Below are 113,112 nucleotides of genomic sequence, written 5' to 3' on the forward strand. Positions count from 1 at the left end.
CGGCACCAAGGCGGTGGCGCGGCTGGCGGGCCAGCGCGAGGAATATCTCGTCAAGGCGCTGCATGATTACAAGAGCAGCCAGCGCGTGGGTGGCGGCGGTGCCGCGATGGCCGATGTCGCCTATCACATGAGCGACGAAGAAATCACCGCCGTCTCGCACTATCTCGCGTATTTCAAATAGCGTGTGGCTGTAGCCGCCAACACAGCTCGTTGTCCCGGGGCGCGCAAAGCGCGAACCCGGGACGACAGCGGAGTGGGTGGCTACTACCTACCCCGCCCGTTGCTTCTCATACGCCTTCAGATGCGTATACGCGATGCGCAGCTTCGGCACCGGCACCTTGGCGGCATCGGCGCGCGCAATGAGGTCGCCGATCACGTGATCGGCTTCGACCGGCAGGCCCGCCTTGACGTCGCGGAACATCGAGGCGGTCATCGGCGAGCCCTCGGTCGTGATGTTACCCTTCACGCGCTCGAAGAACGGCCCGCCCGGCGTGTAGCCCGACGCGGTGGCGATTGCGCTGGTCTCATCGAGCATGCCGAGCAAAAAGTCGCGACCACCGGGGGCCGCCAAAATGTTGCCGACGGAGGTGCGCATCAGACTGGTGCTTGCGGCGAGCGAGGACAGGAACACCCACTTTTCCCACATGTCCTGCATGATGTTCTGGCTGGCGGTGGCACCATTGATGCCGCTCTTGAAGGCCTCGTCGATCGCCTTGACCCGGTCTGACAGTTTTCCGTCGCGCTCGCCGAAATTGATCGACTGCATCGGCTGGAGCTGCACCACCTCGCGCTTCTCGTTCAAGGTCGCGGCGATGGCGCAGAGGCCGCCGAGCACGCGCTCCTTGCCGAATTTGGCATCGAGCGTGTCGAGATGCTTCATGCCGTTCAGCATCGGAATGATCGCGGTATCAGGTCCGACCGCCGGTGCAAACGACTTGATGGCGTCGTCGAGGTCGAACGCCTTGCAGCTGAGCAGCACGACATCGAATTTCTCCTTGAGCGCATCGGCCTGAACCGTCGGCGGATTTTTCAAGGTGACGTCGCCATTCGGGCTCTTGATGACGAGACCGGCGCTCGCGAGTTCGCCTGCGCGGCGTGGCCGAACCAGGAAGGTGACGTCGCAGCCAGCCTGCAACAGCCTCCCACCAAAATAGCCACCGATGGCGCCGGCGCCGACCACGAGAATGCGCATGGAATTGTCCTTGTTGTTGCTATTGGCGGCCTATCTATAGGCGTCATTGCGCGCGAAGCGAAGCAATCCAGAATGGTACCGCGATCACATTCCGTCGCCGGAGAAGGAAGGGATTACGTCCCCAACACCATCTCCTCGACCTCGCGCAGCTGCTCCTTGCCGAAGAACATCTCGTTGCCGACGAAGAAGGTCGGCGAGCCGAACGCGCCGCGGGCAACTGCCTCCTCGGTATTCTTGATCAGCTTGCCCTTCACCTCGGGCTCCTGCGCGCGGGCGAACAGCTTTTGGGCATCGAGACCGGAGGATGCCAGCGCCTTGGCTGCAACCTCAGGGTCGTCCATCTTCTTCGGCTCGCGCCACATGTGGTGGAAGGCGGCGTCGACGTATTTCTCGAACACGCCTTCGAGCTGCGCCGCGATCGCCGTGCGCATCAGGTTCAACGTGTTGACGGGGAAGTTGGGATTGAAGACGTAAGGCTCGACCTTGAAGCGCTTGACGAAGCGCTCGGTCTCGATCCCCTGGAATTCGCGCTTGTTCTTGACGCCGGCGAGCGTCTCGACCGGCGACTTGTTGTTGGTGGACTTGAAGATGCCGCCGAGCAGGATCGGCACATATTCGAACTTGACGCCGATGCGCTGCTCGATCGCCGGTATCGCGAGATGGCTGAGATAGGCGTTCGGGCTGCCGAAATCGAACAGGAATTGCGGGGCTGTGCGGGTCAAAATCATTCTCCCTGACCGAACTTTCTGATCTGGCTTTTCAGCCATTGTGGCGCAGGGCGCGCCACAGGTCTACCGTTTAATGACGGTCATAATATCTTGATCGTCAGACCAGACGCCGGATCGCCCGCTTGCGCCACACCAGCAGGTAATAGCCCGTCTGCAAAATAAACATGGCGCAGAACACGATCGGATACGCCGCCCACACGCCCTTGAGGCCGACGGTGCGACTCAGGATCACGGCGGCCGGCAGCTCGATCGCGACGATGGCGAAGATCGAGAGCAGCATCGGCGTCAGCGCCACGCCGGCAGCGCGCATCGCGCCTGAGAATACAGTGGCCATGCCGAACGGCACCGAGCTCCACAAGGCGATGAAGAGCAATTCCTTCGCCAGATCGAGCACGGCGCCGTCCGTGATAAAGATGCCAAGCACGGCGCGCGGCGCGAGGTAGATCAGCGCGACCAAGCCGCCGGTCAGAACGAGGTTGAACGCGAGGCCGGTCCGCACGATGCCGTCGAGCCTGGTCCTGTCTCCGCCGCCGATCGCCTGCGCGCCGAGGATCGAGACCGCAATCGAAATCGACAACGCCGTGAACTGCGTGTAGCCCATCACCTGGTTCACCGCGCCGTAAGCCGCGGTGGCCTCTGACCCATAACCGTTGACGAGGCCGAGCAGCACCAGCTCCGCAATCGCCATCACTACCATGCCGATCGCGCTCGGCAATCCGATGCCGAGGATTTTTCCCAGCACGGCGCGATCGAGTCGGAGATGACGCAGTAGCGCAGCATCCGGCGCCAGCGCATGTTTCTTCCGCAGCAGATAGACGGCCAGCGCGAGCAGCGTCAACGCGTTGGCGATTGCAGCCGCCCAGGCCGGGCTGGTGATGCCGGTCGCGGGCACTCCGAACGAACCGCGGATCAGCATCGGCGTCAGAATCAGGCCGATTGTCGTCGACAACGCCAGCGCCAGCAGCGGCGTGAGCGCGTCGCCGACGCCGCGGATCATCGCCGTCATCAGCAGGAAGACGAAGCCGAGCGGCATCGTCAGCAACATGATGCGTGCATAGGCGCTGGCCTGGTCGAGAATGTCTGTGGGCGTGGCGAGCATCATCATCAATTGGCGGCTGAAGATCCCGCCGGCGAGTGCAATCGATATCGATAGCAGCAGTCCAATCGCGAGTGTCGTACCCGCGATGCTCCTGATCCTGCCGTGCTCGCCGGCTCCAAACGCCTGGCCGATCAGCACGGTGGCGCCGGTGCTCAGGCCCATCACGAAGGCGAACAGGAAGAACATCACCGGGAAGAACACCGAGACCGCAGCGAGCGCGTCGACGCCGATCATCTGGCCGAGATAGACATTGCTGACCGTGCCGAACAGCGATTGCAGCGCGTTGCTCAGCATCAGCGGCGCGAGAAAGCGCAGGAACGTTTTCCAGAGCGGCGTGGCGACGGACATGGATGCGCCTTTCATCAGGACGTGCGAAGCCGTTGCCGCGCAATGCGCGGCTCGGCCGGCGATGGGGTTGTGAAGAGGCGCGCTTTAAGCGCGGTCACTGTAGGCGAGCTTGACGATGTGATCGCGGATGGCAGTAGGCCAGTCGGCGATCAGTCCGGTGAAGCGTCGCCGATCATCCGCGAACAAAGCCCGCGAGGCTTCCTCGAATTGCGGGAGGTTGCCGGCCATCGTCGACATGAAGTGATAGGCCGCATCGCGCGCCTGCCGCTCGCGGTCCTTGTCGCCGCTGACACGCCTTGCCTCATCGACGAGCTTTCGCAAAGCGACCGACGCACCGCCCGGCTGGGCTCCGAGCCATTCCCAGTGTCGCGGCAGCAGTGTCACCTCGCGCGCGACCACGCCGAGTTTTGGACGGCCGCGCCCACGCGGCTCGGCCGGTGCTGCAATCTCATCAACCGGCGGCGGGATAAGCTTCGCCAAACGCGCCAGCACCTCGCGATCCCCACCGCGCAGATCGAAGTCGATCGATCGGCCGGTGTCGTCCTCGAAGATGATGATGGGTTCGTCCGGCCGCGGCGCCATCCGCTTGACGACCAGCGCGACCTCTCCTGCCGGCCCGGATACCAGGCGACGCTGCCCCTGGAAGGCAGTGAAAGTCTTTTGCATTGAAATCATTGCCATATTGATCGACGTTGGCCTTTTTAATACCCGGGTAAATCAGTGGGGTCAATATACCCGGGTGAAAATATTCGTCCGGATGGCTCGACATTGCGTTCCCGGACTGGCACGAACGCGCGTCCGATCGACCACGCCTAGCCTCGGGGACCACGCGATGCTGACTGTTCATCACCTCAACAATTCCCGCTCGCAGCGCGTGCTGTGGCTGCTCGAAGAGTTGGGTGTGCCCTACGAGATCGTGCGCTATCAGCGCCAGCCCGACATGCGCGCGCCGAAGGAGCTGCGCGCGATCCATCCGCTCGGCAAGTCGCCCGTCATCACCGACAACGGCAACACCGTCGCTGAATCAGGCGCGATCATCGAATATCTCATCGCCACCTACGGCAATGGCCGGCTGATCCCGCCGCCGAACACGCCGGATCGGCTGCGCTTCACTTACTGGCTGCACTATGCGGAGGGATCCGCGATGTCGCCGCTGCTGCTCAAGCTACTGTTCACGCTGATGCCGAAGCGCGCGCCGGCGCTGCTGCGACCGCTGGTGCGAAAAGTCTCGAATCAGGCGCTCACCACGCTGGTCAATCCGCAGCTCAAGCAGCACATGGATTATTGGGAAGGCGAGCTTGCGAAGAGCGAGTGGTTCGCCGGCAACGAGTTCACCGCCGCCGACATCCAGATGAGCTTTCCGCTGGAGGCAGCCCAAGCACGTGGTGGGCTCGAGCTCGGCCATCCCAAGGCGATGGCATTCCTGGAGCGCATCCACGCACGGCCGGCGTACAGCCGCGCCCTCGAGAAGGGCGGACCGTACCAGATCGGACGGTAGTTCGCTTTCACTAATCCGCGTGCAACACGCGGCCCTTCGTCTCCGGCAGCGCAAAGGCTGCGATGAAGAACAGCGCGTAGGCCACGACCGCGAACATCGCGATCGCATTCGCAAGCGACGTCGACGCTGAGAGCGAGCCGACGAGGAACGGAAACAGCGCGCCGATGCCGCGGCCGAAATTGTAGCAGAAGCCCTGGCCGGAGCCGCGCAGCCGCGTCGGATAGAGCTCGGTCAGGAACGCGCCGATGCCGGAGAAATAGCCGGAGGCGAAGAAGCCGAGCGGGAAGCCGAGTACCCACAGGATCTCGTTGGTGAGCGGCAGCTGCGTGTAGAGCAGCACCACCGCCATGGCGCCGATCGAGAAGATCAGGAACAGATTGCGCCGTCCGATCCGGTCGGCAAGCCAGGCGCCGGTGAGATAGCCGATGAAGGAGCCGATGATCAGCGTCGACAGGTAGCCGGTCGAGCCGACGATCGACAGATGCCGCTCCTTTGTCAGGAATTGCGGCACCCAGAAGGTGACGGCGTAATAGCCACCCTGACAGCCCGTCGCCATCAGCGACGCCAGGATCGTGGTCTTCAGGATCGGGCCGGAGAAAATCTCCCAGAGCGCCGGACGATCACCGCTCGCGGCCTGCTTCGCGCGGGCCTCAGCCGCGATCTCCGGCTCGGTGACGGAGCGGCGAATATAGAACACCAGCAGCGCCGGCAGCGCGCCGATCACGAACATCCAGCGCCATGCCGTCTCCGGAGGCATCAGCGAAAACAGGATCGCCTGCGACAGCACCGCGAGGCCCCAGCCGACCGCCCAGCCCGACTGCACCGAGCCGACCGCGCGTCCGCGATATTGCGGTCGGATCGCTTCGCCCATCAGCACGGCGCCCGCCGCCCACTCACCGCCGAAGCCCAGGCCGAGCACGGCGCGCGCGATCAGGAGCTGATCGAAATTCTGCACGACCGCGCAGACCAGCGAGAATACGGAGAACCAGATGATGGTGATCTGGAGCGTCCTGACCCGGCCGATATGGTCGGAGAGATAACCGCCGAGCCAGCCGCCGATGGCGGAGGCCAGCAACGTCACGGTGCCGGCGAGGCCCGCCGAGGCCGCATCGACCTTCCACAGCGCGATGATGGTGCCGATCACCAGCGGATAGATCATGAAGTCCATGCCGTCGAGCGCCCAGCCCGCGGCGCAGGCCCAGAACGTCCGACGCTCCGGCGCATTCATGTCGCGATAGAAGGCGAGAAGGCTGGTGTCTTCGATCTCCGCGCGCTCGATGCGCAGGTTCGGATCGGCTGCGGTCATGTGCGTTTCCCCGGCGTTTTTTCTTTGGTCGAGGGGTGGTAGCACGCGCGGCAGCGAGCGCAAGATGTCGGACCATGCAGGGATCGGGTTACTGTCCCGCTGCCTCCGCGCCGCGCGAGCGCGGATCGGGCGCGCCGAGGGGGCCGTTCGGGGTCACGAGAATCGAATTGGCCGATGTCTGCCCCATCGGCTCGACGATGAGGTGGTCCATCGCCTTCAGCTCGAACAGGACATCGTCGGGAAAGCCGCGCTCGATGCGGACCTCGTCCGGCAGCCATTGATGATGCAGCCGCGGGGCGGCCACGGCAGCGGCCACGTCCATCTTGTAATCGAGGACGTTGACGATCACCTGGAGCACGGTCGAGATGATGCGGCTGCCGCCCGGCGAACCCGTGACCAGCACCGGCTTGCCGTCCTTCAACACGATGGTCGGCGACATCGAGGACAGCGGCCGCTTGCCGGGGCCGGGCAAATTCGCCTCGTAGCCGACGAGGCCGTAGGCGTTGGAAGCACCGACCGCCGCGGTGAAATCGTCGAGCTCGTTGTTGAGCAGCACGCCGGTGCCGTCGGCGACCAAGCCGACGCCATAGCTGAAGTTCAGCGTGTAGGTGTTGCTGACGGCGTTGCCGCGGCTGTCGACGACCGAGTAATGCGTGGTGTTGGTGCCTTCGCGCGGCGCAGGAGGAGCGGACACGATATCCTTGGACGGCGTGGCGCGATCTGTCGAGATGCCGATGCGCAGCTTGGTGGCATAGTCCTTCGCGGTGAGTGTCTCGATCGGCGCCTTGACGAAGGCGGGATCGCCGAGATAGCGCGCGCGGTCGGCATAGGCACGCTTCATGGCTTCGATCAGCAGATGCAGCGATGCCGGCGAACCCTGCTTCAGGTCAGCAAGCTGATAGCCTTCGAGGATGTTGAGGGTCTCCATCAGCACGATCCCGCCGGAGGATGGCAGCGGCATCGAGACGATGTCGTAGCCGCGATAGCTGCCGCGCACCGGCGCGCGGATCACGGCAGAATAGGATTTCAGATCGGCCGGCGTCATGATGCCACCGGCCTCGGCGATGGCCTTGGCGAGCTTTTCGGCGACCGGCCCTTCATAGAAGCCGCGTGGTCCCAGCGCCGCGATAGCCGACAGCGTTTCGGCGAGATCGGTTTGCACCAGCCTGTCGCCTTCGCCGAGCGACGTGCCATCGGGACGCGAGAAGATTTTGGCCGAGGAAGGCCAGCGCGCGAGCCGCCGGTGCCACCCCGGCAGCGTGTCGGCCATGTCGTCGGTGAGGACAAAACCGTCGCGGGCGAGCACGATCGCGGGCTCGAGCAATTGCGCCAGCGTGAACTGGCCCGAACCATATTTTTCCAGCGCCAGCGCAAAACCCGCAACGGTGCCGGGCACGCCGACGCCAAGTGCGGAATCGCGCGACTTCGCAGCATCAGGCTTGCCATCGGCGTCGAGGAAGATTTGCGGCGTGGTCGCCGCCGGCGCGGTCTCACGATAGTCGATCGTGATGTCTTCGTGACGCTCGGCCGAATGGATCACCATAAAACCGCCGCCGCCGATATTGCCGGCGCGCGGATAGGTCACCGCCATCGCAAAGCCGGTCGCAACCGCGGCATCGACCGCATTGCCGCCGCGCCGCAGGATGTCGGCGCCGACCTGCGCGGAGATCTTCTCCTGCGCCACCACCATGCCGTGCTCGGCGGGAACGGCGTGCACCGTGTCGAGTGCAGGCGGGACATAGGCCCGTCGCGCATCCTGCGCGGCGGCCGACGCAAGACCAAACGCCAGAGTGGCAACGAAGGCGAAAAATGCCCGCCGTGTCGAAAATGACGCCATCATCAAACTTCCGCCGTTGGCCTTCAGTCTCTCTGGGCCAGTTCACACGCGTCATTGCAATGCTATACGGTTTGCCCCGAGAGAGGCAAAACTGTTCGTGATGAGGACTATGGAATGACGACGATCGCCCCGGATGCGCGCTTGGCCGGCGCGCAGCGGACCTATCCGCCGCGCGCAGCCGTCGTCAGCTGGATCTTCTTCGACTGGGCCGCGCAGCCTTATTTCACGCTGATCACGACCTTCGTGTTCGCGCCCTATTTTGCCACGAGCATCGCGCCAAATCCTGCCACCGGACAGTCGCTGTGGGGCTTTGCGATGGCGGCGGCGGGTCTCGCGATCGCGCTGATGTCGCCGCTGTTGGGGGCCATCGCGGATGCTTCAGGCCGCAGGAAGCCGTGGATTGCGGGATTCGGCGCGCTGCTGGTGCTGGCGTCCTGCACGCTGTGGATCGGCAAGCCCGGCGATCCCAGCATCATTCCGCCCCTGCTCACCGCGGTCGCGCTCGCCAGCGTCGGCGCGGAATTCGCCACCGTCTTCAACAATGCGATGATGCCGACCCTCGTTCCGCCGGAGCGCATCGGCCGGCTCTCCGGCACCGGCTGGGCTACGGGTTACATCGGCGGCATCGTCAGCCTCATCATTGTGCTCGGCTTCCTCGCGGCGAATCCGGAGACCGGACGCACGCTGCTCGGCCTCACGCCGCTGTTCGGGCTCGATCCCGCAACCCATCAAGGCGACCGCGCCGCGGGACCGCTGACCGGGCTGTGGTTCATCATCTTCGTGACGCCGATGTTCCTGTTCACGCCGGATTACCCGGCCAAACGTCCGGTGCGCGAGGCGTTGCACGCAGGCCTTGCCGAGCTGAAGCAATCGATCAGGAGCTTGCCGCAGCAGAAGTCGCTCGCCGCGTTCCTGCTCGCCAACATGATCTACACCGACGGCCTGGTGTCGCTGTTCGCGTTCGGCGGCATCTATGCGGCAGGCACCTTCGGCTGGCACACGATCCAGATCGGCACCTTCGGCATCATGCTGGCGATTGCCGGCACCTTCGGCGCATGGCTCGGCGGCAAGCTCGACGATCATCTCGGGCCGAAGCGGGTGATCGCCGGCAGCTTGCTGCTCCTCCTGCTCGCGGTAGCGGCGATCCTGCTGGTCGACAAGGACAGCGTGCTGTTCGTCAAGGTCGGGCCGCCGCTGCCGGGCGCGCCGATGTTCTCGAGCGCCGCGGAGCGGGCCTATCTGGTGCTGGGCTGTCTCATCGGCGCTGCCGGCGGCCCGCTTCAGGCAGCTTCACGCACGCTGCTGATCCGTCTCGCGCCGAAGGACCGCATCGCGCAGTATTTCGGCCTCTTTGCGTTGACCGGAAAAGTCACGTCCTTCATCGGCCCGCTGCTGATCGGCGTGATCACCGCGGTAACAGCGAACCAGAAAGCCGGCATGGCCGTGCTGGTGGTGTTCTTCGTTGCGGGGTTCGCGCTGCTGATGCGTGTGCGGGAGTAGCCGCGCTTCACCGTCACTCCGGGCTCGCGCCAAGTGGCGCGGCCCGGAGTGACGGCGAGATCAGTGCCGGAAATGCCGCGTCCCCGTGAACACCATGGCGATGCCGTGCTCGTCGGCGGCCTTGATCACCTCGTCGTCGCGCATCGAGCCGCCGGGCTGCACCACGGCGGTAGCGCCGGCCTCGATGCAGGCGAGCATACCGTCGGCGAAGGGGAAGAACGCGTCCGACGCCACGACAGAACCCTTGGTGAGCGGCTCGGCGAGCTTCAGCTCATTCGCGGCATCCTGCGCCTTGCGCGCCGCGATCCGCGCTGAATCCACGCGGCTCATCTGGCCGGCGCCGATGCCGACGGTGGCGAGGTCCTTGGCGTAGATGATGGTGTTTGACTTGACGTGTTTTGCGACACGGAACGCGAATTTGAGGTCGCGCATTTCGGCATCGCTAGGCGCACGCTTGGTCACGACCTTGAAAATCATGTCATCGACCACGGCGTTGTCGCGGCTCTGCACGAGCAGACCGCCCGCGACCGTCTTGGCGGTGAGGCCCGGCGCGCGCGGATCGGGCAGGCTGCCGGCGAGCAGCAGGCGCAGATTCTTGCGCGCACCGATGATGGCGATCGCCTCCTCGCTGGCGTCGGGCGCGATGATCACCTCGGTGAAGATTTTCGTGATCTCGCGCGCGGTATCGGCATCGAGCGCGCGGTTCATCGCGATGATGCCGCCGAAGGCCGAAGTGGAATCGCAGGCCAGCGCCTTGCGATAGGCGCTGACGGGGTCGGATCCTTCCGCGACGCCGCAGGGATTGGCGTGCTTGACGATGACGCAGGCCGCGGTGCGCTTGGCGTCGAACTCGCCGATGCATTCATAGGCCGCATCGGTGTCGTTGATGTTGTTGTAGGAGAGCTCCTTGCCCTGGAGCTGCCGTGCGGTGGAGACGCCGGGGCGCTTGTCGGGCGTGGCATAGAACGCCGCGGTCTGGTGCGGGTTCTCGCCGTAGCGCAGCGACTGGATCAGCTTGCCACCGAAGGCGCGAAAATCGGGCGCGTCGATTTCGAGCTGCCGGTTGAACCAGTTCGAGATCGCGGCGTCATAGGCTCCGGTACGCGCGTAAGCCTTTGCGGCAAGCCGCCGGCGCAGTTTCAGCGTGGTCGCGCCATTGTTGGCGGCGAGCTCGTCGAGTACGGCCTTGTAGTCCTCGGCCTCGACCACGACGGCAACGTCGTCATGGTTCTTGGCGGCGGCGCGGATCATCGCGGGGCCGCCGATGTCGATATTCTCGATGCAATCCTCGAAGCCCGCGCCTTTGTCGACGGTTGCCTCGAACGGATAGAGGTTGACGACGAGCAGATCGATCGGCGCGATGCCGTGCGCCTTCATCGCGTCCGCATGCTCCTTGTTGTCGCGGATCGCGAGCAGGCCGCCATGCACCTTCGGATGCAACGTCTTGACGCGGCCGTCCATCATCTCGGGGAAGCCGGTGAGGTCGGACACGTCCTTCACCTTGAGGCCGGCCGCAGCGATTGCTTTCGCGGTGCCGCCGGTCGAGACCAGTTCGACATCATGCGCGGCAAGCGCTTTTGCGAACTCGATCAGGCCGGTTTTGTCGGAAACGGAGAGAAGAGCGCGGGTGACGCGACGGGGATGGTCAGTCATGAGCAAGATCCTCTGTCTTAAGGAGTGTCTATGCCCAGGCGCGCGGCGTCTCAGTCCCGCGCTTCCCGATGGTGCTCCATCCAAGGTCGCCAGTCGCGCGAGCGTGGGCTCGATAGCAGTTTTCAGCCGGTTTCACAACGCCCGACAGGACTGGCAGACGCGCGTTTACAACGGAAGTTCCGGTTCACGCCGGGCGTTGCGGCGGGCATTGGTGACCGCCGGCGAAGCGCTCGAGCGAACAAAGCTCCAGCGGATCGAGGGCGCCTGCCGCGCATCCTGCCGGATCACGATCTGCGCGGTGCGGCGCGGGCCGTCATTGCCGGCCAGGAACACACTGTCCTCAAGGTCCACCTTGTCGTCCAGGGCTTCGAAGGTCCAGACGTCGCGGTTCGGCAGCACCAGCATGACGCCGCGGGCATCCGACAGCCGGCTCGCCTTCACCGCGGGATGCAGATGAAAGCGCAGCGCGAAGTCGGCATCGGCGCCCTTGAAGCGTCCGCCCTGCGGCGGTGACAGCGTGTCCTCGCCGTCGATACGCGCGCCATCATTGGAGATCATCAGCACGCGGCGATGGATCGCGCCGAATTTCGCGAGATAGCCGTCATGCGAGGTCGTCAGCAGCGTGCCGTTCTGCACCACCTCGCGATAACTCTCGACCTCGACAGGCCCGCTGGTGACGGGCGAACCGTGCAAGAGCCGCTTCATCGCCGACATCTCGACGAATTGGCATGAGGAGGTGTCATGATAGGTCAGCGTCGAATGCGCCGCCGTGCCGCGCGCGAATGGCCGCCAATTGTCGCGGCCCGTGGTCGGCATGCCGCAATTGGTGACGATGCGACTGATGCCGGACGACAGCTCGAACGACAGGCAGCCGGCATGGGCGTCATGGCTGACGCCGGCCGACGGCGGCGGACCGGTGTCGACGATCACAGTGGTCTGGCCGGCATCGAGTCGCTGGAAACCGGTATGCGGCATGTTCGCCATCGGCGTGCCGTGGGTATCGTCGTAAGCGAGCAGTGTCGCGAGCAGGTCCGAGGACGTCGCGCTCATGCCGTTGAACAGCGCGAAATTGCCATCGCCGTGCCGGAAGAAGCGCAGCATCGGCATCATGCGGTCGATCGCGTTGAGCAGCGCCGGCGGCGGTGCGATGTTGCGCGCGGCAAAGGTCTGCCGCAGCGGCAACAGGTCGATCAGGAGCTCGATCAGCGCGCCTGGATTGCGGGAGATGTGGCCGCCGTCAGGCAGGATCTGCCGCTGCAATTCGTCCGAGAGCTTTTTCGATGCGCTGCGGATCTGACCCGCCTGGTTGGCGAGGCAGAGTGCCGCGTAGCACAGCGCGATCAGCACCTGCAGCTTCGGCACCCCGTCGGGGATGTTCACCATGGTGTAGCGCAGCAAGCGGATTTCGCGTGCCAGCGCGCGCAAGTAACGGCGATAGAATTTGTTGTCAGTGTCGTTGAGCACCAGCGGCGCTTGCGACAACAGAGAGATCACGCGACGCGCCAGCACGTCGGCGCGCCGCGCGACGGCACGGCGCTTATTGGCGGGGTTGGCGATCCAGTCCTCGACCAGCGCGCGCGCATTGGCCCGCGTCAGCGCGGTGTCGGCGGCGCGTAAATGGCGCAGCCAGCCGAAGCCGAGCAGTGCGACCTCCCAATCCTCCGACGGCGGTTCGAGATCGAAGATCGAGCGGCCGTGGCAATTGACGATCTTGCCGGCGAAGACGAAGCGGCCGGCATAGATCTCGGCGGCGCGGGTCGCATCCGCGGTGCGCAGATCATGCGGCGCGATGATGAGCCGGTCGGTGCGGCCCGGCCAGACCCGCGACAGCGCAACGGAACCGCCGCTCGCGCGCGCGAGCATGTTCCGCGCGAAGCGGTTCATCACCAGCGTCGAGATACGTCTGCGTTGAGCGACCGACACGCCTTGCCTTGTAGGGGGAGAGGATTCCGACGAATCCTTATTAATCCCAAAATCGGGCTTCTGACACCACCTTGAAAGCCCTCGAATCAGTACAGCGGCAGCAAAAACCGGTGCAAAATCAGGATTTAACAAGCCGGGCCGCGAAAAATCCGTCGAGCCCGCCGAGCTTGGGGTCATCGTGCGGCAGGTGGCTCGGCAGGGTCCGGAGGTCGCCGTCGGCGGTGATGATCTCGCCGAGTCCGGAAACCTCAGTGGCATCGACCGGCACGCGGCGAAGCGCTGGCTCGGCAGTCAGCAGCGCGGCGACAGCCTGCTCGCCTTCCTCGGGTTCCAGCGAACAGGTGCAGTAGACCAGCGTGCCGCCGGGCTTGAGCAGCGAGACGGATTTGCGCAGCAGTCGTTGCTGGAGAACGGTCATCGCAGCGATGTCGGATTCCTGCCGGAGCCAGGAGACATCGGGATGGCGGCGGATCGTTCCGGTCGAGGTGCAGGGCGCATCGATCAGGATTCCATCGAAGCCATCCGCCGGACCCGCCCATTCGACGGCGTCGGCGACGACAGTCTCGGCCTGGAGCGACAAGCGCGCCAGGTTTTCGCGCAGGCGCGCCACCCGGGCCGGCGATCGATCGATCGCCGTGACGTGCGCGCCTGATAGCGCCAGTTGCGCGGTCTTGCCGCCGGGCGCAGCGCAGAGATCGGCAATGGTTTTGCCCTTGATATCGCCAAACAAGCGGGCCGGCAGCGCGGCCGCGGCGTCCTGCACCCACCATTGTCCTTCGGTGAAGCCGGGCAGCATGGTCACCGCGCCGTGCAGCACTGTGCGCACCGATCCTGTCGACAGCACCTCACCGTGCAGCCGGGTCGCCCATTGCGCAGCGTCGGACTTCACGGTCAGGTCGAGCGACGGCTCATGGCCGAGCGCCAGCGCCATGTCCCGCGCGGTCGCCTCGCCGTAATGCGCGCTCCAGCGCGCGAGCAGCCAGGGCGGCAGGTCCAGCGATTGCGCGGTAACCTCTTCGACCAGCGCTTTGCCCTCGCGCGCGCAGCGGCGCAGCACGGCATTGACGAGGCCGGCATAGCGCGCAGCGCGCCGGTCGGATTGCACCAGGCGAACGGAGAGATCGACGGCGGCGTGATCGGGCACGTCCATCCAGAGGATCTGGGCGGCGCCGATCAGCAGCGCGCTCTGCGCGCGCGGTGCGTCGGAGGGAATGCCCTTGTCGAGCAAGCGCGACAGCACGTGGCCGAGCGTGCCGAGCCGACGCAGGATGGTCGCAACCAGACGCCGCATCAGCGCACGGTCGCGGTCGGCCAGCGTCTTCAATCCGGGATGGGCCCCGGTACCGTCGAGCTGCTCATCGAGCGTGCGGTGCTTGTGCAGCACGCCGTCGACGATGTCGGCAGCAATTCGCCGCGCCGCGAGACCGGGCACTTCGGACGGAGGGGCAAAACGTTGAGATGGCATGCGGAAGCAAGGTTCTGAGCGAGCGGCAGTTCCGCCGATATGGGCGCATGCCTTGAGAAAGGCCAGCTCTGACATGCGAATATGCCAAATGTAAGAATGGCCTCTGGCGTTTGCAGCCCTCCACGGCCATTTCAGCATTGCGTTATTGGACGTCGCGCATGTCGTGACCCTGCGATAGGAACTCGGACGATGAACGACCAGACTTCCGCTCCCGATCGCAAGCCGTTGCCGCCGGCCGCCCAGCGCGCGCTGGCCGAAGCCGAGGCGCGCCGGCAGGCCGCCGCGGCTCATGTCGAGGCCGCGCCGAAGGAATTGCAGGGGCCAAAGGGACCCGAACCCACGCGCTATGGCGATTGGGAACGCAAAGGCATCGCCTCGGATTTCTGACGCTCCGGTTTTTGCCGCTCCGGTCACATAGGGCTCTCTTGCCGGCCCGGCCGACTCAGCCCTAGCGTGCGAGGATGTCGCGCTTCGACCCCGGCCATCCCTATCGGCCTTCCTACAACGGCTCGCCTTTTGGCCGCCGCTTCTCCGGATTGCTGCCATGGATGTTCGTGGTCGGGATCGCGGTGGCGATCGTGCTCACCTTCAGGCACGGGACGAATTGGCCGATCCCGCACCCGACCGATGGTCGATCGCGCGATGCCGAGATCATCCTCCAGCAGGCCGGCAATCCCGATATTCGCCAGCCGGTCGATGTCATCCGCACCATCGACGGTGACACCTTTCTCGCCCGTGTGCATCAGCGCGACGGACGAGATCTCGTTGCCCGCGTTCGCCTGCGCGGCATCGATGCGCCTGAGATGAAGGCGTCTTGCCAGCAGGAATTGGACAAGGCCGAAGCCGCCACGGATGCGTTGCGGGCGCTGCTCGGCCAGGGCGGCGTCACGATCTATAATCTCGGCACGGAAAAATACGGTCGCGTCCTCGCTGATGTCGCGACCAAGCGCACCGCTAACGTCTCTGCCATGCTGCTCGCCGGCGGCTATGCGCGCAGCTACAGTGGCGGTCATCGCGACGGCTGGTGCGCGCGCAGCTGGCGCTTTTGGTAACAAAAAAGCCGCGCAAATGACGCGGCTTTTCTAATTCTGTTCCGATCCCGGAGATCAGCGCGCCACGACCACCGTCGTTCCGACGGAGACGCGGCTGTAGAGATCGGTGATGTCGTCGTTGAGCATGCGGATGCAGCCATAGGAGACGAAGCCGCCGACCGAGCCCGGCACGTTGGTGCCGTGGATGGCATATTCGCCGCCGGCCAGCGTCATCGCGGCAACACCCATCGGGTTGCGCGGCGAGCCGCCCGGGATCACGTCGGGAAGCTGCGGCTTGTCGCGCTTCACCTCGGCGGGCGGCGACCAGGCCGGATTGCGATACTTGCCGTCGATGCGGGTGGTGCCGGCCCATTGCTTGCCGGACTTGCCGACACCGACCGGATAGCGCACGGCGTGGCCGTCATCGAGAATGAGATAGAGCCGCCGCTCGCTGGTTTTGACCAGGATGGTGCCGGGCGAGTAGTTGGCCACGTGCGATCCCACCATTTCCGGCCGCGCCTGCGCCGCCGTCGACATCATGACCCCTGCCCCGATGGTGGCGGCCAGCGCCACAGCAACTTTCATCGACATCGATACTTCCCCCTGCCCCAAACGGATCGTCCAAATCTACGCAGTACGCGGCAATTGCCCGCTCACCCCGACATTCTTAACCGCGCTTGTTAACCGGATGGTTTCCACGCGCGGCTGCGGAGGGCCAGCCAGCAGAGGGAACAAAGGAAATGTTCGAAACAAAGTAAATGACTTGAAAACAACACTCGGCCGGAAAGATGCGGCCGTGCCCGCCCGCGCCCTGACAAGAGCGTGAGGATGTGAACGTGGGTTGTTTCGGGGAAAGCGAGCTGGCGCGAAAGGCAGTCTCGTCCGGACGCGGCGCAGCGCGAAGCGGTGCGACGCAGAGCCGGGACCCAGAAAGCAACACATCCCGCTATGGCATGGGCCCCGGCTCTGCAGCGCACCGCGAAGTGCGCGCCGCGCTGCGTCCGGGGCACGAGCTCGGCTTACGCCGACTTCTTGTTCTGCCGGTTCTTGACGAGATCGTCGACCACGGCGGGGTCGGCCAGCGTCGAGGTGTCCCCTAAGCTGCCCGGTTCGTCCTCGGCGATCTTGCGCAGGATGCGGCGCATGATTTTGCCCGAGCGGGTCTTGGGCAGGCCAGGCGAGAACTGGATCTGGTCGGGCGCGGCGATCGGGCCAATTTCCTTGCGCACCCAGGTGACGAGCTCCTTGCGCAGCTCGTCGGTCGGCTGCACTCCGGCCATCAGGGTGACATAGGCGTAGATGCCCTGGCCTTTGATGTCGTGCGGGTAACCGACCACCGCGGCTTCCGACACCTTCTCATGCGCGACCAACGCGCTCTCGACTTCCGCGGTGCCCATGCGGTGGCCGGAGACGTTGATGACGTCGTCGACGCGCCCGGTGATCCAGTAATAGCCGTCGGCGTCGCGGCGGCAGCCGTCGCCCGTGAAATACTTGCCCTTGTAGGTCGAGAAGTAGGTCTGCTCGAAGCGGGCGTGATCGCCATAGACCGTGCGCATCTGGCCTGGCCATGACCGCGTCAGGCACAGATTGCCTGACGTCTCGCCGTCCAGCACCTTGCCGTCGGCGTCGACGATCTCAGGGACGACTCCGAAGAACGGCTGCGTCGCCGAGCCCGGCTTGAGTTTTGTCGCGCCCGGCAGCGGCGTGATCAGAATGCCGCCGGTCTCGGTCTGCCACCAGGTGTCGACGATCGGGCAGCGGCCGTCGCCGATGACGCGGTGATACCACTCCCAAGCCTCGGGATTGATGGGCTCGCCGACCGAGCCGAGCAGGCGGAGCGAGACACGCGAAGTCTTCTTCACGGGCTCGTCGCCGCTTTGCATCAGCGCGCGGATCGCGGTCGGCGCGGTGTAGAAAATGTTGACCTTGTGCTTGTCGATGACGTTCCAGAATCGCGAATTATCCGGGTAATTCGGCACGCCTTCGAACATCAGCGTGGTCGCGCCGTTGGCGAGCGGCCCGTAGAGAATATAGCTGTGACCGGTGACCCAGCCGAGGTCGGCGGTACACCAGTAGATGTCACCGTCGTGATAGTCGAAGACGTATTGATGCGTCATCGCGGCGAACACGAGATAGCCGCCCGAAGTGTGCAGCACGCCCTTGGGCTGGCCGGTCGAGCCCGACGTATAGAGGATGAACAGCGGATCTTCCGCGTGCATGTGCTCGGCCGGGCACTCCGTCGTCACCATCGCCGCAGCCTCGTGATACCAGAGGTCGCGCGTCGGGTTCATGTCGACCGTGCCGCCGGTGCGCTTGACCACGACCACCCAGTCGACGCCGTCGGCTTTTGCCAGCGCCGCATCGACATTGGCCTTCAGCGGCACCTTCCTGCCGCCGCGCAGGCCTTCATCCGCGGTGATGATGACCTTGGACTGGCAGTCGTTGATGCGCTGGGCGAGGCTGTCGGGCGAGAAGCCGGCAAACACCACGGAGTGGACCGCACCGATCCGCGCGCAGGCGAGCATCGCGTAGGCCGCTTCCGGAATCATCGGCAGATAGATGGTGACGCGATCGCCCTTCTTGACGTTGCGGGTGCGCAGGATGTTGGCCATCCGGCAGACCTCGTCGTGCAGCTCCTTGTAGGTGATGTGCTTCGACTGCGAGGGATCGTCGCCTTCCCAGATGATCGCGGTCTGTTGGGCGCGCTTGTGCAGGTGACGGTCGATGCAATTATGGGCGACGTTGAGGATGCCGTCCTCGAACCATTTGATCGAGATGTTGCCGGGCGCGAAGGAGACGTTCTCGATCTTCGTCGGCGCATGCATCCAGTCGATGCGCTTGGCCTGCTCCGCCCAAAACGCGTTCGGGTCCGAGATCGAGCGGGCGTACATGTCCTTGTACTTGGCCTGGTCGATCCAGGCGCGCTTCGACCACTCCGCGGGGACGTCGTAAATCTTCTCGGACATGTTTCCCTCCACATACGGCAAGCCAAACGCTGGCGACGCGCAAGCCGACTTGATCGTTGAACCGATTATGCGTCCGCGTAACCGGACCCGACAAGGTGCACAAGCTGGACCTTCGGCGAGCCGCTCGCCATGCGGAGAATCAAGCCGCACGGGCAGGCTGTCGCAAATCTGAAACAGGCTGAAAGGCAGCTTTCGGCTCTTTACCCAATCTTGGGAATAGCACGGCGCAGAGCCCCATGCGCCCCTCGGAGGTATTTAGGAACCGCTTCTCACCGATTCGGGACTCGCAATACGGTTCGGAACACCCTAAGTGGCTAACCCGGGTCCCCAGAGACTGTCCAAGAGACCCTCAAAGAGACCCTTGGAACAAAAATCAGAACAGCGGCATTGATCGATAACAGGCAGGGCTAAGGCTTAAGACTATGATGGATCAGCAGAATCTCGGGACGATACGGCCCGCTTCAGCCGATCCTGCCGCTATTGCGCTGGCCAAAGCCCTCGGACAATGGCCGAAACCGGCCGGTTCCAGCCGTCCCAGCCCGAAAAAGGTCTTCGACACGGCGCCCGCGGCGACGGTCGAGGCGCTCGCCAAAGAGCTGGGCCTGCGGCTCGGCGATCAGAACGAGCTGAAGATCCGCCGTATCAAACGCGGCAAGGGCTATTCCTTCGTCCGTCCCAACGGTGCCCATATCCGCGACGCCCGTACCATTCGCCGCCTCCACGCCATGGCGGTGCCGCCGGCCTATCGCGAGGTGCGCTACTCCGCCGATCCGAGCACGCATCTCCAGGCGGTGGGACGCGATGCCGCGGGCCGGCTGCAATATCGCTATCACGCCGACTGGGAGAAGGTCCGCGAGCACCGCAAGGCGCATCGCCTGGAAAAGCTCGTCGGCGCGCTGCCAAAGATCCGGCGCAAGGTTTCGGCGTTCCTGTCGGCGGACGAACCGACGCGCGAATTCGCGCTCTCGGCGGTGATCGAGCTGATCGCGCGTACCGCGATCCGCCCCGGCAATGAATCCTACGCCCGCCTCAACGGCACCCGCGGCGCGACCACGCTGCTGAAGTCGAACGTGACGCTCGAAGACGATTCCTTCGTGCTGACCTTCAAGGCGAAGGGCGGCAAGGCGGTGCGCAAGGAATGCGACGCGGCCAAGCTGGTGCGCGCCATCGGCATTTTAAACGGCGTTCCCGGCAAACGGATGTTCCAGTACCGCGATGCCTACGGCATCGTGCGCGCGGTCAGCACCACGCAGGTGAATGCGTTCCTGCGTGAGATCGCCGGCATCAAGATTTCGCTGAAGGATTTCCGTACGCTGATGGCGTCCGCTGTCGTCGTGGAATCGTTGTCGCGGATCACGCCGGCGGTCAGCCAGCGCGGCCGCAAGAAGCAGGTGCTGGAGGCGATCCGCGCCGCGGCGGACAAGCTCTCCAATACGCCGGCGATCTGCCGCAAGAGCTACGTCCACGACACCATCGTCACCGCCTTCGAGGACGGCATCCTGGAGCGCTTCGCCGCGACGATGAAGGGCCAGCGCTCGCAGGCGCGGCGCGAGCAGCTGTTGCAGCAGGTGGTGGCGACCGCGGCGGTGTAACCGTAGCAATTCGCTACATCTTGTCCGAAACACCCCTGTCCGGACCGGGATCGCTGCCCGCCGCTGCACTCGTGAGCCGACCCAGATAGTGCGCCCATCCTGTCGCGTGCGCGGCCGCCTGTTCTTCGGTCGGCAGCCCGCTGTGGGTCATGCGCAGCAGCGTGCCGCCGTCGCGCTCGATCAGGTCGATCTCGACCAGGCTCGAGCCGGGCGGCACCTCCTGACCGCCCTCCCATCCGAATGTGTAAGCGAGGCGATGCACCGGCACGACCTCGCGGAAGGCGCCGCGGGCAACGCCGCCACGCGGGCCGACTCCTTTGAGCAGATAAAGCCCGCCGGGATGCGGCTCCGTGGTCGCATCCGAGCCCATCCAGCTCAGGATTTTCTCGGGGTCGGTCAAATAGGCGAAAACGGTGGCACGCGGGGCTGCGATCTGGGTCTCGCGTTGCACTTTGAACGGCTCGATCATCGGCGATCATCCCTTCGCTGACACAGGCACATGGCGGCGCCAAAGCAGGGCGTCAAGGATTGCCCGTGACAAAGACGGTCCACCTTCGCCATCATCGGGTCATGCAACTCTCCCCGACCCTCGCCTGGCTGGTCGATGCCGCCTCCGATAGTTCCGGGGCCGACCGCCTGCTCGCGGAACTCGGCGCACATCTGGTCGCCGACGGCGTGCCGCTTGCGGCAGGCAGCCTGACATTGGAAGTGCCGCATCCGCTGATCGCGAAGCGGACCTGGCTGTGGCGTGCGGACAACGGCCGGGTGATCGAAGCGCTCGGCTTCGCGCCGGGCGGCCTTTCGCCCGACCCGCCCAACGATGCCGGCCGTCGCTGGCTGCGCGACATCGCAGGCGGCGAGGTGCACGAAGATGCCGTCGGACGGCCCGATGGGCCGCTGCTCGGCTGGATCGGGCCGCGTCCGTTCACCGCAGACGAAACCGAACAATTACGTCAGGCCGCACGCTTTGCCGCGACACCGCTTGCTGTGCTCGCTGCACGCGCCACGTTGCGGGCGACACTCGATGCCTATCTCGGCAAGCGCAGCGCGGAGCGTGTGCTGGCGGCACCGCTCCGACGTGATCTCGGCGAGACCATTCAGGCCGCGTTGCTCTATGCAGATTTGCGCGGCTTCACGACCTTGTCCGAAACCACCCCACCCGCCCAGGTCATCGCGGCGCTCGATGCCTGGTTCGATCGCATCGCGGGTGCCGTTCACGCCTTCGGCGGCGAAGTGCTGAAATTCATCGGTGACGGTGTGCTCGCGATCTTTCCGGTGGTCGAGGCGTCACCGCGCCGTGCATGCGAGGCGGCTCTGCGTGCGGCAGGCGCGGCCGAAGCCGGGATGGCGTATCTCAACGCGGAGCGTGGCGCGCAAGGATTGCCGCCGCTGTCTTTCGGTGCGGCGCTTCATCTCGGCGAAATGCTCTGGGGCAATATCGGCGCCGCCAACCGGCTCGACTTCACGGCGATCGGTCCCGCCGTCAATCTCGTCAGCCGGCTCGAGGGATTGTGCAAGCCGCTCGGCAGGACGGTGCTGGTGTCGGGCGCGCTCGCGGCAGAGACGGAGATGCCGCTCGTCGCGCTCGGACCGCATTCGCTGCGCGGCATTGCCGCGCCGTGCGAGGTGTTTGCATTGTCCGAGCTGAAAGCCCGGATATCGTAGCCCGCACGAGCGTAGCGACATGCGGGGTCGCCGCAGCAGTCCCCGATATCGCTTCGCCCATCCGGGCTACGGCAGCTTCCTAAACCCCGCCCATCTTGCAGACGAGCTTCCACTCTTCCGCCGTTACCGGCTGCACCGACAGGCGCGAATATTTCACCAGCGCCATGTCGGCGAGCTTCTTGTCGGCCTTGATCGCGGCCATCGTCACCGGCGTCTTCAGCGGCTTGTCGGCCTTGATGTCGACGCAGACGAATTTCTCGGTCTTGTCGGTCGGATCGGGGTAGGCCTCCTTGATGATCTCGGCGATGCCGACGATCTCTTTACCTTCGTTGGAGTGATAGAAGAACGCCTTGTCGCCCTTCTTCATATTCACGAGGTTGATGCGCGCGGTGTAATTGCGCACGCCCGTCCAGGCTTCGCCCTTGGCGCCCTTCGCCACCTGCTGGTCCCAGGACCACACCGATGGTTCGGATTTCACCAGCCAGTAGTTCATCGCAACCTGCCCCAATCTCGGAACCGCCATCCGCGTGCCGCGATGTTATAGCGGCACGGCTGCCCGCGACAAGCGCGGGCAGCCGATATCCATTGCGGGACTCACTCCTTCAGATACCGATCGAAGAACTTTGCGATGTCGGTGAAAGCTTCTTTCGTCTCCGGCGCATTGATATTGAACTGGTACTGCGCGTGAGACTGCCCCTCATAGACATTGAGATCGGCAATCACACCGGCGCGGCGCAATTTGCGATGCGTGCGAACCGTGTTGCTGAGGAACAGGTCGCGCGTACCCGATGTCAGGATGGTCGGCGGAAAGCCTTTGAAGTCGCCATAGATCGGCGAGATATAGGGCGTCTTCAGGTCTGTCCCGTTGGCGTAGAGCTTTGCGGCGCGGCCGAGCCAGCCGTCCCAGGTCACCAGCACGTTGTCGACCCACTCATTGCTGGCATAGGTGTCGCCGAGCTTGTCGATATCGGACCATGGCGTGCCCGGCGCGATCGCCGCCGGCTTTGGCAGCTTCTCGTCCCTGGCCCGCAGCACCATGGCCAGTGTCATCGCGCCGCCGGTCGACGTGCCGAAGATCGCCATCCGGCGCGAATCGTTGGTCTTGGTGACTTCCTTCCAGACCGCCATCGCATCATCCATCGCGGCGGGATAGGGGAAATCGGGCGGCATGCGGTAGTCGACCGAGATCACCTTGAAGCCGCCAAAGCCCGCCATCATGATCGCTTCCGGCAACGCGGCTTCGCCGGGCCCGAACACATAGCCGCCGCCATGCACATGGACCAGAAGGCGTCGTCGATTCTCCGGCGGGATCTTGTTCGGCGTGACGATGAAGCAATGCACGCCCGCGATCTTGGTTTCCTCGACCTTGACGCCGAGCTTCTCCTTCATCGCGGGAAGGCCGGCGATTGACAGTTTTGCGCGGCGATCGATCAGCTCCTTCCATTCCGCAGGAGTCTTCGGGTCCGCATTGAAATGCGGCGGAAACGGCGCGCCGATGATGGCCTGCATGTCGGAGCTGACATCATTCGAAGGATTGGTGATCGACTTGAGGGGTGCGACCCGCTTGCCGTTGTCGGCATTGGCCGCCGCCTCGCTCTTGGCGAGCTCGTCATAAGATAGTGCGGCCTCGGCGCGAACGGCGGTGGGTCCTGTGATGGCGGCAAGCGTGGCGATGGCGATCAAAACGATCGCGCGATGCGGTTTGCGCATGCGTTTTCCCCTGGATCCGTTTCATTATTGTTGGACCGGGATCCTGCGGTGTGCCGCTAGGCTAGAGCAACGTGCAAGGCTCGTGAAGTACTGCCGCGGGGAGCGCGGCTATTCCTCGGCCTTGAACGGCCGGGTCAGCAGCCCTTCGATCGCGGCGTTAATCGTCAATCTGCCGTCCAGGATGGCGGCCACCGCTTGCGAGACCGGCATGTCGACGTTCTGTGCGGTCGCGAGCTCGACCAGAACCGGTGCGGTGAAAGCACCTTCCGCAAGCTTGCCCGCCGGCGCAGCCTCGCCGCGACCGAGCGCGATCCCGAGCGCGAAGTTCCGCGATTGCGCGGTCGAGCAACTCAGCAGCAGGTCGCCAAGGCCGGACAGGCCCGACAGCGTTTCCGTGCGCGCGCCGCAGGCACGGCCGAGCCGCGCCAGCTCACTGAAGCCGCGCGTGGTCAGCGCGGCAAGCGCGGAAGCGCCGAGGTTACGGCCGACCACAATGCCGGCGGCAATCGCCAGCACATTCTTGGCCGCGCCGCCGATCTCGACGCCGCGGACATCCGTCGTGTGATAGGGCCGGAAGGTTGCCGAGCCCAGCGCCCGCACCAGGTCGCTCGCGAGCGCTTCATCCTTCGCCGCCAGCGTCACCGCGGTTGGCAGACCGCGCGCGACATCGTTGGCGAAGCTCGGGCCCGACAGGATCGCCGGCAGCGCGTGAGAAGCGGCCTCCGCGATCACGTCGGTCATGAATTTGTGGGTGCCGTGCTCGATGCCCTTGGCGCAGGCAACGACAGGCGTCGGGCTTGCCATGTGCGAGGCCAGCATGTTGACGGCGGCGCGCAGATGCTGCGCTGGCGTTGCGATCAGCAGCATGTCCGCGCGCGCGGCGAGCGCGAGATCGCTGGTCACGACAATCTCCGGCGCCAGTCGCACGCCGGGCAGCCGCGGATTGTCGCGGGTCGAAGCGACGCGCGTGGCATGTTCGGCATTGCGCGCCCACAGCGTCACGTTCCGTCCCGCCCGCGCCGCCACCGTCGCCAGCGCCGTGCCCCAGGCCCCCGCACCGATCACCGCGACGGATTGGAACGCGGTCATGGCTAGTATCCCGCCCGCGTCTTGCCGTAGCCAGCAGGCGCAGTCGCGTTGGCATCGAGCAGCCAGCGCGCACGGGGCTGGGCTTCCATCGTATCGGTGAGGCCGAGCGCAAGACGTTCGGCGCCGGCCCAAGCGATCATCGCGCCGTTGTCGGTACAGAGTGCCGGCGGCGGCATGATCAGTTGCGTCTGCGCCTGCTTGGCAACGTCGTCCAGCGCGCCGCGGATTGCCTGGTTGGCGGCGACGCCGCCGGCAGCCACCAGCGCATGCGGTGCGCCGAACCGCTCGCGGAAAAGCCGCAGGCCGACTCTCAGCCGGTCAGCCGTCGAATCCAGCACGGCAGCCTGGAAGCTCGCGCAGAGATCACTGATGTCCTGCGGCGTGATCTCAACCAGCCGGCTCGCCTCGGTGCGGACCGCGGTCTTCAATCCCGACAGGGAGAAATTGGCATCGGGGCGGCCCTGCATCGGCCGCGGAAGCGCAAAGCGCGTGGCATCGCCGTTTGCCGCCGCGCGCTCGACCTGCGGACCGCCGGGATAGGGCAATCCCAGCATCTTCGCGACCTTGTCGAAGGCCTCGCCGATGGCATCATCGACGGTGGTGCCGAGCCGCACATACTGGCCGACGCCGGTGACCGCGACGATCTGGGTATGGCCGCCAGAAGCGAGAAAGAGGCAGTAGGGAAACTCGATGCCGTCGGTGAGGCGCGGGGTCAGCGCATGCGCCTCTAGATGGTTCACCGCGATCAGCGGCGTGTCGTGCACCATCGCGATCGCCTTTGCGGTGGTGAGACCGACGATGACGCCCCCGATCAGCCCCGGCCCCGCAGCCGCTGCGACACCGCTGAGCTGGGCATAGTCGATGCCGGCCTCGTGCATGGCACGGTCGATGATGCCGTCGAGCACGTCGACATGCGCGCGAGCGGCGATCTCCGGCACTACGCCACCGAAGCGGGCATGCTCCTCGATCTGGGACCGCACGATGTTGGACAGGATCTTGCCGCTGCCGTCAGGCGCGCGCTCGATCACGGCCGCGGCGGTCTCGTCGCAGGTGGTTTCGATGCCCAATACCAGCATTGGCGAATTGTTATCCAATTTGCGCCCTTCTCACCCCCTTGCGCTCATCCGCAAAGCAGAGTTCTGGTACGTCCGGTAGCATTCCGGGGTCGGCTTGCGCAATCGTCACGCATAACCGTCCTCGTCAATGCTCACGTGCCCGGGAACACCAGCGATGTCCATTCTTGTCACACGGCCGCATCCCGACAATGAGGCGACAGCGGAAAATTTACGCACACGGGGGCATGTGGTGCTGCTCGCGCCGGTGCTCAAGTTCGAGCCGGTCGCTTTCCACGACGAGAGCGAGGTGGGCTACAGCGCCATCATCGTCACGTCGGCCAATGCGATCCGTGCCGTCGCGCCGCTGTTGCCCGACCTCGATCTGTTGAAGCTGCCGCTGTTTGCGGTCGGCGAACACACTGCAGCGGCTGCCCGCGATGCCGGCTTTGCCGAAGTGATCGTCGCCGGAGGCGATGCCGCGGCCTTGCGCGACAAGGTCATTCAAAGTGTGCGCGAGAAGGTGCTGAAAAAGAAGGGCACGCTGCTCTACCTCGCCGGCGCTGATCTGTCGCGCGATCTCGGCGGTGAGCTCGGCGCCGAAGGGTTCAGCGTGGTGACGCAGACGACCTATCGCATGGCCCCGGTCAAAATTCTGCCGCGCGACGTCTGCGACGGCTTTGCCGCCCACGGGATCGACGCGGTGCTGCATTACTCCCGGCGCAGCGCGCGGGCCTTCCTGGAGGCGGCGCGGGACGAAGGTGTCGAAATCTCGGCGCTGGCGATTCCGCAATGCTGCCTGTCCGAGACGGTCGCGGCTGTGCTGCGCGATGCCGGCGCGTCGCAGGTTCTGGTGGCCGCGTCGCCGGACGAAAATGCCTTGTTTGGCACCTTGGAGCGTGCTTTGCGCACCCGTTTGGCGTAAGAGGTCGGGCCGAATCCGACGCAATCGGATCCATTTTGGGCATGTAAGTGTGAGGAACCGTCACGATGGCCGACGACAAGCCTGAAGACGTGGGCAAGCCTGAAAACGTGGGAATGGCCCCCGAGTCCGGTCGCGCCAAGCGCACCCCGCCCACCATCGACCTCGAGGCGACCGAAGTCTCCACCCAGCCGCAGGATTTGGCGGGCGAGCCCGAGGCTCAGCACGCGGCCGAGCAGGCTGCGCCTGATCAGGCCGCGGTTGAAGAGACCAAGCCCGAAGACGTCAAGGCCGCGGAAGTCGCGCCCGAGCCGCCGCCCGCCGAGGAACAGCCGCCCGTCGCGGCCGCAGCTGTATCACCCTGGGTTATCGCTCCGTTGTCTGGCGCCGTTGCAGCGGCGCTCGTGATCGGAGTCGGCTGGGCGCTGGGCTGGCCCGCGGTGCAAGCACCGCCGGCCGCGCCGCAGGTGACGAGCGCGGCGGTCGACGCACTGAGCGGTCGCGTTGCCGCCGTCGAAGCCAAGGCCGGCAAACCCGCTGCCGATCCGGCCATGGTGGCGCGGATCGACGCGCTGGAAAAATCAGCGAACGCCCTGCGCGGCGACATCGCCAATCTGCGCGCGCAGTCCGACAAGACCGCGAGCGCTCTCAACGATACGAACTCCGCGCCGCGAGCGGCGGCACCTGATCTTGTCGCCCTCAACGATCGCATTTCGCAACTCGAGCGCGCCAGCAAGACGGAGCGCGCCGAGCTCGTACAGCAGGGCGAGAAGATCGCCGATGCCAGGACGATGGACGACAAGCCGCTGCGCCACGTGGTGGCGGCGGCCCTGCTCGATGTCGCCGTGCGCCATGGCGACGCTTACGAATCGCAATTGGCAGCGGCACGGTCGCTGGCGACCAAGCCCGAGGTGCTGAAGCCGCTCGACACATTCGCTTCATCCGGTATCCCGACGCCGGTTGCCTTGAGCCGCGAGCTCCTCAACATCGTGCCGAAATTGTCGCCGCCGACGGAGGCTCCGGCCGCCGGTGCCGGCATCGTCGAGCGCCTTCAGGCGGGGGCGTCAAAACTCGTCCGCATCGAGCGCACCGACGGCGTCGGCAATGATCGCGGTGCGATCGTCGCGCGGGTGACGGCTTTCGCGCTCCGCAACGATTTCGTCGAGGCGCGGCGCGAGTTGAAGACGCTGCCAGATGCCGATCGCGCGCCGGCACAGGCGTGGCTCGATAAAACCGATGCCCGCGACGCCGCGCTCGCGGCCTCCCGCAAATTCGCCGACGATGCCATGGCGGATCTCGCCAAATCTGGTTCAGTCAAGCCTGGTCAGTAAAGGTTCGCGCAACAATCAGCGCGTATAGGAATCGCCATGCTTCGCATCGTCCTTTTCCTCGTCTTGATTGCGCTGGCGGCGGCCGGTGCGGCCTGGGTTGCCGACCAGCCCGGCAATGTCGTGTTGACCTGGGGTGGTTATCGGGCCTCCCCGAGCATTCCGGTATTCGTACTTTTGGTCGGCCTCTTTGCCGTGGCCGTCGTGCTGGCCTGGAGCATTTTGACGACGATCTGGCGCGCGCCGGGGCGTCTGCGGCGCCGCCGTCATGAGAAGCGCCACGCCCGCGGTCGCCATGCCATCACCCACGGCCTGCTCGCGATCGGTCATGGCGACACCGCGCTCGCCCGTCGCCACGCCGATACCGCGCGGCGGCTTGCCGCAAACGATCCGCTTGCATTGCTGCTGCACGCACAATCGGCCCAGCTCGAAGGTAATCGCGACGAAGCCCAGCGCGTCTTCCGCGCCATGGCGGAGCGTGAGGATACGCGGCTGCTCGGCCTGCGCGGCCTGTTCATCGAGGCGCAGCGCGCCGACGATGCGGTCGGCGCCGTGATGATCGCGGAGGAAGCGATCAAGCTGTCGCCGTCCTCGACCTGGGCCTCGCATGCGGTGCTCGGCTTCCGTTGCGCGCGCGGCGACTGGAGCGGCGCGCTCGCGATCCTCGATTCGAATTTGGCCGCCGGCCTGATCGACAAGCAGGCCTATCGCCGGCAGCGCGGCGTACTGCTCACGGCGCGCGCGCTGGAGCTGGAAACCATGGACCGCGACGTCGCGCGCGAGAGCGTGATGGAGGCGATCAAGCTCGCGCCGACGCTGGTGCCGGCCGCGGTGCTCGCCGCAAAATTCGAGAGCGAGGCGCATCAGGTGCGCCGCGCCATGAAGCTGGTGGAAGCCGCCTGGCTCGCCAATCCGCATCCCGATCTCGCCGACGCCTATGCCCATGTGAAGCTCGGCGACTCCACGCGGCAGCGCTTGCAGCGGGTCGAGACGCTTGCCGCCAAGATTTCCGCCGACAAGCCCGGCCATGTCGAAGGCCAGCTGGCGATCGCGCGCGCCGCGATTGACGCTTCCGAGTTCGCCCGCGCGCGCGCCGTGCTGGCACCCTACATCAACGATCCGACCCAGCGCGTCGCGCTGCTGATGGCCGAGCTCGAGCGCACCGAGCACGGTGACGGCGGCCGTGCCCGCGCCTGGACCTTGCGCGCGGTGCGCGCCCGCCACGATCCGGCCTGGACCGCGGACGGCTATGTCAGCGACCGCTGGCGGCCGGTCTCCCCGGTCACCGGCCGCCTCGATGCCTTCCAGTGGCAGACCCCGGTCGCGAGCCTTCCGTCCGACAAGAGCACCATGATCGAAGCCTCGGCCTTCGAGGAAGCGATGCTGGCGGCACCGCCGCCGAAACGGGTGACAGCGGCCCCGAGCGAAAGCACGGCGGAACCGGTCGTGACGGCACCGGCTCCCGTGCCGGCCGCACAGGACAATTCACCCCGTGAGGCCCAGGAAGCCGTCACGGAAACCGTCAACGAAGAGCTGGCGGTCGCGCCCGTCGAGCCGGTCAAGCCCGTTTCTGAAGCGGCCGAATCATTGCCCGTGGCGGCAACCCCGGTGTTCCGGACCCGCGCTGACCTCGGCAAGCCCGCGCAAGCACCGGTCCAGGCCGTCATCCCGATCGTCCGCGCCCCTGACGATCCCGGGATCGATGACGAGGGCCCAAGCGATGAATTTACGGAACAAATCGGTACCTCAAAGGCCCAGGCCGGCGGCTGGCGCGGATTCTGGTCCCGCTGGGGCGGCTGAGGCGCATTTCAAAGCCGGCTCCACCTTGCCAATTCGGGCCATGCCCGATATCAGGAGCGCGCGTATCGGGACCGGTATCGCCGGGCCCCGGCAGGGTTCGCCGCAATAGCTCAGTTGGTAGAGCACGTCATTCGTAATGACGGGGTCGGGGGTTCGAGTCCCTCTTGCGGCACCATTTCCTCAGCAAATTTGCGAACCGGGGTTCTCGCCCGGCCAAGCGTGGCTCTGCTATCGTCGTTCGAGCCGATGACGCGCGAGATCGACAAGCACGTGCCTGTGCGCAGTTCACGGCGGAGGATCCGGCTCGGAGACACGTCCGATATCGGAAGAGGTCAGAACGACAACCTCTCCCGTCTCCAGACCGCCCAGCACCTCGACGACATGCTCGCCTTTGGTTCGATGTCGTGCGCAAGTATACGCGTCTCGAAGACAGATCGAGCGTGCGTCCCGCGTCAGGCTTGAATGATCTCGAGGCTGACGGCCCTGGCGATCAACTGCGTGAGCGTCGCACATTCGAGCTTTGAGCGCGCGCCCTGCAGATAGAGGCGGACGGCGGTCGGTGACAGATGCAGGTCGGCGGCGATCTGCTTTGGGCTGAAGCCGCGCGCGGCGAGCTGAAGGGTCTCCTGCTCACGCGCGGAGAGCAATCGTTCGAGCCCTTGTGGTCGCAAGCCTGCGAGCCGCACGGCCTGATCGTGAATGAAATGGGCGATGATCAGAAAATCCCGCATATAGGTCATCCGCCGGCTGGCCCATGTGTCGGTGGTGACGTTCGAGGCGATCGAAAGGCGTGCATGCTCGCCGCCCGGTCCTCGGATCGGGATCGTCATGCCGCGAGAGCCGGCCATGCGAAAGGACGCTCGTGCATCCTGCATCTCCGGGGCGGCATCGTCCCAGTCGAGCGGCAAGAAACCGCGCCGGCCGTTTTGAAAGAGGGGGGCTGCCTGAAGGCCATCCTGTTTGAGGTATTGTTTTGCCAGGTCATCCTCGGATGAGTACAACAGGATCGGGTTGTGCGCATCCGTCGTCTCGGGTCGGCGCGCAGCTTGGTATGCTACAAGCGTGAGGCCATAGTCTTTCGAAATCCGAGTCAGCACGAGATTCAGTTCATCGAGAGTCGTCGTGCTCGTGATGTTTGTGAGGGTTCCTTCGATCGGCGGAAACATTTGCGTTCCCCAGTCTTGGCTAGTCATGAGTTGGCCGGGCGGCGAGTGTTCCCGGTTGGGTTGTGGTAGTGTCGGGAGCTGGTGCGAGGCCGTTGCTGCAGCGTCGGATCTGCGGATCGCTGCGCTGAGGACGAGCTCCGATTGATTCAATCCATTTCATTCACAAATTTTCCCCGCGCGATGGTTCGCAGCTTGTGTGGGATCTTCGGGGCGCGTCATTTGGACGCGCTAGACTGGGCTATCTCGGGGTTCAGCCCCGCCATTTAGCAGTCGATTCACCATTGGGGGCTGACTTGCAATTTCGCAGATTGCGCGGGCTTGACCGGAACCGTTAGCCTGCGAGCATTGATTCGGCTTCGCGCCTAGAGGTTGATCAGCCGTGAGTGCGATGAACGCGACCGGGAGCCATGTCTATGGCGCCATGGCATCCTTGTCGATGCATCCGCTTCGGCCGGTCGAAACTGATTAACGTGCGGCCGCTATCGCGACGACTGGCATGACGCTAGCCCCCTGCTTGTGACCCGGCAATGATTGACGGACGTCCAGGTAACACAGACCAGGAGGCCACATGGTTGCCATCAATTCCGTCGGAGCCACCGCGCTCACCATTCTGAAAGCCGCCAACGCTCAGGCGGCTGCCGAGCCCGAAGCAAGTCCCGTCAACGTCATCCCGCATGTTAACGCCGTGTCGTCGCGCCTCGCGCCAGGCGTGGCTGACGCGCTGCTGAAGATCGACGCGCTCATCAACGGAAAGACAGCCGCGGCGAAAGGAGGCCACTCTGCTGGCGGAGCTATCACTCTCGCTCGCGCGCGCGAAGGCCTTGTCGAATCGCCCATGATGAAGCTCTCCGAGCTTCCGGCGGATCAGGCCCAATACCTGAAGAGGTTCGGCGCGGATGCGGCGGTGCGCATTGAAGGCGTCCAATTGAGCGATGCGGCGTTCAAGCAAACGGTCCTTCAGCACGGCATGGAGAACTGGACCGATCTGCCGGGCTTCAACGAGGCGCTTGCCAACGGAACGTTGAAGATACAGCGGGCAAGCGACGTGCCCGAACTCGGCTACAAGTCGAATCTGTACGATCTCTATAGCGGCGGAAACCTCCTAGGCAGCGTAAGCTTCGGTAGCAGTACCTTCAACAAGAAGCTCTACCTCGAGATCCAGGCGCAAGGCATTCGACAGGCGACCGGGTCAATAAATGGCCAAGACTTCTATGTGACGTGGCCGGACGCGAGCCTGGCGAAATCCTCGCAGAGCTGATCAACCTTTGGCGTCGGCCCGAGATCAGCGTTGAAGGAGTCGGCAACTTGTCGGACATGCCGATCTATTTCGGAGCCAGCGATGCATCGGCGGAGACCGCCGATGCTCTCCGGCAACGCGCGAGGGAGCTGCTGGGCGGTTCTCGCTGCTATCGCGACGACTGGCATGAGGCCAGCCCCCTGCTTGTGACCCGGCAATGATTGGCGGACGTCCAGGTAACACAGAACAGGAGGCCTAGATGGTTGCCATCAATTCCGTCGGCGCGACAGCGCTCACCATCCTGAAAGCTGCCAACGCTCAGACGGTTGCCGAGCCCGAAGCGAGTCCCATCAACGTTATCCCGCATGTTAATGCCGTGTCGTCGCGCCTCGCGCCAGGCGTGGCTGACGCGCTGCTGAAGATCGACGCGCTCATCAACGGAAAGGACGCGCTCGTTAAGGCAAAGACGGCCGCGGCGAATGCAGGGAAGTCTGCTGGCGGAGTTATCGCTCGCGAAGGTTTTGTCGCTTCGCCCATGATGAAGCTCTCCGAGCTTCCGAAGGATCAGGCCGAATATCTGAAGAGGTTCGGCGCGGATGCAGCGGTGCGCATTGAGGGCGTCGAATTGAGCGATGCAGATTTTGAGCGAACGGTCCTCCAGTTCAGCATGGAGAGCTGGAAGGATCTGCCGGGCTTCAACGACGCGCTTGCCAACGGAACGTTGAAGATCCAGCGGGCAAGCGACGTGCCCGAAATCGGCTACGAGTCGTTTCAGTACGATCTCTATAGCGGCGGAAACTATTTCGGCGGCGTAGGCTGGAGCGGCATCAACAACAAGAAGCTCTACTTCGAGATCCAGGCGCAAGGCATTCGACAGGCCTTCGGGTCGATCCGGGGGCAGGAGTTCTACGTGACCTGGCCGGACGCGAGCCTGGCGAAACCTTCATAAAAACTGATCAGCCCCGCGGCGTCGGCCCGTACCGGAAGGAGCGGGGGGCAGCGCTGAAGCAGATCGGCAGGTCGTCGGACATGCCGGTCTGTTACGGAGATAGCGACGCATCGGCGGTGACCGCCGGTGCTCTCCGGCAACGCGAGAGAGGGCGGCCTTCTCCCGGGTTATACCTCATCGCGCACGATGAAGCTCTCCGAGCTTCCAGCGTATCAGGCCCAATATCTCAAGAAGTTGGGGGCGATGCGGCCGTCCGCATTGGCATCGCCAGCGCGGTGGAAGCAGCCTGTCCGTCCCACCAGCGACCACTCCTTATTCCCCATAATTTATATCATAATTTCAATAGTATACGAGTTCGCAATTTTGTTCTGAATGGCGCACCAGCGCGCCGTTTCATGCGATCGTCACGAGCCAGTGTCTTGCCTTGCGCGTCCAGCCGGCATGAGCGCGCGCGTTGCGCGCTGCGCCGGTGCCACTAGGATGCGCCACCGATGAAATGCGCGTGACGGGGTCAGTGGTGGGTTTGGGGAACAGGGCCGAAACGACGGATCAACGCACGTGGCTGCGGCTCTCCGGTCTCGTCATTCTCGCCGCATGTCTCACTGCCATCGTCGCCTCACGATCGCTCGAAGCTTCGCGGCTGCACAGCCGGCTGTCCGTTCCTCCGCTCTATGATGACGTCTCCTACTTCCTCGACGCCGTACGGTGGATGAACGCGGCAGGAGACCAAAGCATCTTCGCCAGCATCTGGGACCTGCTGCGTCAGCACGCGCCGTTCTCGACGCTGGTGGCCATCATCGGCCTTGGGCTCTTTCCCGGCAGCTACACCGGACCCTATCTCGTTCATGCCGTGGTCGTCTTTGCGTTCCTGCTCGGGATCGTCTGGCTGGTCTGGCGCCGCCCCGTGCTCGAGATCGCGGCGTGCCTGATTGCGGTGCCTTGCGTGCCGGTGCTGTGGCACACCGTGACCGAAGCAAGACCGGACCTGCCCTCGGGTCTCGCCATCGGTCTTGCCGCGGGCGCCATCGTCCACCGTGGCGTGCTCGATCGCAGCGCCCGCGCTCTGGCCGGTCTCGGCGTTGCCTGCGGGCTGGCTGTCAGCATCAAGCCGACCTCATTCTTTGCCGTGCTCGCCCTGTTTGGCAGTGCCTTTGCGATCCGGCTGTTCGTCGATTGTATTCAGGCCGGCGGAGTGCGGCTGTCGATTCGCAAAGCATTCAGCGCACTTCTGTGGTTCGTGCTGCCGTTGATCGCGACCATGGCCGTATTGATCGGGCCTGCCCTGGTCGAGACCATCACCTACATCCTCACTGTGTTCGTCGGCCAGCGCGATCTCTGGACCACCGGCGAAAGCTTCTGGGCCGGATTGCTGCGCTTCTCGATCGGTGGCGAGGGACAGTTCGGCCTGCATTACTGGTTCGCCGTCGGGCTTGCCTTGATGCTGCTGCGTCTCGTGCTTGCGGCTGTTCACGGCAGAGCTGCGCTGCTGGATGCCATCGTTCTGCTCGCCGCCGTGATGATCGCCTACGCCATTCCGTCCGTCGCGGAACTCAAGACCTATTTTTTCGGCGCGATGTTCTACGGCGTCTTCATCGTTGCGATGGTCCTCAATGGCTGCGCCAGCCTGGAGCTTTTTGAAGCGCTCCTCGACCGCTTCAGTCTCGGAAACGAGATTCGCCGTTACACACTCATTGCGAGCCGGGTCCTGGCGCTCGTATTCATCGTCCAGCTGTTCGTCAGGCACGTCGGCATCGGCCCAATCAGCACGGCGACGCCGCTGAGCGCGCAGCAGCAGGAGAGCATCCGTCTTGCGACCGAACGGCTCTGGACGCTCTTGCGCGACATGACGCCGGAACAGCCCGGCCCGCTCACCATCGCCTTCTCAAGCCCCTATCCGGTCACTTCGGCGACCATCCAGCTCTATGCCGCGCAGGCGCGGATCAATCTCGTCATGCGCAACGAGCTCTATCACCGGACTGCGCAGGCGACGGGCGATGCGCTGTTGAAGTCGGAGATCCTCGTGCTCTCGAGCTCGATACCGCACACGCTGCTCGGGCCGCGGGTCGGCGACGAGCTCATCGCCCGCATGGATGCGGAAAAGGGCCTATGCCTGCTCGATTCCCAGACATTGCCGGACGTGACGCTGCGGGTCTATCGGCGCGGGTGCTGACCGCTACCGGGTCGGTTCAAGACGGTACGGCTGGCCGTGTGATCTCAATCACATCATCCCTTGCGGGCCTCTCGTATTGTCCCGGTCACGCAAACACGGGGAGATTTCACATGAGCAAGATCATTCTGGTTGCCGCCATGGTCCTGGTTTCCGCATCTGCCCAGGCAGGCGATCGCAGCCTGTCGATGTCCGCGGCCACTGACCACACCTCCGCTTCGCAAATCACGACGACCTCGGCAACCACGACGCAAATCAGCGAAGTCGCGCCAGTCGTCGAGGCTCCGAAATATGTCGACCGTCCGCCGGCAATCCCGGCTCCTCCTGCTGCAGCTGCTGCCCCTGCGCCCGCTGCAGCGTCCGCTCCTGCCGTGACCACGGCGGCTTCAGCACCGACTGCAACTCAGCCTGCGCCGAAGACATCGGCAAAGGCCAGCAAGCCCAAGCACACGCGCGCCTCGACCGAGCGCCGCATCGTCAGCGAGCTGCATCGCCACGGCATCTACTGGTAAGTCGCAGCTTTCCTTGAAAAGCAAATGGCCGGGACAAGCCCGGCCATGACGCAAGATTGGAATTGGTCGGTCGCGCTTACTGCGAAACCGTCTGCACCACGCTCGAGATCGGACGCGTGGTCGTGCTTGCGGTCGGCACTTTCAGATCCTTCAGCACGGCCTCGTCATATTCCGGCAGCGACTGGAAGGTGGTCTTGGCCTTGATCTGCACGATCTTGTAACCGCCGGCCTTCAGCCGCGCGAGCAGCGTTGGCAGCGCCTCACCGGTGTGCTTCTGGAAGTCGTGCATCAGGACGATGCCCTTGCCGAGCTTGTCGAGCTTGGTCATTACGGTCTCGACGATCTTCTCCGGGGTGGCGCCCTTCCTGAAGTCGAAGGAATCCAGATCGGTCGACCACATTGCGACGTTGCGGGTGCCGAGATAGGTCACCATCGCCGGATTGTGCTGAAGCTGCGGGAAGCGGAAGAACGGCGCCGGGTTGGTGCCGAGCGCGAGCTTCACGGCGCTAAAGCCCTTCTCGATCTCGTCCTTGGCCTGCTGCTCCGTCATCTTCTTGCTGTTGAGATTGAGATGCGACCAGGTGTGCGTGCCGACCGTGTGGCCCTGGGCCAACACCTGGCGCAGGATTTCCGGATGCCACATCGCGTGCTTGCCGACCGAAAAGAACAGACCCTTGGTGCATTCTTCCCCAAGCGCCTTCAGCACCGCAGGCGTGTTCACCGGCCAGGGGCTGTCGTCGAAGGTCAGCACGACTTCCTTGTCGGTGAGGAAGTCGAACTGCTTGAAAGTTTCGAAGCCGAAGCCGGGGCCGCCTGTGGTGTCGATCTCGACCACGCGGGAGACGCCCAGCGCATTCGGATTGGCGCAGGTCTGCTTCTGCTGAACCGGTATGGCCGGAGCGGGTGCGGGCGCCTGCGCAAGTGTTGTCGGCTTGTCCGCGATCGCCGCGGTGATCGAAACGTCGTCCTTGGCGGCGAGCTTGGCCTGTGCCGACAATGGATCGGCGGCACGGGCGGCAATTGTCTTGGGAGCGGCCTGATCGGCGCGCGAGGAATAATAAAACCAACCGCCGGCAGCGATCACGACCGCCGCAAGGACACTGGCCAGCATGAGGCCCAACGCATTACGCATCGCTACTCTTTCCAATTACGCAACCAAACCAGCGGAATTCCCCGCGCGACGAGCCATTAATGCGAAGGAACAGTTAACGTGACACCAACACGACAGCGTTTGCGCCGGAATTTCAGCGAGGTGCGCCAACGTGACCGATGTCACAGTTGGGGTGCGGCCCGTGACCGTCATCACAGTAGAAACTGTTTTGCTGGAGCATCGTAGTTCCCATCAACAACGGGCCCGCTACGGCGGCGCCAATGGGAGCTTCAAATGACCACCTCTCTGAACACCAAGTCCCTGACTAGCAAGATCTGCGACACCAGCCTGGCTTTGGGCTTTGCCGCCATCATCTCGATCGCTTCGACGACCTCGAGCTTCGCCTTCTCGGCGGAAGCACAGCAGCAGTGCACCGGCGACGCCTTCCGTCTGTGCTCGTCGGAAATCCCCAACATCCCGAAGATCACGGCGTGCATGATGAAGCATCGCACGGATCTGAGCGCCGGCTGCCGCGCGGTGATGGACAAGGACCTCGCCAAGGGCGCGTCCCGCAAGGTCGCTGACGCCCAGGACCAGTAAGAGCTCAACTCAAGATCGTTGCGTCGGCTAGCTCCCCTCGCGATGTGCGCCCCGGCATCAAGCCGGGGCCACGCGGTGGTGCCATCCAGCCTGCCAATAAAGCCGTTGCGGCTCAGGGATCGTCGCACTAGCTTCGCCCGCACGTTCTTCCGGGTAAGAGGCATTACGCGATGACCAGATTTCTTTTCACTGTTTCTTTGATTCTGTGCGCGTCCAGCGCATCCGCGCAACAGCAGCCCGGCCACGATGCCTGCGCGCGCGACGTCACGCGCTTCTGCCGCCCCGTGATGAACAATGGCGATCAGGCGGTGCTCGCGTGCCTCAAGCAGAATCGTAGCAAGCTGACCAAAGGCTGCGAGAAGGTGCTGACGGATCACGGCCAGTAGGACGCGGCGTCGTAGCCACGAAGCAAGGCCTACGTGCTGCTCCCGGCCGCGGTCGCAACCACGGGCAGCACTTCCGCACTCGCGCGATCCGGCGTCTCTTCCTTCCAGCGCACCGAGCCGAACGGACGCTCCAGCATGCGGCGGATCCGCACCGGATCGGGACCGATGTGATAGTCGATCGCCTGCTGATGCAGCGCGCGTTCGGACTGGGTCGAACGGTTGCGCTGGCGCAAATAGTCGAACCAGGTCGGGCAGTGATAGCGCTCGGTCCACAATTCCGGATCGGCGATATCGCGCGCGATCGACCAGCCGTAAGCGCCGTTGCGCTGCCGGGAGAGCTGCACATCCTGCATCACGTTGTGGAACGCGCGTGCGTTCTCCTGCGAGACCCTATATTCGATCTCGACCACCAAGGGACCGCTGCGGCCGGTGATCGACAGCTTCACCTCGGGATCGGCCAGCACGTCGGCATCCTCGTTGCGCGCGCCAACGCGCGGCATCGTCAACCACAGTCCGAGCAGCGGTGAGATCAGCATCAGGCCGGCCGCTGTCAGCAGCGCGACCTCGACGCCGGCATAGTCGGTGAGATGGCCCCAGCCCCAAGCGCCGATCGCGATGCCACCGGAGATCGAGGCCTGGAACGCCGCGAGCGAGCGGCCCGCGACCCAGCGCGGCGCCGAGAGCTGCACGCCGATATTGAACAGAGCCACCGCCGCCATCCACACCGCGCCGGCGAGCACCAGCGCGGCCGCGGTCAGCACCGGCTCACTGCTCACCGCAAGCGCGGCCATCGCGAATGCCATCGAGATGGTGCAGGCGCGGATCGCGGCCTCGCCGCTCATGCGCTTGCGCAGTTCGTGGATATTGAGCGCGCCGACCACGGCACCCATGCCGAAGGCACCGAGCATGATGCCGTAGGTCTGCGCGCCGCCATGGAGGAGATCGCGCGCCACCAACGGCATCAGCGCCATGATGGCACCGCCGCACAGGCCCATCACCAGCGTGCGCAACAGCACGATCTTGATCGGCGGCGAATTGGTGATGTAGCGGAAGCCCGAGACCATGGCGCGGTTGAGTTTTTCCCGCGGCAGCCGCGAGGGCTCGGTGTTGCGCCGCCAGAGCAGCAGCACCACCAGCAGCGGCAGATAGAGGATCGCGTTGCAGGCAAAGGCAGCCACCGCGCCGAGCGAGGCGACGATGACGCCGCCGACCGCGGGACCGAAGCTGCGCGCGATGTTATAGCTGATGCCGTTGAGCGCGACGGCCGACGGCAGGGCTTCGGGCGGCACCTGCTCGCTGACCGAGGATTGCCAGGCCGGGCCGAACAGCGCGTTGCCGCTGCCGACGACGAAGCAGAAGGCAAGCAGCGTTTCCGGCGTGATCAGCTTGAGCCAGGCCAGCACCGTCAGCGCCGTCGCGCCGGTCAGCGCAATCGCGAGCGAGACCAAGGTGACGATGCGGCGGTCATACATGTCGGCAATGGCGCCGGCCGGCATCGAGATCAGCATGATCGGCAGCATCAAGGCGGTCTGCACCAGCGCGACCTTGTCCGCCGAGGCCGCCATCTGCGTCATCGCCCAAGCCGCGCCCACGCCCTGGATCAACAGGCCGAGATTGGAGAGCAGGCTGGCGAGCCAGATGCGCCGGAACACGGTGTAGCGCAGCGGCGCGGTGATGCCGTCGGCCGCAATTTTCTGACGGTTCGACTGCTCGGTCATATCCCCTTCCAAATGGGCTGGCAGAAGTGGTGTTGGAGTGATCTTGGGTGATTCCGGCACGATCAGTGATGCCCGCGAAAGTCCTTCGCTGTCCAGTGGTTAGGCCGCTATAAGCGGTGCAAAGACGCAGGTTTTGCCGGGAGGAACAGATGGAGCTGTCGCGACGCACGATCTTGCTGGGGGCGGGCAGCTTGCCTTTCGCAATTGCGAGCGTCCGGATGGACGCTTTCGCTCAAGCCGCGCCCGCGGCGCCCGTCACCGAAGTGCCGCCGATCCTGTTCGTCCATGGCAATGGCGACTACGACGCGCTCTGGAAGACGTCCTTATGGCGGATGGAGTCCAACGGCATCGCACGCGATCGCATGATGGCGATCAATTTCACCGATCCCAATGCACGAAGCGACGATAAGGTCGAGCAAGCCAACCGCTCCTCGACCGAGGATCAGCGCCGCGAGCTCGCCGCTGCCATTGCTGAGCTGAAGCGCCGCACCGGGGCACCTCGCGTGGCACTGGTCGGCAGCTCGCGCGGCGGCTACGCCATCCGCAACGTCATCAAGAATGGCGGCGCCGGTGATGTCAGCCACGCCGTGCTGTGCGGCACGCCCAATCACGGCGTGTTCGCGACCGACGACCAGCCGAACAACGAGTTCAACGGCCGCGGCACGTTCCTGCGCGGCCTGAACGAGGGCGATAGCGAGGTGACGCCGGGCACGGCCTTCCTTACGCTTCGCAGCGACGGCATGGACAAATACGCGCAAGCTGACGGCCGCTTCATCGGCAAGCCCGGTACGCCGACCGGTGTCACCGTCGAAGGGCCGGAGCTGAAAGGCGCGACCAATCTGGTGCTCGGCGCGCTCGATCATCGCGAGGTGGCGTTCCATCCACGCGCCTTCCGCGAAATCTACAAATTCATCGCGGGACGTGAGCCCGCGCGCATCGCGATAGTCCCTGAACAGAGCGTCAGACTGGGCGGCCTCGTCACGGGCACGCCCGGCGGCGTGTCGACCAATCGCCCGGTGGTGGGTGCAACCGTCGATATCTTCCGCGTCGATCCTGATACCGGTGAACGCAAAGGTGGTGCCGTGCATAGCGCGAAGACCGGTGCCGATGGTCGCTGGGGGCCGGCGCAGGTCGATCCCGCCTGGTCGCTCGAATTTGTCCTGACGTCGCCGGATGCGCCGACGACCCACTTTTACCGCTCGCCTTTCCCGCGCTCGTCCGACGTCGTACATTTGCGCGCCTCCCGTCCGCTCGGACCGGCGGACAAGGACGCCGGAGCCGTCGTGATCATGTCGCGGCCGCGGGGCTATTTGGGCCTGCCGCGGGACGTGGTGCTGTTCGACGGCAAGGAGCCCGCCGACGTCAAGCCAGGCGTGCCCACGGATTCGGCAGCAACCTTGCGGCTTCCAATCGGCGAGGTCGGGCGTTACATCGTGGCCCAATTTGGCGAAGAACGAATTGTGGCACGCCTCTGGCCCGCCGCCGAGAACAGGATTGCGATTGCCGAGCTGACTTACTAGCTATTTGCCTGCGTCCCATCTGCGGGAGAGAGCCATGAACATCGCCAGCGTGCGTCGGCCCATCATCCCTCCGACGCCGCCGCGTGCACCCGACGACATGTCGTTCTTCAGCCGGATCGCGGTGATCAGGCAGAACATGATCGCAACCTGGGGGCAGCGCGCCTATGAGGAAGACGTCATCAAGGGACGCTTCTTCCTCCGCAATAGTTTTATCCTGAACCAGCCGGATGCGATCCGGCACGTGCTGCTCAGCAATTACGAGAATTATTCGCGCACGCCGGCGGGCATCCGCATGCTGCGCCCCGTACTCGGCGACGGCCTCCTGATCGCCGAAGGTCACGACTGGACGTTTCAGCGCAGAACGCTCGCACCTGCCTTTACGCCGCGCGCGACCGCAAACCTCGTCCCGCACATGACGGCGGTGCTCGACGAGACCATCGTGAAGCTCGATACGCAGGCGGGCGCGCCGATCGATCTGCGCGAGATCATGCAGCGTATGACGCTGGAGATCGCCGGGCGAACCATGTTCTCGTTCGGCATGGACCGGCACGGCCCCACCTTGCGCAACTTCGTCATGGAATATGGCGAGCGGCTGGGACGGCCCTATCTCCTCGACATGCTGCTGCCGGTGTCCTGGCCGACCCCGATGGATCGGGCTCGCGGCCGTTTCCGGAAGCGCTGGACCGAATTCGTCGCAATGCTGATCGCCGAGCGTCGCAAGATGGGCAAGAAAGACGGCGCGCCGCCGCGCGACCTGTTCGATCTCATGGACGAGGCGCGCGATCCTGAAACCGGCAAAGGTTTTTCCGACGAGCAGCTCGTCGACGAGGTCGCGACCATGATTCTCGCGGGCCACGAGACCACGGCGACCGCGCTGTTCTGGGCGCTCTATCTGCTGGCGCTCGATCCGGAGACGCAAGAAGAAGTCGCATCCGAAACCCGCGGCGAACATCTCGACAGCATGGCCGACATCGATCGCCAGAAATTCACTCGCGCCGTGATCGACGAGACAACGCGGCTCTATCCGCCGGCCTTCCTGATCGCGCGCGCGGCGCGTGAGAAGGACAACGCGGCCGGAATCGAGATCGGCAAGGGCGACATCATCATGATCGCGCCGTGGCTGCTGCACCGGCACGAGAAGCTGTGGGATCAGCCGAACGCGTTCATTCCAAAGCGCTTCATGTCGAAAGAGGCGCCCGACCGGTTCGCCTATTTGCCGTTCGGTGCGGGTCCTCGCGTCTGCATCGGCGCGCCGTTCGCACAAGCCGAATCGGTGCTGGCGCTGGCCCGGCTGATCGGCGCGTTCCGTGTCGAGCTGGCCGACAGGGTTCCGGTGGTTCCGCATGGCGTCGTCACGACCCAGCCGGACCGCTCACCTCTCTTCAGCATCACGCGTCGGTGACAGACATTCTGTCTGACCGATGGCGTGATCCAACACAGATAGAGTTACGCCATGAGCGACATCCAGGCCCAGTTTTCCGTTCTCAAGCAGACCGCCGATGCGAAGGTGGTCGACGCGATCGCGCGCCTGATCGAGGATGGCGAGGACCACGAGCTCAATCGTGTCAACGTGCTCGACTTCGCCACGCAGCATGGCCTCGACGAAGAGCAGGCGATCTCGGGCTTCCTGCATTCAGCACGACTCGGGCTGTTCGATCTCGGCTGGAACGTGCTGTGCCCGGGCTGCGGCGGCGTGCTGGGCGCCCACTCGACGCTAAAGGCGCTCAAGCCGGATGATTATCACTGCGCGCTTTGCGCCTGCGGCTACAAGGCCTCCGTCGACGATCAGGTCGAGGTCTCCTTCACCGTGAATCCGCGCGTGCGGCGCATCGCGGCACACGACCCTGATACGCTTCCGGTGTGGGAGTATTTCAGGCAGGTGTTCTGGAGCTCCGGAGTCGATTTCAACAAGGAGTCGTTCGCGACATTGTCCAACGAGGTGACGCTCGACACGCTGGAGCTGCCGGCCGGCGAGAAGGCGACCATGTCGCTGCAATTGCCGAACGACTTCATCATCATCTTCGAGCCGGTCACCCACGCCGCCCATTTCATCGACGTGCAGGGCGAGCCGACCAAGGACCGCCAGCAGCTCGCCATCATGTACAACAGGGTGCAGGCGCCGACGGGGACCACGACCATGCGGCCGGGTCCGCTGCGGCTGTCGCTGGAGAACCAGGCTGGCGTGCGCGTGCTGCCGTCGGTGTTCATCGCGGCCGAAGCGCTCCATCATCTCATCGGCAAGCGCAAGCCGTTCCTCACCGCCAAGCGGATGCTGTCGAACCAGACTTTTCGCGATGTATTCAAGGCGGACAATCTCAGTCTCGACCAGCGGCTCCAGATCACCTCGCTGACCTTCCTGTTCACCGATCTGAAGGGCTCGACCGCGCTCTACGAGCGGGTCGGCGATCTCGCCGCCTTCGATCTCGTGCGCGCGCATTTCCATGCGCTGCTCGAGATCATCTCCTCGGAGAAAGGCGCGGTGGTGAAGACGATCGGCGACGCCGTGATGGCGACCTTCGTCCGTCCCGAGCATGCGATCGTCGCGGGTTTGCGGATGCGCTCGGCGATGGAGGAGCTCAACAAGAAGCGCGAGACGGCCGATCTCATCGTCAAGATCGGCATCCACGAAGGGCCATGCCTCGCGGTGATGCTCAACGAGCGGCAGGATTATTTCGGCCAGACCGTCAACATCGCCGCACGCGTGCAGAGCCTCTCGACCGCGCAGGAGATTCACATCACCGGTCCGGTGCTGGACGCACCGGCGGTCGCCGCGGTGCTCGAGCAGCGCGCAATCAAGCCGATCCAGAAGCAAGCCGCACTGCGCGGCATCGCCGACAAGATGGTGGTGTACGAGATCCCGTGAGGGCGTCCGTCATTGCGAGGAGCCCTTGCGACGAAGCGATCCAGACTGCCTCCGCGGAAAGATTCCGGATTGCTTCGCTCCGCTCGCAATGACGGGTGGGGAACAGATTGCTGAAACGTAATACGCGCGCGGAACTGACGCACATTGCGCCGGTTGAGTTTCCCGCTCATATAATGCTGGTAACGGCCGCGTCTCGCGGCGTCATCGATTTCGGTAGGACTCCATGCTCGACGGCCTGCGCCAATTCATCGCCGACATTGTAGCTCCCCAGGCCGGGGATCGCGCATTCGGCGACAGCGACTACCGGCTGGCGGCGACCGCGTTGCTGGTCCACGTGGTTTCGCTGGACGGCCAGCCGACCGCGGCGGAGCAGCGCAAGCTGCATAGCCTGATCGAAAGCCATTTTGGGCTCGATCACGGCACCGCCGACCGCCTGATCGCGGATGCCACAGAGGTCGAAGGTGAGGCGGTCGACCTCTATCATTTCACCAGCGTCATCATGCGCTCGCTCGACGAAGCGGGTCGCAAACGCATCGTCCAGATGATGTGGGAGCTGGTCTATGCCGATGGCCAGGTCTCCGAGTTCGAGGACAATGTCGTCTGGCGCGCCTCCGACCTGCTGGGGATTGCTCAGCGCGACCGGATCGACCTGAAGCATGCCGTCGCGGACCGTGCCGGCGGTCAGGTCAAGGACGGCGCGGTCGGCGGCTGAGCTGCGCTGAGGTGGCCTATTGCCGGTTGTACGGGCCACATGACGAAACTTTAATGTGCCTCCTGATCGGCCGGGTTCCGAATTCCCCTGTAAATTCGGGGGTTTCCTGGTCTCCCTGTCGCGCGCTCAGACGGCTATGCCGCCAACGCCGCTTGCCTGTCGCGCACGGCCTATGCTCTCGTTCCGCTATTACGGGCCAAAAAACTTCAATTCAAGAGACTTGGATCAAGAGACTTGGATCGTGACTGAGCGGGTAACGTTGATCACCGGTGCGTCGGCGGGCATCGGCACGGAGCTGGCGCGTGTGTTCGCCGCCAACGGACATCGTCTCGCGCTGACGGCGCGACGGGCGGACCGCCTGGAGGCGCTCGCAAATGAGCTCGCCGCCAAGGGCGGCAAGAAGCCGATCGTGATCGCCTGCGATCTCCAGGAAGCCGACGCCGGCGACAAGATCGCGGCTGCGCTTGCTGCCGAAGGCGTCGAGCTCGACAATCTCGTCAACAATGCCGGCTTTGGCGCATTTGGCGACGCCATCGAGTGCGACCGTGCCGCGCAGCTCGGCATCGTCGATGTCAACGTCCGGGCGCTGACGGATCTGTCGCTGCGCTTTGCCGATCAGCTGATCAGGAACAAGGGCGGTCTTCTCAATGTCGGATCCGTGGCCGGCTTTCTGCCCGGCCCCGGCATGGCCGTCTATTACGCGTCCAAGGCCTATGTGATTTCCTTCACCGAGGCCTTGCGCGCGGAGCTCGCGCCGCGCGGTGTTCGTGTCACCGTACTTTGCCCGGGTCCGGTGCCCACTGAATTCCAGGCGCGCGCCGGTGTCGGGTCCGGACATAATACCGCCCTGCTCAACGTTCCTGCCGCCGACGTCGCTCGACAGGCCTATCGTGGCCTGATGGCCAACAAACGGGCAGTGCTGCCGGGTCTCGGCATCAAGATTGTGCCGTTTGCGCTGCGCTTCTTTCCGCGCGGCTTCATCCTGTCCGCTACCAGCCGGTTCCAGCGGCAGCGGCAGTAAAGAACGCTCGAAGCCTCCGCAGTGGCCCGGGGCTTGCTTCAGTATCGGTGCGTGTGTGCGCGAACTCACACGATGTTAACCAGCGTTTAGCTAAGCTGATGAACTGAACCGATAGCACTCGCAGAGGCCATGTCGTTCCGGACGGACAGATTTGGTGGCGCAGAAGTGGTGCCCTTCCCCAGAAGGACGTCAAGCGCGGCCGCCTCCGAAACCCAGTTGCCGGTTCTCATCATCCTGCATCAGGAATCCTCGACGCCCGGCCGCGTCGGCAATGCGCTTCGCGCACTCGGCCATCGTCTCGATATCCGCCGTCCCCGCTTCGGTGATCCCCTGCCCGAGACGCTCGACCGGCATGCCGGCGCCGTGGTCTTCGGCGGCCCGATGAGCGCGAACGATCCCGACGACTACGTCCGCCGCGAGATCGACTGGATCGAAATTCCGCTCCGCGAACAGCGGCCGTTCCTCGGCATCTGCCTGGGTGCGCAGATGCTGGCGATGCAGTTGGGGGCGCGTGTCGCGCCGCATGCGCAGGCGCTGACCCAGATCGGCTACTACCCGATCCGCCCAACCGCTGCCGGACACGCGCTCTGCCCGGACTGGCCGGCGCAGGTCTATCACTGGCATCGCGAGGGATTTGAGCTGCCGACCGGCGCCGAATTGCTGGCCGAAGGCGATGATTTTCCGATCCAGGCCTATCGGACCGGCAATGCCTTCGGCGTGCAGTTTCATCCGGACGTGACCTACGCGATGATGCATTGCTGGACCACGCGCGGCTATGACGGCCTCAGCGCGCCCGGTGCGCGCGAGCGGCATCATCATTTCGCGGATCGCGCCGTCTACGACGCCGCGGAACGCGCTTGGCTCGATCATTTCATCGACGGCTGGCTGGCGCACCGGCCGGTGCTGGCGCAAGCCGCCGAGTAATCGCGCCTTCGCGCAGATCCTTGGCGCAGATGCTTGGCGCAGGTCCCTGGCGCAAGCCCTTGCCTCATCCCTGAATATGCTAGGCTCGCTGCCAACGAGCGCGCGCGAACGCGTGCCGGCAAACAAAGGGAGAGCGCGATGGTCTATGAGCACATTCTCTATGACGTCAGCGACAAGGTCGCGACCATCACGCTCAATCGCCCTGATCGCATGAATGCGTGGACGCCGATCATGGAGCGCGACGTGCGCCACGCGATGGAAGCGTCAAGCACTGATGACAATGTCCGCGTCATCGTGCTCACAGGCGCGGGCCGCGGCTTCTGCGCCGGCGCCGACATGGATGCGCTGAAAGGACTCGATCCCAACGACGTCAGGCGCGCATCGCATTTGCCGCCCTTCGACATGAACCGCCGGCCGGACTGGCAGACGCGCTACGGCTTCTATCCATCGATTGGAAAGCCCGTCATCGCCATGCTCAACGGCGCGACGGCCGGCATCGGTCTTGTCCACGCGCTCTATTGCGACCTGCGCTTTGCCGCCGACAACACCGTCTTCACGACAGCCTTCGCGCGGCGCGGGTTGATCGCCGAGCATGGCATGTCCTGGATGCTGCCGCACATCGTCGGCCACGCCAATGCGATGGATTTGCTGCTCTCGGCCCGCCGCGTTTCGAGCGAGGAGGCGCTGCGGATCGGGCTGGTCAACCGGCTCTGCTCGCCCGAGAAGCTGCGCGAGGAGACCTATGCCTATGCGCGCGATCTCGCGGACATGGTTTCTCCGAGCGCGATGGCCGTGATCAAGCGGCAGCTTTACGAGGTTCCGTTCCAGACCCTGGCCGAGGCGACGATCGAGGCGAACAGGGAGATGATGGTGGCGTTGAACGGGAGTGATTTCCGGGAGGGGGTCGCGAGCTTCATGGAGAAGCGGCCGCCGCGGTTTACGGGGAAGTAGGGGATTTTTTAGAGGAGACAGTCCGTCTTCGCCCTGCGGGCTTCGCCGGACACCACGCTTTACCCTTCGGGCTCCCCGTGGCTGCGCCACGCGTAGCGCCGAAGGGCGAAGCGTGGTGGAGCCAGGCGGGATCGAACCGCCGACCTCGTCATTGCGAACGACGCGCTCTCCCAGCTGAGCTATGGCCCCTTTGCTGGCCGCTCTGGTCAATGCGGCCGACAACCGGGCGCCATTTAAGTCCCCGGCAAGGTCAAGTCAAGGACGGGAGTAACCCGGTTTTAGCCATCTGGGCACCGACTTCCCTTGTTTGGACCGGGGGGAACCGATATCTAGCAAAAGGCGTCAATCCTGACCGCATCCAGAGTTTTCAAAAGCCAGAGTCTTCAAAAGCCAGGTCGTCAAAAATCATGCGTGCCGTTCTCGACATCGTCATCATCGTGCTCGATCTCTATGTCTGGCTGCTGATCGCCTCCGCGATCCTGTCCTGGCTGATCGCCTTCAACGTCGTCAACACCCGCAACCAGTTCGTTTCGGCGGTGGCGGAGTTCCTGTACCGGATCACCGAACCGGTGCTCGCGCCGATTCGCAATTTCCTGCCGAGCCTCGGCGGCCTCGACATCTCGCCGATCATCCTGATCCTGCTGATCATGTTCATCGAGCGGGTGATCCTGTATTACATCTACCCGAACGTGATCTGAGCAGGCTGGAGCGCCTTGGTTGCCAACAAGGAACCTTGGCGCTATTCGGCCGCAGGAATCAGCATCGCGCTGCGGGTGACGCCGCGCGGCGGCCGCGACGACATCGACGGGATCGAACAACTGGCCGATGGCCGCAGCGTGCTCAAGGTGCGGGTGCGCGCGATCGCCGATGGCGGCGAGGCCAACAAGGCAGTTTTAGTGCTGCTGGCGAAATCTCTTGGTGTCCCCAAGGCCAGCGTCAAACTGCTATCCGGTGCCACCTCGCGGCTGAAGCAGATCGCCGTCGACGGCGATCCGGCGCGGCTTGGCGAAGCCCTGCGCAAACTTGCCAAATCAACAGACCAGGGGAACTGACATGACCGCCAAAATCATCGATGGAAAAGTCATCGCTGCGGAACTCCGTGGCCGCGTCGCTGACGAGGTCGCCCGCGTCAAGCGCGAGCACAATCTGGTGCCAGGGCTCGCGGTCGTGCTGGTCGGCAACGACCCCGCCAGCGAAGTCTATGTTCGCTCCAAGCATACTCAGACGCAGGCCGCCGGCATGGCCTCGTTCGAGCACAAGCTGCCGGCCGACGTCTCGCAAGGAGACCTGCTGGCGGTCGTGGCCAAGCTCAACCGCGATCCCGCCGTGCACGGCATCCTCGTGCAATTGCCGCTGCCGAAGGGCCTGAACACCGAGGCCGTCATCAACGCCATCGATCCCGCCAAGGATGTCGACGGGCTGCATCCGAACAATGCCGGCCGGCTCGCCGGCGGTTTCGAGGCGCTATCGCCTTGCACCCCGCTCGGCTCGATCATCCTGGCCAAGTGCGTGCACGCCTCGCTCGAAGGCATGAACGCCATCGTCATCGGCCGCTCCAACCTCGTCGGCCGTCCGCTGGTGCAGTTGCTGCTGAATGAGAACGCCACGGTGACGATCGCGCATTCGCGCTCGCGCGATCTGCCCGGGCTCGTGAAGCGCGCCGACCTCGTCTATGCCGCGGTCGGCAAGCCCGAGATGGTGCGCGGTGACTGGCTGAAGCCGGGCGCGACCGTGATCGACATCGGCATCAATCGCATTCCGAAAGAGGATGGCAAGACGCGGTTGGTCGGTGACGTCGCCTATCAGGAGGCGCTCAGCGTCGCCGGTGCGATCACGCCGGTGCCCGGTGGCGTCGGCCAGATGACGGTGGCGTGCCTGCTGGTGAATACGTTGCGTGCGGCGTGTGCGATTGCAGGTCTGCCGAAGCCGGCGGTGTAAGTTTTCTTCACCTCGCCCCGCTTGCGGGGAGAGGTCGGATTGCGAAGCAATCCGGGTGAGGGGGAGTCTCCACGGGGACGGTGAGAGTTGGCTCGCGGAGAGTCCCCCTCACCCCGCCCCTCTCCCCGCAAGCGGGGCGAGGGAGAAGAGCTTACGCCTTCTTTTTCTTCTCGCGCTCGATGCCTTCGAGGATCAGCTTCTGTGCCTCTTCCGGGCCACCCCAGCGCAAGATCTTCACCCACTTGCCCGGCTCGAGATCCTTGTAGTGCTCGAAGAAGTGCTGGATCTGCTGCAGCGTGATATCAGGCAGATCGGAGTACGACTTCACCTTGTCGTAGCGCTGCGTCAGCTTTGACGACGGCACGGCCAAAATCTTCTCGTCGCCGCCGGCTTCGTCTTCCATCATCAGCACGCCGACTGGACGCACGCTCATGACGGCGCCGGGGATGATGGCGCGGGTGTTGATGATCAGCACGTCGCAGGGATCGCCGTCATCCGACAACGTGTGCGGGATGAAGCCGTAGTTACCGGGGTAACGCATCGGCGTGTACAGGAAGCGGTCCACCACCAGCGTGCCGGCTTCCTTGTCCATCTCGTATTTGATCGGCTCGCCACCCACGGGGACTTCGATGATGACGTTGACGTCGTGGGGGACGTTTTTCCCGATCGAGACCGCATCGATACGCATTCAAGGCTCCGTTGTTGCCGAGGTTAAATCGCGCCCGGCAGCGATTTTGGCGCTGTCATACGCGGGCTTGGCCCGCCAATCCATCGTGTTTTTGTGAAATAATGAATCCCGCGATCACCGGCTCAAGAGGCAACGGTATCGACGGATGGGAAGCGCTGCCGACCAAGCTTTCAGCAGCTCAATTGGTCCAAACCTTAATTGGTCCAGGCGAAGGCAACCTTGTCGAGCGACTTCGGCCCGAAACGCTCCGAGGAGCGCGCCACCATGCGGCCGCCCAGGGCCCGGTAGAACTCGGTGGCGGGATCGTTGTCCGAGAGCGCCCACACCACCATGCTCTTCAAACCGCTCTGCATCAGGTCGCGGCGGGCGGCCGTGAACAGGCGACGGCCGAAGCCGAGACCCTGAAACTCGGGGCGCAGGTAAAGCTCGTAGATCTCGCCGTCGAAATGCAGGCTGCGCGCGCGGTTGCGACCATAGTTCGCATAACCGGCGATCTTGTCGCCGAACACCAGTACGCTGACGCGGCTGCCCTTGCGGATCGCACTGTCCCACCACTGCGGGCCGCGGCGGTTGATCAGCTTCTCCAGCTCGCCGCCGGGAATGATACCCTGATAGGCGGAGCGCCAGGCTTCGTCATGGGTCGATGCCACCGCAGTTGCATCTGCGGCTTTGGCCGGCCGGACCTCGATCAGGGTTGTGCTCATGGGCGCAATCAAACCAAGTCGCCGCGCTGGCGGCAAGACCTATCGTTAATTATCGGTTAACCTGTGGACTTTCTGCATCAGTATTTTAACCATGTTGTACCGAAAAAAGACAGCACGCCATTTCGAAGGGCACCGGCCCGCCATGCATCGGTGCAAAACTGCCTCGCAGCAACCAATGAACCGCGATGGCAACGCAGAAAGTCCGCCGATAATGATTCGTTCCGACTAGTTTGGTCGTCACTCTTCGTGTTCGCCTCCGGCAATTCATGCGGCTCTTCAACACCCTTTTCAGCAGGCTGGCGCTCCTGCCTCTGCTGGCCTTGCTGACCGCGCCGCCTCTGTGCGCTCAGGTCACGTTCGGTGCATCAGGCGAGGAAGGCGAACCGTTTCGCCGGCAGGAATGGCGCGTGCCGTCGCCGGATACCGACATTGCCGCGCATGCGCTGCTGTTTCGCCCCGCAGGCGCCGGTCCGTTCCGGCTTGCAGTCATCGCGCATGCCTCGACGCAGAACGTCTTGCGTCGCGCGCAAATGCCGCGGCCGGAATACCGTGCACTCGCAGCGTTCCTCGTCGCGCGCGGCTTTGCCGTGCTGGTGCCGGAGCGGCTCGGCCATGGTGCGACCGGTGGCCGCTATGTCGAAGACCAGGGTGGATGCGACGAAGCCGACTATGCGCGCTCGGGCCGTGTGACCGCCGAGCAAGTTTCGCTCGCGGTGGATTTTTTGCGAACGCAGGATTTCGCTCGCAAGGATGCCGCGGTTGTGATCGGCCATTCCACTGGCGGCTGGGGCGCACTTGCGCTCGCCAATGCCGACCCGAAGATGATCTCGGCGATCACAGTATTCGCGCCGGGGCGCGGCGGCCACGCCAATGATGAGCCGAATCGGATCTGTGCGCCACATACGCTTCTTGCCGCGGCAGCCGGGTTCGGCAAAGCGGCGCGCATTCCCATCACATGGCTCGTGGCCACCAATGATACTTACTTTGCGCCAAAATTTTCGTTGGACCTGGTCGATGCGTTTCGCGGCAGCGGCGGCAAGGTCGACTTCCACATGTTGCCGGCAGTGGGCAGCGAGGGGCATTGGATGATCGAGACTGAAGCGGGCGTCAAAGCCGCCAGCAGCGAGCTCGATCGCGTGCTGAAGCCGGTGGCGGGGAAGAAGCCATGACGCTGTATTTCCTGGTCAAATACCTGCATGTGCTCGGCGCCATCGTCATCCTCGGCACCGGAACCGGCATCGCCTTCTTCATGCTGATGGCGCATCGCACGCAGGACGCGCAATTCATCGCGCGCACGGCATCGGTGGTGGTGACCGCGGATGCGATCTTCACGTTCTCGGCCGTGATCTTCCAGCCAGTCACGGGCGGCTTGCTGATGATGCTCTCGGCGACGTCGATCACGGAACGCTGGATCCTTGCGTCGCTGGCGCTCTACGTGATCGCAGGCCTGTTCTGGATCCCCGTCGTGTTCATGCAGATCGAGATGCGCGATCTCGCGCGCAAGGCGGCCGAGCAGCACGTCGCTCTCCCCGCGCGCTATTTCATCCTATTCCGCCGCTGGTTCGCGTTCGGCTTCCCCGGCTTCGGCGCGACCATGCTGATCCTCTGGCTGATGATCGCAAAACCATTTTGAGAGAGGCGATGAACCAGCGAACCATTTTGGTGCTCGGCGCCTCCGGCCTGATCGGCCGCTTCGTCACCGACGATCTTCGTGTGCGCGGTTTTCGCGTGGTTGGGGTGGCACGCAGCTTGTCGCCCGCGCAGAAGATGAGCGCGCTGGACATCGAGCTGCCGATCCTCTCGCTTGAGGTAGCCGCACTGACGCGCCTGCTCCGCGAGCATGCAGTGGATGTCGCCGTGAACTGCCTCGGCGTGCTCCAGGATGGCCCCGGCAGCGACACCAATGCCGTGCATCGCGATTTCGTCGCGCGCCTGCTTCAGGCGATCGGCGACAGCGCTCGCGCGATCCGGCTGGTGCACATCTCGATTCCCGGAGCCGCGGAAGCCGATCGCACCGCCTTCGCCACGACCAAGCGCGAGGCCGAGCGCCTAATCGCGGCCTCCGGCATAGCCCACGCCATCCTGCGGCCCGGCTTCGTGGTCGCGCCGTCAGCCTATGGCGGCAGCGCGATGCTCCGCGCGCTCGCCGCTTTCCCGCTTGACCTGCCTGCGAAGGAGATGGCGACGCCATTCCAGCCCGTCGCGGTCCACGATATTTCGGCAACCATCGCCTGGCTCGCCGAGCGCGATATCGACGATGCCTCCGCCAAAGCGGTGAGCTGGGACCTGATGCAGACCGAGCCGATCACCACGGCCGGCGTCATCAAGCAGTTCCGCCTCGCCTTCGGCACGGCCGGCTGGCCGCGTTTCGCGATGCCGTCTTTCATGCTCGATCTCGGTGCGAAGATCGGCGATCTCGCAAACACTCTCGGCTGGATGCCGCCGATGCGCTCCACCGCCATCGCCGAGCTGCGCCGCGGCGTAACCGGCGATCCCTCCGCGTGGATCGCCACCACAGGCATCGCGCCGAAGACGCTGATGGATACGATCGGGCGCCATCCCGCCACCATCCAGGACAAATGGTTCGCACGCCTGTACCCGATCAAGGCGCTGATCTTCGCGAGCCTCGTCGCGTTCTGGCTCGTCTCCGGCTTCATCGCGCTGTTCGTGTCCTATCGCGCCGCCGCCGGCATTTTATCCGCGCATGGCTTCCCATCGGCTCTGGTTGATCCCGTCACCATCGGCACCAGCCTGATGGATATGTCCATCGGCGTGCTGATCGCCTTCCGCCGCGCCGCGGCGATCGGGCTCGTTGCGGGTATCATTGCGTCGTTTGGCTATATGTTTGGAGCCGCGATACTCACACCGGACCTCTGGATCGAGCCGCTCGGCGCACTGGTCAAGACCGGGCCGGCGATCGTGCTGATGCTCGTCGCGCTGCTGATGCTGGACAATCGCTGATGAATAAATGGCCCGACGACGACGTGATCCTGTTCGACGGCGTCTGCATCTTTTGCTCGCGCTGGGTCCGCTTTGTCGCGCAGCGGGATGCGGCGAAGCGATTTCGTTTCACACCGATCCAGTCGGACTATGGTGCGAAGCTCGCACGCACCCTTGGCATCGATCCGAATGATCCCGACACCAATGCCGTGGTCCACGGCGGCGAGGTGTTCATGAAATCGGACGCAGCGCTGACGGTGCTGTCCCTATTGCCGGGATGGAGCTGGGTGCGCGTACTATTCGCGGTCCCGAAGCCGCTGCGAGACCCGGTCTACAGCCTCATCGCACACAACCGCTATCGCATCTTCGGCAAGTATGACGCCTGCTTCGTGCCTGATGCTGATTTGCGAGCGCGGGTGATCGAATAACGTGTCATTGCGAGCGCAGCGAAGCAATCCAGAGTCTCTCCGCGGAGGGATTCTGGATTGCTTCGTCGCAAGGGCTCCTCGCAATGACGGAGTTTGCGGCTACGGCTTGCCTAAAGCCGCCAGCACTTCCTGCGCCGCCCGTTCGCCGCTGTCCCTCGCGCCATGCGCCGTCGTGAAGAAGGTCGGCGACGTCGCTTCTCCCGCGAAGAACAACCGCCCATCCACGGGGACAGCCAGCACGGCACGATCACCGGCGTGCCCCGGCAGCGCGTGTGAATACGAGCCTCTCGCAAACGGATCATGCGCCCAGCGGGACTCGTACAGCGGCTTCAGCTTGTGGCGGATGTCGTTGCCGAGGAAGCTCGCGATCTCGTCGATGCTGTGCGCGGCGATGGCGCCTTCGCCGGCGTTTTCGAGCTCGCGTGCAAAGCTGCCGCCGAAAAAGCCTTCGATGCAGGGCTGGCCGAACGGGCGGATGTGATAGGTGCCCATGTCGGTGCGCATGGTGGCGCCGCGCAGGTTTCCTTCTTTCGGGAAGGCTTCGGCATCGTCCAGCGCCAGCGTCACCTTGTCGTCGACGCCGAGCGGCAGGCCGGCCGCCGCATCGACCTTCGCCGGGAGCGGCGGTGAGAAACGGATGGCTTCGTCTGCGATCAGATTGGTCGGCACGGTGACGATCACCCTGTCCGCGGTCAGCGTGCCCTGCGAGGTCTCGATGCGGATGCGCTTGCCGGAATGATCGATCAGCGTCACGTTGCAGTTCAGCGCCACCGGGCAGGGCGCGCCATACGAGGCGACCAGCGCGCCATAGCCGCGCCGGACGCGCCAATTGAGGTCGCTGTCCTCATAGGCGTCCCAGTCCAGCGTCGACATGTCCTTCAGTTCGCAGCCATTGATGTAGGTCGAGATCGCGTCGATCATCGGATTCCAGCGATTGCCGGGCTCGAGGCTCAGGCTCGCGGGCTCGTCGCTGCCCTTTTGCGCGGCCTGCCAGAGACGCTCGTAGAATGCGTCCATCGCGCGCATAAAGTCGTCGCGCTGGCTTTGTGGAAAGGCATTGCCGAAGGCGCGTTCGCGCCAGGGCGGCAGGTCTTTGTTGACCTCGAAACCGAGTTTTCGCGCGATCGGAACGAAGGAATTCTTGTCCGCCGAGTGAAGCCAGCCGCAGCCGACGTCGAAGGTCACTTCAGGCGAGGCCTGCACCGTCCAGGCGCGGCCGCCGAGCCTGTTACGCGCCTCCAGCACGATCACGGAGAGGCCGGAGCCTGCCAGCGCATGCGCCGCGCCGAGGCCGGCGGCGCCCGCGCCGATGATCGCGACGTCGACTGAGGAGGGGACGGAACTCATGGACGGGCTCTAGCACGTTCGCAAAGAGTGCTGAAGCCGGACCCGGACGCGGTGCGGCGTGTAACGCCGCTCCGCAGAGCCGGGACCCAAGGTGATATGGAGGCGGTGAGAGTAACTGGGCCCCGGCTCAGCAGCGCATCACTGCGCGCTGCGCTGCGTCCGGGGCACGAGAGCGGTGGCCTTACGCCACCGCTTCCTTGGACTTTTCCGCGCGCTTGCGCTCGTTGGCGTCGAGGTGCTTCTTGCGCAGACGGATGGACTTCGGGGTGATCTCCACCAGCTCGTCGTCCTCGATGTACGCGAGCGCCTTTTCCAGCGTCATGCGGATCGGCGGGGTCAGGCGCACGGCTTCATCCTTCGACGTCGTGCGGATGTTGGTGAGCTGCTTGCCCTTCAGCACGTTGATCTCGAGATCATTGTCGCGGGTGTGCTCGCCGACGATCATGCCCTTGTAGACCTTCCAGCCGGGCTCGATCATCATCGGGCCACGGTCTTCCAGTTTGAACATGGCATAGGCCACCGCCTCTCCCTGGTCGTTGGAGATCAGGACGCCGTTGCGGCGGCCCTGGATCGCGCCCTTGTAAGGCAGGTAGTTATGGAACAGGCGGTTCATGATCGCCGTGCCCTTGGTATCGGTCATCAGCTCGCCCTGGTAGCCGATCAGGCCGCGGGTCGGCGAGTAGAACACCAGCCGCAGGCGGTTGCCGCCGGACGGACGCATCTCGATCATCTCGGCCTTGCGCTCGCTCATCTTCTGCACGACGACGCCGGAGTGCTCCTCGTCGACGTCGATCACGACTTCCTCGACCGGCTCCAGGGTCTGTCCGGTCTCCGGGTCCTTCTGGAACACGACGCGCGGACGCGACACCGAGAGCTCGAAGCCCTCGCGACGCATGGTCTCGATCAGGATTGCGAGCTGCAATTCGCCGCGGCCGGACACTTCCATCGCGTCCTTGTCCTGGGCTTCGACCACGCGCAGCGCGACGTTGCCCTCGGCCTCGCGCAGCAGGCGGTCACGGATCAGGCGGCTGGTGACCTTGTCGCCTTCGGTGCCGGCGAGCGGCGAGTTGTTGACGATGAACGACATCGACACGGTCGGCGGATCGATCGGCTGGGCCTGGATCGGGGTCTCGACCGTGGGATCGCAGAAGGTGTCGGCCACGGTGCCCTTGGGCAGGCCGGCGATGGCGACGATGTCGCCGGCTTCCGCGATCTCGACCGGCTGGCGCTCGAGGCCGCGGAACGCCAGAATCTTGGAAATGCGGCCGGTTTCCACCAGCTTGCCGTCACGCGACAGCACCTTCACGGCCTGGTTCGGCTTCACGGAGCCGGACGCGATACGTCCGGTGATGATGCGGCCGAGATAGGGGTTGGCTTCGAGAATGGTGCCGAGCAGCCGGAACGGGCCTTCCTCGACCACTGGCGGCGCCACGTGCTTGATGACGAGATCGAACAGCGGCTGCATGCCGACGTCGTGGGAGGCGTCAGGCGAGTCGGCCATCCAGCCGTTCTTGCCCGACCCGTAGAGGATCGGGAAATCGAGCTGCTCGTCGGTGGCGTCGAGCGCCGCGAACAGGTCGAACACCTCGTTGACGACTTCGGAGATGCGCGCGTCGGGGCGGTCGACCTTGTTGATGGCGACGATCGGCTTCAGGCCGAGTTTGAGCGCCTTGCCGACCACGAATTTGGTCTGCGGCATCGGGCCTTCAGCGGCGTCGACCAGCACGATCACGCCGTCGACCATCGACAGGATGCGCTCGACCTCGCCGCCGAAATCGGCGTGGCCGGGGGTGTCGACGATGTTGATCTGGGTGTCTTTCCATTGCACCGAGGTGCATTTGGCCAGAATGGTGATGCCGCGCTCGCGTTCCAGATCGTTGGAATCCATGGCGCGCTCGACCTGGCGCTGGTTGTCGCGATAGGTGCCGGATTGCTGTAGCAGCTTGTCGACCAGTGTCGTCTTGCCGTGGTCGACGTGGGCGATGATGGCGATGTTGCGGAGGTTCATGAGTGAGCTTCTTTGCGGTCGGACAATGGGTTAAGCGCGATCTCGCCGGTCAAGCCGGGACCTCTTCACGGACAACGCTGAAACGTGGAAAACGGGGCCTATTACGCCCAAAAGGGCCGCTCGGCTAGATCAACCGGGCACCCTATGCGTTTGCAGCGCAATATAGGCAAAAACCACCAAAAAACAATGCGTTCTTTTGGGGTTGGTTGATTGAATTTTGCCCGGGAATTCCCCGGGGTTAGGGGCAATCCGACACCAAACCGGTCCTTTGGCCGGAGGGGCCTCGATCAGCCCCGTGCTGGGCTGCTGCTCGCTTCCGCGGTCGGGTAGACCCCGCGCAAAACCTCCTCGAAATGCAGCTTCACGGCGTCGTTGCAGAGGCAGGCCCGCAGCCGCAGGCCGTCGCGATTGCGAACCAGGATCGACCCGCGCCTGGTCTCGAGCACGCCTTCCGCCCTGAACGACTGCAGCACACGGCTCGTATAGCTGCGTCCCACCCCGAGCAGCGTGGCAAGCTGCTCGTGGGTCAGCGGCACGCTGTTCTCGTCGCCGGTCCGCTCCATCGCCGCCAAAATCCATTTGGCCGTGCGCTGCTCGATCGAGTGGATGGCATTGCAGGCGGTGGACTGGAAGATCTGCGCCAGCATGCAATCGGCGTAGCGGGCAAAGATATGGCGCAGCGACGGCGATCGCTGCTTGGCCGCTTCCACTTTGGCGACATTGACGCGCGCAAACGGCCCGCCGAATTTCACGCAGATGCGGGTGTAGGCCGGCAGGAAGCCTTCGCTGACGATGCCGCCCACCGCGCCCTCGCGCCCGACCAGAATGGTCTCGACATCGCGGCCATCCTCATTCGGGACGAGAAATGTCGCGAGCGCGGGTCCGCAAGGGAAGTGAACGAGCTGGACATCATCGCCGGGATTGTAGAGCAGATCGTTCGCCATGGTGTTTTCAACGGCGACGTGCGGCGCCAGCAACGCGTAATCCGCCTGGCTCAAGCGCCGCAGCAGATTGTTGGCCGGCCGGCTGTCGACCTCATTTGCCTTACCAATATGCGCATCCATCGTGACCCCGCCTTCCCTTCTCCTCAGACTAGCGAGTTCCGCCCGAATCTTGTGTGCACAAGTGGACAGACTGGAGAACTGTGATGTGGTGGGTTTCGTTCCGGGAACCCTCCGATGCACTGGGCGCAGGCATCGTGTCGCGGCAGTCCCGATCCGAAAAACCTCACGCCTAAGATCTGATTATGGCACCCGCACTTCCCGATGGCTCAGGCCGGCCTTCCGACGTTCTGATCGTCGAGGACGATCCGATCATTGCGATCGATTTCGAGGACCGTCTCCTCGGATTCGGCGTGACGAGCGTGCGGACCGTTGGCTCGGTGACGCAGGCGCTGGGCGCGATCGCCAAGCGTGCTCCCGACTTCGCACTGCTAGATGTCGAGCTGATCCGCGAGAAGAGCTTTGCGATCGCCGAGCGTCTGGTCGCGCTCGGGATCCCGTTCGTCTTCGTCACCGGCTACGGCACCGACGCGCGCATTCCACCGGAATTCGCCGGCCGGCCGCGTTTGCAGAAGCCATGTTCGAGCGACGCGCTGGAGGCGGTGCTTCAGGTTCGCGCCGCCGATTAGCAATCAGCCGCGTTTCGGATCGAGCGTGGTCGACCACAGCGCGACGTCGGCGCGGTCGCGCAAGGTCACAATCATCTGGCCCGAGGCGCCCTCGATCTTGACGTGACCGAAGAACTGCATGCCGGCAGACGGCGGCAGGTTCTGGTTGTCCTTGCCCGGCGCCTTGACGAAGCGCACTTCGGGCCCAAAGGTGTTGTCGAGCGCGTTCGGACCGAATGTGCCCGCATGCAGCGGGCCCGACACGAATTCCCAGAACGGCTCGAAGTCCTGGAATTGCGCCTTGTTCGGATCGTAATAATGCGCGGCGGCGTAGTGCACGTCCGCGGTCAGCCACACCGTGTTGCTAACAGGCGCCGTCTTGATAAAGCGCAGGATGTCGGCGATCTCGAATTCCCGGCCGCGCACCGGACCGTCGCCCTGCGCAATGGCTTCCGAGCCGCCCTTCGGCGTATCCGACACGACGAGGCTGAGCGGCATGTCTGATGCGATCACCTTCCAGGTCGCGCGCGAGTTGAGGAGGGCGCGCTTGAGCCAGGCGATCTGGTCCGGGCCGAGGAAGTAACTGGCCGGACCGTATTCCGTTTCGAGATTGGCGCCATTCGGGCCGCGATAGCTGCGCTCGTCGAGCACGAACACGTCGAGATGCGGGCCGTAGGAAATCTGGCGATAGACCCGGCCCGGCTCGATGATGCTCTCGCGCATCGGGTACATCTCGTGGAAGGCGCGGCCCGCGCGCGCCGCGAGCAGCGAGATATCGCGCACCTTGTAGGTCGCCGGCAACTCCTTCGACAGCGACCAGTTGTTGGTCACTTCATGGTCGTCCCACTGCACGAAGATCGGCACCTCGGCATTGAAGGCGCGGACGTTGTCGTCGGTGAAATTGTATTTGTGCGCGGCGCGGTACTCGTCCAGCGTTTCCGCGACCTTGGCCTTCTCGGGGATGGTGACGTTCTTCCAGATCTTGCCGTCGGCGAGCTTGACCTCGGATTCGATCGGGCCGTCGGCATAGATGGTGTCGCCGGAGTGCAGGAAGAAATCCGGACGGTGCTTGCGCATCGCGGAGAAGGTGGCCATGCCACCGTCATCAGGGTTGATGCCCCAGCCCTGGCCGGCGACGTCGCCGCCCCAGACGAAGCTGACGTCGCGGCGGTCGGCCGGCGCGGTGCGGAAACGGCCGACCACCGCCTCGCCTTCGACTGCGGTATGCGAGAGATCGCGGAAGCGGACACGGTAGAAGATATCCTGTCCGCCCGGCAGGTTCTCGATCAGCATTTTTGCGGTGAAGTCGCTTTCAGGCAGCGCCGCGATCGGCGGCAGCGAACGGGCATCCTTGAAGGATTCCGTCGTGGCGACCTCGACCAGCATCTGCGACGGACGGTCGGCACGCGCCCACACCACGCCGCCGTCGACGGTGACGTCGCCGGACTGCACGCCATGGGTCACCGCCGGCCGGTCGGCCGCGCGCGAGAGATGCGGCATCGCGATCGCGCCGAACGCACCGGCACTGGTGGAGAGGAAGCGGCGGCGGGAGAATTTGATGTTCATGGAGTTGGTCTCGATACCGCGTGGCGCGACCGCCGGGACGGCAGTCGTCACGATCAAGCCAGACGCTATATTGAGACAATGTGACGCAGCAATTACGCGCGGAAGCGTCTACGCGTTGCCGGCGGCCCTGAACTGCGCGCCCGCGCGTTGCAGGTTCTGCGGCAGGCTGAACAGCACGGCCTTGCGGTCGGCGACCGCCGCGTGGAACTGATCGAGCACGATGTTGATGGCGGTGAGCCCGCCCTCCTCGATCGCGCCGTGGTCGAAGCAGCGCAGCGTGTCGCGCAGGATCTCGTCGGCCTCGGTCTGCATCTGGTCGAGCTCTTCGGTCGTCTCGCTCTTGCGTGCTGCCGCAATCATGTCGAACAGCCTGTCGCGCAGATGACTGTTGTTGTCGCGCTCGTCCTTTTTCAGGTAGCCCGCGAACCAGGCGCCGAGCGAACCCATCGCGGAGAGCGCCATCAGGGTCCACCAGATGTAATCGCTGTATTTGTCGAGGAAGGTCTTTTCCTCGCCATCGACGAAGGCGGCGGCGCCGGGATGTACGGGGATCACCGCATCCTTGTCGGTGTCGGGCGTCTCGATCTTCGCCGCCAGCGGGAACTCCGTCACCAGCTGCTGGCGTACGGCGAAGAGCTGCCGCGTGAATGCCGCGACGACGGTCTCCGACAAGCCTTTGCGCGCCACGATGTGGTGCGAGAAGCTGATCGTCTTGACCTCGTCGTCGGGACGATCCGGCGAGCCGCCGAAAGTGCCCGCAGGGATCTCGGATGCTTCATAGACCGGGTGGTTCTGCGCAATCGCATCCGCCGAATCGATCGCAAGGAAAGCCGGCGTGCCGCCGTCTTTGGCGGAAGCCGAAATCGCATCCGACGTGATCTTGCTGTTGACGGGACCGGCCGCAAGATAGGCATCGGCCTTCTGGGCCTTGATCGCCTCGGCGGCTTCGTTGGCGGGGTACTGCACGATCTCGACCTTGGCGGGATCGACGCCGTATTGCTGCAGAATCACCTTGAGCAGATTGACGTTGGCCTGGGTGCGGCCGACCACGCCGACCTTATGGCCGGCGAGCTGCGCGATCTTGGTGATCTTCGGGCCCTTCTTCTTGCCCTTGCCGGGCACGGACCACAGCACCACGACGTTCTTGCGCAGGGTCGCGACCGCTTGCGCATTCTTCGGCACGTCGACGTCGCCGCGCACGACGGCGAGATCGGCCTTGCCCTCCGCCAGCAAATCGGCGCTGGCAGTGGCGCCGTCGGTCTGGATCGGTCGCAGCCGTACATAGCTCTTGTGCTGCGCGAAGCCTTGGGTCAGTGCCTGCATGACCTTGACGTCGTCGCTGTTGGCGGGACCGACCGCGACCTTCAGCGTCACCGGCCGCATGGCAAAGTAATAGCCGCCGACCAGCGCGCCGATGATGGCCAGCACCAATGCGAGGGAGACAAGCGCGGTCTTTCGCGCCGCTGATCGCGGCGACGTCGGTACGGGCGCTTCGGCCAGGTCCAATCCCCCGGTCATCGATCTCCCAAACAGGCGCTTGAGGCTCAGTTTCATCTTGGCCGGCGATTTACGCCCGCAATTGTAGCAAATTTCTTGCCCGGCGGGGTTACATCTCCGTCATGGTTAGCGGATGGGCGGAATCCGGTATGAACCCGGGGCATATGGACGGTGTTAGGGTAAAGTTCCCCTGAAAACGGAGGCCATCATGGCAGAGCGGCTGACAACGGAAACGCGTCAACAGGCGCTGGCCAGTATCCCGGGATGGGCCGAGGTCCAAGGTCGCGACGCGATCGGGAAAACCTTTGTCTTCAAGGATTTCAACGAGGCCTTCGGCTTCATGACCCGAGCGGCGCTGGTGGCCGAGAAGATGGATCACCATCCCGAATGGCGTAACGTCTACAAGACGGTCGAGGTGGTGCTGTCGACCCACGACGCCGGCGGCGTCACCAAGCTCGACATCGAGCTCGCCAAGGCGATGAACGCCATCGCCAAGCTGACACCAGCCTGACATCTTGCGAGGCGCCGCCGCATCCCCATGTTGTGATCGGCAGGAGATGCGGCCATCGGCCGCTCTGCCGGCCACCCTTGGGTGAACGTGGAGTTTGTCGAACATGGCCGCCGAACACAGCGTCGGCTTCGAGCCGGCCGATCGGCTCGCGGAAGATCGTGAGAGCGTGCGCCGCCGCTTCTGGCGCAAGCTGAAGCGTGTCGCCGCGCAACTGCCGTTCGCCGAGGATTTGGTCGCCGCCTATTATTGTGCGTTCGACCGGCAGACGCCGCGGCATGTCCAGGCGTCGCTGTTGGGAGCGATCGCCTATTTCATCCTGCCGTTCGACTTCATCCCCGACGTGATGCCGGTCCTCGGCTTCACCGATGATGCCGCCGTGCTCGCCACCGCCATCCGCATGGTCGCTGGCCATATCACGAATGAGCACCGTGATGCTGCCCGCGCTATGCTGAAACGCGGGGTGGATGATGTTGAGGTGGACGTAGAAGCCGCGTAGCTGCGTTCACCACGCATTCCGTTGTCATTCCCCGCGAAGGGGTGAATCCAGTATTCCAGAGCCTTCGCGATTCACAAATACTGCCACGCAGTACTGGATCGCCCGCCTTCGCGGACGATGACAGTGAGAATATCCGCTACCTCTTCTCCGGCCCCGCTGGCGCCCGCGCCTTCTCCGCATCCCACGCCTGGAATTGCTTGAACAGCGTCTCCTTGTCCGTGTCCGACACGTTTGCAGCCGCGGGAGTCTGCTTCAGGAACGCCTCGAAGCGCTGGCGGGCCACCGGCTCGACGCCGTGCTTGTCGAGCCATTGCTGCGCCACCGGCAATCTGCTCCAGCCGGACAGCGGTGCCGCGAGCGAGACCTCCTTCCACTTGGGATGGAACGGCGGGCTCTGCAGCGCGGGGAATTTCGTGAAGAACGCGTCCACGAACAGCGCGAGCTTGCGGTAGCGCTCGGTATTGGGCGCCCAATTATAGGCCGCGAGCACCGCGGGCACCGCGATCGTGTCCACGCTCTCGCCCTCCTTGATCAGGTTCGGATAGTCCTTTGCCGTCAGTGTCGCCGGCAGATAGTCGCTCTGGAGCGGCTTTGCATAGTCGACCTTCGCAAGATGGAAGCGGCCGTCATTGCCGAAGGTCGAGACCGATTTGTACGGCTTGCCGCCGACCACGATGACCGCGTCGATCTCGCCGGCCTTCAGCTTCTCCATCGCGATGCGCTGCTCGACATAGACGAATTTCGCCTTGATCCCGAGCCGTTCGAACACGGTGAGGGCGGTGACGAAAGTGCCGCCGTTCGGCAAATCCACGCTGACAATCTTGCCTTCGAGGTCTTTCAGTGTCGCGATCGATTTCGGCGCGATCACCTGCATCTCCTCGTTGTAGAGTTTTGTCACATAGGTGAACTGCCGCTTGATGTCCTTGGCAAAGCCCTTGCGCTCGAGATAGTCGAGCGTGTCGGCGCGCACGACACCGAGATCGACGCCTTGCAGGAACAGGATGTCGGCAACGCTCTGCACCGAGCCGCGGCCGACGATCGGCAGCACGCGGATCTTGTTGCCGTCGTCGAGCACCGAGGCGAGGTCGGCGCCGAACTGCACATAGGTGCCGCCGATCGTGCCGGTGATCAGCGTGACGGTGTTGGCGTTGAGCGCCTGCTTGGTCGTGGTCGAGCCGAACTGGAAGATGGCCTTCAAGCTGTCCGACACCTTGGCCGGATCGTATTCGGTCTGCTCGGCGCGCGCCGTGAAGGCACAGATCGTCATGATGGCGGCAAGCGCCATGCTCAAAGCGTTACGCATGATGTCCCCTGAAGAGTTCTAGTTCTGAAACCGGCCGAGCCGCTGTCGCGCCTCCGCCGATCCAAGTGATGCAGCCCGCTGGTACCAGTCACGCGCGACTGATGCGTCGGCGATGATGCTCCGCGAGTCGCTGGTACCCAGCACCGCGGGATCATAAGTCTGCGCCAGCAGGAGCGCGGCCGTTGCATCTTTCGCATTGGCCGCGCGCTCGAGCAGCAGTCGCGCTGAGGCAATGTCGCCGACGCCGATCAGGCTCCTCGCGCGCGTCATCAGCCCTGCCAGCGTGTCGGCATCGAGCGTCCTGACAGGCTCCGGCGGTGCGGGCTGTGCCGCGATGGGCACCGGCATCTGCGCCTGCAATGCGATCTGATGGGCGGCCGCGATGGTGTCACGGCTCGGCGGTGCTGGGAGATCCAGCCTGTCGGCGCTCGCCAGCCTCGTGTTGCTCACCCGGGCCGGGTCCTTGAGCGGAGCTTGCCGCATGACCGGAGGATTGGCCGGAGCGATGGCCTGATCGGGAGCTGTGCCCATCAGGCTGACGGCATTGGCCGCGACGAGATTGCGCAGGTCGGACTGAAATAGCGCGGCCAGGATCGCGGCGGCGGATAGCGCGAGCGCAGCAGCCAGAAGGCGCGCCGCGGTCCCGGTTCTGGAACGCAAGGTCAGCGGCGCATATTCCCGCGGGTCCGGGGCCCCGAGCGGGTCGGACAGGAACAGCGGCATTGGATCGTCCTGCGGAAAATCGGCGCGGCTGGCGCGTGCACGGATGTAGGACGCGGTGGACGATTGTGATGCAGATCGATCGGACTCGAACGCCCTCGACTCCCTGGACGGACGGTATGCCGTCGTCTCCATGGTGATGCTCCCCATTTACTGACGCAACGCAGGGACAGTCCCGGTTCAGTCTTCTTCTTGTTGTCCAGAAGCGCCCCGCAAACTGGAACCGGTAAATCGCCGTCCGATTCAGCCCAAAAAGCGACGGCGGTTTGCGCGAATCGGGAGATATTTGGGTTTGATTACGGCGAGGCGGCGGAATGCACCGCAATTTTGGCCGCAATGGTTGAGGGGGATTTTACCAAGCGACGGAGCACGTAACTCGTGCGGGAACAGCGAGTTGGCTATGCTGCCTGTCCCATATTCGGTGTCATGCTCCGACTTGATCGGAGCATCCAGTACGCCGCGGCTTCTCGGCTAAGTCTCTGCTGTCTCTGGAATACTGGGTCGTCCGGTCGAGCCGGACGACGACAGCTTTATGTGTGGCGGGCGTGTGTACAGGGTCGCGCCGCCGCCGCCATCCTCACGGATGCAAGATCACCTTGCCCATGGCCTGGCGCCCCGCGAGCACCTTCAGCGCATCCGCGGTTTGCGCCAGCGGGAAGGTGCGGTCGACATGCGATGAAATTTTTCCTTCCGCGGTCCACTTCACGAGCTTCTCGAGGTTCGCGCGGTTCTTCTCCGGATTGAGCCGGGTCCAGGCGCCCCAGAACACGCCGCGGATGTCGCAGCCCTTCAGCAGCGCGAGGTTCAGCGGCATCTTCGGAATATCGCCGGCGGCAAAGCCGATCACGAGGAAGCGGCCTTCCCAGGCGATCGAGCGCAGCGCCGCTTCCGCATACGCGCCACCCACCGGATCGAAGATGATGTCGACGCCCTTGCCGCCGGTGAGTTTTCGCAAGCCTTCCTTCAAATCTTCCTTGCCGTAGTTGAGCGTCAGCTCGGCACCGTGTGCTTTGGCGAATTCCAGCTTCTCGTCCGACGAGGCGCAGGCGATCACCTTCAGGCCCATCAGCTTGCCGAGCTCGCAGGCGGCGAGGCCGGTGCCGCCGGCAGCGCCCAGCACCGCGAGCGTCTCGCCCGGCTTCGGGCTGGCGCGATCTTCCAGCGCATGCAGCGCGGTGCCGTAGATGATGATGATGCCGGCCGCGCGGTCGTAGTCGAGATTGTCGGGAATCTTCACGATCGATGCCGCCGGCAGCGCGATCTTCTCGCGCGCGCCATTGTGGCCGCAGGACGCGACGACGCGATCGCCGACCTTCACATCAGTGACGCCGGGCCCGATGCTCTCGATCACGCCCGCAACTTCGGCGGCCGGCGAGAACGGGAACGGCGGCTTGATCTGGTACTTGCCCTGGATCATCAGGAGATCGAAGAAATTCAGCGCCGCCGCCTTGATCGCGATCACGGCTTCGCCGGGACCGGCCACCGGATCCGGCACGTCGGCGAGCACGAGATCGTCGGGCTGGCAATATTGCGAGCAGAGGATGGCTTTCATGGCAGCACCTGAAGCGTTTCGGGGTGGAATTATAGTTGGCTCGTTTCTGCCGGATTTAGGCACGGGCGACAATCCGGATTCTTTGTCTCGATCAGCGTGAAGGCCTATCCTCGCGTCATGGCGAGCGCAGCGAAGCAATCCAGACTATTTCCGCGGCACGGACTCTGGATTGCTTCGCTGCGCTCGCAATGACGAAAGAAGAAAAGGGAGGATTCAAACGATGTTTGAAACGGGTCTGCTCAAGGATAAGCGCATCCTCGTCACCGGCGGTCGCTCGGGCCTCGGCGCAGCGATGGGACGCCGCTTCCTCGCGCTCGGCGCCGAGCTCGTGATCTGCGGTCGCAAGCTCGATCGACTGGACGCAACCGCGAGCGAGATGCGCTCGGAGACCGCTGGCAAGGTCTCAACCTTCGCCTGCGACATTCGCGACGGTGCCGCCGTCGAGAGCATGATGGACACGATCTGGCGCGAAGCGCCGCTCGACATTCTCGTCAACAATGCTGCTGCGACCTTCATCGCGCAAAGCGAGCATCTGTCGTTCCGCGCCGCGGACGCGATCCTGGCGCCGACGCTGCATGGTGCGATGTATTGCACACTCGCCGCCGGCAAGCGCTGGGTCGACGGCAAGCATGGCGGCGTCGTGCTCTCGATCCTCTCGACCTCGACCATCACCGGCCGCGCCTTCACCGTACCGTCGGCGATGGCGAAATCGGCGGTGCTGGCGATGACCAAGAGTCTTGCGGTCGAGTGGGGGCCGAAGGGCATCCGCACCGTCGCGATCGCGCCGGGACCATTCCCAACCGCGGGCGCATCAGGGCAGCTCCGCCCCGAGGGCCGCGACGAAGGATGGACCGCGCGCAACCCGATGGGGCGCACCGGAGAGCACAGCGAGCTTGCCGACCTCGCCAGCTTCCTCGTCTCGGACCGCGCCGGCTACATCAATGGCGAGATGGTGGTGATCGACGGTGGCGCGCATCTACGCAGTTCCGGCGCCGAAGATTTATTGCGCTGGACCGATGCACAATGGTCCGAGCAACGCGCTGCGCGATCCAAAGGCTAACCCGCTAACTGCCTTCCCAAATTGGACTTTTCCGGCTATCCCTGCTCGGGGACAAAACGCGGCCGGGCCATCTTCCAGTCACAATATTGAGGGAACCACTCCAGCATGTGGCGGGCGCTCTTTTTGGCTTTGATGATTGGCGTGACGGCGTGGGGAATCAGCGATTCCGCGCGGGCACAGACGGCGCAACCGGCGCCGAAGGCAGTGGCAAAACCAGCCGCTCCGGCCGCGAAAACAGCAGCCAAGCCTGAGAGCAAACCTGCCGCCCTTCCCGCAGCGGTTGCGGGTGGCGCGGAGCCGACCTTGATCGGACAATTCGGCACCTGGGGCGCCTATTCGGCCACCCCCAACGGCAAGAAAGTCTGCTTCGCGCTGGCAAAACCCTCGTCGTCGAAAACCAACCCGCCGAACAGGCCGCGCGATCCCGCCTATGCCTTCGTCTCGACCCGGCCGGCGGAGAAGGTGAGCAACGAAGTTTCGGTCATGATCGGCTATGCGCTGAAGCCGGGCTCGGAATCCTCGGTCGAGGTCGGCGGCGCCGCTTTTGCGATGTATACGCAGGGCGACGGCCTCTGGATCAAGAACGCGGCCGAAGAGGAGCGGATGGTCGAGGCCATGCGCAAATCAGCCGATCTCGTGGTCAAGGGCGTTTCGGCCAAGGGCACGGAGACGACCGATACCTTCTCGCTGAAGGGCCTCGCCCAGGCGCTGGACCGGATATCGCAGGACTGCAGGCGTTAAGGCTGCAAGCGATAAGGTCGCAATCGGCCGTTCCGGTTGCTATATAGGGCCGGTTCCAGATTTTTCGCCGTCATAGATGCCCGGGTCAAGCCCGGGCATGACGAGTTTAGACAGCAGATCCTAGGCCTACAGATGCAACCGACGACCGAGCCGCACGACGCAATCCTGGTGGAGAAGACTCCACTCGAAACCTATGTGCCGCCGGCAAAGCCGTCGCTGATCGGCCTGTCGCGTACCGAGCTTGCCGATCGCCTCGGCGAGATCGGCGTCGCACCGGCACAGCGCAAGATGCGTGTGCAGCAGCTGTGGCACTGGATGTATTTCCGCGGCGCCCAAAGCTTCGACGACATGACCTCGGTCTCGAAGGGCATTCGCGCCGAGCTCGCCCAGCACTTCACCGTCGACCGGCCCGAAGTCGTGGCCGAACAGATCTCCAACGACGGCACCCGCAAATGGCTGCTGCGCCTGCCGAGCGGCGACAATGTCGAGAAGGCGCATGAAGTCGAGTGCGTCTACATTCCGGAGACCGATCGCGGCACGCTCTGCGTCTCCTCGCAGGTCGGCTGCACCTTGAATTGCTCGTTCTGCCACACCGGCACGCAGCGCCTGGTGCGCAACCTTACCGCCGGCGAGATCGTCGGACAGGTGATGGTCGCGCGTGATCGTCTGAATGATTGGGCCGATCGCGAGGACGGCACGCGCCGCGTCACCAACATCGTGATGATGGGCATGGGCGAGCCGCTCTACAATTTCGACGCGGTGCGCGATGCGCTGCTGATCGTCGGCGACAATGAAGGCATCGGCATCTCCCGCCGCCGCATCACGCTGTCGACCTCCGGCGTGGTGCCGAACATCGTGCGCGCCGGTGACGAGATCGGCGTCATGCTCGCGATCTCGCTGCACGCCGTGCGCGACGAGCTGCGCAACGAGCTGGTGCCGCTCAACCGCAAATATCCGATCAAGGAATTGCTCCAGGCCTGCCGCGACTATCCCGGCGCCTCGAATGCCCGCCGCATCACCTTCGAGTACGTGATGCTCAAGGGCGTCAACGATTCGCTCGACGATGCAAAACTGCTGGTGAAGATGCTCAAGGGCATTCACGCCAAGATCAATCTGATCCCGTTCAATCCGTGGCCCGGCACAACCTATGAATGCTCGGACTGGGACCAGATCGAAAAATTCTCCGAATACATCTTCAACGCCGGCTATTCCTCGCCGGTGCGCACCCCACGCGGCCGCGACATCCTCGCCGCCTGCGGCCAGCTCAAGTCGGAGACCGAGAAGCTCTCGGCCAGCGAACGCCAGGCGCTGCGCGCCATGGCGGTGACGGATTGAGTTGATGCGTGCCCGCGCTCTCGCATCTCCGTCATTGCGAGCGCAGCGAAGCAATCCGGAATCTTTCCGCGAGGACAGACTGGATTGCTTGGCTGCGTTCGCAATGACGGTGAAAGTAGCGTCATGTCCCTGATCGGCCGCCTCATCGTCATTTTCATCGGCTTTCTCGCCGCCTGTTTCGTCGGCGGCATGATCGTCGTCGTCGCGCTGCTGTTTCCGGAGTTCGCCGATCTCGGCACGGGTCCCGTCGATCAAGGCGCGATCGATATCCTGCTCGGATTCGGCTTCATCTTCGTCTCGGGTTTTGCGCTGGTTCCGGCGGCGGTGATCGTCGCGGTCACCGAGGCGCTCTATATCCGCAGTGCGCTGGCTTATGCTGTCGGCGGCGGCCTCGTCGGGCTCGCCTGCTATCTGGGCCTCGTTCCCTTTCACTCCGACACGTTGCAGTTCGAGGGCATCGTGCGGCGGCATCTGGAGATCATGACCGGCGCGGGCATCGTCGCCGGCGTCGTGTACTGGCTGATCGCCGGCCGCAACGCCGGCGCCTGGCGCAATCCGTCGCCTCCGCGCAAGCCGCCCCCGCCGCTGCCGTCGAATTCAAGACCGGATTGAGGCGCCGTCATTGCGAGGAGCGAAGCGACGAAGCAATCCAGGGATATTTCCGCAGTGACAGTCTGGATTGCTTCGTCGCAAGAGCTCCTCGCAATGACGGAATCCAGGGTTTTCATCCCCTCTCCACTCCGCTAAACCGCGCGCCATGAACCGGACTGGACTCTTCATCGCCCTGGCGCTGTGGCTCGTGATCGGCGTCGTTTTCGGCCTCTATCCCGAGCTCGATCTCAAGCTCGCCGCGCTGTTCTTCGACCCAGAGACGAAGACGTTTCCGCTCAAGCTGAACGACTGGGCCGGCTTCGCGCGTGACGCTGCGATGTGGGTCTCCTGGGCCTTCGTGGTGCCGCCGCTGGTCGCACTCGTGGTCAAGATGGTCCGGCCCGACCGTCCCTTGATGGTGTCGGGGCGCGCGATCGTGTTCCTGCTGGTCACGATCATCATGTCGGCCGGCATTCTCACCAACCTTACCTTCAAGTCCTATTGGGGCCGACCGCGGCCGGTGGTGGTGACGCAGTTTGCCGGCGACCAGCAGTTCGTGCCGTGGTGGGATCCGCGCGGCGATTGCGCGCGCAACTGCTCGTTCTTCTCCGGCGAAGGCGCGACCGCATTCTGGACGCTGGCGCCCGCCGCGCTGGCACCGCCCGCATGGCGGCCGCTCGCCTATACCGGCGCCGTGGTCTTCGGCCTCGTGACGTCAGGGCTGCGCATGGCCTTCGGCGGGCACTTCTTCACCGACGTGTCGGTCGCCGGCCTCGTCACCTTCGTCGTGATCTGGTTCGCCTACGCACTGATTTACCGCTGGCCGCGGACCCGGTTCTCGGACGCGGCGGTCGATGCCGCCCTGACCCGGCTGAACATGCCCGCCTACCGGCTCCGCCAGCGTCTGTTCGGCCGCAAGACGGGGGCCGAGCCCTCGGTTTGAGCGATTAAATGGGTGCCGAGGCGTGCGAAATTTGATATTCGCGCGGTCAAGTTCGCCCTCGCATCAGCCCCTTGAGACCCGATTGGAAGCGCCATGACCACGATCCTGAAAAGCCTGCCCAAGGGTGAGAAAGTCGGCATCGCTTTCTCGGGCGGTCTCGACACCAGTGCGGCGCTGCTCTGGATGAAGCAGAAGGGCGCACGCTGCTACGCCTATACCGCTAATCTCGGCCAGCCGGACGAGGCCGACTACAACGAGATCCCGCGCAAGGCGATGGAGTTCGGTGCCGAGAAGGCCGTGCTGGTCGATTGCCGCACGCAGCTCGTTCACGAGGGCATCGCTGCGATCCAGTCCGGCGCCTTCCACATCTCGACCGGCGGCATCACCTATTTCAACACCACGCCGCTCGGCCGCGCGGTGACCGGCACGATGCTGGTCGCGGCGATGAAGGAAGACGGCGTCAACATCTGGGGCGACGGCTCGACCTTCAAGGGCAACGACATCGAGCGCTTCTACCGCTACGGCCTGCTCACCAATCCGGGCCTGAAGATCTACAAGCCCTGGCTCGACCAGCAGTTCATCGACGAGCTCGGCGGCCGCGCCGAGATGTCGGCGTTCATGACCGCCCAGGGTTTTGCGTACAAGATGAGTGCCGAGAAGGCGTACTCGACCGACAGCAATTTGCTCGGCGCCACGCACGAGGCAAAGGATCTCGAGAGCCTCGACAGCGGCATCAAGATCGTCAACCCGATCATGGGCGTGCCGTTCTGGCGCGACGACTGCGCTGTGAAGGCCGAGAAGGTCGTTGTGCGCTTTGAAGAAGGCCAACCGGTCGCGCTGAACGGCCAGAGCTTCAGCGATCCCGTCGCGCTATTCCTCGAAGCCAACGCCATCGGCGGCCGCCACGGCCTCGGCATGAGCGACCAGATCGAGAACCGCATCATCGAGGCCAAGAGCCGCGGCATCTATGAAGCGCCGGGCATGGCGCTCTTGCACATCGCCTATGAGCGCCTCGTCACCGGCATTCACAACGAGGACACCATCGAGCAATACCGCATCAGCGGCATGCGCCTGGGACGTCTGCTCTATCAAGGCCGCTGGTTTGATTCGCAGGCTTTGATGTTGCGCGAGACCGCGCAGCGCTGGGTCGCGCGCGCCGTCACCGGCGAGGTGACGCTGGAGCTGCGCCGCGGCAACGACTACTCGATCCTCAACACCGAGAGCCCCAACCTCACCTATGCGCCGGAACGGCTCAGCATGGAGAAGGTCGAGGACGCGCCGTTCACGCCGGCCGACCGTATCGGTCAGCTCACCATGCGCAACCTCGACATCGCCGACACGCGCACGAAGCTGAAGCTCTATAGCGACACCGGCCTGCTCTCGGGCAGCGAAGGCTCGCAGATCTTCAGGTTGGAGAACGACAAGGGCTAGCGCATCTGCGCGTGTCCCGGACGCGATGCAGCGCGAAGCGGTGCGTCGCAGAGCCGGGACCCAGAATCTCAATCGAATTCCGTCAATAATTTTTGGGCCCCGGCTCAGCAGCGCATCACTACGTGCTGCGCTGCGTCCGGGGCACGAGACCTGAAACAAAAATGGCCGGGATCGCTCCCGGCCATTTTGCATTTAAGTGTCGCCTCAGCGCGGCGGCGCGGTGCCGGGCGGGGGCGGCGGCAGCGAGGCCTGGCCGCCGTTGAGCAGCGGCGTGATGTTGCGGACGGTGACGCGCCGGTTGATCGCGCTCGGCCCCTGCGTCTGCTCCTTCAGGTACTGCTCGCCATAGCCCTGCGAGGTCAGGTTCTCCGAGGGCACGCCGAACTGCTGGGTCAGCAATTCGGCTGCGGACTGCGCGCGGCGGTCCGACAGCGACAGATTGTCGACCTCGTTGCCGACCGCGTCGGTGTGTCCCTCGATCAGGAACACCACGCGCGGGTTGGCCTGGATCGCACGGTTGAGGCCGTCGGCGATCGCTTGCAGCTTCGCCGCCTGATCCGGTGGGATCGTCCACGAGCCTGTCTCGAAGGTGATCGTGTTGACGTCGATGCTCGGCATCTGCATGCGAACATTCGGGCTGTAGCGAATCTCGTCGAGCGTGTAACGCCGATCGATCCGCTGCACCGGGGGTGCCTCCATGGTCTGGTAGATCAGGTCCGGCGACGCCTCCTGGGCGTCGACGATGTAGCGATCGTAGGGAATGTTCACGACCGGAGGCGGCGCGTCGACATAGAAGCCGCCGACCGACTGCGGATCGCGATAGCTGTTGTCGATGATGATGATCTCGCGTCCTCGGGGATCCCTGCGGATTCGGCGCAGCAACCGGCCGTCCGGACCGACCATGGTGATGATCTCGCTGCCGTCGGGACGGACCACAACCGTGCGGGTATCGCCGCCGACGACGTCGGTGCGGATGTCGCGGGCGCCATAGCGGAAGCGATAGAGATCGTTGCCGCGGACATAGGCCTGCCCGCCCGGATCGCGGATGATGATGCGATCCGGCTCGGTGTAGACGGTGCGGCCACCTTCGATGGACTCGCGTCGCTGGTTGTGGAGGTCGGCGATGGTGGCGCCGAGCACGGCGCCCCCCACGACGGCCGCGCCGATCGCGAGCGGCGTCAGGTCACGCTGCTGCGGACGCGGCGGCGGCGGCAGCGGTGCTGCGACCGTCGGCGCGGCGCGGAAGGCTGGGGCGACCGTCGGCGGTCTGTACTGTGCCCTGTCGGGCGGTGGCGCTGCGGCCGCCGTGCCCGGGACGATGCTCGGTGCCGCGACGCCAGCGGGGGGAGCTGCGGGCCGGGGCAGGGCGCCCGCCTGCGGCTGGCTCGGCGGAGTGCCGGCAGCGGGTGCACCCGCAGGAGGCGTTCCACCCTGACGTCCGGGCAGCGGGGTTACAGCGCCGCCGGGCGCCGGCGTTGCGGTCGGGAGCGGGGTTGCGCGCGGCGCAGGCGTCGGCGGCGGAGCGGTCGCCGCACCTGGTGCGGCACCCGGAGCGGTTGATGGTGCTCCACCAGCCGGAGGCGTGCCGGGACGTCCGCCGGGCGGCGGTCCACCGGGGCGTCCGGTCGGCGCTGCGCCCGGCGTGCTGCCTGGGGCCGGGGTTGCGGTCGGCGCCGGTGTTGTCGCCGGTGTGGGCGTCGTTGTCGGAGCAGGCGTGGCCGTTGGCGCAGGCGCGCCGGGGCGAGCCGCGGGCGCAGCGCCTGAAGGAGCCGTGGGTGTTGCCGTGGATCCAGGTGCGGGCCGTGCCGGGGGAGCCGCTGCAGGAGGCGGCGGAGGTGTTGGCGTTGAATGAGCCGCGGGCGGCGGGGGCGTCGGCGCATGCTGCTGCGGAGCCGCAGCAGGAGGCGGGGGCGGCACTGGTCGTGCTGCAGGCGGGGCCGGAGGCGGCGCATGCTGCTGCGGGGCCGCAGCCGGAGGCGGCGAGGGCTGCTTCGGAGCGGCAGGCGGCGGTGGGGGCGGCGGCGGAGTCGGACGGGCCGCAGGCGGCGGCGGAGGAGGCGGGGGTGCCGCAGGGCGCGGCGGTGCGGCCGCAGGCGGCGGCGCGGCTGGCGGGTGAGGCGGTGCAGCGGCCGGTGGCGGTGCGGCCGGACGAGCGGGCGCCGCAGGCGGCGCGGCGGCCGGCGGTCCCTTCGGCGGCTGCTTCGGTTTTCCGTCAGGCCCGATCTCTGGGGCCGGCGCCTGCGCGACAACGAGCGGCGCGGTTTGCGCATGCGATGCGGTGTTTGCCAATTGCATCGCGGTCAGAGCCGTTGTTGCAAGCAGCACGAAACGAAGGTTGGTCATGTGGTGAACTTCCCCGGAAGGTTCTTTGACGAAGTGTTGGGATGAACAGCTACGCGTTAGGCCGGATTGTGGCGGGCGGAGCGGTCGCGGCCCGATTTATTTCTGCACGCAAATCACCTCACTATCGTGACGTTCATTGCGCATTCAGACGCTGGTTGCAATCGCCTCATATGTGATGCTTCGCCTCATCCATGATCTCGCGGCGGCATTGCGTCCGTCGCAGGATTAGGCGTGAGCGGGCCAGTCGGCCCGCGCGATGGAATCTCTTCAGGCATGCGGCCCGGCAATTCGTCGGGCCGCGGTGGCGAGCCGGGCTCGCGCACCGGCGGCGTGATTTCAGGCTGCGGATTGCCCGGCGGAATCCCGGGCGGTGGCTCGGTCGGAGTGCCGGGTGTCGACGGCGGTATCTCAGGCGGTTCAATCGGCATCGGCATCATCGAGATCGGTTGTCAGGAAAACGACAACGATGATGCCGCGCCGATGTTCCTCAAGCAAGATCCGGAAGAGTGCGAAGCGGTTTTCCGAAAAGATCACGCTCAACGACAGCCTAAAGCGTCGACCTATTCCGGCGCGTGGCAGACGGCCTCGATGTTGTGGCCATCAGGATCGAGCACGAAGGCGCCGTAATAGTTGGCGTGATAGTGCGGACGGATGCCGGGCGCGCCATTGTCGCGACCGCCGGCCGCCGTCGCCGCCTTGTAGAACGCATCGACCGTTGCACGGTCCTTGGCTGCGATCGCGACATGCACCGGCTTGTTCAGCGCGCCCTCGCCGCCGATCCAGAAGTCCGGCTTGCCGTCGGCACCGAAACCCGCGGCCGCATCGTGGCCGGTCTGCTCCTGCGTCACTTCCATGATCAGGCTGTAGCCGAGCGGCGCCAGCGCCTTGCTGTAGAACGCCTTCGCGCGCTCATAGTCGGAGACGGGGAAGCCCAAATGGTCGATCATCACAACCTCCGTGGTTCGTTGTCAGCGCGACAGGAAGGTATTGCTTCGCGTCTTGCGCGCAATCGCAAAGCCGCGCGCGACCATGTCGGCAATACAATCCTCTCGCCATTCGTTTTGTGACAGATGCTCGATCACCACCGCGCGGGGCCACAACGATTGCGGCGCGTCGCGAAAGAAGCCGATCAGCACACGGTCCTCAAAGCCCTCGACGTCGATCTTGAGCGAATCGACTTGGCCGATGCCGGCCTCGTCGAGGATGCGCGTCAGCCGCAGCGACGGCACCTTGATCGCCTCAGCGCTGGCCGTGCCGGTGACGACATGGGTGGCACCGAGATTGCCGCCGCCGCTCTCGATCATCAGCTCGCCGTCGCTGTCGCCAGCGGCGGCCTGCACCAGGCGCACCTGCGTCGCGTTCGATGCGGCGTGGTTGAAGGAGAGCCGTCCAAACGTCAGCGGATGCGGCTCGATCGCGACCACCTTGCCGGATGTACCGACCTGCCGCGCCATCACCAGCGCAAACGTGCCGACATTGGCACCGACATCGACGAACGTGCCGCCCATTGGCGTGTACTGGCGCAGGAAGTCGAGCTCATCGAGATTGTAATCGGGATTGAACAGCGCGCCGCGCTCGGTTGCACTGCCCTGGTGGTAGAATCGGAACGAGGCGCCCTGATACTGCACGTCGAGGGGACCGCCGCGCAGCAGATTGACCAGCCGCGACATCCAGGGCCGGAATGCGCCGCGCTTCAGCCCCGATTGTTGCGTGAGGCGAATGATCGCGGCCTGCGCCGCGTTCGGCGCAAAGGCGCCGAACGGCGCGGACGAAAGGGCATTGTCGGGCGTCAAGCAGGCGGTCCTCTTTGCAGGCGGCGCATGCATAGCCGGTTTCGGTGGGGACTCCAACGCTCCATAACCGGTGTCGTCCCCGCCTAGTGCGCAATTGCGCACGGGGAGCGAGGACCGAGCAGCTGTCACGCGAGACTCCCACTCCGAGTCTTCGCCAAATTGCTGCCTGTGGCTACGGATCCCGGATCTGCGCTTCGCTTGTCCGGGACGACAATGTGTCACGCAGCCTTCTTCGGCGCCGGCTTGCGCTGCCGCAGGAAGCGGCCGAGCAGCTTGCGCTTGCCCTTGCGCGGGATCAGGTTGATATCGCTGACGAGCTTTGCGCCGCCCTTGCGCCGCTCCAGCACGATCTTGCGGCTGTGGAAGGCCTCGAGCTCGACGCGATGCGCGACGCTGACGACGGTCGCCTTGGGCAGCTCGTCGGTGACCATCTGCATCATCTTGTCCTGGCTCTTCTCGTCGAGCGCCGAGGTCGCTTCATCGAGCACGACGATGTCGGGGTTGTGCAACAGCAGCCGCGCGAAGGCGAGGCGCTGCTTCTCGCCGCCGGACAGTGTCTGGTCCCACGGGGCTTCTTCCTCGATCTTCTCCTTGAGGTGGTCGAGGCCGACCTTGTGCAGCGCTTCGCCGATCTCCTCGACGGTCCAATCGTCCTCGGCGCCGGGATAGGCGACTGCGCGGCGCAAGCTGCCCGAGGGCACGTAGGGCCGCTGCGGCAGCATGAACAGCCGCCGGTCAGGATGGAAATTGACGCTGCCGCCGCCCCATGGCCACAGCCCTGCGATGGCGCGCACCAGCGTGCTCTTGCCGGTGCCGGATTCGCCGGCGACGAGCAGCCGCTCGCCGGGCGCGACCACCACTTCGGTCTCGCCGACCACCGCCGTGCCGTCGTCGAGCGTGACGGAGAGGTCGTTCAGCTCGAGCATCGCATCGTTGCTGGTTTCGCCGCGCTTGATGCGGCCGATTCCGTCGCCCTGCTCGGCGCGTTCGAGACCGTCGAGCGACATCATCAGTGAGGCGATGCGGCGCGCGCAGGCATTCCAGTCAGCGAGCCGCGGGTAATTGTCGACCAGCCAGCCGAACGCGCTCTGCACGATGGTGAAGGCCGAGGCCGCCTGCATTACCTGTCCGAGCGTCATGCTGCCGTCGAGGAATTTTGGCGCGCAAAGCAACAGCGGCACCACCGGTGCAACCAGGCTCGAGCCCTGCGACACCAGCGTGGTGCGCATGTGTTGTCCTGCGAGCCGCGCCCATTGCCGCAACACGTTGGTAAAGTTGCGATCGATACCGCCGCGCTCTTCTTCCTCGCCGCCAAGCAGCGCGATGCTCTCGCCGTTCTCGCGCACGCGCGTCAGCGTGTAGCGGAAATCGGCTTCGGCCTGATTTTTGTCCTCGGAGACCTGCACGAACTGACGGCCGATCGTCAGGATCGAGCCGGAGGCGATTCCCGCATAGAGGATCGCGGCGATCACGAGGAAGCCGGGAATGGTAACGGCGGAGCCACTGATCGTGACGGTGAGCGCGCCGCCGATGGTCCAGAGCACGACGATGAAGGTCACGGCCGACAGCAGCGCCGAGGTGACGCCGGCGAGGAAATCGACCGGCGAATCGGTCGAGATGCGTAGATCCTCTGCGATCCGGTACTCCGGATTCTTGTGGTCGCCGTCCACCAGGTTGAGCTGGTAGTAGCGGCCGTTCTTGAGCCAGCGCGTCAGCACGCTTGCCGTGAGCCAGGCGCGCCAGCGCCGCTGGATGCCCATGCGTGCAAACACTTGCGCCACGCCGAGCACGATGCTGCCGATCGCGAGCGGGAAGAACACCGCAGTGAGGTGAAACACGGTGGATGCATCACGCTTCTCGATCGCATCGAAGATCGCGCGATTCCAGACATTGATGCCGTATTGGAAGGCCACGGTCAGGACGATCAGCACGCCGAGACCAATCGAGTAGAGCCATGCCAGCCGGTCGCCGTTGCGGCCCCAGAAGCCGCGGGCGCTGATCCAGAAGCGCGTCAGCAGGTAGTCCTTGCGGGCCTGCTCAGCCTCCTCTGGCGAGAGTTCAGGATCGGGCTCAACGACCTCCGGAGGCGGCGGCGCGACCTCATCGCCGTTCTCGCCCTTGATCTCGACAATGGGCGGCTTCCTGCCCTGTTCGCGCTTTCCGGCCGGCTTTTGCATGACCGATAACGCAAAAGAAATCAAACGGTTCCCGAGAGTTCCGCGCCGGGCATCATTCGGCGGCGCCGTCGCGCACGCGGCGTAGTCGCGCCGCTGTGTGCAGCACGCGCGACAGCTCCTTGATCGAGTAAGGCTTTTGAACCAGTTCGAAGCCGAGGCTTCCCTCCTGCGATAGCGCCTCGCTGTAACCGGTCGTCAGCACGATCGACACACCGATGCCGCGGTCGCGGATCGCATGCGCGAGATCGAGTCCGGTCATCCCCGGCATCACCACGTCCGAGAACACGACGTCGAACCGATCCGCGTCCACGACCAATTCGGCCAGCGCATCGTTGGCATTGTCGACCAGCGTGATGCTGTAGCCGAGTTCGGTGAGGCCGTCGGCGGCGAAATTGGCGAGCTCGATATTGTCCTCGACCACCAGCACCGACATGCCGCTGCCGGCCGCCGCGGGTGCCGTGTTCGGCGCTTGCTGTTGCGGCAGCAGGTCCGCCGGCACGCGCGGCAGATAGAGCGAGAACGTGCTGCCCTGTCCCACTTCGCTCGTGACCGTCACCTCGCCGCCCGACTGCCGGGCGAAGCCGAACACCTGGGACAGGCCGAGGCCAGTGCCGTGGCCGACCTGCTTGGTGGTGAAGAACGGCTCGAAGATGCGCCCGAGCCGCGCGGCGGGAATGCCGATCCCGGTGTCGGTGACGACGACGCTGATAAAGCCGTGACTACACACAAGATGCGACAGCGTGTCCGGAACGGTCGTTGCCGGTTCGATCCTGAAGGCGATTCTGCCCATGCCCTGCATGGCATCGCGCGCATTGGTCGCCATGTTGATCAGGGCCGTCTCGAACTGGCTGGCATCGGCATTGACGAGGCACGGCTCCGCCGGCAGCCGTATCGTGATCTCGATGGCCGGGCCGAGCAGCGTGGCGAGCATGTCGTGCAGCGACTGCATCCGCTCGCCGACGTCGAACACTTCGGGTTTCAGGGTCTGGCGCCGCGCAAAGGCGAGGAGCTGCGAGGTCAGCCTTGCGGCGCGTGCGACAGCATCCGCAATCGCGGTGATGTAGCGCTGGCGCCGCTCCTCCGTCAGCTGCGGCCGGTTCAACAGGTCGACGGAGGCGCGGATCACCGTCAGCAGATTGTTGAAGTCGTGCGCGACACCGCCGGTGAGCTGGCCGAGCGCCTCCAGGCGCTGGCTGTGCTTGAGCGCCTCCTCGGCCTCGCGCCGCCTTGCAGCCTCAAGCTGGAGATGCTGGGTGCGCCGGAAGGCGAAGGCGAGCAGCAGAAACAGCAGCGCCGTGGCCGGAATGCCGAACACCAGATGCTGGCCTATGGTCGCGTACCAGCGTGCGCGAATGGCGGAGGTCTCCAGTCCCGCGCTGACATAGATCGGATATTCGGCGATGCGCCGGTAGCCGATGCGGCGCTCGATCCCGTCCGACGGCCAGGCGATGGTCATGAGGCCATGGTCGGCGTGTGCGGCGATCTGCTGCCCGACCGGCCCGGTCGGATCGAGCCGAAGATCACGGTCGAGCTGGGGAAAATGGGCGAGCAGCACACCGTCGGTGCGTCCCATCGCGAAGAAGCTGCCGGGATCGGAGCCGATCCTGGCGTAAAAGCTCTCGAAATATTCCGGCAGGACCGACGCCTGGATCACGCCGATGAAGCTGCCGTCGTCGGTTTCGCGGCGCCGGCTCACGCCGAAGAAGCGCGCGCCCTGATAGGGCTGGCGCGGCGCCAGCGACGCCCCGATGAAGCTTCCGATGTTCTGGTCGACATGAGCAACGAAATAGTCGCGGTCCGCGAAACTCTGCTCCGGCGGCGGCGAGATGAGGCTGTTGACCAGCGATTTTCCGTTTGCATCGAAGATCCAGGCCGATTTGAGCTGAGGCAGCGCATCGGTCAGGCGCTTCAGGCGGCGGTGCAGCGCCGGCTCGCGCGCGCGAATGACCTCGTCGGGAAGGCCACGCACCACCTCGTTGATCTCGGCAAGGCTGCGGTCGATGGTCTCAAACACCTTGAGCGCGTGTTCATGCGCAACATCGAGCGTGCGCTCGATCTCACGGTCGGCAGTGTCTTTGGTCGACGTGTAGGAGATCGTGGCAGCGATGCCGAACAGCGCAATCGGAAGCGCCAGGGATGCAGCCATCATCCACTGCAACAGTCTCAGCGAATTGCGTTGCGCGCCCTGCACGGTCGCTCCGGTCCCCCGACCAGAGAGCTTACTTGAATTTCGCGCTGGGAAGGAAGCGGCTTATGGCGGGAACCGAAGGTTGCAATCCGGCGATTCGCCCGCGGCACGGCGTGGGAGAAAAATTTCCTAAAATCCGCACTGACTGTAGAATGCCCCGGCCATTCGGGCCGGGGATCGAGGCGTGAATGGCAGATCCTAGATCTGGCGCTCGACCATCTTGAGCTTGAGCTCGGCGATGGCTTCGGCCGGATTGAGGCCCTTCGGGCAGGCCTTGGAGCAGTTCATGATGGTATGGCAGCGATAGAGCCGGAACGGATCCTCGAGATTGTCGAGGCGCTCTCCAGTGGCCTCGTCGCGGGAGTCGGAGACCCAGCGATTAGCCTGGAGCAGAGCGGCGGGACCGAGATAGCGGTCGCTGTTCCACCAATAGCTCGGGCACGAGGTCGAGCAGCAGGCGCAGAGAATGCATTCGTAGAGGCCGTCGAGCTTCTCGCGGTCCTCGTGGCTCTGCTTCCATTCCTTTTGGGGCGTCGGCGAGGTCGTCTTCAGCCACGGCTCGATTGAGGCGTACTGCGCGTAGAAATTGGTCAGATCAGGGACGAGGTCCTTCACGACCGGTTGGTGCGGCAGCGGGTTGATCTTGACCGCACCGTCCTTCACGTCGTGCATCGAGCGTGTGCACGCCAGCGTGTTTTGGCCGTCGATGTTCATGGCGCAGGAGCCGCAGACGCCTTCACGGCAGGAGCGGCGGAAGGTCAGCGACGGGTCGATGTGGTTCTTGATCCAGATGAGGCCGTCCAGCACCATCGGACCGCAATCTTGGGTGTCGACGTAATAGGTGTCGACGCTCGGATTCTTGCCGTCATCCGGATTCCAGCGATAGACGCGGAATTCGCGCGTTTCAGTCGCGCCCGAAGGCTTCGGCCAGGTCTTGCCGCCGGTGATCTTGGAGTTCTTCGGAAGTGCGAATTCAACCATTTCGATAAGGCTTTCGCTGTTCGCTCAGTACACGCGCGCTGTTTCAGTAAACGCGAGCTTTGGGCGGGATGTACTGCACGTCGTTGGTCATGGTGTAGTCGTGAACCGGGCGGTACTCGATCTTGACCTTGCCGGAATCTTCCAGCCAGGCCAGCGTGTGCTTCATCCAGTTCTTGTCGTCGCGCGCGGAGAAATCTTCGCGCGCGTGCGCGCCGCGGCTCTCGGTGCGGTTGGCGGCCGAGTTCATCGTCACCACCGCCTGGGAGATCAGATTGTCGAACTCCAGCGTCTCGATCAGGTCGGAATTCCACACCAGCGAGCGGTCGGACACGGCGATGTCGGTAATGCCGCTGTGGACCTTCTCGATCAGGTTCTGGCCTTCGCTCAGAATGTCGCCGGTGCGGAACACCGCGCAATTGTTCTGCATCACATGCTGCATGCCTTCGCGCAGTTTTGCGGTGGGCGTGCCGCCGGATGCGTAGCGGTAATGGTCGAGGCGGCCGAGCGCGAGGTCGGACGAGCTCGCCGGCAGCTCCGGCTGGCTGGCATTGGGCGTGAGCTTTTCAGCGAGCCGCAGCGCTGCAGCACGGCCGAACACGACGAGGTCGATCAGCGAGTTGGAGCCGAGGCGGTTAGCGCCGTGCACGGAGACGCAGGCGGCTTCACCGATCGCCATCAGGCCCGGAATGGTCGCGTTGTCGTCGCCCCCCCGCTTGGTCAGCACTTCGCCATGATAGTTCGTGGGGATGCCGCCCATGTTGTAGTGCACGGTCGGCACGATCGGAATCGGCTCGCGCGTCACGTCGACATTGGCGAAGATTTTTGCGGATTCGGAGATACCCGGCAGACGTTCGGCCAGCACCGCGGGATCGAGATGGTCGAGATGAAGGAAGATGTGGTCCTTCTTCTTGCCGACGCCGCGACCTTCGCGGATCTCGATGGTCATCGCGCGCGAGACGACGTCGCGCGACGCCAGATCCTTTGCGGACGGTGCGTAGCGCTCCATAAAACGCTCGCCCTCGGAGTTGACGAGATAGCCGCCTTCGCCGCGCGCGCCTTCGGTGACGAGACAGCCCGAGCCATAAATGCCGGTCGGGTGGAACTGCACGAACTCCATGTCCTGCATCGGCAGGCCGGCGCGCAGCACCATGCCGCCGCCGTCACCGGTGCAGGTGTGCGCCGAGGTGCAGGAGGCGTAGGCGCGGCCGTAGCCGCCGGTCGCGAGGATCACGGTCTGGGCGCGGAAGCGGTGCAGCGTACCGTCGTCGAGCTTGAGCGCGATGACGCCGCGGCAGGCGCCCTGGTCGTCCATGATCAAATCAATGGCGAAGAACTCGATGAAGAACTCGGCTGCGTGGCGCAGCGACTGGCCGTACATCGTGTGCAGCATGGCGTGACCGGTGCGGTCGGCGGCGGCGCAGGTGCGTTGCGCCTGGCCCTTGCCGTAGTCCATGGTCATGCCGCCGAACGGGCGCTGGTAGATCTTGCCGTCCTCGGTGCGCGAGAACGGCACGCCCCAATGCTCGAGCTCGTAGACCGCCTCGGGCGCGTTGCGCACCATGTATTCGATCGCGTCCTGGTCACCGAGCCAGTCCGACCCCTTCACGGTGTCGTACATGTGCCAGCGCCAGTCGTCCTTGTGCATGTTGCCGAGCGAAGCCGAGATGCCGCCCTGGGCCGCGACGGTGTGCGAGCGGGTTGGAAAGACCTTGGTGATGCAGGCGGTTTTCAGGCCGGCCTCGCTGCAGCCGACCGTGGCGCGCAGGCCCGCGCCGCCGGCGCCGACCACGACGACGTCATAGGTGTGGTCTTCGATCGGATAGGCTTTGCCGTTGGTGGCGGGAGCGGCGTTGCCCTTGCCATTCGTCTCTGTGGCCGATGTTCCGGTTGTCATGGCTTACACTCCGGATGAGATCTTGATGATCGCGTAGGTCGAGGCGAGCGCGACGGCGATCGAGAAGAAATTGTTGAGCATGACCGAGATGAGCTTCAGCTTCTCGTTGTGGACGTAGTCCTCGATCACGACCTGCATGCCGATCTTCATGTGCCAGGCGCTGGCGACGATGAAGAGCAGCATGATCACCGCGATCGGCAGCGAGCCGAGGATCACCTTGGCGCCCGCCTGGTTGCTGCCGAGCGTCATCATGACGACGATGATCACCGGCAGCATCAGCAGGGTCATCGCGACGGCGGTGATGCGCTGACGCCAGAAGTCGGAGGTGCCGGAATGCGCGGCGCCGAGATTGCGGACGCGGCCGAGCGGGGTGCGCATGCTGCGCTTCGGGGTGTCGGGTGCGCTCATCGTACACCTCCGATCGCGTAGGCGATGATCCAGATCAGGATCGTCAGCACGATGCCGCCGATCAGGGCGCCCCAAGTCAGGGCCTCGCGCTCATTGGCCTTGAAGCCGTAGCCAAGGTCCCACACCAAATGCCGGATGCCGCTCAACATGTGGTGCATCAGCGACCAAGTGTAGCCGAACACGATCAGCCGGCCGATGATGCTGCCGGTGAACGCCTGGACGGTGGCGTAGGCGTTGTGGCCGGAGGCTGCGGCGACCAGCCACCAGACCAGCAGCAGAGTTCCGGCGTAAAGTGCGATACCGGTGGCGCGATGGACGATGGACAGCGCCATCGTCAACGTCCAGCGGTAGACTTGCATGTGGGGTGAAAGCGGTCGTTCGATCCGTGCGGTCATGTGCTTTTGATGTTTATGGCGGCCCAGCTGGGGGCGCTCGGGGATCGCGAAAGGTCGGCTCTATTTACGGAGTCGATTTGGCCTGTGCAATCACCAATTCGCCATAAATCGAACCGGAGTTCAGCGCTACAGCGTTGATGAAACAGGGCCAATCGGCTTCTTGGTATACCAGAGCTGATGGCCGCTGGTTATAAAAAGAATTAAAATTCACTCCTTACTGCATCCACCCGGGCGCGTTGAAATCGCTATTGGAACACCTCTAAACGGACCATGCCGTCCAAACTGCGCAAAGCGTGGCTCAACCATCGCCCTTGCCTCCGTCCGCCAGGTCTCGACCCGCTAACCCATCCCTTTTCGTGGTTCGGCCCGGATATGCGCAGCCTGCATTCCACCCCAGCCGGAAGGCGCGGCGTGTCGACCGGACCAGCCAGATCGCCTACAGGACTGCGAACAGCGCTCTCCGGGCAAGCGAATCGGAGACGTTGCGACCAGTCGCCGGGGCAGGTCAGGGGTGATTGCAGGTCTTGATATCAAGGACATCGTCGAGCTCGCGCTGTTGCTGATTGCAACCGGCGCGCTCTCGGGATTTTTGGCCGGCGTATTCGGCATCGGCGGCGGTGCGATTCTCGTGCCGGTGTTTTATGAATGCTTCCGCATCGCCGGCGTGCCGCTCGAGGTGCGCATGCCGCTCTGCATCGGCACCTCGCTCGCCGTGATCATCCCGACCTCGATCCGTTCGTTCCAGGCCCATTACAAGCGCGGCGCCGTTGACGTCTCGATCCTGCGCATCTGGTGGCTGCCGATCGTGATCGGCGTCGTCGCCGGCAGCGTGATCGCGCGCTACGCGCCGGAGCGGCTGTTCAAGATCGTGTTCGTCTGCGTTGCGTATTCTGCCTCGGCGCGTCTCATTTTCGCGCGCGAGGGCTGGAAGTTCGGCGACGATCTCCCCCAGGGCCCGCTGATGCGCGCGTACGGCTTCTGCGTCGGTATCCTCTCGACACTGATGGGTATCGGCGGCGGGCTGTTTTCGAACCTGCTGATGACCTTCTACGGCCGTCCGATCCATCAGGCGGTCGCGACCTCATCGGCGCTGGCGGTACTGATCTCGATCCCCGGTGCGCTCGGCTACATCTATGCCGGCTGGCCCGCGGCCGCGACCTATCCGGCCGTCGCGGCGCTGCAAATCCCGTTCGCGCTCGGCTACGTCTCGCTGATCGGCGCGGTGCTGGTGATGCCGATGAGTTTGGTCACGGCGCCCCTCGGCGTAAGAGCCGCGCATGCGATGTCAAAGCGGACGCTGGAAGTGGCGTTCGGCTGCTATCTATTTATCGTCGGCAGCAGATTTGTGATGAGCTTGTTGGGCGGGCAGTAGCCGCCACGACCTCCGTCATTGCGAGCGCAGCGAAGCAATCCAGAATCTCTCCGCGGAGGACCGTCTGGATTGCTTCGTCGCAATTGCTCCTCGCAATGACGAGGCGAGAGAGCATTCGGCATACCAAGTGAGTGGGCGTCGGTCTGACAGACCGTCTAGTCCTTCAATCGCACTTCGCTGTGGAGCCACGATTGGAGATTGCCAATGCCTTCGATGCGATCGGAGTCGGAAAGCACTTTCAATCGCGCAGCAATCCTTTTGTCTTCGATCGGCAAGCCCAGCTCTTTGCAACGATCCATCACAAGAGAGACCATCATGGCGGTCTTCCGCCATCTCGGTTTCATGACCGAGAGAATAATCTCATCGAATTGTTCCTCGGTCACCGATGGCGGCAGCTGGACTTCGTCCCACGTGAGCTCGCAGACAAATCTAAGCGGCTCTCTATCGGACTTTGGGGGCTCCAGATCCGGATACTGATCGTAGATCGGCTGGAGCAACTCGTCCTCTAGAGCGCCTACGACTTCGTCGAGCCAGTCCCCAGTTCGATCCGCTCGGCCTTGGCAAGCCCCGCGATGGCCATTCGGGCCTGGTCGAGCGCCTTGTAGGCAGCAAGGAGATGATGGTTGATCCGGACAGCCTGCTCGAGTTTCATGTCCCCACCCCAGAGCGATTTCGCCCCTATTTCTTCGCGTAAATATCCTTGTACGTGTCTCGCAGCACGTTCTTCTGCACCTTGCCCATGGTATTGCGCGGCAGTTCGTCGACGACAAAGACGCGCTTGGGCATCTTGAATTTTGCCAGTCGCCCGTCGAGCGCCTTCAGGACCGAGGCTTCGCTGACATCGGCGCCCTTGTTGCAGACCAGCACGGCGGTGACGCCCTCGCCGAAATCGGCATGGGGCACGCCGATCACGGCGGATTCAATCACGCCCGGCATGGCGTCGATCTCGCTTTCGATTTCCTTGGGGTAGACGTTGAAGCCGCCTGAGATCACGAGGTCCTTGCCGCGGCCGAGGATGTGAACGTAGCCGTTGGCGTCGATCTTGCCGAGGTCGCCGGTAATGAAGAAGCCGTCGTCACGGAATTCGGCCTTTGTCTTCTCAGGCATGCGCCAATAGCCTTTGAACACGTTCGGGCCCTTGACCTCGATCATGCCGATCTCATCGCGCGGGAGCTCCTTGGCGGTCTCGGCGTCAGTGACGCGCACGGAAACGCCGGGGAGGGGAAAGCCGACCGCGCCGGGCACGCGCTCGCCCTCATACGGGTTCGACGTGTTCATGTTGGTCTCGGTCATGCCGTAGCGTTCGAGCACGGCATGGCCCGTGCGCGCCGACCATTCCCGATGAGTTTCGGCCAGCAGCGGCGCGGAGCCCGAGATGAACAGCCGCATGTGCTTGGTGGTGTCGCGCGACAGCGCGGTATTCTGGAGAAGCCGCGTATAGAACGTCGGCACGCCCATCAGCACCGTGGCGCGCGCCATCAGCTTGATGATCAAATCCGGATCGAGCTTCGGCAGGAAGATCATCGACGCGCGCGCGAACAGCGTCACGTTGGTGGCCACGAATAGGCCGTGGGTGTGGTAGATCGGCAGCGCGTGGATCAGCACGTCCTTGTCGGTGAAGCGCCAATAGCCGACCAGCGAGAGCGAGTTCGACGCGAGATTGTCGTGCGTCAGCATCGCGCCCTTGGAGCGGCCGGTGGTGCCCGAGGTGTAGAGGATCGCGGCGAGATCGTCGTTTTCGCGCGGCACCGTCGCAAACTCGCTGCTCCCCTTGTCGGCGGCTTCCGTCAGCGAGCCCTTGCCATCGGGTCCGAGCGTCTCGACCTTGGCCTTCACCTTGGCAGCGATCGGGGCGAGGCCCTCGGCCTTGGAGGGATCACAGACCACCAGCGACGGCTCGGCATCGCCGATGAAGTAATCGAGCTCGTTCAGCGTATAGGCCGTGTTGAGCGGCAGATAGACCGCGCCGGCCCGCACGGTGCCGAGATACAGCACGATATTGGCGACGGATTTCTCGATCTGCACCGCGACGCGGTCGCCGGGCTTCACGCCGCGCGCGACCAGCACATTCGCCATCTGCCCGGCCCGCGCGATCAGGTCCCCATAGCTGATATGGGCGCCGTCCTGCGTCTCGATCGCGAGGCGTTTGGGATCGTCCAGGCCGTCGAACAGGCGGGAAAACAAATTGGCGTTGGCAGCTTGGTTCATGCAAGATTTCCTCGACCGCAAGGCTTGTACTACACGGCACATCAGACAAGGCCGGTCAAAACCGAGGGCTGGATTAGCAAAAACCGCCCCAATGAAGCAACGGAGACAGTTTGCATGACCAAAAACGGGAAACGCGTGGCCTGGGTCACGGGCGGTGGCAGCGGGATCGGGGAGGCCGGCGCCGAGGCGCTCGCGGCCGACGGCTGGATCATCGTGGTCTCGGGCCGCCGCAAGGACGCCCTGGATACCGTGGTTGGGAAGATCACTGGGGCGGGCGGGGCGGCCGAGGCCGTCGCGTTGGATGTGTCCAATGCGCTCGAGGCCCAGAAGGCGGCCGATCAAATCGTCGCCAAGCACGGCCGGATCGACCTGCTCGTGAACAATGCCGGCATCAATGTCCCCAAGCGGAGCTGGAAGGACATGGAACTGGACGGCTGGGACAAGCTCGTCCAGGTCAACCTCAACGGCGTGCTCTATTGCATGCGCGCGGTGCTGCCGACGATGCGCAAGCAGCAGGACGGCTCGATCATCAACGTCTCGTCCTGGGCCGGCCGTCACGTCTCGAAGATGCCGGGCCCGGCCTACACCACCACCAAACATGCGGTGCTGGCCCTGACCCATTCCTTCAACATGGACGAATGCGTCAACGGCCTGCGCGCCTGCTGCCTGATGCCGGGCGAGGTCGCGACGCCGATTCTGAAGCTGCGCCCGGTGGTGCCGAGCGAGGCGGAGCAGGCGAAGATGCTGCAGTCCGAAGACCTCGGCCGCACCATCGCGTTCATCGCGTCGATGCCGCCGCGCGTCTGCATCAACGAGCTCCTGATCAGCCCGACGCACAATCGCGGGTTCATTCAGACGCCGAACAACAGGGATTGAGGCGCGGTCGGAGCCGCGAATTCGTCATTGCGAGCGAAGCGAAGCAATCCAGAAATGTATCCGCGGAGGCGGTCTGGATTGCTTCGTCGCAAGTGCTCCTCGCGATGACGGTGGATCGACCACACGGATGCGCCGCTACATAGTTTCACGCATCACGATAAATTATTTCCCGAAACCGCATCGCAAACCCTCCCGTAGTTCGGATCAACGACGGCACTGCTGCATCACCTCACGCCATCGCAGCCACCGTTGTTGCCCAACTCAACGCCGGCCATCGCCGGTCACAATTCAATCGGGAGACTCTCCATGTCGAAGCGCATTGCCTATCTCACCGCCGCCGCCTTCAGCGCCCTGGCCATCACCGCGACCGTCGTCGCGCCCGCCCGCGCCGAGGAAAAGACCGTCATGGTCGGCGGCGCCGCGATGTTCCCGTCCAAGAACATCGTCCAGAATGCCGTCAACTCGAAGGACCACACCACGCTGGTCGCGGCGGTGAAGGCCGCCGGTCTGGTGCCGACGCTGGAAAGCAAGGGCCCGTTCACGGTGTTCGCGCCGACCAACGCCGCCTTCGGCAAGCTGCCGGCCGGCACCGTCGACAATCTGGTCAAGCCTGAGAACAAGGCGACGCTGACCAAGATCCTCACCTACCACGTCGTGCCCGGCAAGCTCGAGGCCTCCGACCTCACCGACGGCAAGAAGATGAAGACCGCCGAAGGCGAGGAGCTGACGGTCAAGAAGCAGGACGGCAAGGTCTGGATCGTCGATGCCAAGGGCGGCACCTCGATGGTGACGATCTCCAATGTCAACCAGTCCAACGGCGTGATCCATGTGGTCGACACCGTGCTGATGCCGGCGACGTAACACCGCGAAGTCCGGTTTCATCCCCCAAGACCGGATGCGACGAAAAGCGAGCCGGGGGCACCCGGCTCGCTTTATTGTGACCACGATAGCCCGTGGGCATCGATTCGATGGCCGGAGGAGCGTAACGAAAGCGGAAGCATCGGCGTATAATTGCTGTCACACGACGTTCAGGACGGAACCACCATGTCGAGCCTCACAGTCAGCGACGAGCAGGTCAGCGCCACCCCGGCCAAAGTGATCCAGCCAGCCTGGGTCCGAATCATGCACTGGGTCAACGCGTTTGCCATGATCCTGATGATCCTGTCGGGCTGGCAGATCTACAACGCCTCGCCGCTGTTCGGCTTCAGCTTTCCGCGCGAGTACACGCTCGGCGGCTGGCTCGGCGGCGGCCTGCTCTGGCACTTTGCGGCGATGTGGCTGCTGATGATCAACGGCCTCGCCTATCTCGTCACCGGTTTTGCCACCGGCCGCTTCGCTAAGAAGCTGCTGCCGATCACGCCGTCGGGGGTGCTCCACGACGTCAGGGCGGCACTGACCTTCAAGCTCGGCCATGCAGATCTCACCGTGTATAATTACGTGCAACGCGTGCTCTATGCTGGCATCATCGTGGTCGGCGTGCTCATCGTCCTCACGGGCGTCGGAATGTGGAAGCCGGTACAGCTGCACTGGCTTGTGATGCTGTTCGGCGATTATCCGACTGCGCGCTATGTCCACTTCTTCTGCATGGCCTCGATCTGCGCGTTCCTCGTCATTCATGTGATCCTTGCGCTGCTGGTGCCGAAGAGCCTGCGCGCGATGATCATTGGCCGCTGATTAGGAGAACCATCATGGCCAAGCGCTCATTCCTGATCCCCGGCGTCGACAAGCGGTTGCTGATCAAGGATTCCATCAAGACGATGCCTGACGTCACCCGCCGCCGCTTCATCGCCGGCGGCGCCAGCCTGGGTGCGCTGACGCTGCTCACCGGCTGCGATGTGGTGGATTCGTCGTCGGCCGACGCGCTGCTCGCGAAGGTCTCGAAATTCAACGACGCGGTGCAGGCCTTCATCTTCAATCCCGACGCGCTCGCACCGACCTTCCCGGAGAGCGCGATTACAAAACCGTTTCCGTTCAACGCCTATTACGATCTCGACGACGCGCCCGAGGTCGACGGCAAAGACTGGAAGCTTGAAGTGCGCGGTCTCGTCGACAACAAGAAGTCCTGGACGCTGGACGAGCTCTACAAGCTGCCGCAGGTCTCGCAGATCACGCGCCACATCTGCGTCGAGGGCTGGAGTGCGATCGGCAGTTGGACCGGCACGCCCTTGCGCGATTTCCTCAAGCTGATCGGCGCCGACACGCGTGCAAAGTACGTCTGGTTCCAGTGCGCCGACAAGGACGGCTACAACTCGCCGCTCGACATGCGCAGCGCGCTGCATCCGCAGACCCAGATGACGTTCAAATACGCCAACGAGATCCTGCCCCGTGCCTACGGCTTCCCGATGAAGATCCGGGTGCCCACGAAACTCGGCTTCAAGAACCCGAAATACGTGGTCTCGATGGAAGTCACCAATGACTACAAGGGCGGCTATTGGGAAGACCAGGGGTACAATTCGTTCAGCGGGAGTTGAGAGCTTCGTCGCCTGCGCGCCGTGACGAACCCACCCATCGGACGGCGCGAGCACGAAAAGACGGTGGGCACAGCGCTTTGCGCCTTTGCCCACGCTGCGGGAGCTTGCTAAGACGCATCCCTCATGCGTTTTTCCCTGACAACCTGGAACATCAATTCGGTGCGGCTGCGCATCGATCTGGTCGCGAAATTCCTCAAGGGCGCACGGCCGGACGTGCTGTGCCTCCAGGAGACCAAGTGCATCGACGACGCCTTTCCGCTGAAGCGCTTCAAGCGGCTCGGCTACGAGCACGTCGCGCTGAACGGGCAGAAGGGCTATCACGGCGTCGCCATCGTTTCGAAGATTCCGTTCGAGTCGACGGACATCCGTACCTTCTGCGACAAGGTGGATTCGCGGCATATCTCGGTCTCGTTCGGCGAGAAGGCCAGCATCGCAAAGCCGCTGGTGGTGCATAATTTCTACGTGCCCGCCGGCGGCGACATTCCCGATCCCGCGCTGAACGAGAAATTCGACCACAAGCTTCGCTTCCTCGACGAGATGAAGGCGTGCGAGCCGCTGCATCCGCGCGGTGAGGATCGTCACATCCTGGTCGGCGATCTCAACGTCGCCCCGCACGAGAACGACGTCTGGTCGCACAAGCAGCTTCTGAAAGTCGTCTCGCATACGCCTGTCGAAACCGAGAAGCTGAATGCGGCCCTCGCAGCGGGCGAATGGGTAGACGTCGCACGCGATCGCATCCCGATGTCGGAAAAGGTCTATACTTGGTGGAGCTATCGCTCCGCCGACTGGACCGTCGGCGACCGCGGCCGCAGGCTCGACCACATCTGGGTCTCGCGCGCGCTGAAGGATGCGGTCAGCGATTTCAAGATTCTTCGCGACGCGCGAAGCTGGGAGCGGCCGTCGGACCATGTGCCCGTCACGGTGACGCTGGAGGTTTGATCTCTCCCGTCATTCCGGGGCGCGCGTTGTGCGCGCCGGAATGACGGGCGGAAAGACCTACGACGTCAGCTTCGCGCCCGCCATCAAGATATCGCTCGCAATCTGACTCGATCGCACCGCGAATTCATCGCGCAGACGTACGGCCGCCGCAGGGTCGCTTTCGAGCACGCGCTGGAACAGGCTGCGTGCGACGCGGATGACGGAGGCATGCTCCAGCGCGATCGCGCTCGACGGCCGCTTCATCGGCACCACCAGCGCGAGCTCGCCGATCAGCGCGCCGGGGCCTGCGATCATCTCGGCGCCGGCGCCGTCATCGACGCGGAAGGCGCCGCGCTGGACCACGTAGCCGGCATCGGCATCATCGCCGAGATTGAACAGGGTGTCGCCGCGGACGAAGTTACGCTGCTCGGAGCCGATCGCCAGCATGCGCAACGAGGCGTCTCCCAACAGGCGCAGTGTCGGGACACGCTCGAGAAGCGCTACGTCGTCGTCGATTGACATTCAGATCCGAGGTTCAAGGGCACGCGATCTAAAACGATTCGCATGCCCCGGAAGCGTATCACGGCACCAGCTTGTAGCCACCGGCTTCCGTGACCAGGATTTCCGGGTTGGCGGCATCCTTCTCGATCTTCTGGCGGAGCCGGTAGATGTGGGTTTCCAGCGTGTGGGTGGTGACACCGGAATTGTAGCCCCAGACCTCCTGGAGCAGGGTCTCGCGCGAGACCGGCATCTGGCCGGCCCGGTAGAGGAAGCGGAGGATGGCGGTTTCCTTCTCGGTGAGGCGAACCTTGCGCGCATTGGCCGCGGTCAGCATCTTCGAGCCCGGACGGAAGGAATAGGGGCCGACCGAGAACACCGCGTCCTCGCTGGCTTCGTGCTGGCGAAGCTGGGCGCGGATGCGAGCCAGCAGCACGGCGAAGCGGAACGGCTTTGCGACATAGTCGTTGGCGCCGGATTCCAGGCCCAAAATCGTGTCGGAATCGGTGTCGTGGCCGGTCAGCATGATGATCGGGGCCTTGAACCCGCCCTTGCGCAAGGACCGGACAACTTCACGGCCGTCGGTGTCGGGCAGGCCGACATCCATCAGGACGAGATCGGGAGAATTGGCCTTTGCGGCGCTCGCGCCCTTGGCGCCGGTATCGACGGCGGAGGCTTCGAATTCTTCGTGCAGCGATAATTGCTCCACCAACGTGTCGCGCAGATCGGTATCGTCATCCACGATCAGGATCTTGCGGGCATTGGCCATGGGGTATCATCCTTTTGGAGTCCGGCTCGGCGCGCATGCATGCCGCGCCCAGCCGCGAGGGGAAGTTTAGGGGAGTCGCCGTTATTATTGTTGTTCGTGTTGAAGTAGTGGGCTGTTACCGATTCACAAGCCAGAACCACTCTAACTCAGAATAGCAGGGCGCCTTGATGAATGTCCTGTAATGAATTCGACATCGCACGTTCACATGAAAAACAAAGCTGTGTCAGTTAGTTATACCATGAAACGAGGCTCCGGACCATTATCCGCGATCCGCGTTAAGGCTGCCGCCGGGAATCCACGCCGGGGTTGGCTGACCGCGGGAGCGCTGACGATCCCGGTGGCGCTGGGGCGTGGCGGCATTTTGGCGAACAAGCGCGAGGGCGATGGCGGCACGCCCAGGGGCAGTTTTCGCCCCAGGCAATTGTGGTGGCGGGGCGACCGGCATAGCCGCCCGCAGACTTTTCTACCGGCGAAGGCCATCGGCGACACCGACGCCTGGTGCGAGGACCCCAGCGACCGCCATTATAATCAGGCTATCCGGCTCGACCGGGAGCAGGGCGGCGACCGGCTCAAGCGGGCCGACCAACTCTATGACTTCATCATCGAAATCGACCACAACACCCGGCCACGCATTGCCGGCCGCGGCAGCGCCGTATTCCTGCATCTGGCGCGCGACAATTTCGGGCCGACCGCGGGTTGCGTCTCCATGACCAAGGCGGCGATGCTCCAACTGCTGCGGCGGCTGGGACCCAAAACAAAAATCATCATCGGGTGAGGACACATGCTGGACAAGGATCAGATTGCCGCCGCATCGCGCGTGCTCGTCCAGCATTGGCGCGACGGCACCAAGATTGACGCGCTGGAAAGAAATCTGCGGCCGCAGAGCCGCGCTGATGGTTATGCGATCCAGGCCGTCCTTGAGAACCAATCGCCCGGAAAGCTGTTCGGCTGGAAGATCGCGGCGACGAGCGAGGCCGGACAGAAGCACATCAATGTCGCGGGCCCGCTGGCCGGTCGCATCATGAGCGATAGCGTGATCGCCGACGGCGGCACCGCGTCGATGAAGGGCAACGAGATGCGTGTCGGCGAGCCTGAGTTCGCCTTCCGCATGGGCCGCGATCTGCCGCCGCGCGCGGCACCGCACACTGTCGACGAGGTGCTGGCCGCCGTCGACACCTTGCATCCTGCGATCGAGATTCCGGATTCGCGCTTTGCCGACTTCGCCAGCGCCGGCGAGGCGCAACTCATTGCCGACCAGGCCTGCGCGCATCTGTTCGTGCTGGGTGCGCCGACAATTGCGAACTGGCGCGCGATGGATCTCGTCGAGGAGCAGCCGCGGATCACGCTACGCGGCCAGCACTATCTCGGCCATGGCAAGAACGTGCTTGGCGATCCCCGAATTGCCTTGGCCTGGCTTGCCAACGAGCTGCGCGGGCTCGGCATCACCTTGCGGGCAGGGGAGGTGGTGACGACAGGCACATGCCATCCGCCGCTGACGATCCAGGCCGGCGATCATTTTGCGGTGGACTTTGGGGTGTTGGGGAAGGTGTCGGTGGCGTTCGCGTAAGTCGCCTCATCCGTCATTGCGGGAAGCCCTTGCGACGAAGCAATCCAGACTGTCTCCGCGGAACGATTCTGACTTGCTTCGCCGCGCTCGCAACGACGAACTCGATAGTGGTTGCCGGGCACGCCCCTCGCTAACGGCGATCATCGGTGCCCGAAGATCGCGCTCCCCACACGGACATGGGTGGCACCCAACATGATGGCTGTGGCGAAATCCGCGCTCATGCCCATCGAGAGCTTCTTCAACCCGTTACGCTCCGCGATCTTGGCGGTCAGCGCGAAATGGGCCGCCGGCGGCTCGTCGACCGGCGGGATGCACATCAACCCGGAAATCGTCAGCCCATAGGTATCGCGGCAGCTCGCGAGGAAGGCATCGGCCTGATCGGGAGCGACGCCGGCCTTCTGCGCTTCTTCGCCGATGTTGATTTGGACGAACAGTTCCGGGTGCTTTTTCTGGGATTCGATTTCTTTGGCTAACGCCTGGCAAATGCTCGGACGGTCAACCGAATGGATGGCGTCGAACAGCGCCACCGCCTCTTTCGCCTTGTTGGATTGCAGCGGCCCGATCAGATGCAGCGCGATACCGGAGTAAACAGACGTTAACGCTGGCCATTTGCCTTTGGCCTCCTGCACCCGATTCTCGCCAAATACACGCTGTCCGGCGGCGACGACCGGGGTAATTGCATCCGCGTCGAATGTTTTCGACACCGCGATCAGCGTGACGGAGGCGCGATCGCGACGCGCTTCCTTGCAGGCACGTGCAATCTCGGCCTCGACCGCGGCGAGCGCGTTTGGTGAATGGCCGGTTATCGGCGCGGTGTTTTCTTCTGTCATGACGTCGGATCGGATTGGATTGTTGCGGAGCTAGTTCTAATTTTACCGAGTTCAAGAAAGAGTTTTTGAACCCTTCGCTTTACCTTAGCCCGCGGGGTGGGCAGCGAATATGGCAAAACTCAGTTTCAACCGCAAACGAGCGAAACTCAAGCAGGTTCTCGGAATCCGGGCGCGGCTTGCGTTGCTCGCGGTGATTCTGGTGACGCCCTTGATGTTCGAGCGCATCCGTTCACTCGAGGATACGCGCGCGAAGCAAATCGCGCAGGCCGCGGCCGAATTCACCACCGTCGCAAGGCACAGCGCCGATGCCCAGCGCGAGGTGATCTCGTCGGTCGAGACCATCCTGAAATCGGAAGCCTTCATCCGCGCCTCCGCCGGCGGCATCAGCAAGAGCTGCGACGTGCTGCGCGCCAGCCTGCCGTCGAACCTGCCCTGGATCCGCACGCTGTTGATCGCCGGCCAGGATGGCCGCATCCAGTGCGCCACCAACAACATGTATGTCGGCCTCGATCTCAGCGACCGGCCGTACTTCCAGCAGGCGCAGGAAACCGGCCGTTTCGTGCTGAGCGACTTCATCCTGTCGCGGCCGGTGCCGTCGCCGACCGTCATGGCGGTCTATCCGGTGTCCGCGTTCAGCGGCGTCGCGGACGCCGTCGTGCTCGCCACCGTGAACCTCGACTGGATGTCGAAGGTCATGAACAATCTCGGCGGCCGCGCCGGCATCACCGCCGTGCTGGTCGACAGCGCCGGCACCGTGCTCGCCGCACCGGCCGACCAGCACAGCGCGATCGGGCGTCCGCTCGACAACATGCCCCTGATGTCGGCGATCGCCGACAAGGCGCTGCGGTCGGACCAGGACGAAGGCTCGCTGTCTTTCCTCGCCGCCGACGGCTCCCGCCGCGCGGTCAGCTATATCCGCATCGCCGGCACCAATGCCCGCCTGATCGCCAGCATCGACGAGGACAAGGTGTCCGCGGCGGTGAGCCGCGACATCCGCACCGCCTATCTCCAGCTCGCCTTCGTCGTCGTGTTCGTCTTGCTCGGCGCGCTCATCGCGGCCGAGAAGCTCGTGATCAAGCCGATCGAGATGCTGGCCGACATGGCCAAACGTCTCGGCGAGGGCGATCTGTCGGCGCGCGCGGCGCGCAATCGCCTGCCGGCCGAGTTCGTGCCGCTGGCACGCGCCTTCAATGCGATGGCCGCACAGCTGAGCCAGCGCGAGCGCGAGCTGATCGCGAGCAATGACCGCCTGACCGTGATGGCCTCGATCGACATGCTGTCGGGCCTCGCCAACCGCCGCGGCTTCCAGAGCCGGCTCGACTTCGAATGGATGCGCGCGCAGCAATATAGCAGCGACCTCGCTCTGCTGATGATCGACGTCGACCATTTCAAGCTGTTCAACGACACCTACGGCCATCTCGAAGGCGATTCCTGTCTGACCAGGCTCGGCGAATCGCTCTCCGGCATCGCCGCCGACACGATGGGCTTTGCGGCGCGCTATGGCGGCGAGGAATTCTGCCTGCTGCTGCCGAACACCGATGTGCACCGCGCCGTCGAGATCGGCGAGCTGGTGCGCGCGGCCGTGCTGAGGCTTTGTCTGCCGCACATCACCTCCGCCCACATGATCGTCACGGTTTCCATCGGCGTCGCCGCGACGAAGCCGAATGAGAGCCTGCGCCCCGGCGACCTGATCGAAGCCGCCGACGCCGCGCTCTACGCCGCAAAGCACCGCGGCCGCAACAACGTCGTCGAGCACGGCATCATGGTGATCGACAACGGCGCCGCCGCAATCGCGATGGCGGGCTGATCTTCAACCAAGAACGGTGCTGTCTTCACCTCTCCCCGTAAGAAAGGGGGCGACGGAGCGCACCGTCGTCGGCAGCTAGCCCGCAGCCCCAGCGCGATCAAGCTCAACTTCCGTCATCACAAGATTGCGGCCGCCGCCCTTGGCGAGATAGAGCGCGCGGTCGCAGCGCTCGATGAGATCGGCGATCGCTTCACCGGAACGATACTGCGCCACGCCGATCGACACGCTGATATTGGGCAGGATTTCGCCGGTCGAGCGGCGCGTGATCGTGCATTCGGCAATCGCGTGCCTGATGCGCTCGGCGAGCTCGGCGCAAGTGGCAAGATCAGCGCCCGGCATCACGGCGATCAGCTCCTCGCCGCCATAGCGGGCCGGCAGATCCTGTTCGCGAACCTTTTCGCGCAGCACCTTCGCCATCAGGCGCAGCACCTGGTCGCCGACACCATGGCCGAAATCGTCGTTGAAGGTCTTGAAGTGATCGATGTCGAGCAAGAGCACGCTGAGCGGCTCGCCCCAGTCCGCAGTCAGCTGCGCCTTGCGCAGGAATTCATCGAGCGCCCGCCGGTTCGCCAGCCCCGTCAGCGTGTCGGTCCGCGCGCGCTCCTCGGATTTGGAAAGCGAATCCCTGATGACGTCGAGCTCGCGGGCTTTTCAGCAAAGCCCGCCTCCAGATGCGTCGCCCGCGTGGCGGCGCGGGCGAGCTCGTCCATGAGCTGGGCGACCAGCGCCTTCGGGTCGACACCGGCCTTGCCCTGGTCAGCGACCTCGCTGATCGCCTGCATTTGCGAATGGTTGTCCGCGATCGCGGTCGCCAGAAACTCCTTTGCGGCGCCCATCAGGGCATGCAGCCGCTCCGACGTCCCGACGGTAGCTGCCTGGGGCGCGACATAGGTCTCGAACAGATCCTGATTGGTCCTGATATCGAAGGGACGGTTGTGGTCGATCAGGAGATCGATGGCGTTGCGCAAATCGTCATGGCTGCCTGCGAAATATTGGAACCAGACGGCAAAATTGGTCGGCGTCGGCGGAATCCGCTGTTCGGCCATGCTCCGCACTGCCCGTCCTGCAATGGACGCGGCATAGTCGTAATCGAGATCGTCGAAACCTGAATCCATCGCCTGGCGGGTGCTGTTGCCAGCCAACCTCGCACCGACCCCTTAACCCGATCCCAATAGGCCGCTCCGTACTTTTGCGGACCAGCATTGCCGGGGCGCCGCAACCTGCGGCAACCCATTGACCCCCCGAGGACTTCTATGGCCTAGTCCGCCGTCTTTAGACGGCCGAATCCACGAAAACCCAACGATTCCATGACCTCCGAACGCTACAACGCCCGTGACGCCGAACCGCGCTGGCAGGCTGCCTGGGACCAGCAGGCGATCTTCGTCTCGAAGAACGACGATTCGCGGCCGAAATATTATGTGCTCGAGATGTTCCCGTACCCGTCCGGGCGCATCCATATCGGCCATGTCCGCAATTACACGCTCGGCGACGTGCTGGCTCGCTTCAAGCGCGCCAAGGGGTTCAACGTGCTGCACCCGATGGGCTGGGACGCCTTCGGCCTGCCCGCCGAGAACGCTGCCATCGAGCGCAAGGTCGCGCCAAAAGCCTGGACCTACGACAACATCGCCGCGATGAAGAAGCAGCTCCGCTCGATCGGGCTGTCGCTGGACTGGTCCCGCGAATTCGCGACCTGCGACCCCAGCTACTACAAGCATCAGCAGAAGATGTTTTTGGACATGCTCGGCGCTGGCCTCGCCGAGCGCGAGAAGCGCAAGCTCAACTGGGATCCGGTCGACATGACCGTGCTCGCCAACGAGCAGGTGATCGACGGCCGCGGCTGGCGCTCCGGAGCCGTTGTCGAACAGCGCGAGATGAGCCAGTGGGTCTTCAAGATCACGAAGTACTCGCAGGAGCTGCTGGACGCACTCGACGGGCTGGACCGCTGGCCCGACAAGGTGCGGCTGATGCAGCGCAACTGGATCGGCCGGTCCGAGGGTCTGCTGGTGCGCTTCGCGCTGGATCAGGCGACCACGCCCGCCGGCGAGAGCGAGCTGAAGATTTTCACGACGCGACCGGACACGCTGTTCGGCGCGAAGTTCATGGCGATCTCGTCGGACCATCCGCTGGCGCAGGCGGCCGCTGCGAAGAACCCGAAGCTTGCGGAGTTCATCGCCGACATCAAGAAGATCGGCACCGCACAGTCGATCATTGACACCGCGGAGAAGCAGGGTTTTGACACCGGCATCCGCGCGGTGCATCCGTTCGATCCGAGCTGGAAGCTGCCGGTCTATGTCGCCAACTTCGTGCTGATGGAATACGGCACCGGCGCCATCTTCGGCTGCCCCGCGCATGACCAGCGCGACCTCGACTTCGTCAACAAGTACGGTCTCGGCAACATTCCGGTCGTATGCCCCGAGGGCCAGGATCCCAAGACCTTCGTCATCACCGACACCGCCTATGACGGTGACGGCCGCATGATCAATTCGCGCTTCCTCGACGGCATGACCATCGATCAGGCCAAGGACGAGGTCGCAAAGCGGCTGGAAAACGAGCTGCGCGGCAACATGCCGGTCGGCGAGCGCCAGGTGAATTTCCGCCTGCGCGATTGGGGCATTTCGCGCCAGCGCTATTGGGGCTGCCCGATTCCGGTGATCCACTGTCCGAAGTGCGACGTGGTGCCGGTGCCGGATGCCGACCTGCCGGTGGTGCTGCCCGAGGACGTGAGCTTCGACAAGCCGGGTAACGCGCTCGACCATCATCCGACCTGGAAGCACGTCACCTGCCCGAAATGCGGCGGCAAGGCGCAGCGCGAAACCGACACGATGGACACCTTCGTGGATTCGTCCTGGTATTTTGCGCGCTTCACCGATCCCTGGAACGAGAACGCACCGACCACGCCCCCGGTGGCCAACCGGATGCTGCCGGTCGACCAGTATATCGGGGGCGTCGAGCACGCGATCCTGCATCTGCTCTACAGCCGCTTCTTCACGCGCGCGATGAAAGCAACCGGGCATATCGCGCTGGACGAGCCGTTTGCCGGCATGTTCACGCAGGGCATGGTGGTGCACGAGACCTACCAGAAGGCCGACGGCAGCTGGGTGCAGCCAGCCGAGGTGAAGATCGAGGTCGGCGGTAACGGCCGCCGCGCGACGCTGCTCAGCACAGGCGAAGACATCCAGATCGGCGCGATCGAGAAGATGTCCAAGTCGAAGAAGAACACGGTCGACCCCGACGACATCATCGCGACCTACGGCGCCGACGTCGCCCGCTGGTTCATGCTGTCGGACTCCCCGCCCGACCGCGACGTGATCTGGAGCGACGAGCGCGTCCAGGGCGCCTCGCGCTTCGTGCAGCGGCTATGGCGGCTGGTGAACGATGCCGTGGAACTCGGCAAGGCGCCGGCGGCCCGGCCAACTTCATTCGGTCCGGACGCGTTACTCCTGCGCAAGGCCACCCATGGCGCGCTCGACAAGGTCACCACCGGCGTCGAGCGGCTGCACTTCAACGTCTGCCTCGCCCATATCCGCGAATTCACGAATACGTTCTCGGAGGTGCTCCAGCGCCCCGGCCAGCCTGCTCCAGATTTGGCTTGGGCGATCCGCGAAGCCAGCCAGATCCTGGTCCAGCTGTTCTCCCCGATGATGCCGCATCTGGCCGAGGAGTGCTGGCAGGTGCTGGGTCACTCCGGGCTGGTTTCGGAGGCCAATTGGCCCCAAATCGAACGCGATTTGCTGGTTGAAGACGCTGTGACCCTGGTGGTTCAGGTCAACGGCAAGAAGCGGGGTGAGGTCACAGTTGCAACAGCGGCCCAGAATCCGGAAATCGAGGCTGCCGTTTTGGCCCTCGATGCGGTAAAGCTGGCCCTGGACGGCAAGCCCGTCCGCAAGGTGATCATCGTCCCCAAGAGGATCGTGAATGTTGTCGGCTAGGATCCGCATCGCAGCCCGCTTGCTGGCGGTCGCCGTTCTGGCGGCGCTGACGGCCGGCTGCTTCCAGCCGATGTATGCCGAGCACACCGACGGCACGCCTGGCCTCCGCGAGAAGCTGATGGGCGTCGAGCTGCCGCCGATCGACAAGGCGAACGCCTCCCGCGAGGCCCGTGTCGGCGTCGAGGTCCGCAACGCCCTGGCCTTCAAGCTCTATGGCACGGCCACCGGCATGCCGCCGACCCATCGCCTGGTGATCCGATTCAATTCCAGCAGATCGTCCTTGATCGTCGATCCCAGCACCGGCCTGCCGACCAGTGAAAACTACGGTATCGACTGCCAGTACAATTTGATCGAGGTTGTGAGCGGCAAGTCGGTGATGACCGGCACGACGTTCTCGCGCCTGTCCTATGACATGCCCGGCTCCTACCAGCGCTTCGCCCGCAACCGCGCCGTGCGCGATGCGGAGGATCGTGCCGCCAACGAGATCGCCGAGAACATCAATACCCGGCTCGCCTCGTTCTTCACCGCGGGCACTTAGTTCAGTTCATTCCCGTCTCATCTCGGGGCGCCCGCAAGGCGGCCCCGGATGACGCGCTTGAGGCGGCATGGTCGCGCTACGCGGAAAAGAGATCGACACCTTCCTCGCCCGCCCAGATGCGGGCCGACCGATCATCCTGCTCTACGGTCCCGACGCCGGCCTCGTGCGTGAGCGCGCCGATGCGCTGATCGCCTCGGCCGTCGACGATCCCAACGATCCCTTCTCGCTTGTAAAACTCGACGGCGACGAGCTCTCCGCCGAGCCATCGCGCCTCGTCGACGAGGCCATGACGGTGCCGCTGTTCGGCGGCCGCCGCGCCATTCGCATCCGCGCCGGCTCGCGCAGCTTTGCCAGCGGCGTCGACACGCTGGCGGAGATGGGTGTGAAGGATTGCCGCATCGTGATCGAGGCCGGCGAGCTGCGCCCGGAATCGCCGCTGCGCAAAGCCTGCGAGAAGGCCAAGGCGGCCGTGGCGATCGGCTGCTATCCCGACACCGAGCGCGACCTCGCCAAGCTGATGGAAGACGAACTCCGTATCGCCAATCTGCGCATCGCGCAGGATGCCCGCGCCGCGCTGATGTCGTTCCTCGGCGGCGACCGCCAGGCCTCGCGCAACGAGCTGCGCAAGCTCACGCTCTACGCCCACGGCAAGGGCGAGATCACGCTGGATGACGTGATGGCCGTGGTTGCGGACGCATCCGAGCTGAAGCTCGATCCGATCGTCGACGGCGCCTTCGCCGGCCGGCCTGATATCGTCGAGACCGAATTCGCCAAGGCCATGATCGCGGGCACCTATCCCGGCGTGATCATCTCCGCGGCACAGCGCCAGGCCGCGTGGCTGCACAAATCGGCGCTTGCGATCGCCGACGGCACGCCGGCGTCCACTGTGCTCGACGGTGGTTATCCGCGCCTGCATTTTTCACGAAAGCCCGCGGTCGAAACCGCGCTGCGCAATTTCAGCGTGGCGCGGCTCGCAGGAATCATCGAGCAGCTTGCGACCGCCGCGCTCGACACCCGCAAGCAATCGACACTGGCCGCCGCCATCGCCCAGCGCACGCTGATGGCGATCGCCGCGAATGCGAAGCGGCGGGGCTAAGCCCTACGAGTCGACGCGGTTACAGCGCGCCTTTCGCCAGCCGCTTCATCACTTCGTCGAGCTGATCGAGGTTGCGGTAGTTGATCTGCACCGAGCCGCCGGGGTCGCGGTGACTGACGGTGACCTTGAGGCCGAGCGCGTCGCTGACGCGCTTTTCGAGGTCGACCGTATCGGGGTCCTTTTCCTTGCCTCCGGTGGCGCGCGCTTTTTGCGGCTTGCGCTCCGGCACGCCCTCTTCATGCGCGAGCGCTTCGGCCTGGCGGACGTTGAGGCCCTCCTCGACGATGCGCTTGGCGGCGGCGAGCGGATCCGGCACGCCGATCAACGCGCGGGCGTGACCGGCGGTCAACTGGCCCTCCGCGACGAATGCTTGCACCTCGGCCGGCAACTTCGTCAGCCGCATCATGTTGGCGACATGGCTGCGGCTCTTGCCGACGACTTTTGCGATATCGTCCTGGCTGCGTTTGAACTCGTTGGCAAGCGCGTGATAACCCTGCGCTTCTTCCATCGGGTTGAGGTCTTCGCGCTGCACGTTCTCGACGATCGCGAACTCGAGCGCATCGCTGTCGCTGATGTCGACGGGAACGATCGGCACCTCGTGGAGGCCGGCCATTTGCGAGGCGCGCCAGCGCCGCTCGCCGGCGATGATCTCGAAACGGTCCTGCGCGCCCTTCACCGGACGCACCACGATCGGCTGGATCACGCCGTGCTGCTTGATGGAGTCGGAGAGCTCCTTGAGCTCGGTTTCCGAAAAAGTGCGACGGGGATTGCGCGGATTGGGCTTGATGAATTCGATCGGCACCTTGCGCTGCGCGCGCGGACGATCGACATGCTGCGCCTCGCCGCCGACATCACCGATCAGACTTGCAAGACCCCGGCCCAGTCGCGAACGCGCTTCGTCGGCCATCGCCAGCTCCCTTGGATTCACGGTGCAGCACTCCAGAACTGAATTGTCGTAACTTGTAGGATCGTAGGGTGGGTTAGCCCTGCAGATGCGCCTCGCATCTGCTCGGCGTAACCCACCTCTTCTGTTTCCGCGGAGATAGACAGTGGTGGGTTACGCCTTCGGCTAACCCACCCTACGCACCTCTGTTGGATCAATGCGTGACGCGCAGCTCGCGCTCGCGCTGGATCACTTCCGTGGCGAGCCGCAGATAGGCTTCGCTGCCGACGCATTTGAGATCGTAGACCAGCACCGGCTTGCCGTAGGACGGCGCTTCCGAGATGCGCACATTGCGCGGGATCATGGTCTTGTAGACCTTCTCGCCCATGAACTGCCTGACGTCGGCGACGACCTGGTTCGAGAGGTTGTTGCGCGAGTCGAACATGGTCAGCACGATGCCGTGGATCGACAGGTTCGGGTTGAGCGTCGAGCGCACCTGCTCCACCGTCTGCAGCAACTGCGACAGGCCTTCGAGCGCGAAGAACTCACATTGCAGCGGCACCAGGATCGCATCGGACGCAGCCATCGCGTTCACGGTGATCAGGTTGAGCGAAGGCGGACAGTCAATCAGCACGTAGGTGTAATCGGCGTCCGGGGAGACGTTGTTGTTCAGCGTGCTGATCGCGTCACGCAGCTTGTAGGCACGACCTGGCGTGGTGCCGAGCTCGAGCTCGAGGCCGGAGAGGTCCATGGTCGAAGGCGCGATGTGCAGCCGCGGTACTGCAGTCAGCACCACCGCCTCGCGCAACGAGGCTTCGCCCACCAGAACGTCATAGGTGGAGCAGGAACGGTTGCGGCGATCGATGCCGAGACCGGTCGAGGCGTTGCCCTGCGGGTCGAGATCGACGATCAGAACGCGCTCGCCAATCGCCGCGAGCGCCGTGCCGAGATTGATCGCAGTGGTTGTTTTTCCCACACCGCCCTTTTGATTCGCCAGCGCGAGGATGCGCGGGTGCCCCTGCGGGACCTCAGCCTTGTCTTGGTCGGCCTGTCCTTGCTGCGGTTCGTCAATCACGGTCATCGCCAATTCCCCACTCAACCCCTGAACGTCTCACCCGCGCCGTTCAACTGAAGTCAGCTCGACGATCCAACCATCGCCGGTACGGCTTCGGTGGAGCTGCGGCTGAATATTCCAATATTTAGCGGCTTCGGTCAATTCAGCCTCTACATCTTGACCCTTGAGAAACAACGCCTTTGCACCTTGGCGCATCAGCGGCTCCGCAAAGCCGATCAGTTGATGTAGCGGAGCCAGCGCGCGGGCGGTGACGCAATCGACAGGGCCGGTGATTCTATCCACATTATCCCCGATCTCAGCGAGATGTACGACTCCCGGAGATGTGGTGACGCGGATCGCTTCGCGCAAAAACGCGGCCTTCTTGGCGATTCGCTCGACGAGGTGGACGCGGGCATCTGGCGTCCCAGCCAGGACGCAGGCGAGCACGACGCCGGGAAAGCCGCCGCCGCTGCCGAGGTCGGCCCAGCGCTTTGCAGCTGGTGCGAGGTCGACGAGCTGAAGCGAGTCGGCGATGTGCCGGGTCCAGAGGTGCGGCAAGGTCGAGGGCGCGACGAGATTGGTCTTGGCCTGCCACTCCCGCAGCAGCGCGATGTAGCGATCGAGGCGGGCTTCCGTTTCATGTGAAACGGGCGCGAGCTTCAACGCCTCGCGCTTGTCGGCGGCGATGATGGCATCCAGCGACTGATCGTTGGCACTGGCCTTGTCGATCTTCGGTCTGGCCGGCGCTGCTTCGGGTTGGCGAGCGGCGCCCTCGCCCGCTCCGGGTCGTCGCAATAGCGGTCTATCCCCGCCGGATCCGCGCTGTTTCACGTGAAACGCCTATGCAATTGCCTTGGAAGTCTTCCGTGCCTCACGGCGGAGATAGGCTGCGAGGATGCCCAGCGCAGCCGGCGTCATGCCGTCGATTCGACCGGCCTGGCCGACCGTGAACGGCCGGGCCTTCTCGAGCTTGGCGCGAACCTCATTCGAGAGACCGGGGACGAGGCTGTAGTCGATCTCGGACAGCACCATCCCCTCGTCGCGCCGGAAGGCTTCGACGTCGGCGCTCTGGCGCTCCAGATAGACGTCGTATTTGGCGTCGATCTCGAGGTGGGTGGCGATAACAGGGTCGATGGTGGACAGCTCCGGCCAGATCGATCGGACCTGGCTCCAGCCAATGTCCGGATAGGCCATCAGCTCGAAGGCCGACCGGCGCTGGCCGTCCCGGTTCAGGGACAGGCCATGCTTGATCGCCTCGTTGGGGGTTATGGTCAGCGACTTCGACAGAGTCCGGGCCGCATCCAGCGCCACCATCTTGGCACGATGATGCTGGGTCCGGGCACTCCCAACGCATCCGAGCGCGATCCCCTTCTCTGTCAGGCGCTGATCGGCATTGTCGGCCCGCAGCGTCAGCCGGTATTCGGCCCTGGAGGTGAACATCCGATAGGGCTCGCTGATCCCGCGGGTGACGAGGTCATCGATCATCACCCCGAGATAGCCGTCGGCACGGTCGAATACCGTCAGCGCGGCACCACTCGCGGCCAGCGCGGCGTTCAGGCCGGCCACGATGCCCTGCCCGGCGGCCTCTTCGTATCCGGTGGTGCCGTTGATCTGCCCGGCCAGGAAGAGACCGCGCAAACGCTTGGTTTGGAGGGTCGGATCGAGCTCGCGGGGATCGATGTGGTCATATTCGATGGCGTAGCCCGGGCGGACCATCGTCACTCGCTCCAGGCCGGGGATGGTGGCGAGGATCGCGAGCTGGACCTCCTCCGGCAGCGAGGTCGAGATGCCGTTGGGATAGACCGTGCTGTCGTCGAGCCCTTCCGGCTCCAGGAAGATCTGGTGGCCGTCGCGGTCGCCAAAGCGGACGATCTTGTCCTCGATCGAGGGACAGTAGCGGGGACCGCTGCTCTTGATCTGGCCGGAGTACATCGGGGAGCGATGGACATTGGCCCGGATCACCTCATGGGTCGCGGAGGTCGTCCGGGTGATGCCGCACTGGATCTGCGGAGTCGTGATCCGCTCGGTCATGACCGAGAACGGCTCCGGCGGCTCGTCGCCGGGCTGCATCTCAACCGCGGACCAGTCGATCGTGCTGCCGTCCAGACGCGGCGGAGTGCCGGTCTTGAGCCGCCCAAGTGTGAAGCCGGCACGCTCGAAGGAGGCCGAAAGACCCATCGCGGGCGCCTCGCCGACCCGGCCGGCGGGCCAGTTCTTCTCACCGAGATGGATCAGACCACGCAGGAAGGTGCCGGTGGTAACGACCACCGCCCCTGCTTGAAGCTTCCGACCGTCTGCCAAACGCAATCCGGTCACCCGTCCCTCGACCACGATCAGCTCGTCGGCCTCGCCTTCGACGACGGAAAGACCCTCGGTCTCCAGGATCGCGGCCTGCATGGCGGCGGCATAGAGCTTTCGATCCGCCTGAGCACGGGGACCACGGACTGCAGGGCCCTTACGGCGATTGAGGACGCGAAACTGGATGCCGCCGGCATCGCCGACCCGACCCATCAAACCATCGAGCGCATCGACTTCACGGACCAGATGACCCTTGCCGAGACCGCCGATGGCGGGATTGCAGGACATCGCGCCGACGGTCGCGAAACGATGCGTCACCAGAGCGGTGGCCGCGCCCATCCGGGCAGACGCAGCCGCGGCCTCACAGCCGGCGTGGCCGCCGCCAATGACGATGACGTCGAAACTCTCTCGCTCTGTCCGCATGGGCGGAGTTCTATCCCACAGCGAAAAAAGCCGGAAGTGGAAACTGGGAGAGCGAGTGTTTCACGTGAAACGGGGTTGCCGCGGGTAGCAGAGTCATTTCTGCGAAAACAACTCCATGCACAGTAGAAAGGGCGTTGAAAAGGCTACTGTTTCACGAGAGACAAATTGCTCGCGCAGCACCGAATGATGTGAGCTGCTGATCAGAGGTCGCCGTTGCGAACTCCGTCATTGCGAGCGAGGCGAAGCAAGCCAGAATCCGACCGCGGGGGCAGCGTTGATTGCTTCGTCGCAAGGGCTCCTCGCAATGACGAGGCGCGGGCGTCGCTCTCAACCGTCACCTGCCGCCCAGGCCGATCGCCGCCAAGGCTGCAACGGCCCGGGATGTGAAATCGAAAGGCACTTGTTTCACGTGAAACAGCATAGAAAACGGCATCGTCGATGTTTCACGTGAAACACGAAGCAGTGGAACAAGCGCTAGTTCTACATTGAAGAACTAGCCCTACTTTCCGATACAGAATTTCTGGAAAATAGCTCCGAGGACGTCCTCGACGTCCACCCGGCCCAACAGCCGGCCCAAGGCATAGGCGGCGGCGCGCAACTCTTCGGCGGCCAGCTCTTCGCCCTCTTCTACAAGCTCCAGGCTCCGGCGCAAGCTGTCGGATGCCCGGCACAACAAGTCACGCTGACGGGTTCGAGTCACCACAGCGCCCTCACTCATCCCAAAGAACTCAGCCGCGAATTTCACGAGCGCCTCGACCAGATCGGGGATGCCATCGCCCCGGCCCGCCGAGATCCCGAACTCGCCACGCGGCCGGGCGCCTTCGGGTCCGCTCAGGTCGATCTTGTTGCGCACGATCCAGACCGAGCCGCCGGACCGATTAGCCTCACCGGACTTCCAGAGCGAGCGCATCGCCTCGGGATCGGCGGCCTGCGCGCCCTCGACCAGCCACAGCACGAGGTCGGCGTCTTCGGCGCGCGCCCGCGCCCGGCGCACACCTTCCTGTTCGACAGGATCATCAGTCTCGCGGATGCCGGCAGTGTCGATGACGGTAACGGGATAACCGTCAAGATCGAGCTGAACTTCGATGACATCGCGCGTGGTGCCGGCATGCGGCGAGACGATCGCGACCTCACGACGGGCCAGCTGATTCATGAGCGTAGACTTGCCGACATTCGGCTCGCCGGCGATCGCAACCACAAGGCCGTCACGCAGGCGCTCAGAATGTCCCTGTGTCGCAAGGACGTTTGCGATTTCGCCGTGCAGGGCTTTGATCGCCTTCACCGCCGGTGCCCTCAATTCCGCGGGCACATCGCCCTCGTCGGAAAAATCGATGCCGGCCTCGATCAGCGCCGAAGCCTCGATAATGCGCTCGCGCCAGTCGCGCGCGCGGTCCCCGAGCAGTCCTTGCAACTGGCGCAGCGCCTGGCGGCGTTGGCGGTCGGTGTCGGCGTGAATGAGATCGTCGAGGCCCTCGGCTTCGGTGAGGTCGAGCTTACCGTTCTCGAAGGCACGCCGCGTGAACTCGCCGGGCTCGGCCGCGCGCATATTCGGAATATTCGAAATGACAGCGAGGAGCGCCGAGAGTACCGCACGGCCGCCGTGAGCATGGAATTCGACGACGTCCTCGCCGGTCGCGCTTGCCGGCCCCGGAAACCAAAGCACGACCGAATCGTCGATCGGCTGACCGGCGCCGTCGCGGAGCAGCCGGCGGCTGGCCTGCCTTGGCGCCGGCAGCTTGCCCGCCAGGGTCGTCAGCACGAGACCAGCCTGCGGTCCGGACACGCGCACCACCGCGATCGCGCTCGGCGCACGGCCGGACGACAGCGCAAAGATGGTCTGGTCTCGCGGGTGCATGGCCTATTTGTCCGGCTGCCGCCGAAAAGGCAAACATCCGTTTCGATCAACGCGCGGTCGGGTTTTGTTGCAGCAAATCCCGCAGTAAGAGAGTTATGTTGCACCGCAATATATTGCAGCATTTTTGCTGCAGAATCCGTCTATCCAGGCGGCGCGCCTATCTAATGGGTCACATATTATATTTATACATCAATATGTTAACTCCCTTTCTGAGCTGGTGTCAGATTCCCAGCCATGCTGCACATTCGCTGCAGCAAAGCCGCACAACAAAAAGGGCGCCCGAAGGCGCCCTCTGATCTCTTGCTGCACCCCGGCTCAGGTGTTCATCGAGTCGAAGAACTCCGAATTGCTCTTGGTCGAGCGCAGCTTGTCGAGCAGGAAGTCAATTCCATCCATCGTCCCCATCGGGTTCAGGATGCGGCGGAGCACGTACATCTTTTTCAGGACCAGCGGATCGGTGATGAGCTCCTCCTTGCGGGTGCCGGAGCGCGAGATGTCGATCGCCGGGAAGGTCCGCTTGTCAGAGACCTTGCGGTCCAGGATCAGTTCGGAGTTACCGGTGCCCTTGAACTCTTCGAAGATGACTTCGTCCATGCGGCTGCCGGTATCGACCAGTGCGGTCGCAATGATGGTCAGCGAGCCACCCTCCTCGATGTTACGGGCGGCACCGAAGAACCGCTTCGGCCGCTGCAACGCATTGGCGTCGACACCGCCGGTCAGCACCTTGCCGGACGACGGCACCACGGTGTTGTAGGCACGACCGAGGCGCGTGATCGAATCGAGCAGAATGACGACGTCGCGGCCATGCTCGACCAGACGCTTGGCCTTCTCGATCACCATCTCGGCGACCTGGACGTGACGCACCGCCGGCTCGTCGAAGGTCGAGGACACGACCTCGCCCTTCACCGAGCGCTGCATGTCCGTGACTTCTTCCGGCCGCTCGTCGATCAGAAGCACGATCAGATAGCATTCGGGATGATTGTGCGCGATCGAGTGCGCGATGTTCTGCATCAGCACGGTTTTACCCGTACGCGGCGGCGCCACGATCAGCGCGCGCTGGCCCTTGCCGATCGGCGCGACGATGTCGATCACTCTTGCAGACAGGTCTTTCCGGGTCGGATCGTCGATTTCCATGCGGAAACGCTGGTTCGGAAACAGCGGCGTGAGGTTGTCGAAATTGACCTTGTGCTTGGCCTTTTCCGGGTCCTCGAAATTGAGCGTATTGACCTTCAGCAGCGCGAAATAGCGCTCGCCCTCTTTCGGGCTGCGAATGTGGCCCTCGATCGTGTCGCCGGTGCGCAGGCCGAAACGGCGGATCTGCGAAGGCGAAACGTAGATGTCATCCGGGCCCGGCAGGTAATTCGCGTCTGGCGAGCGGAGGAAGCCGAAACCGTCGGAGAGCACCTCGACGACGCCTTCGCCGACGATGTCAGTCTCGGCCAGCGCCAGCTGCTTGAGGATGGCGAACAGCAGTTCCTGCTTGCGCATCGTGCTGGCGTTCTCGACCCCGTGCTCTTCCGCGAACGAGACGAGCTCGGCCGGGGTTTTCGACTTGAGGTCCTGGAGTTTGATTTCCCGCATTGGGGTGGTCCTGTGGGGTAACCTAAGGGAGGGGGTGCGAGGAGGCTCTGAAATGCGGACGTGAGAAAGATTAGGTCCGCAGGTCTGGCAAGGTGAGTGCCGGTGAGGCTTCAAACCTGATGGGGTGTCCGGCCTCTGGAAAGCTCAGACACAACCACATCCGCCTGCGTTGGGTGGGATAAGCTCAATATAGAAAATCGCTTCCCACTCCGCAAGCCGAAGCGCTGAGCGATCGTTCACGATCCCTGCCTAGAACGGCTTCACGATCACCATGATGACGATCAAAATCATCAGGACGGTCGGCACCTCATTGATAATCCGATAGAATTTCTGGCTCCGCGGGCGCCGGTCAGCGGCAAAGTCCTTCACCCAGCGGGAAAAAAAGCCGTGGACCGCGGACATCGCCAGGACCAGTGCCAGTTTTACGTGCAGCCAGCCGAACGAGAACCAGTGACCGGACCAGGCGAGATACAGCCCGGCGAGCCAGGTGACCATCATGGCGGGGTTGATGATCGCCTTGAGCAGCCGGCGTTCCATGACCTTGAACGTTTCCGACTGCTTCGAGCCGATCTCGGCTTCGCAGTGATAAACGAACAACCGCGGCAGATAGAGCATGCCCGCCATCCAGGAGATGACCGCGATCACATGCAGCGCCTTGATCCAGAGATAGACGTCTTCGAACATGTCCTGCGCCCGGATTTCCTCCAGCGATAAGGAACTGGGGATAGTAAGAACTCGTTAAGCTCTCTCGGCGCACACATATCCATCTGGAGCGCCCTTCTCCAATAAGAATCTTAGATTCTTAAGGTTTGAGTCTTAGTGACAGTGAATTGGACTCACACAATTCTGTCCGCGCGTTCGCGCACGCTTGTTCACATCCATCAACATATCCCTGACAGCTCCGGCGGCTTTCAATAAGTCAGCCAGCGTCAAAGGCTTGCGCGTTTCTGTCGGCAGCTTATCAAGGGAGTTGTCCGCGCAATCCCATTTCCCTCTCGGAGGCGCGCCAAACTTGTTCCGATGGGCAGTGGT

The 113,112-nt window shown here is 64.2% G+C and carries 104 protein-coding genes, 2 tRNA genes, 1 pseudogene and 1 riboswitch (1 of these 108 cut by a window edge); of the genes and pseudogenes, 52 read left to right on the forward strand and 55 right to left on the reverse strand.

The annotated features are described in order from the left end of the window. Positions 1–181, forward strand: partial view of a c-type cytochrome gene (locus IVB29_RS03420; RefSeq protein ID WP_247501984.1) — the 3' portion only. It extends 413 nt beyond the left edge of the window; only the last 181 of its 594 coding nucleotides appear in the window; its start codon lies beyond the left edge, outside the window; it ends in the stop codon at positions 179–181. Positions 182–268: 87 nt separating this feature from the next. Here IVB29_RS03420 and panE read toward each other — a convergent pair whose 3' ends face one another. The 4 genes from panE to IVB29_RS03440 form a co-directional block, all read right to left on the reverse strand. Further along, on the reverse strand, positions 269–1,192 hold the full coding sequence (panE, locus tag IVB29_RS03425) for a 2-dehydropantoate 2-reductase (protein WP_247501985.1): 924 nt from the start codon (positions 1,190–1,192) through the stop codon (positions 269–271). Positions 1,193–1,305: 113 nt separating this feature from the next. Then, positions 1,306–1,914 (reverse strand): 2-hydroxychromene-2-carboxylate isomerase, encoded by a 609-nt coding sequence (locus IVB29_RS03430; RefSeq protein ID WP_247501986.1) that lies wholly within the window; start codon positions 1,912–1,914, stop codon positions 1,306–1,308. A 103-nt stretch (positions 1,915–2,017) separates the two neighbouring features. Beyond that, positions 2,018–3,367, reverse strand: a complete 1,350-nt coding sequence (locus IVB29_RS03435) for an MATE family efflux transporter (protein ID WP_247501987.1) — start codon at positions 3,365–3,367, stop codon at positions 2,018–2,020. Positions 3,368–3,451: 84 nt separating this feature from the next. After that, positions 3,452–4,048, reverse strand: coding sequence for a DUF2239 family protein (locus tag IVB29_RS03440; protein WP_247501988.1), 597 nt, complete (start codon positions 4,046–4,048; stop codon positions 3,452–3,454). A 151-nt stretch (positions 4,049–4,199) separates the two neighbouring features. Between IVB29_RS03440 and IVB29_RS03445 the strand changes: the two genes are divergently transcribed. After that, positions 4,200–4,865, forward strand: coding sequence for a glutathione S-transferase (locus IVB29_RS03445; RefSeq protein WP_247501989.1), 666 nt, complete (start codon positions 4,200–4,202; stop codon positions 4,863–4,865). A 10-nt stretch (positions 4,866–4,875) separates the two neighbouring features. Here IVB29_RS03445 and IVB29_RS03450 read toward each other — a convergent pair whose 3' ends face one another. Then, entirely contained in the window at positions 4,876–6,171 is a 1,296-nt protein-coding gene (locus IVB29_RS03450; RefSeq protein ID WP_247501990.1) for an MFS transporter, read from the reverse strand. Between the two features lie 88 nt (positions 6,172–6,259). After that, positions 6,260–8,011, reverse strand: a complete 1,752-nt coding sequence (gene ggt, locus IVB29_RS03455; RefSeq protein ID WP_247501991.1) for a gamma-glutamyltransferase — start codon at positions 8,009–8,011, stop codon at positions 6,260–6,262. A 111-nt stretch (positions 8,012–8,122) separates the two neighbouring features. On the opposite strand from ggt, the gene IVB29_RS03460 reads away from it, so the two are divergent. Further along, positions 8,123–9,508 carry an MFS transporter gene (locus tag IVB29_RS03460; RefSeq protein ID WP_247501992.1) on the forward strand — a complete coding sequence of 462 codons (1,386 nt, stop codon included), beginning with the start codon at positions 8,123–8,125 and terminating at the stop codon, positions 9,506–9,508. A 60-nt stretch (positions 9,509–9,568) separates the two neighbouring features. Here the strand turns inward: IVB29_RS03460 and purH are convergent, their stop codons facing one another. From purH to IVB29_RS03475, 3 genes are all read right to left on the reverse strand, one after another. Beyond that, positions 9,569–11,161: a bifunctional phosphoribosylaminoimidazolecarboxamide formyltransferase/IMP cyclohydrolase gene (gene purH, locus IVB29_RS03465; protein WP_247501993.1), complete on the reverse strand. Its 1,593-nt coding sequence runs from the start codon at positions 11,159–11,161 to the stop codon at positions 9,569–9,571. Positions 11,162–11,186: 25 nt separating this feature from the next. Beyond that, positions 11,187–11,268, reverse strand: a riboswitch (ZMP/ZTP riboswitch). A gap of 58 nt (positions 11,269–11,326) precedes the next feature. Beyond that, positions 11,327–13,045 (reverse strand): heparinase II/III family protein, encoded by a 1,719-nt coding sequence (locus IVB29_RS03470; RefSeq protein WP_247502342.1) that lies wholly within the window; start codon positions 13,043–13,045, stop codon positions 11,327–11,329. Positions 13,046–13,202: 157 nt separating this feature from the next. Next, on the reverse strand, positions 13,203–14,549 hold the full coding sequence (locus tag IVB29_RS03475) for a transcription antitermination factor NusB (RefSeq protein WP_247501994.1): 1,347 nt from the start codon (positions 14,547–14,549) through the stop codon (positions 13,203–13,205). A gap of 189 nt (positions 14,550–14,738) precedes the next feature. Here IVB29_RS03475 and IVB29_RS03480 point away from each other — a divergent pair, with 189 nt between their 5' ends. Both IVB29_RS03480 and IVB29_RS03485 read left to right on the forward strand, forming a co-directional pair. Then, the gene (locus IVB29_RS03480) at positions 14,739–14,936 is read left to right on the forward strand and encodes a DUF1674 domain-containing protein (protein ID WP_247501995.1); all 198 of its coding nucleotides are present in this window, start codon (positions 14,739–14,741) and stop codon (positions 14,934–14,936) included. Positions 14,937–15,010: 74 nt separating this feature from the next. Further along, positions 15,011–15,601 carry a thermonuclease family protein gene (locus IVB29_RS03485; RefSeq protein WP_247501996.1) on the forward strand — a complete coding sequence of 197 codons (591 nt, stop codon included), beginning with the start codon at positions 15,011–15,013 and terminating at the stop codon, positions 15,599–15,601. A gap of 54 nt (positions 15,602–15,655) precedes the next feature. Here the strand turns inward: IVB29_RS03485 and IVB29_RS03490 are convergent, their stop codons facing one another. Further along, on the reverse strand, positions 15,656–16,171 hold the full coding sequence (locus tag IVB29_RS03490; RefSeq protein ID WP_247501997.1) for a L,D-transpeptidase: 516 nt from the start codon (positions 16,169–16,171) through the stop codon (positions 15,656–15,658). Between the two features lie 428 nt (positions 16,172–16,599). Further along, on the reverse strand, positions 16,600–18,546 hold the full coding sequence (gene acs / locus IVB29_RS03495) for an acetate--CoA ligase (protein ID WP_247501998.1): 1,947 nt from the start codon (positions 18,544–18,546) through the stop codon (positions 16,600–16,602). 422 nt (positions 18,547–18,968) lie between these two features. Here acs and IVB29_RS03500 point away from each other — a divergent pair, with 422 nt between their 5' ends. Next, positions 18,969–20,138, forward strand: a complete 1,170-nt coding sequence (locus tag IVB29_RS03500; protein WP_247501999.1) for a DNA topoisomerase IB — start codon at positions 18,969–18,971, stop codon at positions 20,136–20,138. A gap of 13 nt (positions 20,139–20,151) precedes the next feature. Here IVB29_RS03500 and IVB29_RS03505 read toward each other — a convergent pair whose 3' ends face one another. Continuing rightward, complete coding sequence (locus IVB29_RS03505) at positions 20,152–20,607, reverse strand: SRPBCC family protein (protein ID WP_247502000.1); 456 nt, start codon at positions 20,605–20,607, stop codon at positions 20,152–20,154. 101 nt (positions 20,608–20,708) lie between these two features. Here IVB29_RS03505 and IVB29_RS03510 point away from each other — a divergent pair, with 101 nt between their 5' ends. Beyond that, positions 20,709–21,803: an adenylate/guanylate cyclase domain-containing protein gene (locus tag IVB29_RS03510; protein ID WP_247502343.1), complete on the forward strand. Its 1,095-nt coding sequence runs from the start codon at positions 20,709–20,711 to the stop codon at positions 21,801–21,803. Between the two features lie 79 nt (positions 21,804–21,882). Here IVB29_RS03510 and IVB29_RS03515 read toward each other — a convergent pair whose 3' ends face one another. The 4 genes from IVB29_RS03515 to tsaD form a co-directional block, all read right to left on the reverse strand. Continuing rightward, the gene (locus IVB29_RS03515; RefSeq protein ID WP_247502001.1) at positions 21,883–22,296 is read right to left on the reverse strand and encodes an EVE domain-containing protein; all 414 of its coding nucleotides are present in this window, start codon (positions 22,294–22,296) and stop codon (positions 21,883–21,885) included. A gap of 101 nt (positions 22,297–22,397) precedes the next feature. After that, positions 22,398–23,513 carry an alpha/beta hydrolase gene (locus tag IVB29_RS03520; RefSeq protein ID WP_247502002.1) on the reverse strand — a complete coding sequence of 372 codons (1,116 nt, stop codon included), beginning with the start codon at positions 23,511–23,513 and terminating at the stop codon, positions 22,398–22,400. A 108-nt stretch (positions 23,514–23,621) separates the two neighbouring features. Then, positions 23,622–24,602 (reverse strand): NAD(P)H-dependent glycerol-3-phosphate dehydrogenase, encoded by a 981-nt coding sequence (locus IVB29_RS03525; protein WP_247502003.1) that lies wholly within the window; start codon positions 24,600–24,602, stop codon positions 23,622–23,624. A gap of 2 nt (positions 24,603–24,604) precedes the next feature. Further along, entirely contained in the window at positions 24,605–25,678 is a 1,074-nt protein-coding gene (tsaD, locus tag IVB29_RS03530) for a tRNA (adenosine(37)-N6)-threonylcarbamoyltransferase complex transferase subunit TsaD (RefSeq protein WP_247502004.1), read from the reverse strand. Between the two features lie 154 nt (positions 25,679–25,832). On the opposite strand from tsaD, the gene IVB29_RS03535 reads away from it, so the two are divergent. From IVB29_RS03535 to IVB29_RS03550, 4 genes are all read left to right on the forward strand, one after another. Beyond that, on the forward strand, positions 25,833–26,579 hold the full coding sequence (locus IVB29_RS03535; protein ID WP_247502005.1) for a uroporphyrinogen-III synthase: 747 nt from the start codon (positions 25,833–25,835) through the stop codon (positions 26,577–26,579). Positions 26,580–26,644: 65 nt separating this feature from the next. Further along, entirely contained in the window at positions 26,645–27,907 is a 1,263-nt protein-coding gene (locus IVB29_RS03540) for a hypothetical protein (protein WP_247502006.1), read from the forward strand. A 36-nt stretch (positions 27,908–27,943) separates the two neighbouring features. Beyond that, positions 27,944–29,704 (forward strand): heme biosynthesis HemY N-terminal domain-containing protein, encoded by a 1,761-nt coding sequence (locus tag IVB29_RS03545; RefSeq protein WP_247502007.1) that lies wholly within the window; start codon positions 27,944–27,946, stop codon positions 29,702–29,704. Positions 29,705–29,803: 99 nt separating this feature from the next. After that, positions 29,804–29,879, forward strand: a tRNA-Thr gene (locus IVB29_RS03550). 277 nt (positions 29,880–30,156) lie between these two features. Here the strand turns inward: IVB29_RS03550 and IVB29_RS03555 are convergent. Beyond that, a complete protein-coding gene (locus tag IVB29_RS03555) occupies positions 30,157–30,870 on the reverse strand; it encodes an autoinducer binding domain-containing protein (protein WP_247502008.1) in 714 nt (237 codons plus the stop codon). A gap of 568 nt (positions 30,871–31,438) precedes the next feature. Between IVB29_RS03555 and IVB29_RS03560 the strand changes: the two genes are divergently transcribed. From IVB29_RS03560 to IVB29_RS03575, 4 genes are all read left to right on the forward strand, one after another. Continuing rightward, positions 31,439–32,128 (forward strand): hypothetical protein, encoded by a 690-nt coding sequence (locus IVB29_RS03560; RefSeq protein ID WP_247502009.1) that lies wholly within the window; start codon positions 31,439–31,441, stop codon positions 32,126–32,128. Positions 32,129–32,366: 238 nt separating this feature from the next. Further along, a complete protein-coding gene (locus IVB29_RS03565; RefSeq protein WP_247502010.1) occupies positions 32,367–33,056 on the forward strand; it encodes a hypothetical protein in 690 nt (229 codons plus the stop codon). 517 nt (positions 33,057–33,573) lie between these two features. Further along, a complete protein-coding gene (locus IVB29_RS03570) occupies positions 33,574–35,226 on the forward strand; it encodes a hypothetical protein (protein WP_247502011.1) in 1,653 nt (550 codons plus the stop codon). 110 nt (positions 35,227–35,336) lie between these two features. Continuing rightward, the gene (locus tag IVB29_RS03575) at positions 35,337–35,735 is read left to right on the forward strand and encodes a hypothetical protein (protein ID WP_247502012.1); all 399 of its coding nucleotides are present in this window, start codon (positions 35,337–35,339) and stop codon (positions 35,733–35,735) included. 76 nt (positions 35,736–35,811) lie between these two features. Here IVB29_RS03575 and IVB29_RS03580 read toward each other — a convergent pair whose 3' ends face one another. Next, on the reverse strand, positions 35,812–36,867 hold the full coding sequence (locus tag IVB29_RS03580) for a polysaccharide deacetylase family protein (protein ID WP_247502013.1): 1,056 nt from the start codon (positions 36,865–36,867) through the stop codon (positions 35,812–35,814). A gap of 252 nt (positions 36,868–37,119) precedes the next feature. On the opposite strand from IVB29_RS03580, the gene IVB29_RS03585 reads away from it, so the two are divergent. Beyond that, positions 37,120–37,425 (forward strand): hypothetical protein, encoded by a 306-nt coding sequence (locus tag IVB29_RS03585; RefSeq protein ID WP_247502014.1) that lies wholly within the window; start codon positions 37,120–37,122, stop codon positions 37,423–37,425. A gap of 170 nt (positions 37,426–37,595) precedes the next feature. After that, entirely contained in the window at positions 37,596–37,811 is a 216-nt protein-coding gene (locus tag IVB29_RS03590) for a hypothetical protein (protein WP_247502015.1), read from the forward strand. 29 nt (positions 37,812–37,840) lie between these two features. Here the strand turns inward: IVB29_RS03590 and IVB29_RS03595 are convergent, their stop codons facing one another. Further along, a complete protein-coding gene (locus IVB29_RS03595; protein ID WP_247502016.1) occupies positions 37,841–39,529 on the reverse strand; it encodes an MFS transporter in 1,689 nt (562 codons plus the stop codon). 149 nt (positions 39,530–39,678) lie between these two features. On the opposite strand from IVB29_RS03595, the gene IVB29_RS03600 reads away from it, so the two are divergent. From IVB29_RS03600 to IVB29_RS03630, 7 genes are all read left to right on the forward strand, one after another. Next, positions 39,679–41,049, forward strand: coding sequence for a hydrolase (locus IVB29_RS03600; RefSeq protein WP_247502017.1), 1,371 nt, complete (start codon positions 39,679–39,681; stop codon positions 41,047–41,049). 34 nt (positions 41,050–41,083) lie between these two features. After that, the gene (locus IVB29_RS03605; RefSeq protein ID WP_247502018.1) at positions 41,084–42,451 is read left to right on the forward strand and encodes a cytochrome P450; all 1,368 of its coding nucleotides are present in this window, start codon (positions 41,084–41,086) and stop codon (positions 42,449–42,451) included. A 51-nt stretch (positions 42,452–42,502) separates the two neighbouring features. After that, positions 42,503–43,912, forward strand: coding sequence for an adenylate/guanylate cyclase domain-containing protein (locus IVB29_RS03610; RefSeq protein ID WP_247502019.1), 1,410 nt, complete (start codon positions 42,503–42,505; stop codon positions 43,910–43,912). 223 nt (positions 43,913–44,135) lie between these two features. Beyond that, positions 44,136–44,624, forward strand: coding sequence for a TerB family tellurite resistance protein (locus IVB29_RS03615; protein WP_247502020.1), 489 nt, complete (start codon positions 44,136–44,138; stop codon positions 44,622–44,624). 241 nt (positions 44,625–44,865) lie between these two features. After that, complete coding sequence (locus tag IVB29_RS03620) at positions 44,866–45,645, forward strand: SDR family oxidoreductase (protein ID WP_247502021.1); 780 nt, start codon at positions 44,866–44,868, stop codon at positions 45,643–45,645. Between the two features lie 129 nt (positions 45,646–45,774). Beyond that, entirely contained in the window at positions 45,775–46,569 is a 795-nt protein-coding gene (locus IVB29_RS03625; RefSeq protein WP_247502022.1) for a glutamine amidotransferase, read from the forward strand. A gap of 138 nt (positions 46,570–46,707) precedes the next feature. Continuing rightward, positions 46,708–47,520 carry an enoyl-CoA hydratase gene (locus tag IVB29_RS03630; RefSeq protein WP_247502023.1) on the forward strand — a complete coding sequence of 271 codons (813 nt, stop codon included), beginning with the start codon at positions 46,708–46,710 and terminating at the stop codon, positions 47,518–47,520. A gap of 113 nt (positions 47,521–47,633) precedes the next feature. Here the strand turns inward: IVB29_RS03630 and IVB29_RS03635 are convergent. Further along, positions 47,634–47,709, reverse strand: a tRNA-Ala gene (locus IVB29_RS03635). 218 nt (positions 47,710–47,927) lie between these two features. Between IVB29_RS03635 and IVB29_RS03640 the strand changes: the two genes are divergently transcribed. From IVB29_RS03640 to IVB29_RS03650, 3 genes are read left to right on the forward strand one after another with little or no spacing between them, the layout of a single operon-like run. Next, positions 47,928–48,218 carry a YggT family protein gene (locus IVB29_RS03640; RefSeq protein ID WP_007598721.1) on the forward strand — a complete coding sequence of 97 codons (291 nt, stop codon included), beginning with the start codon at positions 47,928–47,930 and terminating at the stop codon, positions 48,216–48,218. Between the two features lie 15 nt (positions 48,219–48,233). After that, positions 48,234–48,572, forward strand: a complete 339-nt coding sequence (locus IVB29_RS03645; RefSeq protein ID WP_247502024.1) for a DUF167 domain-containing protein — start codon at positions 48,234–48,236, stop codon at positions 48,570–48,572. Between the two features lies 1 nt (position 48,573). Next, positions 48,574–49,458: a bifunctional methylenetetrahydrofolate dehydrogenase/methenyltetrahydrofolate cyclohydrolase gene (locus tag IVB29_RS03650; RefSeq protein WP_247502025.1), complete on the forward strand. Its 885-nt coding sequence runs from the start codon at positions 48,574–48,576 to the stop codon at positions 49,456–49,458. A gap of 151 nt (positions 49,459–49,609) precedes the next feature. Here IVB29_RS03650 and ppa read toward each other — a convergent pair whose 3' ends face one another. Then, the gene (gene ppa / locus IVB29_RS03655; RefSeq protein ID WP_247502026.1) at positions 49,610–50,146 is read right to left on the reverse strand and encodes an inorganic diphosphatase; all 537 of its coding nucleotides are present in this window, start codon (positions 50,144–50,146) and stop codon (positions 49,610–49,612) included. Positions 50,147–50,340: 194 nt separating this feature from the next. Next, a complete protein-coding gene (locus IVB29_RS03660) occupies positions 50,341–50,850 on the reverse strand; it encodes a GNAT family N-acetyltransferase (protein WP_014490714.1) in 510 nt (169 codons plus the stop codon). Between the two features lie 266 nt (positions 50,851–51,116). Between IVB29_RS03660 and IVB29_RS03665 the strand changes: the two genes are divergently transcribed. The 4 genes from IVB29_RS03665 to IVB29_RS03680 are packed head-to-tail and all read left to right on the forward strand — an operon-like array spanning position 51,117 to position 54,218. Then, complete coding sequence (locus tag IVB29_RS03665; RefSeq protein WP_247502027.1) at positions 51,117–52,019, forward strand: alpha/beta fold hydrolase; 903 nt, start codon at positions 51,117–51,119, stop codon at positions 52,017–52,019. Further along, on the forward strand, positions 52,016–52,483 hold the full coding sequence (locus tag IVB29_RS03670; protein ID WP_247502028.1) for a DUF2269 domain-containing protein: 468 nt from the start codon (positions 52,016–52,018) through the stop codon (positions 52,481–52,483). Before IVB29_RS03665 ends, IVB29_RS03670 begins: the two co-directional genes overlap by 4 nt. Before the next feature lie 8 nt (positions 52,484–52,491). After that, positions 52,492–53,811, forward strand: coding sequence for an SDR family oxidoreductase (locus tag IVB29_RS03675; protein WP_247502029.1), 1,320 nt, complete (start codon positions 52,492–52,494; stop codon positions 53,809–53,811). After that, positions 53,811–54,218 carry a thiol-disulfide oxidoreductase DCC family protein gene (locus tag IVB29_RS03680; protein WP_247502030.1) on the forward strand — a complete coding sequence of 136 codons (408 nt, stop codon included), beginning with the start codon at positions 53,811–53,813 and terminating at the stop codon, positions 54,216–54,218. Before IVB29_RS03675 ends, IVB29_RS03680 begins: the two co-directional genes overlap by 1 nt. A gap of 99 nt (positions 54,219–54,317) precedes the next feature. On the opposite strand, the gene IVB29_RS03685 is transcribed toward IVB29_RS03680, so the two are convergent. The 3 genes from IVB29_RS03685 to IVB29_RS03695 form a co-directional block, all read right to left on the reverse strand. After that, positions 54,318–55,565, reverse strand: a complete 1,248-nt coding sequence (locus tag IVB29_RS03685) for an NAD(P)/FAD-dependent oxidoreductase (protein ID WP_247502031.1) — start codon at positions 55,563–55,565, stop codon at positions 54,318–54,320. Between the two features lie 181 nt (positions 55,566–55,746). Then, on the reverse strand, positions 55,747–57,573 hold the full coding sequence (gene typA / locus IVB29_RS03690; protein ID WP_247502032.1) for a translational GTPase TypA: 1,827 nt from the start codon (positions 57,571–57,573) through the stop codon (positions 55,747–55,749). Positions 57,574–57,860: 287 nt separating this feature from the next. Further along, complete coding sequence (locus IVB29_RS03695; protein ID WP_247502033.1) at positions 57,861–58,637, reverse strand: Crp/Fnr family transcriptional regulator; 777 nt, start codon at positions 58,635–58,637, stop codon at positions 57,861–57,863. Between the two features lie 182 nt (positions 58,638–58,819). Between IVB29_RS03695 and IVB29_RS03700 the strand changes: the two genes are divergently transcribed. After that, positions 58,820–59,203, forward strand: a complete 384-nt coding sequence (locus IVB29_RS03700; RefSeq protein ID WP_247502034.1) for a response regulator — start codon at positions 58,820–58,822, stop codon at positions 59,201–59,203. 3 nt (positions 59,204–59,206) lie between these two features. Here IVB29_RS03700 and IVB29_RS03705 read toward each other — a convergent pair whose 3' ends face one another. Both IVB29_RS03705 and IVB29_RS03710 read right to left on the reverse strand, forming a co-directional pair. After that, a complete protein-coding gene (locus IVB29_RS03705; protein ID WP_247502344.1) occupies positions 59,207–60,748 on the reverse strand; it encodes an alkaline phosphatase D family protein in 1,542 nt (513 codons plus the stop codon). A 108-nt stretch (positions 60,749–60,856) separates the two neighbouring features. Then, positions 60,857–62,302, reverse strand: a complete 1,446-nt coding sequence (locus IVB29_RS03710) for a TAXI family TRAP transporter solute-binding subunit (protein ID WP_247502035.1) — start codon at positions 62,300–62,302, stop codon at positions 60,857–60,859. 151 nt (positions 62,303–62,453) lie between these two features. Here IVB29_RS03710 and IVB29_RS03715 point away from each other — a divergent pair, with 151 nt between their 5' ends. Then, positions 62,454–62,756, forward strand: a complete 303-nt coding sequence (locus IVB29_RS03715; RefSeq protein WP_247502036.1) for a 4a-hydroxytetrahydrobiopterin dehydratase — start codon at positions 62,454–62,456, stop codon at positions 62,754–62,756. A 103-nt stretch (positions 62,757–62,859) separates the two neighbouring features. Then, positions 62,860–63,252: a YkvA family protein gene (locus tag IVB29_RS03720; RefSeq protein ID WP_247502037.1), complete on the forward strand. Its 393-nt coding sequence runs from the start codon at positions 62,860–62,862 to the stop codon at positions 63,250–63,252. Positions 63,253–63,388: 136 nt separating this feature from the next. Here the strand turns inward: IVB29_RS03720 and IVB29_RS03725 are convergent, their stop codons facing one another. From IVB29_RS03725 to IVB29_RS03735, 3 genes are all read right to left on the reverse strand, one after another. Further along, entirely contained in the window at positions 63,389–64,555 is a 1,167-nt protein-coding gene (locus tag IVB29_RS03725; RefSeq protein WP_247502038.1) for a TAXI family TRAP transporter solute-binding subunit, read from the reverse strand. 18 nt (positions 64,556–64,573) lie between these two features. Next, the gene (locus IVB29_RS03730; protein WP_247502039.1) at positions 64,574–65,410 is read right to left on the reverse strand and encodes a hypothetical protein; all 837 of its coding nucleotides are present in this window, start codon (positions 65,408–65,410) and stop codon (positions 64,574–64,576) included. A gap of 442 nt (positions 65,411–65,852) precedes the next feature. After that, entirely contained in the window at positions 65,853–66,827 is a 975-nt protein-coding gene (locus IVB29_RS03735; protein WP_247502040.1) for an NADPH:quinone oxidoreductase family protein, read from the reverse strand. A 220-nt stretch (positions 66,828–67,047) separates the two neighbouring features. Between IVB29_RS03735 and IVB29_RS03740 the strand changes: the two genes are divergently transcribed. Further along, positions 67,048–67,887 carry an SDR family oxidoreductase gene (locus IVB29_RS03740; RefSeq protein WP_247502041.1) on the forward strand — a complete coding sequence of 280 codons (840 nt, stop codon included), beginning with the start codon at positions 67,048–67,050 and terminating at the stop codon, positions 67,885–67,887. Positions 67,888–67,922: 35 nt separating this feature from the next. On the opposite strand, the gene IVB29_RS38515 is transcribed toward IVB29_RS03740, so the two are convergent. After that, complete coding sequence (locus IVB29_RS38515) at positions 67,923–68,132, reverse strand: hypothetical protein (protein WP_247502361.1); 210 nt, start codon at positions 68,130–68,132, stop codon at positions 67,923–67,925. Here IVB29_RS38515 and IVB29_RS03750 point away from each other — a divergent pair. The 5 genes from IVB29_RS03750 to argG all read left to right on the forward strand — a co-directional run bounded on the left by IVB29_RS03750 (position 68,092) and on the right by argG (position 72,928). Then, a complete protein-coding gene (locus tag IVB29_RS03750) occupies positions 68,092–68,628 on the forward strand; it encodes an invasion associated locus B family protein (RefSeq protein WP_247502042.1) in 537 nt (178 codons plus the stop codon). The genes IVB29_RS38515 and IVB29_RS03750 overlap by 41 nt on opposite strands. A 132-nt stretch (positions 68,629–68,760) precedes the next feature. Then, entirely contained in the window at positions 68,761–69,963 is a 1,203-nt protein-coding gene (gene rlmN / locus IVB29_RS03755) for a 23S rRNA (adenine(2503)-C(2))-methyltransferase RlmN (RefSeq protein ID WP_247502043.1), read from the forward strand. 123 nt (positions 69,964–70,086) lie between these two features. Further along, the gene (locus IVB29_RS03760; protein WP_247502044.1) at positions 70,087–70,575 is read left to right on the forward strand and encodes a hypothetical protein; all 489 of its coding nucleotides are present in this window, start codon (positions 70,087–70,089) and stop codon (positions 70,573–70,575) included. Positions 70,576–70,720: 145 nt separating this feature from the next. Then, a complete protein-coding gene (locus IVB29_RS03765) occupies positions 70,721–71,497 on the forward strand; it encodes a phosphatase PAP2 family protein (protein ID WP_247502045.1) in 777 nt (258 codons plus the stop codon). 93 nt (positions 71,498–71,590) lie between these two features. Further along, entirely contained in the window at positions 71,591–72,928 is a 1,338-nt protein-coding gene (argG, locus tag IVB29_RS03770) for an argininosuccinate synthase (RefSeq protein WP_247502046.1), read from the forward strand. 204 nt (positions 72,929–73,132) lie between these two features. Here argG and IVB29_RS03775 read toward each other — a convergent pair whose 3' ends face one another. The 10 genes from IVB29_RS03775 to sdhC all read right to left on the reverse strand — a co-directional run bounded on the left by IVB29_RS03775 (position 73,133) and on the right by sdhC (position 85,107). Continuing rightward, positions 73,133–75,271 carry an OmpA family protein gene (locus tag IVB29_RS03775; protein ID WP_247502047.1) on the reverse strand — a complete coding sequence of 713 codons (2,139 nt, stop codon included), beginning with the start codon at positions 75,269–75,271 and terminating at the stop codon, positions 73,133–73,135. 185 nt (positions 75,272–75,456) lie between these two features. Further along, on the reverse strand, positions 75,457–75,699 hold the full coding sequence (locus IVB29_RS03780) for a hypothetical protein (protein ID WP_247502048.1): 243 nt from the start codon (positions 75,697–75,699) through the stop codon (positions 75,457–75,459). A gap of 132 nt (positions 75,700–75,831) precedes the next feature. After that, a complete protein-coding gene (locus IVB29_RS03785; RefSeq protein WP_247502049.1) occupies positions 75,832–76,218 on the reverse strand; it encodes a VOC family protein in 387 nt (128 codons plus the stop codon). 21 nt (positions 76,219–76,239) lie between these two features. Next, positions 76,240–77,064 carry an FkbM family methyltransferase gene (locus IVB29_RS03790; RefSeq protein WP_247502050.1) on the reverse strand — a complete coding sequence of 275 codons (825 nt, stop codon included), beginning with the start codon at positions 77,062–77,064 and terminating at the stop codon, positions 76,240–76,242. 218 nt (positions 77,065–77,282) lie between these two features. Beyond that, positions 77,283–79,241: an ABC transporter ATP-binding protein/permease gene (locus IVB29_RS03795; RefSeq protein WP_247502051.1), complete on the reverse strand. Its 1,959-nt coding sequence runs from the start codon at positions 79,239–79,241 to the stop codon at positions 77,283–77,285. 52 nt (positions 79,242–79,293) lie between these two features. After that, entirely contained in the window at positions 79,294–81,432 is a 2,139-nt protein-coding gene (locus IVB29_RS03800; protein ID WP_247502052.1) for a hybrid sensor histidine kinase/response regulator, read from the reverse strand. Positions 81,433–81,627: 195 nt separating this feature from the next. Further along, on the reverse strand, positions 81,628–82,410 hold the full coding sequence (locus tag IVB29_RS03805) for a succinate dehydrogenase iron-sulfur subunit (protein ID WP_247502053.1): 783 nt from the start codon (positions 82,408–82,410) through the stop codon (positions 81,628–81,630). A 43-nt stretch (positions 82,411–82,453) separates the two neighbouring features. Further along, entirely contained in the window at positions 82,454–84,304 is a 1,851-nt protein-coding gene (gene sdhA, locus IVB29_RS03810; protein WP_247502054.1) for a succinate dehydrogenase flavoprotein subunit, read from the reverse strand. A gap of 3 nt (positions 84,305–84,307) precedes the next feature. Further along, positions 84,308–84,712: a succinate dehydrogenase, hydrophobic membrane anchor protein gene (sdhD, locus tag IVB29_RS03815; RefSeq protein WP_247502055.1), complete on the reverse strand. Its 405-nt coding sequence runs from the start codon at positions 84,710–84,712 to the stop codon at positions 84,308–84,310. Continuing rightward, positions 84,709–85,107, reverse strand: a complete 399-nt coding sequence (gene sdhC / locus IVB29_RS03820) for a succinate dehydrogenase, cytochrome b556 subunit (RefSeq protein ID WP_247502056.1) — start codon at positions 85,105–85,107, stop codon at positions 84,709–84,711. The genes sdhD and sdhC overlap by 4 nt, the downstream gene beginning before the upstream one ends. A 511-nt stretch (positions 85,108–85,618) precedes the next feature. Here sdhC and IVB29_RS03825 point away from each other — a divergent pair. After that, positions 85,619–86,479, forward strand: coding sequence for a sulfite exporter TauE/SafE family protein (locus tag IVB29_RS03825; protein ID WP_247502057.1), 861 nt, complete (start codon positions 85,619–85,621; stop codon positions 86,477–86,479). Positions 86,480–86,634: 155 nt separating this feature from the next. On the opposite strand, the gene IVB29_RS03830 is transcribed toward IVB29_RS03825, so the two are convergent. From IVB29_RS03830 to IVB29_RS03840, 3 genes are read right to left on the reverse strand one after another with little or no spacing between them, the layout of a single operon-like run. Then, positions 86,635–86,976, reverse strand: coding sequence for a DUF3658 domain-containing protein (locus IVB29_RS03830; protein ID WP_247502058.1), 342 nt, complete (start codon positions 86,974–86,976; stop codon positions 86,635–86,637). Between the two features lie 17 nt (positions 86,977–86,993). Beyond that, complete coding sequence (locus IVB29_RS03835; protein WP_247502059.1) at positions 86,994–87,131, reverse strand: hypothetical protein; 138 nt, start codon at positions 87,129–87,131, stop codon at positions 86,994–86,996. A 26-nt stretch (positions 87,132–87,157) separates the two neighbouring features. Next, a complete protein-coding gene (locus IVB29_RS03840; RefSeq protein ID WP_247502060.1) occupies positions 87,158–88,687 on the reverse strand; it encodes a malonyl-CoA synthase in 1,530 nt (509 codons plus the stop codon). A gap of 114 nt (positions 88,688–88,801) precedes the next feature. Here IVB29_RS03840 and IVB29_RS03845 point away from each other — a divergent pair, with 114 nt between their 5' ends. From IVB29_RS03845 to xth, 5 genes are all read left to right on the forward strand, one after another. Then, a complete protein-coding gene (locus IVB29_RS03845) occupies positions 88,802–89,563 on the forward strand; it encodes an SDR family NAD(P)-dependent oxidoreductase (protein WP_247502061.1) in 762 nt (253 codons plus the stop codon). Positions 89,564–89,869: 306 nt separating this feature from the next. Further along, entirely contained in the window at positions 89,870–90,424 is a 555-nt protein-coding gene (locus IVB29_RS03850; protein WP_247502062.1) for a fasciclin domain-containing protein, read from the forward strand. Between the two features lie 183 nt (positions 90,425–90,607). After that, positions 90,608–91,237, forward strand: coding sequence for a cytochrome b/b6 domain-containing protein (locus tag IVB29_RS03855; RefSeq protein ID WP_247502063.1), 630 nt, complete (start codon positions 90,608–90,610; stop codon positions 91,235–91,237). 14 nt (positions 91,238–91,251) lie between these two features. Further along, positions 91,252–92,034 carry a molybdopterin-binding protein gene (locus IVB29_RS03860; protein WP_247502064.1) on the forward strand — a complete coding sequence of 261 codons (783 nt, stop codon included), beginning with the start codon at positions 91,252–91,254 and terminating at the stop codon, positions 92,032–92,034. Between the two features lie 123 nt (positions 92,035–92,157). Then, positions 92,158–92,973: an exodeoxyribonuclease III gene (gene xth, locus IVB29_RS03865; protein ID WP_247502065.1), complete on the forward strand. Its 816-nt coding sequence runs from the start codon at positions 92,158–92,160 to the stop codon at positions 92,971–92,973. A gap of 57 nt (positions 92,974–93,030) precedes the next feature. On the opposite strand, the gene IVB29_RS03870 is transcribed toward xth, so the two are convergent. Then, positions 93,031–93,474 carry a cyclic nucleotide-binding domain-containing protein gene (locus IVB29_RS03870; RefSeq protein ID WP_247502066.1) on the reverse strand — a complete coding sequence of 148 codons (444 nt, stop codon included), beginning with the start codon at positions 93,472–93,474 and terminating at the stop codon, positions 93,031–93,033. Positions 93,475–93,532: 58 nt separating this feature from the next. After that, a complete protein-coding gene (locus IVB29_RS03875; protein ID WP_008142830.1) occupies positions 93,533–94,219 on the reverse strand; it encodes a response regulator in 687 nt (228 codons plus the stop codon). A 238-nt stretch (positions 94,220–94,457) separates the two neighbouring features. On the opposite strand from IVB29_RS03875, the gene IVB29_RS03880 reads away from it, so the two are divergent. Both IVB29_RS03880 and IVB29_RS03885 read left to right on the forward strand, forming a co-directional pair. Beyond that, positions 94,458–94,994, forward strand: a complete 537-nt coding sequence (locus IVB29_RS03880) for a L,D-transpeptidase family protein (RefSeq protein WP_247502345.1) — start codon at positions 94,458–94,460, stop codon at positions 94,992–94,994. A gap of 6 nt (positions 94,995–95,000) precedes the next feature. Beyond that, positions 95,001–95,786, forward strand: a complete 786-nt coding sequence (locus IVB29_RS03885) for a fumarylacetoacetate hydrolase family protein (protein WP_247502067.1) — start codon at positions 95,001–95,003, stop codon at positions 95,784–95,786. Between the two features lie 140 nt (positions 95,787–95,926). On the opposite strand, the gene IVB29_RS03890 is transcribed toward IVB29_RS03885, so the two are convergent. Further along, positions 95,927–96,616 carry a YggS family pyridoxal phosphate-dependent enzyme gene (locus IVB29_RS03890; RefSeq protein WP_247502068.1) on the reverse strand — a complete coding sequence of 230 codons (690 nt, stop codon included), beginning with the start codon at positions 96,614–96,616 and terminating at the stop codon, positions 95,927–95,929. A gap of 109 nt (positions 96,617–96,725) precedes the next feature. Between IVB29_RS03890 and IVB29_RS03895 the strand changes: the two genes are divergently transcribed. Then, on the forward strand, positions 96,726–98,423 hold the full coding sequence (locus tag IVB29_RS03895; RefSeq protein WP_247502069.1) for a diguanylate cyclase: 1,698 nt from the start codon (positions 96,726–96,728) through the stop codon (positions 98,421–98,423). A gap of 75 nt (positions 98,424–98,498) precedes the next feature. Here IVB29_RS03895 and IVB29_RS03900 read toward each other — a convergent pair. Continuing rightward, positions 98,499–99,538, reverse strand: a pseudogene (locus tag IVB29_RS03900) (GGDEF domain-containing protein). Between the two features lie 192 nt (positions 99,539–99,730). On the opposite strand from IVB29_RS03900, the gene leuS reads away from it, so the two are divergent. The 3 genes from leuS (at position 99,731) to holA (ending at position 103,986) form a co-directional block, all read left to right on the forward strand. Then, on the forward strand, positions 99,731–102,352 hold the full coding sequence (leuS, locus tag IVB29_RS03905; protein WP_247502070.1) for a leucine--tRNA ligase: 2,622 nt from the start codon (positions 99,731–99,733) through the stop codon (positions 102,350–102,352). Then, complete coding sequence (locus IVB29_RS03910; protein WP_247502071.1) at positions 102,339–102,890, forward strand: LPS assembly lipoprotein LptE; 552 nt, start codon at positions 102,339–102,341, stop codon at positions 102,888–102,890. The genes leuS and IVB29_RS03910 overlap by 14 nt, the downstream gene beginning before the upstream one ends. 67 nt (positions 102,891–102,957) lie before the next feature. Next, on the forward strand, positions 102,958–103,986 hold the full coding sequence (gene holA, locus IVB29_RS03915; RefSeq protein ID WP_247502072.1) for a DNA polymerase III subunit delta: 1,029 nt from the start codon (positions 102,958–102,960) through the stop codon (positions 103,984–103,986). 19 nt (positions 103,987–104,005) lie between these two features. On the opposite strand, the gene IVB29_RS03920 is transcribed toward holA, so the two are convergent. The 7 genes from IVB29_RS03920 to hemJ all read right to left on the reverse strand — a co-directional run bounded on the left by IVB29_RS03920 (position 104,006) and on the right by hemJ (position 112,764). Further along, positions 104,006–104,893, reverse strand: coding sequence for a ParB/RepB/Spo0J family partition protein (locus tag IVB29_RS03920; RefSeq protein ID WP_247502073.1), 888 nt, complete (start codon positions 104,891–104,893; stop codon positions 104,006–104,008). A 190-nt stretch (positions 104,894–105,083) separates the two neighbouring features. Continuing rightward, positions 105,084–105,950, reverse strand: coding sequence for a ParA family protein (locus IVB29_RS03925; RefSeq protein ID WP_247502074.1), 867 nt, complete (start codon positions 105,948–105,950; stop codon positions 105,084–105,086). 30 nt (positions 105,951–105,980) lie between these two features. Continuing rightward, positions 105,981–106,622 (reverse strand): 16S rRNA (guanine(527)-N(7))-methyltransferase RsmG, encoded by a 642-nt coding sequence (gene rsmG / locus IVB29_RS03930; protein ID WP_247502346.1) that lies wholly within the window; start codon positions 106,620–106,622, stop codon positions 105,981–105,983. Positions 106,623–106,763: 141 nt separating this feature from the next. Continuing rightward, positions 106,764–108,644 (reverse strand): tRNA uridine-5-carboxymethylaminomethyl(34) synthesis enzyme MnmG, encoded by a 1,881-nt coding sequence (mnmG, locus tag IVB29_RS03935; RefSeq protein WP_247502075.1) that lies wholly within the window; start codon positions 108,642–108,644, stop codon positions 106,764–106,766. A gap of 499 nt (positions 108,645–109,143) precedes the next feature. Further along, on the reverse strand, positions 109,144–110,499 hold the full coding sequence (gene mnmE / locus IVB29_RS03940; RefSeq protein WP_247502076.1) for a tRNA uridine-5-carboxymethylaminomethyl(34) synthesis GTPase MnmE: 1,356 nt from the start codon (positions 110,497–110,499) through the stop codon (positions 109,144–109,146). Positions 110,500–110,814: 315 nt separating this feature from the next. Next, the gene (rho, locus tag IVB29_RS03945) at positions 110,815–112,080 is read right to left on the reverse strand and encodes a transcription termination factor Rho (RefSeq protein ID WP_092027681.1); all 1,266 of its coding nucleotides are present in this window, start codon (positions 112,078–112,080) and stop codon (positions 110,815–110,817) included. Between the two features lie 249 nt (positions 112,081–112,329). Further along, positions 112,330–112,764: a protoporphyrinogen oxidase HemJ gene (hemJ, locus tag IVB29_RS03950; RefSeq protein WP_247502077.1), complete on the reverse strand. Its 435-nt coding sequence runs from the start codon at positions 112,762–112,764 to the stop codon at positions 112,330–112,332. Between the last annotated feature and the right edge of the window lie 348 nt (positions 112,765–113,112).

Origin of the sequence: Bradyrhizobium sp. 1, from assembly GCF_023073315.1 — a bacterium.
Taxonomy (GTDB): Bacteria; Pseudomonadota; Alphaproteobacteria; order Rhizobiales; family Xanthobacteraceae; genus Bradyrhizobium.

Bases quoted from the DNA above. Each gene is read 5' to 3' on its own strand.
- IVB29_RS03560 (WP_247502009.1), top strand. From the start codon at position 31,439: ATGGTTGCCATCAATTCCGTCGGAGCCACCGCGCTCACCATTCTGAAA.
- IVB29_RS03440 (WP_247501988.1), bottom strand. From the start codon at position 4,048: ATGGCAATGATTTCAATGCAAAAGACTTTCACTGCCTTCCAGGGGCAG.
- IVB29_RS03870 (WP_247502066.1), bottom strand. From the start codon at position 93,474: ATGTCAATCGACGACGACGTAGCGCTTCTCGAGCGTGTCCCGACACTG.
- IVB29_RS03515 (WP_247502001.1), bottom strand. From the start codon at position 22,296: ATGAACTACTGGCTGGTGAAATCCGAACCATCGGTGTGGTCCTGGGAC.
- purH (WP_247501993.1), bottom strand. From the start codon at position 11,161: ATGACTGACCATCCCCGTCGCGTCACCCGCGCTCTTCTCTCCGTTTCC.
- mnmE (WP_247502076.1), bottom strand. From the start codon at position 110,499: ATGCACCCGCGAGACCAGACCATCTTTGCGCTGTCGTCCGGCCGTGCG.
- IVB29_RS03520 (WP_247502002.1), bottom strand. From the start codon at position 23,513: ATGCGCAAACCGCATCGCGCGATCGTTTTGATCGCCATCGCCACGCTT.
- xth (WP_247502065.1), top strand. From the start codon at position 92,158: ATGCGTTTTTCCCTGACAACCTGGAACATCAATTCGGTGCGGCTGCGC.
- IVB29_RS03700 (WP_247502034.1), top strand. From the start codon at position 58,820: ATGGCACCCGCACTTCCCGATGGCTCAGGCCGGCCTTCCGACGTTCTG.
- IVB29_RS03630 (WP_247502023.1), top strand. From the start codon at position 46,708: ATGGTCTATGAGCACATTCTCTATGACGTCAGCGACAAGGTCGCGACC.
- IVB29_RS03705 (WP_247502344.1), bottom strand. From the start codon at position 60,748: ATGAACATCAAATTCTCCCGCCGCCGCTTCCTCTCCACCAGTGCCGGT.
- IVB29_RS03840 (WP_247502060.1), bottom strand. From the start codon at position 88,687: ATGAACCAAGCTGCCAACGCCAATTTGTTTTCCCGCCTGTTCGACGGC.
- tsaD (WP_247502004.1), bottom strand. From the start codon at position 25,678: ATGCTGGTATTGGGCATCGAAACCACCTGCGACGAGACCGCCGCGGCC.
- hemJ (WP_247502077.1), bottom strand. From the start codon at position 112,764: ATGTTCGAAGACGTCTATCTCTGGATCAAGGCGCTGCATGTGATCGCG.
- IVB29_RS03685 (WP_247502031.1), bottom strand. From the start codon at position 55,565: ATGAGTTCCGTCCCCTCCTCAGTCGACGTCGCGATCATCGGCGCGGGC.
- sdhC (WP_247502056.1), bottom strand. From the start codon at position 85,107: ATGACCGCACGGATCGAACGACCGCTTTCACCCCACATGCAAGTCTAC.
- IVB29_RS03580 (WP_247502013.1), bottom strand. From the start codon at position 36,867: ATGCGTAATGCGTTGGGCCTCATGCTGGCCAGTGTCCTTGCGGCGGTC.
- IVB29_RS03710 (WP_247502035.1), bottom strand. From the start codon at position 62,302: ATGAAACTGAGCCTCAAGCGCCTGTTTGGGAGATCGATGACCGGGGGA.
- IVB29_RS03470 (WP_247502342.1), bottom strand. From the start codon at position 13,045: ATGAACCGCTTCGCGCGGAACATGCTCGCGCGCGCGAGCGGCGGTTCC.
- IVB29_RS03460 (WP_247501992.1), top strand. From the start codon at position 8,123: ATGACGACGATCGCCCCGGATGCGCGCTTGGCCGGCGCGCAGCGGACC.
- IVB29_RS03450 (WP_247501990.1), bottom strand. From the start codon at position 6,171: ATGACCGCAGCCGATCCGAACCTGCGCATCGAGCGCGCGGAGATCGAA.
- IVB29_RS03795 (WP_247502051.1), bottom strand. From the start codon at position 79,241: ATGCAAAAGCCGGCCGGAAAGCGCGAACAGGGCAGGAAGCCGCCCATT.
- IVB29_RS03500 (WP_247501999.1), top strand. From the start codon at position 18,969: ATGATGGATCAGCAGAATCTCGGGACGATACGGCCCGCTTCAGCCGAT.
- sdhD (WP_247502055.1), bottom strand. From the start codon at position 84,712: ATGAGCGCACCCGACACCCCGAAGCGCAGCATGCGCACCCCGCTCGGC.
- sdhA (WP_247502054.1), bottom strand. From the start codon at position 84,304: ATGACAACCGGAACATCGGCCACAGAGACGAATGGCAAGGGCAACGCC.
- IVB29_RS03890 (WP_247502068.1), bottom strand. From the start codon at position 96,616: ATGACAGAAGAAAACACCGCGCCGATAACCGGCCATTCACCAAACGCG.
- IVB29_RS03625 (WP_247502022.1), top strand. From the start codon at position 45,775: ATGTCGTTCCGGACGGACAGATTTGGTGGCGCAGAAGTGGTGCCCTTC.
- IVB29_RS03740 (WP_247502041.1), top strand. From the start codon at position 67,048: ATGTTTGAAACGGGTCTGCTCAAGGATAAGCGCATCCTCGTCACCGGC.
- holA (WP_247502072.1), top strand. From the start codon at position 102,958: ATGGTCGCGCTACGCGGAAAAGAGATCGACACCTTCCTCGCCCGCCCA.
- IVB29_RS03780 (WP_247502048.1), bottom strand. From the start codon at position 75,699: ATGCCGATTGAACCGCCTGAGATACCGCCGTCGACACCCGGCACTCCG.
- IVB29_RS03485 (WP_247501996.1), top strand. From the start codon at position 15,011: ATGTCGCGCTTCGACCCCGGCCATCCCTATCGGCCTTCCTACAACGGC.
- IVB29_RS03575 (WP_247502012.1), top strand. From the start codon at position 35,337: ATGAGCAAGATCATTCTGGTTGCCGCCATGGTCCTGGTTTCCGCATCT.
- leuS (WP_247502070.1), top strand. From the start codon at position 99,731: ATGACCTCCGAACGCTACAACGCCCGTGACGCCGAACCGCGCTGGCAG.
- rlmN (WP_247502043.1), top strand. From the start codon at position 68,761: ATGCAACCGACGACCGAGCCGCACGACGCAATCCTGGTGGAGAAGACT.
- IVB29_RS03695 (WP_247502033.1), bottom strand. From the start codon at position 58,637: ATGGATGCGCATATTGGTAAGGCAAATGAGGTCGACAGCCGGCCGGCC.
- typA (WP_247502032.1), bottom strand. From the start codon at position 57,573: ATGAACCTCCGCAACATCGCCATCATCGCCCACGTCGACCACGGCAAG.
- IVB29_RS03545 (WP_247502007.1), top strand. From the start codon at position 27,944: ATGCTTCGCATCGTCCTTTTCCTCGTCTTGATTGCGCTGGCGGCGGCC.
- IVB29_RS03725 (WP_247502038.1), bottom strand. From the start codon at position 64,555: ATGCGTAACGCTTTGAGCATGGCGCTTGCCGCCATCATGACGATCTGT.
- IVB29_RS03760 (WP_247502044.1), top strand. From the start codon at position 70,087: ATGTCCCTGATCGGCCGCCTCATCGTCATTTTCATCGGCTTTCTCGCC.
- IVB29_RS03720 (WP_247502037.1), top strand. From the start codon at position 62,860: ATGGCCGCCGAACACAGCGTCGGCTTCGAGCCGGCCGATCGGCTCGCG.
- IVB29_RS03920 (WP_247502073.1), bottom strand. From the start codon at position 104,893: ATGGCCGACGAAGCGCGTTCGCGACTGGGCCGGGGTCTTGCAAGTCTG.
- IVB29_RS03860 (WP_247502064.1), top strand. From the start codon at position 91,252: ATGGCCAAGCGCTCATTCCTGATCCCCGGCGTCGACAAGCGGTTGCTG.
- IVB29_RS03610 (WP_247502019.1), top strand. From the start codon at position 42,503: ATGAGCGACATCCAGGCCCAGTTTTCCGTTCTCAAGCAGACCGCCGAT.
- IVB29_RS03480 (WP_247501995.1), top strand. From the start codon at position 14,739: ATGAACGACCAGACTTCCGCTCCCGATCGCAAGCCGTTGCCGCCGGCC.
- IVB29_RS03540 (WP_247502006.1), top strand. From the start codon at position 26,645: ATGGCCGACGACAAGCCTGAAGACGTGGGCAAGCCTGAAAACGTGGGA.
- IVB29_RS03595 (WP_247502016.1), bottom strand. From the start codon at position 39,529: ATGACCGAGCAGTCGAACCGTCAGAAAATTGCGGCCGACGGCATCACC.
- IVB29_RS03675 (WP_247502029.1), top strand. From the start codon at position 52,492: ATGAACCAGCGAACCATTTTGGTGCTCGGCGCCTCCGGCCTGATCGGC.
- IVB29_RS03925 (WP_247502074.1), bottom strand. From the start codon at position 105,950: ATGACCGTGATTGACGAACCGCAGCAAGGACAGGCCGACCAAGACAAG.
- IVB29_RS03475 (WP_247501994.1), bottom strand. From the start codon at position 14,549: ATGCCATCTCAACGTTTTGCCCCTCCGTCCGAAGTGCCCGGTCTCGCG.
- panE (WP_247501985.1), bottom strand. From the start codon at position 1,192: ATGCGCATTCTCGTGGTCGGCGCCGGCGCCATCGGTGGCTATTTTGGT.
- IVB29_RS03895 (WP_247502069.1), top strand. From the start codon at position 96,726: ATGGCAAAACTCAGTTTCAACCGCAAACGAGCGAAACTCAAGCAGGTT.
- IVB29_RS03615 (WP_247502020.1), top strand. From the start codon at position 44,136: ATGCTCGACGGCCTGCGCCAATTCATCGCCGACATTGTAGCTCCCCAG.
- IVB29_RS03680 (WP_247502030.1), top strand. From the start codon at position 53,811: ATGAATAAATGGCCCGACGACGACGTGATCCTGTTCGACGGCGTCTGC.
- IVB29_RS03775 (WP_247502047.1), bottom strand. From the start codon at position 75,271: ATGACCAACCTTCGTTTCGTGCTGCTTGCAACAACGGCTCTGACCGCG.
- IVB29_RS03765 (WP_247502045.1), top strand. From the start codon at position 70,721: ATGAACCGGACTGGACTCTTCATCGCCCTGGCGCTGTGGCTCGTGATC.
- argG (WP_247502046.1), top strand. From the start codon at position 71,591: ATGACCACGATCCTGAAAAGCCTGCCCAAGGGTGAGAAAGTCGGCATC.
- IVB29_RS03505 (WP_247502000.1), bottom strand. From the start codon at position 20,607: ATGATCGAGCCGTTCAAAGTGCAACGCGAGACCCAGATCGCAGCCCCG.
- IVB29_RS03665 (WP_247502027.1), top strand. From the start codon at position 51,117: ATGCGGCTCTTCAACACCCTTTTCAGCAGGCTGGCGCTCCTGCCTCTG.
- IVB29_RS03845 (WP_247502061.1), top strand. From the start codon at position 88,802: ATGACCAAAAACGGGAAACGCGTGGCCTGGGTCACGGGCGGTGGCAGC.
- IVB29_RS03805 (WP_247502053.1), bottom strand. From the start codon at position 82,410: ATGGTTGAATTCGCACTTCCGAAGAACTCCAAGATCACCGGCGGCAAG.
- IVB29_RS03735 (WP_247502040.1), bottom strand. From the start codon at position 66,827: ATGAAAGCCATCCTCTGCTCGCAATATTGCCAGCCCGACGATCTCGTG.
- IVB29_RS03555 (WP_247502008.1), bottom strand. From the start codon at position 30,870: ATGTTTCCGCCGATCGAAGGAACCCTCACAAACATCACGAGCACGACG.
- rho (WP_092027681.1), bottom strand. From the start codon at position 112,080: ATGCGGGAAATCAAACTCCAGGACCTCAAGTCGAAAACCCCGGCCGAG.
- IVB29_RS03435 (WP_247501987.1), bottom strand. From the start codon at position 3,367: ATGTCCGTCGCCACGCCGCTCTGGAAAACGTTCCTGCGCTTTCTCGCG.
- acs (WP_247501998.1), bottom strand. From the start codon at position 18,546: ATGTCCGAGAAGATTTACGACGTCCCCGCGGAGTGGTCGAAGCGCGCC.
- IVB29_RS03590 (WP_247502015.1), top strand. From the start codon at position 37,596: ATGACCAGATTTCTTTTCACTGTTTCTTTGATTCTGTGCGCGTCCAGC.
- IVB29_RS03875 (WP_008142830.1), bottom strand. From the start codon at position 94,219: ATGGCCAATGCCCGCAAGATCCTGATCGTGGATGACGATACCGATCTG.
- IVB29_RS03730 (WP_247502039.1), bottom strand. From the start codon at position 65,410: ATGGAGACGACGGCATACCGTCCGTCCAGGGAGTCGAGGGCGTTCGAG.
- IVB29_RS03715 (WP_247502036.1), top strand. From the start codon at position 62,454: ATGGCAGAGCGGCTGACAACGGAAACGCGTCAACAGGCGCTGGCCAGT.
- IVB29_RS03535 (WP_247502005.1), top strand. From the start codon at position 25,833: ATGTCCATTCTTGTCACACGGCCGCATCCCGACAATGAGGCGACAGCG.
- IVB29_RS03585 (WP_247502014.1), top strand. From the start codon at position 37,120: ATGACCACCTCTCTGAACACCAAGTCCCTGACTAGCAAGATCTGCGAC.
- IVB29_RS03605 (WP_247502018.1), top strand. From the start codon at position 41,084: ATGAACATCGCCAGCGTGCGTCGGCCCATCATCCCTCCGACGCCGCCG.
- IVB29_RS03670 (WP_247502028.1), top strand. From the start codon at position 52,016: ATGACGCTGTATTTCCTGGTCAAATACCTGCATGTGCTCGGCGCCATC.
- IVB29_RS03640 (WP_007598721.1), top strand. From the start codon at position 47,928: ATGCGTGCCGTTCTCGACATCGTCATCATCGTGCTCGATCTCTATGTC.
- IVB29_RS03565 (WP_247502010.1), top strand. From the start codon at position 32,367: ATGGTTGCCATCAATTCCGTCGGCGCGACAGCGCTCACCATCCTGAAA.
- IVB29_RS03885 (WP_247502067.1), top strand. From the start codon at position 95,001: ATGCTGGACAAGGATCAGATTGCCGCCGCATCGCGCGTGCTCGTCCAG.
- IVB29_RS03910 (WP_247502071.1), top strand. From the start codon at position 102,339: ATGTTGTCGGCTAGGATCCGCATCGCAGCCCGCTTGCTGGCGGTCGCC.
- ppa (WP_247502026.1), bottom strand. From the start codon at position 50,146: ATGCGTATCGATGCGGTCTCGATCGGGAAAAACGTCCCCCACGACGTC.
- IVB29_RS03600 (WP_247502017.1), top strand. From the start codon at position 39,679: ATGGAGCTGTCGCGACGCACGATCTTGCTGGGGGCGGGCAGCTTGCCT.
- ggt (WP_247501991.1), bottom strand. From the start codon at position 8,011: ATGATGGCGTCATTTTCGACACGGCGGGCATTTTTCGCCTTCGTTGCC.
- IVB29_RS03835 (WP_247502059.1), bottom strand. From the start codon at position 87,131: ATGAAACTCGAGCAGGCTGTCCGGATCAACCATCATCTCCTTGCTGCC.
- IVB29_RS03855 (WP_247502063.1), top strand. From the start codon at position 90,608: ATGTCGAGCCTCACAGTCAGCGACGAGCAGGTCAGCGCCACCCCGGCC.
- IVB29_RS03785 (WP_247502049.1), bottom strand. From the start codon at position 76,218: ATGATCGACCATTTGGGCTTCCCCGTCTCCGACTATGAGCGCGCGAAG.
- mnmG (WP_247502075.1), bottom strand. From the start codon at position 108,644: ATGCGGACAGAGCGAGAGAGTTTCGACGTCATCGTCATTGGCGGCGGC.
- IVB29_RS03490 (WP_247501997.1), bottom strand. From the start codon at position 16,171: ATGTCGATGAAAGTTGCTGTGGCGCTGGCCGCCACCATCGGGGCAGGG.
- IVB29_RS03445 (WP_247501989.1), top strand. From the start codon at position 4,200: ATGCTGACTGTTCATCACCTCAACAATTCCCGCTCGCAGCGCGTGCTG.
- IVB29_RS03880 (WP_247502345.1), top strand. From the start codon at position 94,458: ATGAAACGAGGCTCCGGACCATTATCCGCGATCCGCGTTAAGGCTGCC.
- IVB29_RS03650 (WP_247502025.1), top strand. From the start codon at position 48,574: ATGACCGCCAAAATCATCGATGGAAAAGTCATCGCTGCGGAACTCCGT.
- IVB29_RS03510 (WP_247502343.1), top strand. From the start codon at position 20,709: ATGCAACTCTCCCCGACCCTCGCCTGGCTGGTCGATGCCGCCTCCGAT.
- IVB29_RS03850 (WP_247502062.1), top strand. From the start codon at position 89,870: ATGTCGAAGCGCATTGCCTATCTCACCGCCGCCGCCTTCAGCGCCCTG.
- IVB29_RS03660 (WP_014490714.1), bottom strand. From the start codon at position 50,850: ATGAGCACAACCCTGATCGAGGTCCGGCCGGCCAAAGCCGCAGATGCA.
- IVB29_RS03525 (WP_247502003.1), bottom strand. From the start codon at position 24,602: ATGACCGCGTTCCAATCCGTCGCGGTGATCGGTGCGGGGGCCTGGGGC.